Here is a 115,343-nt window from a genome sequence, read left to right as displayed (position 1 = left end):
GAAACCGTAGAGGAAGTACGGCGTGGCCCGGGTGGCCTCGATCTGCACGTCCATCGAGACGGTGATCGAGTTCATGCCGCCCATGATGTCGTCCGGCACCTTGATGTAGGTGTCGGAGCCGTCGAACGTCAGTCCCTGCCCTGTGCCCGACCAGCCCGCGGTTCCGTTGCGTCCGTTGCCGGAGGCGTCCACCGCCACGGTGCCCGAGGTGGCGTCGAGTTTGTACCAGAGGACCAGGCCCGCCGGTGGTCTCCGCGGCCCGGGCGGGGGCCGACGGGCCGACGACGCCCACCAGGAGCGAGACGGCGGCGGCCACGGCAGTCAGAACGCCCGGCCGGGTTCTTCGGCGGCCCTGAGGTCTGACGCTGGGCATGGGTTCACGTCCCTGGAAGAAGACATGCCTGACGAGGGAGGGCGAGGCCCGGCCGGCATGCACGATTCCGCCGTTGGACGTCGCGGCGTGAGTCTGAAGGGGCGCGTGAGTCGGCGTCAATACCTTTCGAACAATGTCCGAAGTACCGGACAGCCCCGACCGCTCGGGCCGGTCGCGGCGTCGGCCATGGGAGCGAGACAGCCGAGCGCCCCGCAGTGCCGGATGACGGACCTGCTGCGCGCCCATCACTGCACCGCGTTACCCAAACGTGATGGCCTGCTTTCGCACAACCCCTTGACCAGCAGGAACGGAAGAACGCCATGATGACCACCGCATTCACACGATGCGTCAGGGGTACGGCCGTGGCACACCCGAGCACACGGCAGACCTCCCCGACCCGTTGAGCGGAACCCGCGATCCTCCAACCCGTCCCCCGCCCGAGCCCTCCGCAGCCACCGGTCCGATACCGCGATCATCGGCCCCGGCTCCTCACCGCGCCGCCCCACACCGAACCGCCCCCTCCCTCCCCATGACAGCATCGCCGCATGTTCGACATATCGAACATTGATCGGTCAAGAGAACGTCATTGCTGACGCCGTTCCCGATGGAACGTCAGAAGCGGCCCCACGCAACCGAGTCCACTTCCCGGGCCGGCTCATCGAAGGAGAAGAAACGTGCTCAACAGAAGAAACTTCCTCACCGCGGCGGTCGGCGTGGCGGCTGCGACCGGACTCGCGGCCTGCGCCAAGGACGACGGCAGCACGTCGGCCTCCTCCGGTGGCGGCGCTGAGGCGATCACCCTCGGCTTCTCCCAGGTCGGCTCGGAGAGCGGCTGGCGCAGCGCCAACACCGACTCGGTGAAGTCGGCCGCGAAGGAGGCGGGCTTCTCCCTCAAGTTCTCCGACGCCCAGCAGAAGCAGGAGAACCAGATCTCCGCGATCCGCAACTACATCGCGCAGAAGGTTGACGTGATCGCCTTCTCGCCGGTGGTCGTCACGGGCTGGGACGCGGTGCTCAAGGAGGCCAAGGCCGCGAAGATCCCGGTGGTCCTCACCGACCGCTCCGTGGAGACCTCGGACGAGTCCCTGTACGCGACCCTGGTCGGCTCCGACTTCACGGACGAAGGCCGGCGCGCGGCCCGGATCCTGGAGAAGGTCCTGGCTAAAGCCGGCCACAAGGGGGCGGTGAAGATCGCGCAGCTGGAGGGCACCACCGGTGCCGCCCCGGCGATCGAGCGCGCCAAGGGCTTCAAGGAGGTCATGGACGCGGAGCACAAGGCCGACTGGAAGATCGTCATCAGCCAGACCGGTGATTTCACCCGCGCCGGCGGCAAGCAGGTCATGGCGGCCTTCCTGCAGTCCAACCCGGACATCAACGTTCTCTTCGCGCACAACGACGACATGGCCATCGGCGCCATCCAGTCCATCGAAGCGGCAGGCAAGAAGCCCGGCAAGGACATCCTCATCGTCTCGATCGACGGAGTGAAGGACGGCTTCGTCGCCATGTCCGAGGGCAAGATCAACGCCATCGTCGAGTGCAACCCGCTGCTCGGCCCCCAGCTGATGGAGGTCGTGAAGAAGGTCAAGGACGGCGAGACGGTCGAGCGCTGGATCAAGACCAAGGAGGGCGACTTCATGCAGGACCAGGCCAAGGACGCGCTCCCCACCCGTAAGTACTGACCGACCGCATCCACCGGCAGGGAGCCTCCGGCCGACCGAGAACCTTCGGTCGAGGTGGCTCCCCGCGGGCCTGAACCCATTTCATGAGGAGCGCTGCCATGGCAGAGCCACGGCCCGTCCTGGAGATGACGGGCATTGTCAAAGAGTTCTCGGGGCTGAGGGCTCTGTCGGGCGTCGACTTCCGGCTCTTCCCCGGCGAAATCCACGCCCTGATGGGCGAGAACGGCGCCGGGAAGTCGACGCTGATCAAGGTGCTGACGGGCGTCCATCCCCTGGACGGCGGCGCTGTCACCCTCGACGGGAGGTCGGTACGGTTCGGCAGCCCGCTGCAGGCGCAGCAGGCCGGCATCAGCACCGTCTACCAGGAGGTCAACCTCTGCCCCAACCTGTCGGTGGCGGAGAACATCTTCATCGGACGCGAACCCACCCGCGCGGGGCGCATCCAGTGGAAGCGGATGCGCAAGGAGGCGGCGGAGCTGGTCGACCGGCTTGGACTCGACATCGACGTGACCGCGCCGCTGTCCGCGTATCCGCTGGCCGTCCAGCAACTCGTCGCCATCGTTCGGTCGGTGGGCGCCGGCGACCTCGACGGCCAGCGATCCGGCACCAAGGTCCTCGTGCTCGACGAGCCGACCTCCAGTCTCGACCGCGACGAGGTCCTCGAACTCTTCCGTCTGATGCGGCAGTTGCGGGACGAGGGCGTCGCCATCCTGTTCGTGTCACACTTCCTCGACCAGATCTACGAGGTCTGCGACCGGATGACCATCCTGCGTAACGGCACCCTGGTCGGCGAGCACCTGGTCCGCGACCTCGACCAGGTGGGACTGATCGAGCTGATGATCGGCAAGGCCCTGGACCAGCTCGAGGAGCTGCACGAGCACCAGATGCGCTCCGGGGTCGGCGAGACACTGGTCAAGGCCGAAGGGCTCGGCCGCAGCGGCGGGATCGCCCCCTTCGACCTGGAGCTCAAGAAAGGCGAGGTCCTCGGACTCGCCGGCCTGCTGGGATCCGGCCGCACCGAACTGGCCCGGCTGCTGTTCGGCGCCGACCAGCCGGACAGCGGCAAGGTGTCCATCGACGGCAGGCAGGTGGCGATGAGCGCCCCGAACGACGCCATCGGCGCCGGAGTCGCGTTCTGCTCGGAGAACCGCAAGACCGAGGGGCTCGTCCCCGACCTGACCGTGCGCGAGAACATCATTCTCGCCCTCCAGGCGGCCCGCGGCTGGACCCGGCCCATCCCCGCCTCCCAGCGCGACGAACTCGTCGCCAAGTACATCGAGGCGCTGGACATCCGCCCCGCCGATCCTGAAGCCCGGGTAGGCCGGCTCAGCGGCGGCAACCAGCAGAAGGTGCTCCTCGCCCGATGGCTGATCACCCGGCCGAAGCTGCTGATCCTGGACGAGCCCACGCGCGGCATCGACATCGGCGCGAAGGCGGAGATCCAGAAACTGGTGGTGTCCCTCTCCGAGGACGGCATGTCCGTGCTGTACATCGCGGCCGAACTGGAAGAGGTCCTCCGGCTCAGCCACACCATCGGAGTGCTCCGCGACCGCCGGCTGGTGGCGCGGCTCAGCAACGGGCCCGAGATCACCTCCAGCAAGATCCTCGAGACCATCGCGAGCGGAGAACACCAGTGACCATCCCCTCGAGATGGCGAGCACTGACGCGCCACCACCTGTTCTGGCCGGTCGCGGTGCTGGTCGTGCTGCTGCTCGTCAACATCCCCTTCACCCCTGACTTCTTCTCGATCAGGATGGCGGACGGCCACCTCTACGGAAGCCTCGTCTCGATCGTGCTGTTCGGCTCGCCGCTGATCCTGGTGGCGGTCGGTATGACCCTGGTCATCGCGACCGGCGGCATCGACCTCTCCGTCGGCGCGGTCGTCGCCATCACCGGGGCCCTGGCCTGTTCGTACATCAGCGACCAGGCGGACCAGAACGCCCTGTCCGGGGTGCTGCTCGCGATGGGCCTCGGCCTGATCGCCGCGGTCGTGTGCGGCCTGTGGAACGGCTTCCTGGTCGCCAGGATGGGCATTCAGCCGATCATCGCCACGCTGATCATCATGGTCGCCGGGCGCGGCGTCGCCCAGCTGATCACGGACGGCCAGATCATCACCATCAACAGCGGCCCGTACAAGCTGGTCGGCGGCGGCTACTGGCTGACGCTGCCCTTCTCGATCTTCGTGGTGGCAGCGGTCGTGACCGTCACCGTGGCGCTGACCCGCCGCACGGCGCTCGGCCTCCTGGTCGAGTCGGTCGGCGGCAACGCCGAGGCCAGTCGCCTGATCGGCATCAGGTCCACCCGTATCAAGGTCATGGTCTACACGTTCTGCGCGCTGTGCGCGGGCATCGCGGGCCTGATGATCAGCTCCAACACCTCGGCCGCCGACGGCAACAACGCCGGCCTGTGGATCGAGCTCGACGCGATCCTCGCCGTGGTGATCGGCGGCACCTCACTGCTCGGCGGCCGGTTCTCCGTCGGCGGCACGGTGATCGGCGCCCTCGTCATCCAGACCCTGACCACCACGATCTACACCATCGGCGTGCCGACCCAGACCAACCTGGTGTTCAAGGCCGCCGTCGTCATCGTCGTCTGCCTGCTGCAGTCCCCGAAGTTCCGGGCCAAGGTCTTCGGCGCGAAGGGCCGGAAGGGCCTGCCCCGGGACGCCGCCCCGGCGCAGCCCGCTCCGGCAGCCGCCACCGCCCCCGAGATGGAGGTGTCGCGATGAGCGCGACCGCCCAGTCCCCCAAGGCGGATGCGCGCGGCACCGCCGCCCGCGCCGCGCGCCTGCTCGGCGACCAGCGGCTCCCCGTCGCGGTCACGGCCGCCCTGTTCCTCGCCATGTACATCGGCGGCCTCAGCCGGTACCAGAACTACGGGTTCGCCGAACCCCAGGTGTTCCTCAACCTCTTCATCGACAACGGCTATCTGCTGGTGGCCGCCATAGGTGCCACCTTCGTCATCCTCTCCGGCGGCATCGACCTGTCCGTCGGCTCGATGATCGGCTTCACCACCATGTTCACGGCATGGCTGGTCGAACGCCAAGGGCTGCCGCTGCTCCTGGTGGTCCCCTTGGCCCTGGCGGTAGGCGCCTTCGGTGGCTTCCTGATGGGCTACGTCATCCACAACTTCGAGATCCAGCCCTTCATCGTCACCCTCGCCGGGCTCTTCCTCTTCCGCGGCCTGTGCCTGGTCATCAGCAAGGAGTCGATCTCCATCAGCGACGCCTCGGTGGGCAGCCTGGCCCAGACACGGGTGCCGCTGGGCGTGGGGGACCTGTCGCTGGGCGCCGTCGTGGCCTTGGTGGTCCTCGCGGTCGCCTACTACGTCCTGCACCACACCCGCTTCGGACGCCGGGTGTACGCCGTCGGCGGCAACGAGCAGTCGGCGCTCCTCATGGGGCTTCCGCTGGGCGGCACGAAGATCGCTGTCTACACGGTGAGCGGCTTCTGCTCGGCCCTGGCCGGCCTGCTGTTCATGCTGTACATCCAGTCCGGCGACCCGCTGCACGCCGTCGGCATGGAACTCGACGCCATCGCCGCGGTGGTCATCGGCGGCACTCTGCTGACCGGCGGCTCCGGCTACGTGCTGGGCACCCTTTTCGGCGTGCTCGTCCTCGGCCTGATCAAGAGCATCATCACGTTCGAGGGCACACTCAGCTCCTGGTGGACCAAGATCGCCACCGGTGTGCTGCTGTGCGCCTTCATCCTCATCCAGCGCACCATGACGTCACGCCGGAGGACCTGACCAGCAGGGACACGGCTGCATACACCGCCGCGCCTTCACGGGCCGGCGGTGTCCCCGCCCCTGCTCCCCACGGTTTCCAGTACTCACGATCGGACCGGTGACCGTGGGCGGTGTTGCTCCCCGAGCACGGGAACCGCGGGTCACGGTGTAGGTCCCGGGCGGTAGGTGTGGCGAGAGCGCGGCTCATCGGGCGTACGCGTTCATTGCATGTCCCTTTCTTTCAGTGGTCCCACCATCGTCGGAGCTCTGGTTGCCGGTTCCGTTCGCGCAGTCCCCTGCCCCGACGGGCGCACGGGTCGCGCCGACGCCGACATCGAGCGTGGAGCCGTCGGACGGGTTCACCGTCATCCAGCCGTTCGACGTGGTGGTAGCCGGAGCGGCGATCCTGCCGGAGGCCACGCGATTCGCGGTACGCACGGCCCCCGCCCCGTCGTCGCTTCCTTCCCGGCGACGCAGCCGGTCACCACCACGGCCACGGACACGGTCGCACCGAACAAGAACACCTGGACAGACGACGAGCCCCTGCGGGTGGCTTCGTCCACCCGGGCGAAGGGCAGCGCCGCGACCACGGCGCACGCCGCCGCCGAGCATCCAGCGGCTCAGCGCGTTGAGCCCGTTCGCCGAGTGGAAGCCCTCGGCCGGGGCATGCGGGCGAGCAGCACCGCCGGGGCCGAGGCACCGGCACTGACCGCACCGGACACGACGGCTCCGGCCCTCGCACCCGCCAGGAGGCGTCACGCACCAGGGCCGGACCCATGGCCGGCGCACCCGGCAAAGCCGCCCACAGTTGCGACACCGCGGCCGTACTTCCTGGCCAGCCGGGTCAAGGCACATCTCGGCCCGGCCACCGGGCAGACGTCGTGGGACGGTGTCACCGTTCTTCCGCCAACGGCACGGAGATGAGATCGACATGGGCGACGGCGTGCCCACACCGCCGGCCCCGAGCCCCATGGACGGCGTCCCGGACCACAACCCCGCCGCCCCCACCCGCACCTCCGACCCGGAAGACGTCGCTGCCCTGTACCGGCAGTTGCGCGAAGCGTTCGAAGACGGCAAGAACGAACCCGGCGCCGCCGACTTCCACTACGGCGGATGCGAGATGCCCCGCCACGACACCACCGGCACCATCAAGGGCGAAGCCGCTTGCTGTGTGGGTACTGGCTGCTGGCCGGCTACGGCTGCGCGCCTCTCACGCCTTCACCTGGCTCCTTGCCGCCATGAGCGTGACCGTGCTGCTCCTGAGGTTGCCGCACTGGCCGCACTGGCCGCACTGGCCGCACGGCTTCCCGCTGCGGGACACTTCGCTCGGTTCATCAAGACCAGCGACCACGCGGACCGGTTCGGATTCGGTCGGGAGCCCGACAGGCGTGCCGCCCCTTCCTGGGCATGGGACGACCTGGAGTGACCCGATCAAGGCGACAGACCAAAGCATCCGCGTGCCTGCGGGGCACCCGGGACAACTGGTGCCTCACCATCCGCGACCGACTGACCACCCTCACCACTCGGGAACGCGAGGTGATGTCCCTGGCCGCCGAGGGGCACTCCAACGACGAGATCGCGGAGAAGCTCTATGTCGGCCCCCTGACCGTACGCGCCCACATCCAACGCGCGACGACCGAACTCGGTGCCCGGGACAGGGCCCAGTGGTGGTGATGGCGTACCAGTCGGGTCTGGTCCAGGTCGTGCCGCCGGAATGAGCAGTGCACCGTGCCCTGGTGGGCACGGTGCACGGGCGCCGCTCGGTCTACGTGGACCCCTGCTCCCCTACTCCTGGGAGAAAGTCGCGTCTGCTCCTTCACTCCTTGTAGAAGGTCGCGTCCTGCCGGTCGAGGGTCGTGCTGATCGGCTGGGTGTAGAACAGGTTGTTGAAGTGCCGGATGTAGCGGCCGGGGAAGTTGTACGACTCGTACGAGACGCCGGCCGCGGTATCGGCGAGACCCGCCCGCTGGTAGAACGAGGCGTCGGCGTCGAACAGGGCCGTGCCGTCGTCCTTCTCCACCCACATCTCGTTGTTCTTGTGACGGAGGTAGTAGCCGGGGAAGTTCGCCGACTCCAGCGAGACCGTGCCGCTGCCGGCGAGGCCGGTGACGATCCGGAACTGCGAGTCGGCGAGGTTGGTGACGTCGGCCTCCAGCTTCGCGCGGTACTCCCAGTGGCGGAGGAACTTGCCCGGGAAGTTGTACGAGGAGAGACGGACCGGAGTCACCCCGTCGGCCACCGGGATGCCGAAGTTGGGAGTGCCGTCGGCGTTCCAGTACAGCTTCTGGTAACGGGTGCGGCGGTTGGGGTCGTTGAGCGGGTCGCCGCTGATGTCCTTGTAGTTGCGGTCGTGGTAGACGAGGACGTCCGACTTGCCGTCCTCGGAGACCGTGAAGGTGTTGTGGCCGGGGCCGTACTGGCCGGTGGCGGCGTTGCTCTTGAAGACCGGGGTGGAGGTCTTCGCCCAGGACGCCGGGTTCATCAGGTCGGCGGTGGCGGAGGCGGTCAGCAGACCGAGGCAGTAGTTGGCGTCGGTGGCGCTGGCCGAGTAGGCCATGAACACCTTGCCGTTCTTCTGGATGACGGCTGGGCCCTCGTTGACGCGGTGGCCGACGGTCTCCCAGGAGTACTGGGGCTTGGAGATCATCACCGGGCTGCCGCTGATGGTCCAGGGGTTGGACATCTTCGCCAGGTACAGGTTGGTGCCGGTGCCGACCGCCGGGTCGTTCTGCGCCCAGCTGAGGTAGCGGGTGCCGTTGTGGGTGAAGGTCGTGGCGTCCAGCGAGAACGTGTCGAGCGGCAGGGCGATGCGGCCCTTCTCGGTCCAGGTGCCGGTCAGCGGGTTGGCCGCGCTGGACTCCAGGACGTACGGGCGGATCTTCCAGATGTCGTTGGAGGCGCCGGCCGCGAAGTACACGTACCACTTGCCGTCGATGAAGTGGATCTCCGGCGCCCAGATGTGGGCTCCCATGTCACCGCTGGCGTGCTTGGTCCAGATGGTGGTTTCCGCGGCCGTGGCCAGGCCCTGGAGAGTGGTGGCCCGACGCATGACGATCTTGTCGTACGCGGGGACGGTGGCGGTGAAGTAGTAGAAGCCGTCGGTGTGCTTGAAGATGTGCGGGTCGGCCCGCTGCTCGGCTATCGGGTTGGTGAAGGTGACGGCCGGGGACGCGGGGGCCGCGGCCTGGGCTGGGGTGGTCACCGTGGTGAGCACGGCGAACGCGGCCGCCGCGGCCACCAGGACCCGTCTGGCGAGGTGTCTCATGTTGTTACGGCCCTTCGGGATCAGGCGGTGGTGGGAACGAGGCGCCACTGCTGGCAGTTGTTGTTCAGCCAGGACCACTGGCGGACGTCGGCGCCGTTGACCGTGCCGCAGTCGGCGACGTCCATGACCTTGCTGGTGGAGGCGTTGACGATACGGACGTAGTCGCCGCCGAGGTAGACCAGGCGGAACTTCTGGCAGTTGTTGTTCAGCCAGGACCACTGCCGGATGTCGGTGCCGTCGGCGGAGCCGCACCCCGCGAGGTCGGCGACCTTGCCCGTGGCGACGTTGACGAGGCGGCTGGTGTCGTCGGCCATGTCCTCGATCCGCCACTTCTGGTTGGCGCCGCCATTGCAGCTCCACTGGAAGATGTCGGTTCCGTCGGCGGTGTTGCCACCGTTGACGTCGAGGCACTTGCCGCTGTTGCGGTTGACGACGGTGTACGCGGTCGGGGTCGTCGCGGTCTCACCGGCCGGGCCGGCCGTCGTCGTACCCGTGGCGACCGGAGTGCCGAAGTTCGGTGTGCCGTCCGCGTTCCAGGTGAACTTCTGCGCGCGGGTCGTCCGGGCGTTGCCGCAGCCACCGTTGGCGGCGCTGTTGGCGTGGTAGACGATCCAGTTCTCGGTGCCGTCGGGGGACCTGAAGAAGCCGTTGTGGCCGGGGCCGTAGACGCTCGCCGCGTCGTTGCGCTGGAAGACCGGCGTCTGCTTCTTCGTCCAGGAGGCGGGGCTCAGTGGGTCGCTGCCGGTGAGCTCCAACTGGCCCAGCTTGTAGTCGGCGGTGCCGCAGTGGCTCGCGGAGTAGGACAGGAAGGTGCGGCCGTCGCGGTACAGCGGCTCCGGGCCCTCGTTGACCGGCCCGCCCTGGGTCTCCCAGCTCAGCGTGGGGCTGGAGATGATCGTGAAGGGGCCGCTGAGCGTGTACGGGTTGCTCATCGGGGCGATGACCAGGCTCTGCGTACTGCCGTTGATCTTGCCGCTGCCCACCAGGTAGAGCTTGTCGTCGTGCTTGAGGACGGTGGCGTCGATCAGCCAGCCCTGCGCAGCGGTCGGGCCGGGGGTGAGGCTGGCGTCGGTGAGGATGTTCTTGTAGGTGTACGTGCCCATCGGGTCGGTGCCGGAGCTTTCCAGCACGTGCGTGCGCTGGGTGTCACAGCAGGCGGCGCCGGACTGTGCGGCCGAGTAGTACAGGTACCACTTGCCGTCGAGGAAGTGGATCTCGGGCGCCCAGATGTTGGCGTTGCGCCCGGCGGTGGTGTCCGACCAGACCTCCACGCTGGGGGCGGTGCTCAGGCCACCGAGGGTGGGGGACTTCCGGATGAGCAGCTTGTTGGTGAACGTGGTCGTCACCAGGTAGTAGTTGCCGTCGTAGTACTCCAGCCAGGGGTCGGCGCCCTTCTGGGACTTGATCGGGTTGGTGAACGGCTTGCCGTCGGCCGCGACGGCGGACTGCGCGGTGTGGACGGTCTGCACGGACAGGAGCGAGGCAGAGAGGGCCAGCAGGGCCGCCGCCGACATCAGACTGCGGCGGGGCGTGGACCAGCGACGGGCGCGGGTGGGAAACACGACAAGTCCCTTCCGGGAGAGCGGCTCGTTGCCGGGCCTCTTGACCTGCCCGTGCGTTCGAAATCGCGAACACTGTGCGTAACTTCGGCCAGAAGGTAAAGCTGAGGTGGCAGGGACGTCAATGGATTCGACAGGCTTTTGTCGTGCGGAGTAGGCGCGGGGTTGCGGGTCGTGAGCGAAGAGGCAACAGGGACATGACCCCCTGCGTCCACGTCACGGACGCGCGAGAAGGTCGGCGAGCGGCTGACCTGACTCGAGTGCCGGACGAATGTGTTCGACCTGCCGGACATTGTTCGGAACCTATTGACGCTGCCCCGTGAGTCGACTGAGACTCTCGCAACACACGGTACCCGCGTGTAACGGCACGTCCACGGGAGGGACTTGCCGTCGCCTCGTCGGCTCTTCGTTCTGCGTTCCGCCTTGTCCGTCGTCAACCATGCCTCAGCAGGGAACCTCCATATGACGCACGTCGCACGACTTCGCAGCCGCGCGAGACGTCGGGCGGGCCATCTCGCCGGACTGACCGCCGCGTCGATGCTGCTCGTCCTCGCCGGACCCACCGCTCCCGCACAGGCGGCGGAGGCGGCACCGGCGGCCGCAGCCGAGGACATCACCGACGGCCTGGCCCTGTGGTACAAGCTCGGCGCAGCCTCCGGCAGTACCGTGACCGACGCCTCCGGCAACAGCCGGAACGGCACAGTCAGCGGTACCGCCGACTGGTCGGCGTCCGGTCAGGGGCTCGCCTTCAACGGATCCGACACCTACATCAAGGTGCCGGACGACATCATGAAGGGCATGGACTCGATCACCGTCTCCATGGACGTGATGATCGACTCCACTCAGAGCACGCCCTACTTCCTCTACGGCTTCGGCAACACCAGCGCGGGCAACGGCAACGGCTACCTGTTCACCACCGGGAACTCCTTCCGCACCTCCCTCGCGACGGGCAACTGGTCGACCGAACAGACCACCAAGCCGTCCGACTCCCACCATCTGACCCGCGGGGTGTGGAAGCACGTCACCTACGCCCAGACCGGCTCCACGGGTGTGCTCTACGAGGACGGCGTCGAGGTCGGCCGCAACACCTCGGTGACCACCACGCCCGGCGCCATCGGCTCCGGCACCACCAAGGCCAACTACATCGGCAAGTCCGTCTACGACGGCGACAAGCTCTTCAAGGGCCGGATACGCGACTTCCGTGTCTACGACCGGGCACTGGACGGTACGGAGGTCGAGCAGCTCTCCCTCCCCGTCGCCACGCAGGGTGTCGCCGACGACGAGGAAGCCCTGAGCCTCGGCGACACCAGCGGCATCACCTCCGACCTGGACCTGCCGAAGACCGGCACGGCCGGTGGCTCTTCCATCAGCTGGGACAGTGACAACCCGTCCGTGGTGTCCGACAGCGGCAAGGTGACCCGCCCCGAGGCCGGCTCAGCGGACGGCCGCGCCACGCTCACGGCGACCCTGAGGAAGGGCACCGTGACCGGAACCAAGACCTTCGACGTCACGGTCCGGCCCGCGCTCGACGACGCCGCCACCACCCGGCAGGCGGCCGAGGCGCTCACGGTGCACAATCTCGACGACGCACGCGGCAACCTCACCCTGCCCAGGAGCGGCGCCTTCGGCACGGCCGTGACCTGGTCCTCCGCGAAACCGGACGTCGTCTCCGCCGACGGCGAGGTGCACCGCCCCGCGCACGGCGACGGCGCCACCACCGTCGAGCTGACCGCCACCGTCGCCAAGGGCGAGGCCGAGGCCACTCGTGTCATGACGGCCAAGGTGCCCGAACTGCCCGCCGAGGCGGCCCTCAAGGGCTACATGTTCAGCTACTTCACCGGCGAGGGCACCTCGGACGGCGAACAGCTCTACGCCGCCCTCAGCAAGGGCAACGACCCGCTGCACTGGCGTGAACTGAACGACGGCAAACCGGTCCTCACCTCCACCCTCGGCGAGAAGGGCCTGCGCGACCCGTTCATCATCCGCTCCCCGGAGGGCGACAAGTTCTACCAGATCGCCACCGATCTGAGGATCTACGGCAACGGCGACTGGGACGCCTCCCAGCGCACCGGCAGCAAGTCCATCATGGTCTGGGAGTCCACCGACCTGGTGCACTGGACGAACCAGCGCCTGGTCAGGGTGTCACCCGACAGCGCCGGCAACACCTGGGCGCCGGAGGCGTTCTACGACGCCGAGCGCGGCGAGTACGTCGTCTTCTGGGCGTCGAAGCTGTATGACAACGCCGACCACTCCGGCAGCACGTACAACCGCATGATGTACGCCACCACCCGCGACTTCCACACCTTCAGCGAGCCCAAGGTCTGGATCGACCGCGGCTACTCGGTCATCGACTCCACGATGATCCGCCACGACGGCACGTACTACCGCCTCTCCAAGGACGAGCGGAACAACACCTCGTCCACCCCCAACAGCAAGTTCATCTTCCAGGAGAAGAGCGACTCGATCCTGGACCCGTCCTGGACCCCGGTCGCCGAGGGCATCGGCAAGGGCGCGATGAACGCCGCCGAGGGACCGCTGGTCTTCAAGTCCAACACCGAGGAGAAGTGGTACGCGTTCCTCGACGAGTTCGGCGGCCGCGGCTACATCCCCTTCGAGACGACCGACCTCGACTCCGGCACCTGGACCCCCTCCACCGGCTACGACCTGCCCGCCAAGCCCCGCCACGGCACCGTGCTGCCGGTCACCCAGGCCGAGTACGACCGGCTGCTGGGCGCGTACCAGCCCGACCAGCTCGTGAAAAGCGTCGAGGACGTGTCGGTGAAGACGCGGGTCGGCGAAGCCCCGGTCCTGCCGGCCACGGTCGTCGCCGAGTACGCCGACGGCGTCAGGCGTCCGGTGTCCGTCGGCTGGGCGGACGTACCGGCGTCGTCGTACGCACAACCGGGCGCCTTCACCGTGACCGGCAGCCTGCCGAACGGCGTCGCGATTCCGGTCCGGGCCGAGGTCACCGTGTCGGCGGAGGGCTCCGACGTCCCGGTGGACCTGCTCCTGCGCTACGACTTCGACGAGACGAGCGGCAGCATCGCCCGTGACGCGAGCGGGCACGGCCACCACGGCACCTACGTCCGCACCCCCGACTTCGGCAGCGGCGTACACGGTGGCTCGTTCAAGATGTCCGGCGGTTCCAGCAGCTCCACCACCTCTCCGTACGTGAAGATCCCGAACGGCGTGCTGAAGAACGCCGACAGCGTGACCGTTTCGACGTACGCCAAGTGGAAGGGCGGCGACGCCTTCCAGTGGCTGTTCGGGCTGGGCCCCGACAGCGACAAGTACCTCTTCGCCACTCCGTCCAACGGCGGCTCCAAGCTGTACTCGGCGATCACGAAGGCCGGTTGGCAGGCGGAGTCCAAGGTGACGGCCGGTTCGCAGCTCACGCCGGGGCAGTGGCGGCACGTCACCGTGACCCTCGACGGCTCGACCGGCACGATGGTCCTGTACGTCGAAGGCTTCGAGGCGGCCCGCGCGACCGGTGTCGGCATCAAGCCGTCCGACCTGTACGACGCGGACAAGGACCACAGCGGCTATATCGGCAGGTCGCTGTACGGGGCGGACCCCTACTTCGGCGGCGAGGTCGACGACTTCCGCGTCTACGGCCGGGCGCTGACCTCCGCGGAGGTCCAGGAGCTCAGCGGCAACACGACGGGCATCGCGAAGGTGACCCACCCGGCGCTGAAGGCCGACGCACTGATCGACGACGCCGGCAGCCGGATCACCCTGCCGCTGAAGGCGGGCACGGACATCACCGCGCTGGCACCGGAGTTCGGTCTCGCCCATGGTGCCTCGATCAGCCCCGCCTCCGGCAGCGTGCGGGACTTCACCAAGCCGGTGACGTACGAGGTGACCGGCTCCGACGGCGCGCAGCGCACCTGGACCGTGTCGGCACTGATCATGAAGACACCGGTCCTGCCGGGGCTGAACGCCGACCCGCACATCGTGCGCTTCGGCGACACCTTCTACCTCTACCCGACGACCGACGGCTTCGAGGGCTGGAGCGGCACGCGGTTCAAGGCCTACTCGTCCACGGACCTGGTCCACTGGAAGGACCACGGCGTCATCCTCGACCTGGGACCGGACGTCAGCTGGGCCGACAGCAGGGCATGGGCGCCGGCGATGACCGAGAAGGACGGGAAGTACTACTTCTACTTCTGCGCCGACGCGAACATCGGCGTCGCCGTCTCCGACTCGCCCACCGGACCGTTCAAGGACGCCCTGGGCAAGCCGCTGCTGAAGGCCGGTGACTTCCGCGGCCAGATGATCGACCCGGCGGTCTTCACCGACGACGACGGCCAGAAGTACCTCTACTGGGGCAACGGCCGCGCCTACGTCGTCCCGCTGGGCGACGACATGACCTCGATCGGCACCTCGAAGGTCACGGACATCACCCCGAGCGGCTACAACGAGGGCGCCTTCGTCATCAAGCGCGAGGGCACCTACTACTTCATGTGGTCGGAGAACGACACCCGGGACGAGAACTACCGCGTCGCCTACGCGACCGGCGCCTCGCCCACCGGGCCGTGGACCAAGCGGGGCGTGATCCTGGAGAAGGACCTGTCCCTGGGCATCAAGGGCCCGGGCCACCACTCCGTCGTCCACGTCCCGAACACCGGCGACTGGTACATCGCCTACCACCGGTTCGCCATCCCCGGCGGTGACGGCACCCACCGCGAAACCACCATCGACAAGCTGGAGTTCGACTCCGGTGGCCTGATCGAGAAGGTCGTCCCGACCCTGGGCGGCATCGACCCGGTCACCGTCGTCCACGCCGGGCCGGACACCACCGGCACCGAGGGCGAGGCGATCAGACTCGCCGGCACCGTCTCCGGGGCCGGCACCCCCAAGTGGACCGTCCAGGACGGCGCCCCGTGCGCCGTCAAGGACCCCGCGGCGGCCCGCACGACCCTCACCTGCACCGACGACGGCACCTTCCAGGCCACCCTGACCGGCGGACGCGGCACCGACACCGCGACCGTCAAGGTCTCCAACGCCGCCCCGTCGATCACCTCCGCCGAGGGCCCCGGCTCGCCCGTCTCGGTGGGCAAGTCCGCCGTGGTGACGGCCTCCTTCGACGACCCCGGCACGGCCGACAGCCAGACCTGCGAGGTCGACTGGAAGGACGGCAGCCGGCCGGCGACCGGCACGGTCACCGACTCCGGCTGCCGCGCCGCCCACGTCTACCGGGACGCGGGCATCCACCGCCCGGTCGTCACGGTCACCGACGATGACGAGGGCACGGACACCACCACGCTCGCGGAGCTGATCGTCTACGACCGTGCCGCCGGGCCCGCGTCCGGCGTCGGCGTGATCACCTCACCGGCCGGTGCCTACCCCGCCGAGCCGGGGCTGACCGGCAAAGCGGCGTTCACCCTGAGCGCCCAGTACCGGAAGGGAGCCGCCGTCCCCACCGGCAAGGCCACGTTCGTCTTCGGCTCCGCCCGGCTCGCCTTCCGCTCGACCGGCTCCGACTGGCTCGTGGTGAACGGCTCCCAGGGCGTCTACCAGGGCAGTGGCACGGTGGGCGGCAAGAGCGGCTACGCCTTCAGGGTCACCGCCACCGACGGCCCGGACACCTTCCACATCAAGATCTGGAAGAGGTCCACCGGCGATGTCCTCTACGACAACAAGACCGGCGCCAGGACGAAGGGCGTCGTCGCCATCGGACACCAGCGGCGTTAGGGGGTGTCCTCGAAGATCACCGGCCGGTGGGTCGTGGAGGCTGGATGCCGCGCCATGACGCACCGGCCGCGGGTCGGGGGCGGCGCACGTGGCCCACGCGTTCTCAGGCTCCGGCGACGGGCCTCGAACGGTCCCAGCCGTTGTTCATCGGCGGGAAGCGGAACCGGACGTGCGGACCCGGTCGGTGCCGGGCGCGGAGCCGGCCGGTGATCGACTGGAGACCTACACCGGTCGCCCCGACGCGGCCCAGAGGATCGCACCCAGCAGGAGCGGCCGCGGACGCACCTCCCGCAGCTTGGAGAACAATCGCCAGACCGATCCCCGACAGGGCCACAGTGATCAGGCCGCGCTCTCGTCCTGCCGGGCGTCCCGGTCTCGCCGCCCGAAGGACCGCCACGGCACCAGGGCCACGCAGCTCGGCACGATCATGACACCGCGGGTCGGTTCGACCACCACCGCATACCGCCCGGCCCCGGAACCGTGGCTGTAGGAGGTCGCGACGACCGAGGACGTGTCGTTGATCGCGATACCGCTCCACAGCCCGAACGCCTCCTGCCCGGAGACGATGCGGCGGTCCCGAAACAGCTTTTTGCACCGTTTCACCCCTCCGGCCCACCGTGCTGGCGGGGAATACGCAGTCCGGCGAGGGTGGGGTGGGCTTCGCCATCCACGTAGGCCGAGCCCTGCCGACCGACCCCGAGGGAGTTTCGCCATGTCTGAACGCAACACCGTCATCCGCAGCCTGCACGATCTTGGTCTGGCCGCCTGGTTCGGGGGCTCACTGATGGGGGCGGTCGGCCTCAACGGTGCGGCCCAGGACGAAGGCGGCGTGGAGGCCGGACGTGACCGGATCTCTTCCTCGGGCTGGGCGAAGTGGGCGCCGGTCAACGCAGCCGCGGTCGGAGCACACCTGTTCGGCGGCGGCGGGCTGCTCGCCGTGAACGCGCACCGTGTCGCCACACAACAGGGCGTAGGCGCCTCCACCGCCGCCAAGACCGTCGTCACCGCCGCGGCTCTGGCCGCCACCGCCTACGCCCGCATCCTGGGCAAAAAGGTGGAGTTGGCCTCGTCCACCGACCACGGCGACGCCGAACAGGCGGAGAAGCACCCGATCGACCTGGACAAGGCCCGGCGGCACCTGGCCGCCACACAGTGGGCGGTACCGGCCCTGACCGGATGCCTGGTCGTGCTCAACGCCCTGCACGGCGAACAGCAGCGTCCGGTCGAACAGGTCCCCGGCATGTGGGAGCGGGCCCGTTCCGCGGCCCACCTGATGTCGTAGAGCCTCGCTGGAGGTGACCGTCAGCCAGAGCGACCGCATGCGCCCGGCACTTCGAGGAACACCACCGGATCGCGGTCGCTGTAGCACTGCCCAAAGGTCGAGCCCGACCGCGAAAGCCGCGCGGCCGAACCCGCGTGCGCACCAAAGCCGACGGCTTGATGGGCCTGCGCAGCGAACCGGCGAGGAGAACGTGCTGCGCCGTTCGCCACCGTGAGATGTCCGCCGATCGACGCGAGGGGCACGGCCGGAGACCCCACGGCCGGGCCGGCGACCCGGCAGGTGCTCATCCGGGGGGGTCTTCTCTGCCCGTGCGGCGATCCGTACGACACTTGATGGCGTGGGAGCGCTGGGCGCCTACGGCGGCCGGGCTTGCATGTGCCGTAACGGCATGTGGTCCAGTGGACGGCGAGCACGACATTGAGAGGTTCCCTCGCATGCCCCTTCCTGCCATTCCCCGCCGGGTCAAGATCGGCGATGCCGCCGCGTTCGCCGGGACCACACCCCGCGCCATTCGCCACTACCACGCCATCGGGCTCCTCGCCGAACCGGAGCGCGGAAGCGACGACCGCCGCCGCTACGGATACGACGACATGATCCGCCTGCTGTGGATCCGCAAGATGGCTGATGCGGGTATCTCCCTGGACGACATCCGGGACGGCTTTGAGGGCGCCACCGGCATCGAGCAGTCCCTGGCCCGGCTGGAGGAGTCCCTCGCCTCCAAGGCGGCCGCCATCGAATCCCAGCGGGCCGCCGTGCACCGCCTCCGCGAGGTGGGCAGCCCCCTTGGCCTGCTCTCACCGCTGGTCAGTGGCCGCCTGCGTGATCTGCCGCCCGGAGCCCTGCGCCCGGCCGATCTCGATACTCTTCTGGTCACGGAGCGTGTGTTCGGCCCCCTGGGCGCTGCCGTCCAGGCCAACCGGTTCATCGTCCTGGCCACCCGCCCCGAGCTGCGGTCCGAGGAAGACCGCCTGACCGAGGCCGAGGCGGCCCTGGACGACACCATGTCCCCCGACGACCCCCGCGTCGAAGATCTGGCCGCCCAGCGGTGTACTCATGAGACCGCCTTGGGAGCCACCATCGACAGATCCGGCCTGGACGAGGACCTCGACGACCTCCTGGACCAGGAAGACGAGCACGCCGGCGAGGAGGAAGGCGAGGCGAGGACGAGCACGATGGAGGCCATCGTCAAGATGCCGTACGACTTCTCCCCGGCCCGCATCCGGTACGAGGAACGTCTCATCGAACTGCTTCACTCGGTCGACCAGGACGGCGACATCCCACGGCCCCGCTGACGGGCGTCGGCGCTCGGGGCGAGCCCGGCAAGAGCAGCCCGGATCGGACCTGCACGAACGTACCCACGGTGCCCCCGGCAGCCGTTGGGCACGGTGCGAAGAGAGCGGAAGAACACGCCGAGGGCACCTGCCCGCTCGTCCACCAGTGCCGTCTGCCGCTGTCCACGCGCACCGTCAACCACCTCGCCGGTCTGCTGCGGCGCCGCCTGAAGGCAAGAAGTGACACGCCGACTTTGCCATCCCTTGGGGCATCCGCACTCGCCCTCCTACCCTGGACGTAGTTTCTTCAGGGGGAGGCAGCCGTCATGCACAGCATCATTGTCGTGCCCATGTTGAGCACAGGCCCGGACGATCACATCCACCTCGACCCCTGCGAGTCCCTGACCTTCGGCCGTTCCGCACGACCATCCGGTCCGCACCTGGTCATCCCGCACGAGGGCGTCTCCAGAGAGGCCGGGGAGATCACGGCCGCCGGCGCCTACTGGAGGCTCAGCAACCTGAGCGGCGCACAGACGTACGTGGTCGAGAACCCGGAAGGCGCCGGCGAGCACATCAAGGTCCCACCCGGCCGGCTCGACGCCCCGGTGCCCTTCGAGTTCTCGCGGGTGGTCCTGCCGGCCGGCAGCGAACTGCTGAGCTTCGACGTCTGGGCCCCTCGCCACGACTATCTCGACCCCACCGGCCCCAGAGGCGGGGCCCCCACCGCGTCCGCCTTCCCACTCGACCGCGGCAAGCGGTACTTTCAGGTGCTGGTCGCCCTGTGCGCCGGACGCCTGAGCGGTGATCCGCACGCCCCCGTGCCCACCGCCGAGGAACTCGTCGAACGACTGCGCCCGTTGTGGCCGTCGGTCTCGCGTGCGTCGGTGGCGTGGAACATCGACTACCTGGCGGTCAAGCTGCGGCTGAAACCGGCTCCGGACTCCGCGCCGGGCGGTGGCCCGCGCCTCAACGGCAAGAAGGCGAGTCTGGTCTCCCTGGCCCTGCGCTTCGACCTGGTGCGTGAGGCCGACCTGGCCCTGCTCGGCGGAGAAGCGGAGGCCTTGCGGTGAGCCAGGAGTCGTGGCCGTACGCCGTCCAGGTCCCGCGGGGTTACCGCGTCGGCGCCTGGGACATACGCGAACCCATCGCGTCCGGGGCCTTCGGCAGCGTGTACGCCGCCCGCCGGGCCGAACCCGCCGAGGGTCTGCCGGCCGAAGCCGCGCTGAAGTTCCTGCCCACGGGGACCCAGACTCCGCGCCGACTACGCCACCTGCGGGAACTCGCCGAGCGGGAGACGGAGTTACTGCGCAGGCTGCAGCGCCCACGCCTGATCCGCATGTACGAGACCCTGACCGTGGACGACCCTTCCCGTCCCGGGCTCGACGGCGCCACCGTCCTCGTGCTGGAACGGGCCGAGGGCTCCCTCGACCAGTTGCTCGACCAGCTGACGACCCGGTTCCGGGGCCGGGGAGACACCCCGGCGGACCGCGCCGTCGCCGTCCCCGGAGGGCCGTCCCTGGTCGCCCAGATCTGCGAGGGGGTGGCCCATCTCCACCACGCGGGCTGGGTGCACGGCGACCTCAAGCCCGCCAACGTGCTGCTGATGGCGGACGGTTCGGTCCGCCTCGCCGACTTCAACATGGCCGCCGAACTGGAAGGCACCCACGCCTACTCCCCCGCCTTCTCCACCCCCGACTACACCCCGCCGGAACTGCTGTGGGCCGAGGTCGGCGAACGCGGCCATCAGACCCGTCCCACCGCCGACATCTGGGCCTTCGGCGTCCTGGCCCACCTGGTACTCACCGGCGGCCTGCCGTTTCCCGGAGCGAACCCGGCGGCTCGCCGGGAAGCGGTTCAGCGTTACGCCAAGGGCCGTGAGGAGCTTCGCCTCTCACCCGAACTGCCGGATGCCTGGCGGCAGATCGTCGCCGACTGCCTCGCCCCCACGCACGCCGACCGCGCCCCGCACTCCGCGCAGTCCCTGCTCCGCCGGGTCGAGGCCGCGGCCGGGGCGGCCCGTTCCCCACGGCTGCCCCGGCTGAAGCCGAGGCGCGGCCCGCACCCCGCCGTCCTCGGCTCGCTGGCCGCGGTCACAGTGGTGTCGCTGGCCGCAGCCGGCCTCCTCGCCCTGCGCGAACCCGCACCCCAGGGGTACGCGCGCTGCGATCGGGGCGACGTCTGCTTCTTCACCGAGCCGGGCGGACAGGGCGAGATGTGCGCCTGGTACGAGTACGACGACGACTGGATCGGCGGCATCGTCACCTGCGACTGGGCGAAGACCACGAAACCGAGGTCGGCCTTCAACAACGGCTACACGGAGGATCCGCACGACGACGTCCGCCTCTTCCGCGAACCGGGAAGGAAGGCGCCGTTCGGCTGCATCCAGTCTCTCCAGAAGGTCGACTTCCCCGACCCCGGTGGTCTGGTGATCCGCTCCCACGAGTGGGTGCCCGCCTGCTGAACCGGGGGCCGTCAGGGCGGTCGCCCTGCAACGTTCGAGGTACCGCTTTCGCGGCTGCGGCCGAATACTTGACGCGTCCGGAGCCAAGAGCGACACATGCACGATAACGGGGAGACACGGATGAACACTTCACACCCGGTCCGGCACCGCAAGGGGGCCGTGGGGCTCGCGGCCGGCGCGCTCGCCCTCTCGTTCGGCCTCGAGTCCGCCGGCACCGCCACGGCGGCACCGGTCTCGGCCCGGATCGACGTGGTCCCGGCTGCCAAGCCGAAGTTCCAGATGCCGTTCGCCTGCGACACCCACTGGCGGCTCGACGCGTACGGCAGTGCCCACGACCCGGCCCTGGACATCGTGGTCAAGGGCAACACGGGCTCGTCGGGCAAGGCGGTGTACCCGGGCTACAAGGGCAAGGTGGCCCGCACCCTCTGGGACCGGGGCGCCGGCAACGTCATCATCATCGAGCACGGCAGCGGCTGGTACACGGCGTACTACCACCTCAAGGACAAGCACGACAGGTACGTGCAGAAGGGCGACCAGGTCACCGCGAAAACGAAGATCGGCCGCATCGGCGCCACCGGCGGGAACAGCGGCGACTGGGCGCACCTGCACTATGAACAGCGCTACAAGACGAACGGCGTCCCGACGGAAGCCGACCGCAAGCCCGTGCACTTCAACGGCAAGAAGTACACGGGGACGGGGAACACGTGGAGGGACGTCGTCAGCAAGAACTGCTGACGGGTTCCCGGAAGAGTGCGGCCACCTCGACGGCCCGCCGGTCAACACCCGGCGGGCCGCCGGCGGTTCGTGGCGACCCCACGCCGCCGGAAATGCTCCGCTTTCCCGGTTCATGCATGCGAACATGATCTCGATTCCCATGACGTGGAGGAAGGCTTCACTTCCCACGGCGGACTCACCTCGTCCCGCACCGTTTCCCCGGCAGCCCTTGTCCGTCACCCTTCTCACGACACCTGATCGCAGCGCCTCAAAAGCGTACTGAGACACCCGACCTGGGTCATTCGGCTTCCGGTGCCGTGATCACCATCAGCCTGGTCACCTTCCCGTCGTCGCCGGTCACGTCCCGCACGTGCCGGAAGCCCAGGCGGCGGCACATGGCCAGACTGGCGGCGTTGTCGGCTCCGACCATGCCGTAGGCCTCCTTCAACCCGAGGTTGTCGGTGGCGTGGCGCAGCAGGCCGCGGACCACTTCTGTGCCGAGGCCGCGGCCCCAGTAGGGGGGTGCGAGGGCGGCGATCAGCTCGTGTCCGTCGACGTTTCCGGTCTTCTTGACCTCCGCGTGCCCGGCGTAGACGTCCTCGTGCCAAATCCCCCACACGTCGAACAGGCGTTGAGGGTAGACGTCCGTCAGGATGGTGCGGAACAACGTGCGGATGTCCGCCTCGGGCACGCGTTCCTGACCCATCCAGCGACAGACCTCCTCGTCGCGCAGCAGGGCCACGAAGGCGTCCTCGTCCTCGGGGCGATAGGGGCGGAAGGTGAGTCGTTCGGTGCGCAGGGCCGGTGTCATGAGGCTCCTCGGGAAGGTGTACAGGCGGGCGGATCGGGGCGCGCTCCTGGAAAGGCGCGCGCCCCGGCCCGGTCCCGCGTGACTTGGCGCGAGCGCGTCAGGCTTCGGCGTTCTTCATGTGCTCACGCAGGCTGCGCGGGCGCATGTCGGTCCACACCTCGTCGACGTAGGCGGAGCACTCGGCCTCCGTGCCCTCCTTGCCGACGGGCTGCCAGCCGGCGGGCACCTCGATGTCGGCGGGCCACAGCGAGTACTGCTCCTCGTCGTTGCGCAGCACCTGGTAGCGGGTGTTCTCGTCCATGTCTGTCGGGCTCGCTCTCTGTGTTCGTGACGGGTCTCGGTGGAACGGGTCGGTCGGGCGGTGCCGACGGTGGGGCTCGGCCCACGGGGCGGGGCGTCACCGGCGGTCGCGGGCGTCGTGGGCGATGTGGCGCAGCCCCTGGGCGAAGTCCTCGGCGACCCGCCGCACGGTGTCGGTGGCGTGCAGGGCGGGCCGGTGGTGCCAGGTGAAGGACAGCCGTCCGCGCTGGACCGCGCCGACGATCTCCAGCGGGTGGGAGCCGCTGTCGCGCGGGTCGTGGTGGCGGCCGAACGAGCCGTGTTCGGCGCGCACCAGGCCGTCGCCGGCCTGCTCGGGGCGGGCGTCCCACTGTCCGAGGTAGTTGAAGACGACCTGTCCGTGCGCGGCGCGGCCGAGACGCTCGCGCACCTCGGGCGGGCCGAAGGTGCGCAGCGCGCCGAAGCCGAGGCCGTTGCCGGGCACGGCGCGCAGCTGGCGGCGTACCGACTTCACCAGGGTCCGCCAGTCGCGGCCCGGGTTGAGGTCGGCGGGTTCGGGGACCTGGAGGGCGACGGGGTGGACGGTGGTGAACCAGCCGACCGTGCGCGTCAGGTCGACGTCGTCGAGGACGTCCTCACGGCCGTGTCCCTCCAGGTCCAGGCGGACTTCCTCACGGCCGGTCCAGCGGGCCAGGGCGAGGGCGAGGGCGGCGAGCAGCACGTCGTTGACGCGGGTGCGGTAGGCGGTCGGCGCCGCGCGCAGGAGCGCTTCGGTGTCCGCCTCGTTCAGTTCGACGGTGAGTGTGTCCACGGCGCTCGTCTCCGGCCCGGCCGGTGTCTCGGCCGGGAGTGGCTCGGCGTTCACCGCGCGTTCCCAGTACGGCAGTTCGTGGTCGAGGGCACCGGCCGCGACGTGCGCGGCGAGGCCTCGGGCCCAGTCGCGGAAAGAGGTGGTGCGTTCGCCCAGCGTCACGGGGTCGCCCTGGGCGGTCTGCCGGTAGGCGGCCTCCAGGTCGTCGCGCAGGATGCGCCAGGAGACGGCGTCGACGACGAGGTGATGGGCGACCAGGAGGAGGAAGGCGGGCCGGTCGGCGGCGCCGGTGAACAAAGCCGCCCGCAGCAGCGGGCCGCGTGTCAGGTCGAAACCGGTGTGCAGGTCGTCGGCGGTCTCCTCCATCGCCGCGTCGGCTTCGGTGGAGGTCAGTCCGCTGAGGTCGCGGCGGGTCAGGAGCCGGTCGCGGTCGGTGTCGGTCGCCGGCGGGTTGAACTGGCGCCAGCCGTCCCGGTCCGCGGTGAAGCGCATGCGCAGGGCGTCGTGGTGGTCGAGCAGGGCGTTGAGCGCCGTTTCCAGGGCGGTGGCGTCCACGCCGGGGGCGAGTTCCACCAGCAGGGACTGGTTGAAGTGGGCGTGGCCGGCGCGCGGGCCGGTCAGGAACCAGTGCTGGATGGGGGTGAGCGGCACCTCTCCGCTCACCGCTTCGTCCCGGGAGTGCCGGGGCGCGGTGGTGACGACGTCGGCCAGCTCGGCCACGGTCTGATGGGTGAACAGGTCACGGGTGGTCAGGTGCAGTCCGTCGCGTCGCAGTCGTGAGACGACCTGCATGCTGAGGATGGAGTCGCCGCCGAGATGGAAGAAGTTGTCGTGCGCCCCCACGTTGTCCACACCGAGGACGTCGGCCCAGATGCGGGCGATGCGGCGTTCGGTGTCGGTGCGCGGGGGTGTATGCGGCCCCGTGGCGGTGTGGGTGGGGCCGGGTTCGGGCAGCGCGCCCCGGTCGGTCTTGCCGTTCGCAGTGAGCGGCAGGTGTGCCAGCGGCACGAACGCCGAGGGGATCATGTGCGGCGGGAGCAGCCCGGCGAGGTGGTCGCGCAGCTCGGGTCCCGGGAGTGCCTCCGGGGAGCCCTCGGCGGGGACGACGTGGGCGACCAGCCGTCCGCCGGAGCGGCCGTCGGGGTCGCTGCCGCCGCCGCGTACGGTGACCACCGCGTCGCGCACGAGCGGGCTGGTGCGCAGCGCGGTCTCGATCTCGCCGGGTTCGATGCGGAAGCCACGCAGTTTGACCTGGTCGTCGGCGCGTCCGGCGAAGCGCAGTTCGCCGTTCACGTCCCAGCGCGCCAGGTCTCCGGTGCGGTACATGCGCTCTCCGGGGGCGCCGAACGGGTCGGCGACGAAGCGGGAGGCGGTCAGGCCGGGCCGGTCGAGGTAGCCGCGGGCCAGTCCGGGTCCGGATACGTGGAGTTCGCCGGTCACGCCGGGCGGGACGGGGCGCAGGGCGGCGTCGAGGACGTGGACGCGGGTGGCGCCGGCGGGGCGTCCGATGGGCGGGGCGGCGCCCGTGCCCGGGGCGAGCGGGCCGGTCCAGGTGGCGACGACGGTGGCCTCGGTCGGGCCGTACGAGTTGATCATCCGCCGGCCGGGTGCCCACCGTTCGACGAGGTGGGCGGGGCAGGCCTCGGCACCGACGATGAGGGTGCGCAGGTCCGGCAGGGCGTCGGCGGTGGCGGGCTCGACCGTCGCCAGGGCGGCGGGCGGGATCAGCGTGTGGCTGACGCGCCGCTCGGCGAGGACCTGGGCGAGGCGCTCGCCGACGAGGGGGCCCTCCTCCCCTGTGACCAGGGTGGCTCCGCTGAGCAGGGATACGCACAGCTCCAGTACGGAGGCGTCGAAGCTGGGTGAGGCGAACTGGAGGACCCGGTCGCCCGGGCCCGCGTCGTAGCGGTCGGCGGCTGCCGCGGCGAAGGCGGCGAGGCCGCGGTGCGGCACCGCCACACCCTTGGGCGTGCCCGTGGAACCGGAGGTGTAGATCACGTACGCCGGGTGGTCGACGGTCAGCGACGCCGTGCGGTCGGCGTCCGTGGGGGCGGTGTCCGGGCCGTCCGCGTCCCATACGGCGGCGGGGTCGTCCAGGACGAGGCAAGCGGCCGCGTCGCGCAGCATGAAGTCCCGGCGCTGCTGCGGGTAGTCCGGGTCGACGGGCAGGAAAGCGCCGCCGGCCTTGGTGACGGCGAGCTGCGCCACGACCGTCTCGGCGCTGCGCGGCAGGGCCAGCGCCACGATCCGCTCGGGTCCCACGCCCCGCGCGATGAGGCGGTGCGCCAGCCGGTTGGCGGCGCGTTCGAGGTGCGCGTAGGTCAGCTCGCGGCCGTCGGCGTCGGCCACGGCGACGGCGTCGGGGGTGCGGGCGGCCTGTCGTTCGAACAACTCGGGCAGGGTCGCCGCCGGGACGGGGCGTGCGGTACCGCGGCCCTGGTCGAGAACGGCCTTGAGCGTCTCGTCGGTGGCGAGGGGCAGGGCGCCCAGAGGCCGGTCGGGGTCGTCGGCGACGGCGGTCAGGAGGGTGGCGAGCTGGTCGGCCATGCGTTCGGCGGTGGCCGCGTCGAAGAGGTCGGTGTTGTAGGTGAGCACGCCGTGCAGTTCCCCTGTGCCGGTCTCGGCGAACTCCAGGGTGAGGTCGAACGCGGCGTGCCGCAGCTCGGTGTCGACGTCGGTGACCTCGATGCCGGGTAGGTCGAGGGCGGCGGCCGGGGCGTTCTGGAGGACCACCATGACCTGGAACAAGGGGGTGCGGCTGGTGTCGCGGACCGGCTGCACCTCGTCCACCACCTGCTCGAACGGCGCCTCCTGGTGGCCGAAGGCGTCGAGGACCGTGCCGCGTACCTCGCTGAGGAACTCGGGGAAGGGGCGGCCGGGTTCGACGCGGGAGCGCAGAACGAGGGTGTTGACGAAGAACCCGACGAGGTGCTGCGTCTCGGCGCGGTCGCGGCCGGAGGTGACCGTGCCGACGGTGATGTCCTCACCGCCGGTCAGCCGGGCCAGGTAGGCCTGGGCGGCGGCGACGAGCGTGGTGAAGAGGGTGGCCTGCCGGTCCCGGCCCACCCTGACGAGGCGGCGGGTCGTGTCGCCGGGCAGGACGAGGCGGACCGTGGCGCCGTGGTGGGTGCGCACCGCCGGACGGGGCCGGTCGGTGGGCAGGTCGAGCGTTTCCAGCCCGGCCAGGTGCTCCTTCCAGTACGCGAGGTGAACGTCCGTGCCGTGCCCGCGCTGCCAGTGGGCGTAGTCGGCGTACTGCACCGGCAGCGGCCGCAACACATCTGCCTCCGCACCCAGTTCGGCGCGGTAGAAGTGGGCGAGGTCTCCGGTGAGCACGCCCGTGGACCAGCCGTCGGTGACGATGTGGTGCAGGGTCAGCGTCAGGACGTGCTCGTCGTCCGCGAGCCTGATCAGTCCCGTGTGCAGGAGCGGACCGCGCCGCAGGTCGAAGGTGCGGGCGCGTTCGGCCTCCAGCAGGTCCGTGAGCCGCTCCACCCGGTCGGGATCGGCCTCCCCCGACAGGTCGTGCAGCGTCAAGGGCACCTCCCGCGCGGGGTGGACGATCTGCACGCCGTGGCCGTCCACCGCGTCGAAGGCGGTGCGCAGCGCCTCGTGCCGCTCGACCAGGGCGCGCAGGGCCGCGGTGAGGGCGGGCACGTCGAGCCGGCCGCGCAGCCGCAGGGCCAGCGCGGTGACGTACTCTCCGCTGCCCGGCGCGAACTCCTCCAGGAACCACAGGCGCTGCTGGGCGTACGACATCGGGGCGGGCGTGTCACGGGAGACCGGGACGATCGCGGTGGGCGTGGAGTCACCGGGGCGTTCCTCGGTGAGCAGGGTGGCGAGGGCGGCGGGGGTGGGGTGGGTGAACACCGCACGCGGGGACACGTCGGTGCCGAACGCCTCCGACAGACGGACGGCCAGCCGGATGCTGAGGATGGAGTCGCCGCCCAGCTGGAAGAAGTCGTCCCGCACGCCGGGGCGCGGCCCGGAGAGGACGTCGGCGAAGATCTCCACCGTGCGCCGCTCGGCATCGGTGCGCGGTTCGGCCGGAGCGCCCTGTGGGTCGCCGCTCGTGGGCCGGGGCGCGGGGAGCGAGGCCCGGTCGACCTTGCCGTTGCGGCTGAGCGGCAGCGCGGGCAGGACGACGAACGCGGACGGGACGAGGTAGTCCGGCAGTGAGCGCCGGGCGAACTCCCCCAGGCCTGCGACGTCTTCGGTGCCGACCACGTAGGCCACCAGGCGGTGGCCGCCGGGCCGGTCCTCGCGGGCCAGGACCGTCACGTCGGTGACATCGGGGTGCGCCGCGAGGATCGCCTCGACCTCGCCGGGTTCGACGCGGAAGCCGCGGATCTTCACCTGGTCGTCGGCGCGGCCCAGGAACTCCACCGTGCCGTCGGGGCGGCGGCGGGCCAGGTCGCCGGTGCGGTACATGCGGGTGCCGGGCGGGCCGGCCGGGTCGGCGAGGAAGCGGGCGGCGGTGTCGCCGGGACGGCCCAGATAGCCGCGTGCCACGCCCTCGCCGGCGATGTACAGCTCGCCGGCGCAGCCCGGCGGCACGGGCCGCAGCCTGCGATCGAGGACGTGCACGCGAAGGTCGTCGAGTGGGTGGCCGATGGGCACGGTGTCGGGGACGGCGGTCGCGTCGGCGAGCGCGAAGGATGTCGCGAACGTCGTCGTCTCGGTGGGCCCGTAGCCGTCCACGACGGTCAGGCCGGGGCAGGCTGCCAGGACGCGGCGGACGGCCGCGGCGGGCACGACGTCGCCGCCGGTCCACACCTGGCGCAGACCGGTGAAGCAGCCCGGTGCGTCCTGCGCCAGCAGACGGAAGAGGCCGGCGGTCAGCCACAGGGCGCTCAGACGGGTGTCACGGACCAGGCGCCGCAACAGTGCCGCGTCCAGCGGCCGTTCGGGTGCCACGACGACGCAGCCGCCGGTGATCAGGGGCGCCCACACCTCGAAGGTGGCGGCGTCGAAGGCCACCGGGGAGTGCAGCAGCACCCGCTCGCACACCCCGCCGGTGAAGCGGCTGTCGGTGGCGAGGGCGGCCACGTCACGGTGACGTACCGCGACCGCTTTGGGTTCGCCGGTCGACCCGGAGGTGAACATGACGTACGCGAGCCGCTCGGGGTCCGCCGGTACGGCGACGGGCGCGCCCGGCACGGGAGTGCGCGTGGCGGCGACGCCCTCGGCGGTCAACCGGACCGTCGCGCCCGCCCGTTGGATCAGTGTGCGGCGCCGGTCCTCGGGGGCGCGGGCGTCCACGGGCACGTAGGCGCCGCCCGCCTTGAGGACGGCGAGCTGGGCGACGACGAGTTCGGTGCCACGGTCCATCAGCAGCGCCACCCGGTCCTCGGCCCGCAGTCCGTCGGCGAGGAGGCGGGAGGCCACGGCGTCGGACCAGTGGTCGAGGTGGCGGTAGGTCAGTTCCGTGTCACCGCCGCGCAGCGCGGGCGCTTCGGGGGTGCGGTGGGTCTGCTCGGTGAACAGGTCGACGGGGCTGCGCGGCACCGGGCGCCGGGCGGTGGTGTTCCAGCGCTGCAGCAGGTCGCGGTCGTCCTGGGTCAGCGGTTCCAGGGCGGTGACGTCGGCGTCGTTCTCCAGGGCGTCGGCGAGGGCGCGCAGGACGACCGTGAGGCGGTCCGTGAGGCGTTCGGCCGTGTCCGCGTCGAACAGTCCGGCGTCGTAGGCGAGGTCGATGCCCAGGCGGTCGCCGAGGTGGGCGCGCAGGCACAGCGGGAAGGTGGGCGCGTCCTCGGCGTGTACCTCCTCGACCCGCACGCCCGTGCGGCCCGTGGCGGACTCGTCGACGGGGTAGTTCTCGAACACCACCATGCTGTCGAAGAGCGCCTCGCCTGCCGGTGTTTCGCCCAGCGCCTGGATGCGGGGCAGGGCGAGGAAGTCGAAGCGCCGGGTGTCGCTCTGCTGCTCCTGCACCTCCCGCAGCCAGGACGCCGCTCCCCCGCTCGGGACCCGGATGCGGGTGGGCACGGTGTTGATGAACATGCCGATCATCGACTCCACACCGGGCAGTTCGGCCGGGCGTCCGGAGACGGTGGTGCCGAAGACGATGTCGTCGCGGCCGCTGTGGCGGGCCAGCAGCAGCGCCCAGGCACCCTCGATCACGGTGTTCACCGTCAGCCCGGCCCGGGCGGCGGTCTGCCGCAACCGCGCCGACAGGTGCTCGTCCAGTTGCCGGTGTGCCAGGGCGGCCGCACGGGCGCGGTGCTCCTCGGCCGGTGTGCGGTCGTAGGGCAGCGGGGTGCGGGCGGGGAACCCGGCGAGGGCGGCGGACCAGTGGGCCTCTGCGGCGTTCTCGTCCTGGTCGTGCAGCCAGCGCAGGAAGTCGGCGAACGGGCGCCGGACCGGCGCGGGGGCCGCTCGGCCGCCGGTGAGCGCGGCGTAGCGCTCGCAGACCTCGGTGAGCAGTTGCCCGGTGCTCCAGCCGTCCAGGATCAGGTGGTGGGAGGACCACAGCAGCAGGATCTCGTCTCCGGGCAGCGTGGCCAGGGTGATGCGGGTGAGCGGCGCGGTGGTCAGGTCCATGCCCGCCGCGCGGTCGGCGGCCAGCAGTTCCTCGATGGCCGCCGCACGCTGCCCGGGCGTCAGGCGTCGCCAGTCCAGGTGGGTGACGGGCAGCTCCACGCGCCGGTGCACGACCTGCACGGGGTGCGGCAGGCCCTGCCAGTGGACGCTGGTGCGCAGGGCCTCCGTGCGGTCGGCGACCTGCTGCCAGGCGGTGGCGAAGGCGTGCGGTTCGGTCACCCCGGACAGGCGTACGGCCACCCGGTCGGAGTAGGCGCCCGCCGTGTCCACCAGGCCGTGGAAGAGCATGCCGGCCTGCAGCGGTGTCAGCGGCAGGACGTCGGCCACGTGCCGGCCGTCGCCCACGAGGCGGTCCAGTTCCCTCTGGCCGAGCCCGGCGAGCGGGAAGTCCGACGGGGTGCGTCCGCCCACGTCCGGGCGGGCGCAGTGGGCGGCGATCTCGCGCAGCGCCGCGCACATCTCCTCGGCGAGCGCGCGGACGGTGGACTCGTCGTAGACGGCCGGTGGGTAGGTCCAGCCGAGTTCGAGCCGGCCGTCCTGGACCACGCCGGTGATGTCCAGCAGGTAGGGCCGGGGGGCGTCGGGGTCGGTGTCGGAGCCGGCCGGTGGCAGGGCGGCGCCGTACAGGCCGCTGCTGCCGCCGGTGTCCCACCGGCCGTGGTAGTTGAAGCCGATGCGCGGTGCCGGTGCGTCGGCCAGTGGGCTGCCGGGCAGGAGGTGGCGCAGCGCGCCGTGGCTCAGGCCGTGCAGGGGCACCGCGCGCAGCTGTTCCTTGACCGAGCGCAGGGTGTCGTGCCAGCCGGCGTCGGGGGCGACGGTCAGCGCGAGGGGGAATTCGGCGGTGAACCAGCCGACCGTCCGCGACAGGTCCAGGTCGTCGAAGAGGTCCTCGCGGCCGTGGCCCTCCACGCCGACGAGCACGCTCTCGCGCCCGCACCAGCGGGCCAGGGTGCGGCCGAGGGCGCTGAGGAGCACGTCGTTGACCTGGGTGCGGTAGGCCTCCGGGACCTGCCGCAGCAGGGCCTGGGTGGTCTCCGGCTCCAGTTCCACGGTGACCGTGGCGGCGGCGCCATGGGTGTTCGGGCCGGACCGTGCCGCGGGCAGGCCGGCGGGGGCCTGCGTGGTGCGCCGCCAGTGGTCCAGGTCGCCGTCCAGGGCGCCGGAGCGGGTGTGGGCCTCCAGCCGGGTCGCCCAGTGGCCGTACGCGGTGGTGGCCGGGGGCAGCTCGACGGGGTGTCCGGCGGCGGCCTGCCGGTGGGCGGTCTCCAGGTCGGCCAGCAAGATCCGCCAGGAGACGCCGTCGACGACCAGGTGGTGGACGATGAACAGCAGGTGGGCGGGCAGTTGCGGGCCGCGGTCGAGGATCAGGAGGCGCGTCACCCGTCCTTCGGCGGGGTCGAGGGCGGCACGGGCCTCGTCCGCGAGGCGGGCCGTCTCGGCCTCCAGGGCGGGGCCGTCGAGGCCGGTCACGTCGTGCTGGGTGACGACGCCGTCCGGGACGTCGGGCAGGATGTCCTGGCGCCAGTCGTGGTCGGTGCGGCGGAAGCGGGTGCGCAGCGCCGGGTGGTGGCGTACGAGGGCGTCCACGGCGTGACGCAGGGCGGACAGGTCGGTTCCGGGGGCCAGTTCGAGGCGCTGGGACATGGTGAAGCGCAGCGGGTCGCCGGGGGCGCGGCCGTCGAGGTACCAGCGCTGGATGGGCGCGAGCGGTGCCTCGGCAGGGGCGGCCGTGTCGGCCGGGACCGGCGCCGACTCGGTGATGCGCAGGGCGAGTTCGGCGACGGTCTGGTGGCGGAAGACGTCCTTGGTGGTCAGTGCCAGTCCGGCCTGACGGGCCCGGGAGACGATCTGGATGCTGAGGATCGAGTCGCCGCCGAGCGCGAAGAAGTTGTCGCGTGCGCCCACTCGTTCGACGCGCAGGACGTCGGCCCAGATCGCGGCCAGCGTCTCCTCGGGGCCGGGACGGGGCGCCACGTATGCGGCGTCGGGTTCGGGTTGCGTGGGCGGGGCGGGCAGGGCCCGCCGGTCGGTCTTGCCGCCGGCGGTGCGCGGGATCCGGGTCAGGGGCACGAACGCCGCCGGCACCATGTGGTCGGGCAGGGTGCGCCGCAGTGTGAGGCGCAGTTCGTCGGCGGCCGGGACGGTGTCCCCGGCGGGCACGAGGTGGGCGACGAGCATGAGCCGGCCCGCGTGCTCGCGCGCCGTCACGACGGCCTCGGCCACGTCCGGGTGGGCGAGCAGCGCGGCTTCGACCTCGCCGGGCTCGACGCGGAACCCGCGGATTTTGATCTGCTCGTCGGCGCGGCCCAGGAACTCCAGCAGTCCCCGCTCGTCGCGGCGGGCGCGGTCGCCGGTGCGGTACATCCGCTCCCCGGGCGCGCCGAACGGGTCGGCGAGGAAACGCGCGGCGGTCAGGCCGGGCCGGTTCAGGTAGCCGCGGGCCACCTGCGCGCCGGCGAGGTACAGCTCGCCCGGTGTGCCGGGCGGCACCGGGCGCAGGGCGCCGTCGAGGACGTAGGCGCGCAGGTTGCCACCGGGCCGTCCGATGACCGGCCGGCCGGGGTGGTCGGCGACGCGCCCGTAGGCGGCGTCGACGGTGCACTCGGTGGGGCCGTACATGTTGTGGGCGGTGACGCCCAGTTCGGCGGCGGCGCACAGCTCGCGCCAGGTGTCGGGGCCCGTCGCCTCGCCGCCGACGAGCAGGACGCGCGGGTGGTGGCGGCCGGGTGCGAGGAGTCCCGCGGCGAGGAGTTCGCGCAGGAAGGACGGGGTGACGTTGACCAGGTCCAGGCGTCGTTCGGTGATCTGTGCGCAGAACGCCTCGGGGTCCACGCGTACGTCTTCGTCGACGAGGTGGACCTCCTGGCCGAGGGCGAGCAGCAGCGGCCCCTCCCAGGAGGTGTCGAAGGAGAACGAGGCGCTGAGCGCGGCGCGCAGTCGCCGTCCGTCCGCGGTGTGCGGGGCGACGAGCCCTTCACGGTGGTCGTGGCAGAGGTTGGCCAGGTGGCGGTGTTCCACGACGACGCCCTTGGGGCGGCCGGTGGAGCCGGAGGTGTAGACGACGTAGGCGGCGTGGTCCGGGCGCAGCGGGGCCGGGCGGTCGTGGTCGGTGGGGTTGTGGACGGGCAGCCGGTCCCACGGTGTGTCGCGCAGCGCGTCGGCGGTGAGCACGGTGTGCGGGGCGGCGTCCTTGAGGAGCCCGGCGGCGCGTTCGGCGGGCAGGTCGGGGTCGAGGTACAGCAGGGTGCCGCCCGCCTTGGCGACGGCGAGGACCGCCACCATCAGGCCGGAGGTGCGCGGCAGCCGTACGGCGACCACCCGCTCGGGGCCGGCGCCCCGGGCCAGCAGGTGGTGGGCGAGCCGGTTCGCGCGCTCGTTCAGGGCCGCGAAGTCGAGGGTGGCGTCCCGGGCCACCAGCGCGGTGACGTGCGGGGTGCGGGCGGCCTGTGCCTCGAACAGGGCGGGGAAGGTGATGTCCGGGACGGTGAGATGGGGTCCCTGCCCGTCGTGCAGCACCCGCCACCGTTCGTCGGCGGTCATCAGCTCCAGCCCCCGCACGTCCCGGTCCGGGTCCCGCACCGCCGATTCCAGCAGCAGCCGCAGGCGGGCGGCCAGGCGGCGGACGGTGTCCTGGTCGAACAGGCCGGTGTTGTACTCCAGGTGGCCGGTGACGCCGCCGTCGCTCTCCACGAAGTCGAAGGCCAGGTCGAAGGTGGCGTGCCGGACCGGCGGCAGGACCGGCTCGGCGTCCAGGCCCGGCAGCGCGGGTACTTCGGCGCCGAGGTTGTGCAGGGCGACCATGACCTGGAACAGGGGGGTGCGGCTGGTGTCCCGTTCGGGCTGGAGGGCGTCCACCAGCTGTTCGAAGGGCACGTCCTGGTGGGCGAACGCGTCCAGGACGGTTTCGCGCACCTGCTCCAGCAGGGCGCGGAACGACATGCCGGGGCGCACCCGGTTGCGCAGCACGAGGGTGTTGACGAACATGCCGACGACGTCGTGCAGTTCGGGACGCTCGCGGCCGGCGGTGACGGTGCCGACGGCGAAGTCGTCCTGGTCGGCCCAGCGGGACAGCAGGACCGTGCACGCGGTCAGCAGGGTCATGTACAGGGTGGCGTCCGCCTCGCGGCCCTGCTCGCGCAGCCGGTCGGTCAGTTCGGCGGGCAGGGTGAAGGTGACGAGTGCGCCGTCGCGGGTGCGTTCGGCGGGTCGCGGCCGGTCGGTCGGCAGCTCCAGTGGCGGTACCCCGTCCAGCTTCTCGCGCCAGTGGGCGAGTTGCCGCCCGGCCTGTTCGGTGCGGGCACGCTGCCAGGCGGCGTGGTCGGCGTACCGGACGGGCAGCTCGGGGAGTTCGGGGCGGCGGCTTTCGAGGGCCGCCGCGTACAGCTCGCCCAGGTCCCGGCCGAGGACGCCGAGCGACCAGCCGTCGGTCACGATGTGGTGGAGGGCGAGGGCCAGTACGTGTTCGCGGGCCGCCGTGCGGGCCAGCCGGGCGCGCAGCAGCGGCCCCGCCGCCAGGTCGAAGGGCGTGGCGGCCTCGCGCTCCAGCAGCTCCTCCAGCGCGACCCGGGGGTCGGGGGCGGTGGTGAGGTCGTCCACGGTGACGTCGACCGGGTGCGCCGGGTGCACGAGTTGCCGGGGCTGTCCGTCCTGTTCGGCGAAGGTGGTGCGCAGCGCCTCGTGGCGGGCGACGAGGCCGTTCAGGGCCGTGTGCAGGGCCTGCTGGTCGAGGGGGCCGCGCAGGCGCAGCACGGACAGCGTCGTGTACTCGGTGCTGCCGGGCTCGAACCGGTCGAGGAACCACAGGCGCTGCTGGGCGTACGACAGCGGTGCCGGGGTCTGCGGGGCGGTCGCCGGTATCGCGTCGGCCCTGAGGGCGGACGCCTCGCCGGCCGGTTCGCCCAGCTCGGCGGCGAGCGCGGCCACCGTGCTGTGGGTGAACAGCAGTCTCGGGGAGACGTCGGGCCCGAACGCGGCGCGCAGCCGGGCGGTGACGCGGACGGCGAGGATGGAGTCGCCGCCCAGCGCGAAGAAGTCGTCCCCGGCGTACACCTCGTCGGCCCCGAGCACGTCCGCCCAGGCGGCGGCGACCGCCCGTTCGGCGGGGGTGCGCGGCGCGGTCCGGTCGGTGTCGGCGGCGTAGCCGTCCGCCGTCGGGGCGGGCAGGGCGCGCCGGTCGAGCTTGCCGTTGACGGTGAGGGGCAGCGCGTCCATCGGCACGTAGGCGGCGGGCACCATGTGGGCCGGCAGCAGCCGCTCCAGGTGGGCGCGCAGCTCGGCGGCGGGAGGGGTCGCCCCGCCGGAGCCGACGACGTGCGCCACCAGCCGGCGGGTGCCGGAGGTGTCCTCGAACACGCCGACGGCGGTGTCGGCGACGCCGGGGTGGCTGTGCAGGGCGGCCTCGATCTCACCGGGCTCGATGCGGTAGCCGCGGATCTTCACCTGGGCGTCCGCGCGGCCCAGGTACTCCAGGGTGCCGTCGGCCCGCCACTTCGCCCGGTCGCCGGTGCGGTACATGCGGCTGCCGGACGGGCCGAACGGGTCGGCGAGGAAACGGGTGGCGGTCAGGCCGGGACGGCCCAGGTAGCCGCGGGCCAGCCCCTCCCCCGCCACGTACAGGTCCCCGGTCGCCCCCGGCGGCACGGGTGCCAGGTCCGCGTCGAGCACGTACACCCTCAGGTCCGGGATGGCCACGCCGATGGGGCCGGCGGGGCCGCTCGCGGCGGTGGCGGGGTCGAGCGGGGCGTGGGTGACGTGCACGGTGGTCTCGGTGATGCCGTACATGTTGACCAGGCGCGGGGCGGCGGCCGGGTGGCGTTCCCACCAGTCGGCGAGCCGTGAGACGTCCAGGGCCTCTCCGCCGAAGATCACGGTGCGCAGCGCGAGCCGGACGCCGCTGTCGGGGTGTTCGGCGTCGGCGCGGATCAGCGGGTAGAACGCGGACGGCGTCTGGTTGAGGACGGTGACCCGCTCGTCGGCCAGCAGCCGCAGGAAGTCCTCCGGGGAGCGGGCGGTCTCGTCGGGCACCACGACGAGCCGGCCGCCGTGCAGCAGCGGGCCCCACAGCTCCCACACGGAGAAGTCGAACGCGTAGGAGTGGAACAGCGTCCACACGTCGTCCGGGCCGAAGCCGAACCACGGGCGGGTGCGGGTGAACAGCCGCACCACGTTGGCGTGCGGGATCACCACGCCCTTGGGGCGGCCGGTGGAGCCGGAGGTGTAGATGGCGTAAGCGGGGCTCTCCGGGAGGGGGCGGCGGGCCGGGGCGGGTCCGCCGGCCGGGCGCCGGGCCAGGTCGGCTGCCGTGTCCGGGTCGTCGAGGAGGAGGGCGGGCACGCCGGTGCCGTCGACGCGGGCCGCGGCGCCGATGGTGGTCACCAGGGTCACCGGGGCGGCGTCGGCGAGGAGGTGGGCGATGCGTTCGGCGGGCGAGTTCGGGTCGATCGGCAGGTAGGCCGCGCCGGTCTTCAGCACGGCCAGGATCGCCACGACCTGGTCGGTGGAGCGGGGCAGGGCGAGGGCGACGAACCGCTCGGGCCCGGCGCCGAGTCCGGCGAGCCGGTGGGCGAGGCGGCCGGCACGGGCGTCGAGGGTCGCGTAGTCGAGACGCTCGGTTCCGCAGGTGACGGCGATGTTGCCGGGGGTGCGGGCGGCCTGCGCCTCGAACAGGTCGACCAGTGTCTCGGTGGGGCGGCCGCTCTCGGTGCCGTTCCAGTCGGTGAGGATCCGGCGCCGTTCCTCGGCCGTCGTCCAGGCCAGGGTGCGCAGCGGCCGGTCGGTGCCGTCGGCCAGCTCGGTGAGCAGCAGGCTGAGCCGGCCGGCGAGCGCGCGGACGGTCGCGGCGTCGAACAGGGCCGGGTCGTAGGCGAGGTCGAAGCCGAGGCGTTCGCCGTGGTGGGCGCGCAGGACGAGCGGGTAGTTGGTGGCGTCGCGGGAGGTCACCCCGGCCAGCCGGATCCCGGAGCCGGCCGTGCGGGCCTCGTCGAAGGGGTAGTTCTCGAAGGCGACCATGCTGTGGAAGAGCGGGCTGCCGGACGGCACGTCGCTCAGCTGGGTCAGCTCGGCGAGCGACACGGCGGCGAATCGCATCGACTCGGCCTGAGCGTCCTGGAGTTGGCGTAGCCAGGCCCCGGCCGGGCGCGCGGCGTCGACGCGGACGCGGGTGGGCACGGTGTTGATGAACATGCCGACCATCGACTCGACGCCGGGCAGGTCGTCGGGCCGCCCGGAGACGGTGGTGCCGAACACGACGTCGTCCTGGGCGGCGTAGCGGGCCAGCAGGAGGGCCCAGGCGCCCTGCACGACCGTGTTGAGGGTGACTCCGGTCTCGCGGGCGGTGCGCGCGAGGCGCGCCGACGTCTCCTGGTCCAGGCCGGCCGTGTGCACGTCCGCGGAGCGGGCCTGGTGGGCCTCGCGCAGGGGGCGGTCGGCGGGCAGCGGCGTGGGTTCGGCGAAGGCGGCGAGGACACCCTGCCAGTGGGTGCGTGCGGCGTCGGGGTCCTGGTCGGCGAGCCAGCGCACATAGTCGCCGAAGGGGCGCCGCAGCGGCGGCCGGGACTCGGCGCCCGCGGTGAGCGCCGCGTACGCCTCGCACACCTCGGTCAGCACCTGGGCCAGGCTCCAGCCGTCCAGGATCAGGTGGTGGGAGGTCCACAGCAGATGCAACCGGGCGTCGGGCAGCCGGATCAGGGTCAGCCGCATCAGGGGTGCCGTGGCGAGGTCGATGCCCCGTGCGAGGTCGTCGGCCCGCAGCCGGGCCAGGCGCTCCACGCGTTCCGCCTCGTCCAGCCCGCGCCAGTCGAGGTGGGTGACCGGCACCCGTACGTCGCGGCGCACGACCTGGAGGGGCACCGGGACGTCCTCCCAGACGACGCAGGTGCGCAGGGCGGGCGTGCTGTCGGTGACGCGCTGCCAGGCGACGGCGAAGGCGTGCGGGTCGGTGACGCCGTCCAGCAGCAGGCCCGCCTGGTCGACGTAGACGTCGTCGGGGCCGCCGACCAGCCGGTGGAAGAGCATGCCCTCCTGCAACGGGGTCAGTGGCAGGAGGTCCTCCACCTCCCGGCCGTCGCCCACGAGCCGGTCCAGGCGGTCCTGGTCGAGGCGGGCCAGCGGGAAGTCGGACGGGGTGCGGCCGCCCGCGCCCGGACGGGCGCAGTGCTCGGTGATCGCGGTGAGCGCGCGGGTCATGCGGTCGGCGAGCTCGCGGACGGTGTTCTCGTCGTGCACCTGATCGCTGTAGTGCCAGGTGATCCGCAGTTCGCCGTCGGTGACCACGGCGGAGACGTCCAGCAGGTGGTCCAGCGGTTCGTCGGGGGCGATGTCGCGGCCGGGTGCCTCGCCCGCCGGGGCGAAGTCCCCGCCGTCGGAGGCCTCCCACTGGCCGTGGTAGTTGAAGCTGATCTGCGGCAGCGGCACGTCCCGCAGGGCGCGGGCGGCCGGGTCGGGCGAGCCGAGGCGGGCCAGGGCCTCGTGGCTCAGGCCGTGCCGGGGCACGGACCGCAGCCGCTCCTTGACCGCCTTGAGGGTGGCGCCCCAGTCGGGCGACCCGGGCGGTCCGGCGGGCGCGAGGGTGACGGGGTACTGGGCGGTGAACCAGCCCACCGTGCGGGACAGGTCCAGCGCGTCGTCCTCGCGGCCGTGGCCCTCCAGCAGGACGGTCACCCGCTCGGCGCCCGTCCAGTCGGCGAGGACCCGGCTCAGCGCGCCGAGCAGGACGTCGTTGACCTGGGTGCGGTAGACGGCGGGCACCCGGCGCAGCAGCGCCTCGGTGGTGGCGCGGTCCACGCGGGTGCCGAGGGTGCGCACCGAGCCGGCGAGCGGGGTGCCGGGCCGGTCCACGGGCAGCGGGGTGCGGGGCTCGGCGGCCTCGGCCGTCCAGTGCGGCAGGTCGGCGTCGAGGTCACCGGCGCGGACCCGGTGCGAGAGGTGCGCGGCCCAGTCGGTGAACGGCGTGGCGACGGGCTCCAGGCGAACCGCCTCTCCCCCGGCCGCCTGCCGGTAGGCCTCGGCGAGGTCGGCCAGCAGGATGCGCCAGGAGACGCTGTCCACCGCCAGGTGGTGGGCCGTGACGAAGAGTTGGGGGCGCTCGCCGGACCGGGTGAGCAGGGCGGCACGCAGCAGGGCGCCGGTCTCCGGGTCGAGTGCGGCACGGGCGGCCTCGGCGGCCTGTTCGCGCTCTGCCGTCGGGTCGGCGGCGTGGGAGAGGTCGTGGCGGGTGAGCAGGCCGGTGGCCGGGCCCTCGCCGGGGTGCTGGCGCCAGGTGCCCCCCGAGCGGGCGAAACGGGTCCGCAGCGCCGGATGGTGGGCGGCCAGCGCCTCCAGGGCGCGCTCCAGGGCCGATTCGTCCAGGTCGTGGGGCAGGTCCAGCAGCATCGACATGCTGAAGTGCCGCAGCGGGCCGTGGCCGGCGAAGAACCACTCCTGTACGGGGGTCAGCGGCGCCGGGCCCTGCTCGGCCGGACGCCGGGGCGCGGGCACGTGCGCGGTGCGCACGGACGCGGCGGCGGCGAGGTCGGCGACGGTCTGGTGACGGAAGACGTCCCGCGAGGTCAGGTGCAGCCCGGCCGCGCGAGCGCGGGAGACGGCCTGGATGCTGAGGATGGAGTCGCCGCCCAGCTCGAAGAAGTTGTCCGTCACACCGACGCGGCGCGCGCCCAGCACTTCGGCCCAGATGCGGGCCAGGGTCTCCTCCTCGGGGGTCCGCGGAGCGGCGAACTCCCGCTCGCGCTCACCGTCCTCGAGGTCGGGGGCGGGCAGGGCATGCCGGTCGACCTTGCCGCTGACGGTCATCGGCAGGGCGTCCAGGACGGTGAAGGAGGCGGGCACCATGTGGTCGGGCAGCACCCGCCGCACGGCCGCCCGCACCTCGCCCGCGGCGGGCCGCGCGTCGCGGTCGGCGGGGACGAGGTACGCGGCGAGCCGGACGTGGCCGTGCGGATCGGTGACGGCGACGACCGCGGCGGCGGCGACCGCGGGCACGTCGGTCAGGGCCGCTTCGACCTCGCCGGGCTCGATGCGGTGGCCGCGCACCTTGACCTGGTCGTCGGCGCGCCCGAGGTAGTCCAGGCGTCCGTCGGCGGTCCGGCGGGCCAGGTCGCCTGTGCGGTACATGCGGGCGCCGGGCGGGCCGAACGGGTCGGGCAGGAACCGTGCGGCCGTCAGCCCCGGCCGCCCGCTGTAACCGCGCGCCAGTTGTACGCCGGCCAGGTACAACTCGCCGCCGATGCCGGGCGGCACGGGCCGCAGCCGGTCGTCGAGGACGTAGGCGCGCACGTTGGGCAGCGGCCGGCCCACGGTCGGCCGGCCGTCGCCCTCGATACGGCAGGCCAGCGCGTCGACGGTGCACTCGGTGGGCCCGTAGAAGTTGTAGGCGGCCACGTCCCGCCGCGTTGCCAGCTCCCGCCACAGGGCGGGCCCGACGGCCTCGCCGCCGAGCATGAGGACGCGCGGGTGGTGCCGCGGGTCGGTGAGCAGTCCGGCGGGCAGCAGCTGGCGCAGGTAGGTGGGGGTGAGGTCGAGGAAGTCGATGCGGTGCTCGACGACGTACTCGACCAGTGCGGCGGCGTCCAGCCGGGTCGACTCGTCGACCAGGTGCAGCGGGTGGCCGTCGGCCATCAGCAGCACGCCCTCCAGCGAGGTGTCGAAGGAGAACGACGCCGTGAGCGCCACCCTCAGCGGCCCGCCGCCCGCCTCGGCGACGAAGCCCTCACGGTGACCCGCCAGGAGGTTGGCCGCGGACCGGTGCGTCACGGCAACGCCCTTGGGGCGGCCGGTGGAGCCGGAGGTGTAGATGACGTAGGCGGTGGTGTCGGGGTGCGGCGGGGGCAACGGGCCGCCAGGGGTGGGGCCGGCGGTGTCGTCGGCCTCGCGCAGGGCGGTCTCGTCGAGGACGAGCGCGGGCCGCGCGTCGTCCAGCAGGAACCGCACCCGGTCCTTTGGCAGTGCCGGGTCCAGGGGCAGGTAGCCGGCGCCGGCCTTCCAGACGGCGAGGATCGCCACGATCATGTCGGCGGTGCGCGGCAGCGCGAGGGCGACCAGGCGCTCGGGTCCCGCGCCGCGCGCCACCAGGTGACGGGCCAGACGGTCGGCGCGCGCGTCGAGCGCCGCGTGGTCCAGGTGGACCTCCCCGGCGATCAGGGCGGTGGCGTGCGGGGTTCGGGCCGCCTGCCGTGCGAACAGCTCCGGCACGGTCTCCTCGGGCACCGGGCGCGCGGTGGCGTTCCACTCCCGCGTCACCTGCCGCTCCTGCTCGGGCGAGAGCAGCGGCAGGGCGCCGAGGGGTCGGTCGGGATCGGCGGCGGCCCCGTCCAGTGTGCGCAGCAGCTGGTCCGCCATGCGCTCGGCGGTGGCCGCGTCGAACAGGTCGGTGCGGTACTCCAGCAGGCCGGTCAGTCCGTCCCCGTCGGGCACGAACTCGACGCTCAGGTCGAACGTGGCGGCCCGCCGGGGAACGGCGACCGCAGAGGCGCTCAGGCCGTGCGGGTCGGGTGCCGCGGGTGGCGCGGGGTGCAGCAGGACCATCACGTCGAACAGCGGGTTGCGGCCCGCCTCGCGGGTCGTCCCGACGGCCTCGACCAGCCGCTCGAACGGTGTGTCGCCGTGCGCGAAGGCGTCGTTGACGGTGTCCGCCGCGGCGCCGAGCAGCGCGCGGAAGGAACCGCCCGTCTCCACGCGGGTGCGCAGCGCGACGGTGTTGACGAAGAATCCGACGGCCCGCTCCAGGTCGGTGCGGCCGCGTCCGGGGGTGAGCGAGCCGACGGTGATGTCGTCCTGCCCGGACCAGCGGGCCAGCAGGGCCTGGCAGGCGGCGACCAGTGCGGTGAACAGGGTGGTGTGCTGCTCGGCCGCGAGCTGCTTGAGCCGGGCCGTGGTGGCCGCCGGGACGGTGAAGGCGTGCACCGCGCCGGCACCGGACTCCTCGCCGCGGCGCGGCCGGTCCAGCGGCAGCTCGGACGCGGCCGCCCCCGACAGTTTCTCCTTCCAGTGCGCCAGTTGGCGCTCCAGCCGGGTGCCGGACAGTTGCTCACGCTGCCAGACGGCGAAGTCGGGGTACTGCGTGGCCACCGGCGCCAGGGCGGGCCGCGCGCCCTGGGCGAGGGCGTCGTAGGCGGTGCACAACTCGTCCAGCAGGACGCCCATCGACCAGCCGTCGGTGACGATGTGATGGGCCGTCAGCAGCAGCACGTGCGCGTCGGGTGCCTGCCGCAGCAGCAGTGCGCGCAGCAGCGGCCCGGTCTGCAGGTCGAAGGGCCGCTCGTACTCGGCCAGCAGGGCCGCGTCCGGGTCGGTCCCGGTCTCGTCCGCGGCCGTGAGGTCCCGGACGGGCAGCGGGAGCGGCCCGGTGGGGTGCACGGTCTGCACGGGGGTGCCGTCGTGCTCCTCGAACGTGGTGCGCAGCGCCTCGTGCCGCGCCACCACGTGCTCCAGTGCGGTGGACAGGGCGGTGTGGTCGAGGGCGCCGGTGAGGCGCAGCGCCACTGCGCTGTTGTAACGCGGGTCGCCGGGGCGCAGCCGGTCCAGGAACCACAGCCGCCGCTGGGCGAAGGACAGCGGCAGCGGCCGGGTGCGGTCGGCGCGCGGGATGGCCTGCGGGGCGGCGGTGCCGCCGGCGCCTGCGGCTCCGCGTCCGGCCAGCCGGCGGCGGAGTGCTTCCTGGAGGTCCTGCGGGAGGGCCTCGGCACGGTTTCGCTTCGAAGACGTCATGGTCGTCCGGTCCTCACCGTTCGTCGTGGTCGCTGTCGCCGCGTGCGGCGTCTTCGAGTTCGCTCAGCACCTGTTCCTCCACCAGGTCCGCCAGGGCGGCGACGGTGCGGGTGACCAGGACGTCGCGGGGCGTGAGGGTCACGCCGAAGGTGTCGTTGGCGCGGGAGGCGATGAGCAGGGCGCGCAGGGAGTCGCCGCCCAGGGCGAAGAAGTCGTCCTCGGCGCCCACGGTGGTCTGCAGCGTCTCCTCCCACAGGGTGGCGACGGCCTCCTCGGTGGGCGTGCGGGGCGGTACGTGACCGGTGGCCGGCTCCCGCGTCTCCGGGACGGGAGCGGGCAGCGCGGCCCGGTCGGTCTTGCCGTTCTCCGTCAGCGGGAAACGGTCCAGCACCACGAACGCCGACGGGACCATGGGGCCGGGCAGGGTGCGGGCGGCGAAAGGCCGCAGGTCCGCAGCGGCGGGCGGTTCGGTGCCGGGGGCGACGAGCACGTGGGCCACCAGGCGCGGCAGCCCGGGTTCGTCCTCCCGCAAGCTCACCACGGCGTCCAGCACCGCCGGGTGGCGCACCAGGGTGGCTTCCACCTCGCCGGCCTCGATGCGGTGGCCGCGCAGTTTGAGCTGATGGTCGGTGCGCCCGAGGTAGTGCAGTTCGCCGCGGGCATCGCGGCGGACGAGGTCGCCGGTGCGGTACATGCGGGTGCCGGGCGGTCCGAACGGGTCGGCGGTGAAGCGGGTCGCCGTCAGCCCGGGGCGGCCCAGGTAGCCGCGGGCCAGGGCCGGTCCGGCGAGCCACAGTTCGCCGGGCACGCCGTCGGGGACGGGGCGCAGGCGGGCGTCGAGGACGTAGGCGGCGGTGGCGGGCAGCGCGCGGCCGACGGGCGGTGCGCCGCCGTCCGGTTCCAGCGGGCCGGACCAGGTGGCCACCACGGTGGCCTCGGTGGGCCCGTAGGAGTTGATCATGCGGTGGTGCGGTGCCCAGCGGGCGACGAGTTCGGCCCGGCAGGCGTCCGCGCCGACGATCAGGGTGTGCAGGTGGGGCAGGGTGCCCGGGGTGTCCGGCGGGAGGGTGGCGAGCGCGGCGGGCGGCAGCAGGGTGTGCGTGATGCGCGCGGTGCGCAGGACGCCGGCGAGTTCCGCGCCGAGCAGCGGGCCGGCCGGCGGTACGACGAGGGCCGCGCCCTGCGGCAGGGACATGCACAGCTCCAGCACGGAGGCGTCGAAGCTGGGCGTGGCGAAGGCCAGTACGCGGTCCCCGGCGCGGACCTCGTAGTGCGTGGCCTCGGCGGCGGTGAACGCGGCCAGCCCCCGGTGGGGGACGACGACGCCCTTCGGGGTGCCGGTGGAGCCGGAGGTGTAGATGACGTACGCCGGGTCGTCGAGGTGCAGCGGGCGGAGGCGGTCGGTGTCGGTGGGCCGGTGGCCGGGCGTGTCGTCGGGCGGCGCGGCGAGCAGGCCGGCGACCTCCTCGGCGGTGAGGGTGACGGCGGGATCGGCGTCGCGCAGCATCAGCGTGACCCGCTCGGCCGGGTAGCCGGGGTCCACGGGGAGGAAGGCGGCGCCCGCCTTGGTCACGGCGAGCTGGGCGAGGACCATGTCCGCCGAGCGCGGCAGGACCAGCGCGACGATGCCGCCCGGCCCCGCCCCGCGCGCGATGAGCCGGTGCGCCAGCCGGTTGGCGCGGTCCTCCGCCTCGGCGAAGGTGAGCCGTGACCTCCCGGTGTCGAGGGCGGTCCGGTCGGGCCACCGGTCGACGGCGGCCTCGATCATCGTGGGCAGCGTCGCCGGGGGCGGCGGCGGGAGTTCCGGGCGGGTGGGGCCGTGCAGCAGCCGGTGGCGTTCGGCGGGGGGAAGGACGTCGACCGTGTGCAGGCGGGTCCGGTCCTCCGTCCCGGCGAGCGCGGTCAGGGTGTGCGTCAGCCGGTCGGCCAGCGCTTCGGCCGTGGTCTCCTCGAAGTACCGCGGGTCGTAGCCGAGTTCCACGGTCAGCTCGTCGCCGGGCGAGATCACCACGGTGAGCGGGTAGTTGGTCGCCTCGCGGGCGTCCAGGTCGCGCAAGCGCACGCCGTGCGCGCCGGCGGTGGCGTCGCCGACCGGGTAGTTCTCGAACACCAGCAGGCTGTCGAACAGGGGCGTGCCGGGGGGCAGTGCGCTCCACTGGTGGAGGTCCGTCAGCGGCACGTGGTCGAAGCGCCGGTCCTCCGCGCGGGCGGCCTGCAGCTCTCGCAGCCAGGCGGTGCACGGCGCGGACTCGTCGACGGTGACCCGCGCGGGCAGAGTGGTGATGAACAGGCCGGTGATGGTGTCCGCGCCGGGCAGGCCGGCGGGCCGGCCGGAGACGGTGGTGCCGAAGCAGACCTCCCCCTCGCCGCTGAAACGCGCCAGCAGCAACGCCCACGCGCCCTGGACCAGGGTGTTGAGGGTGAGCCGGTGACGGCGGGCGAAGTCCGCCAGGCGGGCCGTGCCGGCCGCGTCGAGCCGCTGCGACAGCCAGGTGCCCGACCGGGCGGCGGCGCCCGGGGCGGGCCTGCGGTCGAACGGCAGCGGGGTGGGCGCGGCGTGTCCGGCGAGGGCGGCCTTCCAGTGCTCCTCGGCGGCGGCCGTGTCCCGGCGGGCCAGCCAGGCGGCGTAGTCCGCGAAGGGCCGCCGCCGCGGCAGCCGCGGCTCGGTCCCGGCGGTGAGCGCGGCGTGTGCCTCCAGGACGTCCGACAGCACGTGGAAGACGCTCCAGCCGTCCAGCAGGATGTGGTGGAAGGTCCACACCACGCGCACCTGGTCCGGGCCGAGCCGGATCAGGGTGACGCGCAGCAGCGGGGGGCGGTCCAGGTCGATGCCGCGGGCGCGGTCCTCGTCGAGCAGCCGCCGCAGTGTGCTCTCCCGCCGCACCGGGTCGAGGTCGCTCCAGTCGAGCCGGGTGACGGGCAGGGTGACGCGGCGGTGCACGGTCTGCAGCGGGGCCGGGCCCCGGCCCAGGGCGACGGCGGTGCGCAGCACGGGCGTGGCGTCCACGACGTGCTGCCAGGCGTCCGCCAGCAGCGCGGGTTCGCGTACGCCGTCGGCGACGAAGGTGATCTGCTCGACGTAGAGGCCTTCGCCGGGCTCGTCCATGCCGTGCACGACCATGCCGGTCTGGGTGGGGGTGAGGGGGTACACGTCCGTCACGTCCTGCCCGTCGCCGACGAGCCGGTCGACGGCGGCCTGGTCCAGGGCGGCCAGCGGGAAGTCGGACGGGGTGCGGCCGCCCGCGCCGGACTCGGCGCAGTGCCGGACGATCCGGCGCAGTTCCTCCGCCGTCTCCTCGGCGAGGCGGGCGACGGTGCCGTGCCGGTGCACCCGGCGCGCGTACGACCACGTGAACTCGAGCCGCTTGTCGGTGACCCGACCGAGGACGTCGATGAGGTGGGGCCGGTCCGCCGAGCGGTCCATGCCGCCGGTCAGGCCCTCGTGGGGCGCCCGCAGCAGACCGTCCCCGGCCGCGCTCCGGTCCTGCTGCCCCAGGTAGTTGAAGCCCACCTGCGGCAGCGCGGGCAGCCGGGGTCCCGCCGTGGGGTGCAGATGCCGCAGCGCGCCGTAGCCGACTCCCCCGCGCGGTACGGCCCGCAGGTTCTCCTTGACGGTCTTCAGCGCGGTGCCGAGGCCGGCGTCGCGGGGCACGTCGAGGCCCACGGGGAACATGGTCGTGAACCAGCCGACGGTGCGGGACAGGTCGACGTCGTCGAAGAGGTCCTCGCGGCCGTGGCCCTCCAGCGCGACCACCACCCGGTCCTGTCCGGTCCAGCGGCCCAGGACCCGGCCGAGCGCGCACAGCAGGACGTCGTTGACGCGCGTGCGGTAGGCGTCGGGCACCTCCTGGAGGAGCCGGCGGGTCTCCTCGGCGCCGAGGCTCACCGTCACGGTCTCCTCGTCGGCGGCGGTGTTGCCGCCGGGCAGGTCGGCGGGCAGGGGCGTCGGGTGCAGGGCGCCCCAGTGGGCGATCTCGTCGTCGAAGCCGCCGTCGGCGGTGTGCGCGGCCAGGCGCCGGGCCCAGTCGCGGAAGGAGGTCGTCTTCGCCCCCAGGCCGGGGGTCTCGCCGGCGCGCAGCGCCCGGTGGGCGGTGTCGAGGTCTTCGAGGATCACCCGCCAGGACACCGCGTCGACGACCAGGTGGTGGGCGGCCAGCAGCAGGACGGGCGGCCGGTCGCCGTCCCGGTGGCACAGGGCGGACTTCAGCGGCGGCCCGCTCGCCAGGTCGAACCCGGAGCACAGACCGGCGGCCACGGCGGCCGGGTCCTCGGGGGTGTGGTGCACCTCCAGGTGCGGCTCGGCGCCGGGCGCGGTGCCGAGCTGCCGCCACCGGCCTTCGCCCACCGGTTCGTAGCGCATGCGCAGCGCGTCGTGCTGCTCCAGCACCGTCGCGAGGGCGGCGCGCAGCAGTGTCTCGTCGGTGTCGGGCGCCACCTCGAAGGAGACGGCCTGGGTGAAGCGGGCCGGGTCGCCGGTGAGGGTGTCGAACAGCCAGTGCTGTACGGGCGTGAGAGGGACGTCCCCGACGACCGGGCCCTGGTCGGCCGTGGCGGTGGCCGGACCGGCCGGTGACTCGTCGACGGCGGCGGCGAGTTCGGCGACCGTCTGGTATCGGAAGAGATGACGGGGTGTCAGATTCAGTCCGGCCCGGCGGGCCGCGGAGACGATCTGGATGCCGAGGATGGAGTCTCCGCCGAGCGCGAAGTAGTTGTCCGCCACGCCCACTTCGGGCACGCCCAGCACCTGCGACCAGATCGCGGCGAGGGTCTGCTCGGTGGCGGTGCGCGGCGGCCGGGTGTCCTGCGGGGTGGCGGCCGCGGACCACACCGGTTCCGGCAGGGCCCGCCGGTCCAGCTTGCCGGTGGCGCCCAACGGCAGCCGTTCCAGGGGCACCACGGCCGCCGGGACCAGGTGGTCGGGCAGCGTGCGGGCGAGGAAGGCCCGCAGGCCGGCCGGTGCGGGGGTGTCGTCGGCCCGCGGGACGGCGTAGGCCACCAGGCGCTTGTGGCCGTCGTGGTCCACGACCCGCGCGGCGGCCTCCGCCACCTGCGGGTGCCGGGCCAGCGCGGCCTCCACCTCGCCGAGTTCGATGCGGAAGCCGCGCACCTTCACCTGGTCGTCGGTGCGGCCCAGGTACAGCAGGTCGCCGTCGGCGCTCCAGCGGACCAGGTCGCCGGTGCGGTACATGCGGCTGCCGGGCGGGCCGAACGGGTCGGCGAGGAAGCGGGACGCGGTCAGGCCGGTCCGGTTCAGGTAGCCGCGGGCCACCCCGGTTCCGGCGAGGTACAGCTCACCGGGCGCCCCGACGGGCACGGGCCGCATCCGGGCGTCGAGGACGTAGGCGCGGGCGCCGCCGACGGGCCGGCCGATGGGCGGGACCCGGTCGGGCTCGTCCGGGTCGCAGGTGAAGGCGGTGGCGTAGACGGTGGCCTCGGTGGGGCCGTAGATGTTCATCACCCGGCAGCCGGGGATCGCCGCGCGCACCTGCTGGACCGCGCGGGCGGGCAGGGCCTCGCCGGCCAGGACGACGGTGTCGGCACCGGCCCGGACGGTGTCCTCGGCCAGCAGTCGGCCGAGGGCCGAGGGGACGGCGCTGAGCAGCCCCGCTCGCCACGGTTCGGGGCGCTCGGCGAGGGCCAGCAGGTCGCGGACGACCTCCACCCGCCCGCCCGCCAGCAGCGGCGAGAAGATCTCGAACACCGACACGTCGAAGTTGAGCGAGGTGGAGGCCACGATGTGAGCGAGTCCGCGGCCGGTGAACTCGGCGGCGGCCCAGTCGGCCAGCGCCACCACCGAGGCGTGGGAGACGACGACGCCCTTCGGCCGGCCGGTGGAGCCAGAGGTGTGGATGACGTAGGCGGGGTGGTCCGGCAGCAGCCGGGCACGCCGCTCGCCGTCGCCGACGGGCGCGGCGGAGGCGGCGGCCAGCCGGGCGGCGCAGCCCGGGTCGTCCAGCGCGATCGTCGTGTACGGGCCGTCCGGCAGCCGTGCGGAGGTGTCCGCGCAGGTGATCACCGCGTCGGGTCGCACGTCCTCGAAGAGGAACGCGATGCGCTCTTCGGGATGGCCGGGGTCGACGGGCTGATAGGCGGCGCCGCTCTTGAGGACGGCGAGGAGCGCCACGATCAGGTCGGCGGTGCGGGGCAGGGCCAGGGCGACGAACCGCTCCGGCCCGGCTCCGGCCTCGATGAGCAGGCGGGCCAACCGGTTGGCGCGCTCGTCGAGTTGCCGGTACGTGAGGCGGTCGGCGCCGGCGCTGACGGCGGTGGCGTCGGGTGTGCGGGCGGCTTGGGCCGCGAAGGCGTCCGCGAGGGTGCGCCGCGGGAGCTTCGCCCCCGGTCCCGCCAGCCGGTCCAGCAGGCGGCGCCCCCCGGCCGGTTCGAGCAAGGCGAGGTCGGCCAGTCGCCGGTCGGCGGTGGCGTCGGCGGCGACCTGGGTCAGCAGCGTGCGCAGGCTCGCGCCGATCCCTTCGACGGTGGTCGCGTCGAAGGCGGCCGGGTCGTAGTCGAGGGTGACCGTCACGTCGTCGCCGGGGGCGACGACGACGCTGAGCGGGTAGTTGGTCGGCTCGACATCGCGTTCCTGCTCGACGGCGAGTCCGTGCCGGGCCAGGGCACCCGCGTCGAACGGGTAGTTCTCGAAGACGACGATGCTGTCGAACAGGCTGGTGCCGCCGGGCACCTCGCTCCACGTCTGTACCTGGGCGAGGGAGACGAAGTCGTGGCGCCGGGCCTCCGACTGGTCGGCCTGCACCTGGCGCAGCCACTCCAGCAGGGGGCGATCCCGGTCGATGCGCAGCCGGGTGGGCAGGGTGTTGATGAACAGGCCCACCATGGAGGTCACGCCGGGCAGTTCGGCCGGGCGGCCGGACACGGTCGTACCGAAGACGACGTCGTCGCCGCCGCCGTAGTGGTGCAGCAGCAGGCCCCAGGCGCCCTGGAGCACCGTGTTCACCGTGAGCCCGGCCCGCTGGGCGGTGTCCCTCAGTCGCGCCGACACCTCCTCGCCGAGGGCCACCCGCACCGTACCCGAGGAGGACGCGCGGTGGGCGTCGGCGGGGCGCCGGTCGCGGGGCAGTTCGGTGGGTACGGCGAATCCGGCGAGGGTGTCGCGCCAGTGGTGTTCCGCGCGGGCGGTGTCCTGGGCGGCCAGCCACTCCAGGTAGCGGGCGAAGGGGGCCCGGCCGGGCACCTGCGGGCGGCGGCCGGCGGTCCTGGCCGCGTACCGCTCGCACACCTCGTCGAACACCTGGGCCGCGCTCCAGCCGTCGAGCAGCACGTGGTGGAAGGTCCACACCATGCGCACCCGGTCCGGGGCGAGCCGGATCAGCGCGAGCCGCGTCAGCGGGGCCGCGCCGAGATCGATCCCGGTCTCCCGGTCCGCGTCGAGCAGCTTTTCCGTCTCCCGCGCGCACCGCTCGGCGGTCCACCCGGTCCAGTCGTGGTGGGTGACCGGCAGGGCGGCCCGCCGCTCCACCACCTGGAGGGGTTCGGCGGTCTCCTGCCACACCAGGCGGGTGCGCAGGATCGGGTTGGCCTCCGCCGTGCGCTGCCATGCCTCCGCGAGGGCGTGCGGGTCGGTGACGCCGTGCAGGACGACCTGCACCTGGTTGACGTAGGTGCGGCCCTGGGGGGCCATCAGACTGTGGAACAGCATGCCCGCCTGCATCGAGGTCAGCGGGTACACGTCCTCGACGCCGCGGCCGTCGCCGACGATCCGGTCCACGGCGGGCTGGTCGAGCCGGGCCAGCGGGAAGTCCGAGGGGGTGCGGCCGCCGGCCTGCGGGGCGGCGCAGTGCGCGACGATCTCCTCCAGGGCGCGCAGCATGCCCTCGGCGAGGGAGGCGACGGTCTCCTCCCGGTGGCGGCCGCCGCTGTAGTGCCAGGTGATCTCCAGTTGGTCGTTCTCGACGCGGGCCACCACGTCCAGCAGGTGCGGACGCGGCGCCCCGGGGTCCTCCGCGCCGTCCAGGCCGCCGGGAACGGCCCGGACCAGCTCGGCGTCGGTGGCGGACCAGTCGAACCGGCCCAGGTAGTTGAAGCTGATGCCGGGCAGCGGCGCGGCGGTGAGCCGTTCGTCGCCCGCGAGGTGACGCAGGGCGCCGTAGCCGATCCCCCGGCCGGGCACGGCCCTGAGTTGTTCCTTCACGGCTTTCAGCGCGGCGCCCCAGTCGCCCCGGGGCAGGTCGAGGGCGACCGGGAAGAGGCTGGTGAACCAGCCGACCGTGCGCGACAGGTCGAGGTCGTCGAAGAGCTGGTCCTCTCGGCCGTGCCCCTCCAGTCCCACGGCGACGACACCGCGGCCGGTCCAGTCCGCCAGGACGCGGCCGAGGGCGGTCAGCAGGACGTCGTCGACGCGGGTGCGGTACACGCCGGGGACCTTGCGCAGGAGGCCCTCGGTGCGCTGCCGGTCCAGGCGTACGGTCACGGCACGCAGGTCGGCGACGGTGTTGCCGCCGTCCCGGTCCACGGGCAGCGGTTCGGCGCAGTGCCGCGCGACGTCCGCCCAGTGGGCGCGCTGCGCGGCGAGGTCCGCCTCACCGGTGCGTGCGGTGAGCCTGCGCACCCATTCCCGCACGGACGTGGTGCGCTGCGGCAGCCGGACCGGCTCGCCGGTCCGGGCCTGCCGGTAGGCGGTCTCCAGGTCCTCCAGCAGGACGCGCCAGGAGACACCGTCGACGATCAGGTGATGGGCCGTCAGCAGCAGGCGCGGGGGCCGGCCGTCGCCGGTGAAGAGGCGGGCGGCGATCAGCGGGCCGGTGTCCAGCCGGAAGCCGGTGTGCGCCTCGTGGGAGAGGCGGGCCTCGGCCTGTCCGGCGGTGTGGGCGTCCTGACCGCTCAGGTCGTGCACGCGCAGCAGCTCCGGCAGCTCGGTGTCCGCGGCGGTGTAGGACTGGCGCCAGGTGCCGTCCGCCGCGCGGGTGAAACGGGCGCGCAGGGCGTCGTGGTGGGTCCACAGCGCGGCGAGAGCGGCGTGCAGCGCGCCGGGGTCGACGTCCTCGGGCGTCTCGACGAGCACCGACTGGTTGAAGTACTCCGGGCGCAGCGGCTCGGCGTCGAGGAACCAGTGCTGGATCGGGGTGAGCGCGACCTCCCCGGACACCGGCCCGGTGCCCGCGACGGTCGCGTGGGCGCCGGTCGAGGCGGCGGCCAGGTCGGCGAGCGTGGGGTGGCGGAACAGGTCTCTCGGGGTCAGCGCGAGGCCGGCGGTGCGGGCGCGCGAGACGACCTGGATGCTGACGATCGAGTCGCCGCCCAGCATGAAGAAGTGGTCGTCGAGGCCGACGCGGTCCACGCCGAGCAGCTCGGCCCAGATGCCGGCGAGCACCCGCTCGGCCTCGGTGCGCGGCGCGCGGTAGGGGGTGTCGGCCGCCGCAGACCACTCGGGTTCGGGCAACCGGCGCCGGTCGACCTTGCCGTTCGCGGTCAGGGGCAGCTCGGCCACGGTGACGAACGCGGCCGGGACCATGTAGTCGGGCAGTTCCCCGGCCACGTGGGCCCGCAGCTCGGCCGCCTGCGGCACGGCCGCCCCGGGGGCCGGCACCAGATGCGCGACCAGGCGTTTGCGTCCCTCGTGCCGTGACACCGACACCACCGCCTCGGCGATCGCCGGATGGGCGGTGAGCCGGGCCTCGATCTCGGCGGGCTCGACGCGGAAGCCACGGATCTTGATCTGGTCGTCGACGCGTCCCACGAAGTGCAGTTCGCCGTCGGCACTCCAGCGCACGATGTCACCGGTGCGGTACATCCGCCCGCCGGGCGGTCCGTAGGGGTCGGCCAGGTAGCGGGCCGCGGTGGCGCCGGGGCGTCCGGCGTAGCCGCGGGCCAGTCCGGCGCCCGCGAGGTACAGCTCTCCCGGCACGCCAGGCGGTTGCGGCTGGAGCGCGTCGTCCAGGACGTAGGCGCGGGTGTCGTCCAGGGGTCGGCCGATGGGGAGCGTCGCGGCCAGCGTGTCACCGGCGCGAAAGGCTCGGCGAGTGGCGAAGGTGGTGGTCTCGGTGGGGCCGTACACGTCGACGACGGTGAGGTCGGGGCAGGCGTCGAGCACGCGTCGTACGGCGGCGCCGGGCACGGCCTCGCCGCCGGTCCACACCTCCCGGGCGCCGCGCAGGCAGGCCGGGTCCTCCTGGGCGAGCAGCCGGAACAGGCCGATCGTCAGGAACAGGCAGCTCACGCCCTGGTCGCTGATCGCACGGCGGACGGCGGTGGCGTCCACGTCCCCCGGCGGGGCGAGGACGGCCGTGCCACCGCGCAGCAGGGGCACCCACAGTTCGTAGGTGGAGGCGTCGAAGGCGTGCGGGGAGTGCACGAGGACGCGGTCGTGGCCGGCGAAGGCGCGGTCGAGGGCGAGCGCGACGACGTCCCGCTGCCGGGCGGCCACACCCTTGGGGGCGCCCGTGGAGCCGGAGGTGAACATGAGGTACTGGACGGTGTCGGGGCGCACGCGCGGCACGGTGGTGAGGTCCGCGGCCGGGGCCCCGGTGTCCAGGTCCGGGCGCACTACACGTCCTTCCGGGAGGAGATCCGCGGCCGTCTCGTGCCACTCGGCGTCCGTGAGCAGCAGGCCGGCGCCGGCCTCCGTGAGCATCGTGCGCAGCCGTTCCCGGGGTGCCCGGCCGTCGAGCGGCACGTACACGCCGCCGAGGCGGGCGAGGGCGAGCTGGGCGACGACGAGGGTGGTCGAGCGGTCCATCAGCACGCCGACGGCGACCTCCGGGCGGACCCCGAGCGCGGCCAGCCGGCCGGCCAGTGCCGCCGCCCGCGCGTCGAGTTCGCGGTAGGTCAACCGCTCGGCGCCGGCCAGCAGCGCCACGGCGTCGGGGGTGCGCTCCACCTGCGCGGCGAAGAGGTCCGCGGTGGTCGCCGCCGGGGTGCCGGTGGCCGTGTCGTTCCACGCGTGGAGCACCTGCTCACGGCGGGCGGCGGTCAGCAGGGGCAGGCGGGCGGGAGTGCGCCGCGGGGTGGTGGCGAAGCCCTCCAGCAGGACGGTGAGGTACTCGGCCATCCGCTCGACGGTGGCGGCGTCGAAGAGGTCAGGGTCGTAGCCGAGGCGCAGGGCGAGTTCCGTGCCGGGGTAGGCGACCAGGCTCAGCGGGTAGTTGGTGGTCTCGATGCCGTCCAGACCGGTCAGCCGCAGCCCGTGCGCGGCGGCGAGGTCGTCGTCGACCGGGTAGTTCTCGAACACGACGATGCTGTCGAAGAGCGCGGCCCGCTCGGGCAGGTCGGTGTACGCCGTCATCCGGTGCAGCGGCACCTGGTCGTGGCGCCGGTCCTCGCTCTGCTCCTGCTGGAGCCGGGCCAGCCAGGTGAGCAGCGGCTCGTCGCGCGGCACGGTCACACGGGTGGGCAGGGTCGCGATGAACAGGCCGGTGATGGCGTCGGCCCCGGGCAGCTCGTCGGGCCGTCCGGAGACGGTGGTGCCGAAGACCGCCTCGCCGCGGCCCGCCTGACGGCTCAGCAGCACCGCCCAGGCGCCCTGGACGAGGGTGTTCATCGTGAGGCCCGCCGTCCTGGCCAGGTCCTCCAGCGCTTGCGTGGCGGGCTCGGGCAGGGTGACGCGCACCGCCGCCGTCGACTCCGCGCGGTGGCTCTCGCGGGGCTCGCGGTCGAAGGGGAGCGCCGTGGTCTCGCTCAGGCCGTTCAGGCGGGAACGCCAGTGCCGCTCGGCCTCGGCCCCGTCGACGCGCTCACGCAGCCAGGCGACGTAGTCACGGAAGGGGCGGCGCTCGGGCAGCGCGATGTCTGCGGTGCCGGACAGTCCCGCGTGGCAGGCGAAGACGTCGGAGAGGACCTGGAACAGGCTCCAGCCGTCCAGGATCAGGTGGTCGAAGGACCACACGACGCGGACCGCACGGTCGGAGACCCGGGCCAGCACCAGGCGCTGGAGCGGTGCGCGGGTCAGGTCGACGCCTCGGGCGCGGTCGCGGTCGAGCAGGTCGCGCAGCCGCTCGTCGCGTTCGGCGGCGGTCAGGCCGCGCCAGTCGGTCAGTTCCACCGGCACGGCCGCCCGGCGCTGCACCACGAGCAGTGGCTCGGGCACGTCCTGCCACACCACCCGCGAGCGCAGCACCGGCGTGCGGTCCGTGACCCGCTGCCAGGCGTCCGCCAGCACCCGGGGGTCGGACACGCCGTCGAGGAGGAACGTCAGCTGCTGGAAGTAGACGCCTCGGTCGTCCTGGGAGAGCCGGTGGAAGAGCATGCCGGCCTGGGTGGACGTCAGGGGGTGGACGTCCTCCACCCCGGCGGGGTCCTCCCCCGCGATGCGGTCGACGTGGGTCTGGTCGAGTCGGGCCAGCGGGAAGTCCGAGGGGGTGCGTCCGGCGGTGCCGGGGCGGGCCGCGTACCGGGCGAGGCCGGCCAGCGCGTCGGCGTAGCGTTCCGCCAGGTCGGTGACCGTCTCCGGCCGGTGTACCTGGTCGGAGTGGAACCAGGTGAATTCCAGGCTGTCGCCGTCCAGCCGCCCCACGACCTCCAGGGCGTGCGGACGTGTCGCCGACGGGTCGGCGTCCAGCTCCAGGGGGCGGACCAGCCCGCGGTACAGGCCCTCGGAGGTCTCGGACAGGCCGAACCGGCCGAGGTAGTTGAAGCTGATCTGCGCGCCGGTCGCCGGGAGGGGTGCGCCGTCGCGGCCCGGCAGGGCCAGGGCGCCGTGGCCGATGCCGTGCCGGGGCACGGCGCGCAGGTGTTCCTTGACCTGCTTGAGCACGGTGTCCCAGGAGGCCTGGGGCGGGACGGCCAGGGCGACGGGGTGGCGGGTGGTGAACCAGCCGACGGTGCGGCTGGTGTCGACGTCGGCGAAGAGCTCCTCACGGCCGTGTCCTTCGACGTCGACCAGGACCCGGTCGTGCCCGCTCCAGCCGCACAGCACCCGGCCGAGGGCGGCGAGCAGGACGTCGTTGGCCTGGGTGCGGTACGTCTCGGGGAGGGTCCGCAGCAGCGCTTCGGTGTCCTCGGGGCTGAGTCGCACCGTCACCGTGCGCTGGGAGGCGTAGGTGCCGGTGCCTTCCCGGTCCGCGGGCAGAGCCGCCCGGGCGCCTTCGGTCTCGCGGATCCAGTACGCCTGCTCGTCGTCGAAACCGCCGGCGGCGGTGTGCGCGGCCAGGCGCTCGGCCCACTGCCGCAGCGGGGAGGACTTGGGGGGCAGCGCGGCCGCGCCGTCCCGGCCCTCGAGACGGGCGCGGTAGGCGCGTTCGAGGTCTTCGAGGAGCAGGCGCCAGGAGACCCCGTCCACGACGAGGTGGTGGACGGACAGGTGAAGGACGGGCGGCCGTCCGTCGCTCCGGTCGTGCAGGACGACGCGCAACAGCGGCCCGTGACCCAGGTCGTACGGGCCGCGGTGCGGGCTGTCGGTCTCGGGGCCGGTGTGGTGGGTGAGGCGGCAGCGGGCGGCCGGGCCGTCGATCAGCCACCGTACGCGCGTGCCGTCGGCGAGGAAGCGGGAGCGCAGTGCGTCGTGGTGGGCGACCACGTCGTCGAGGGCGGCTTGGAGGGCGCTCGCGTCGACGTCGGCGGGCAGTTCCACCGACAGGGTCTGGGCGAAGTGTCCGGCCCGCTCGGCGGCGCTGTCGAAGAGCCAGTGCTGGATGGGTGTCAGCGGCGCGGCGCCGGTGGCCTCGACGGGGGCGGACGGGGCGGCGGTCCGGCGGCGGCCCGTCTCGTCGGCGCGGCGGGCCAGGGCGGCGACCGTCTGGTGCTGGTAGACGTCCCGAGAGGTGATCGTCAGGCCCGCCTGCCGGGCCTGGGCCACGACCTGGATGCTGAGGATGGAGTCGCCGCCCAGCGCGAAGAAGTTGTCGTCCGCTCCGACCCGCTCCACGTGCAGGACGTCGGTCCAGATGGCGGCGAGGGTCCGTTCGGTGGGGGTGCGGGGCGCGACGTGGCGGGCGGCGGGTTCGGCCGGTGCCGGGTCGGGGAGCCGGCCGCGGTCCAGTTTGCCGTTGGGGTTGAGCGGCAGGGCGGGCAGCACCACGACGGCCGAGGGGACCATGTAGTCGGGCAGGGTGCGCCCGAGTTCCCGGCGTACGGCTTCAGGCTCCACCCGGGCGCCGGGGGCGGGGACCACGTATCCGGCCAGGCGGCGGTGGCCGTCGCCGTCGCGGACGGTGGCGGCGGCCTCGGCGACGCCCGCGCAGCCCCGGAGGGCCTCCTCGACCTCGCCGAGTTCGATGCGGAAGCCGCGCACCTTGACCTGCTGGTCGATGCGGCCGAGGTACTCGAGCCGGCCGTCGGCGCTCCAGCGCACCAGGTCGCCCGTGCGGTACATGCGCTCCCCGGGGGCACCGAACGGGTCGGCGACGAAGCGGGCGGCGGTCAGCCCGGGACGGCGGAGGTAACCGCGTGCGAGTCCGCCGCCGCCGAGGTACAACTCGCCGGTGACGCCGGGCGGCTGGGGGCGCAGCAGGCGGTCCAGCACGTAGGCGCGGGTACGGGCCACGGGACGGCCGATGGGCGGGGCCTGGTCGGGGAGCGTGCCGTCGGCGAACCAGGCGGTGGCGTAGACGGTGGCCTCGGTGGGGCCGTAGATGTTCGCCACCTCGGCCGCGGGCATGGCGTCCTTGATGTCCCGGACGGTCCGGGCGGGCAGGGCCTCGCCGGCCAGGACGACGGTGTCCGCCTCGATGGCGCCGTCGCCGCCGAACACGCGGGACAGCGCGGACGGCACGCCGCTGAGCAGTCCGGCCCGGCGCGGGCGGGAGCCGCCGGTGGAGGCGGCGAGGTCGGCGAGGGCGGTGAGGTCGGCGACCACTTCGACGCTGCCGCCGGCCAGCAGGGGGCACAGCAACTCGAAGACGGACACGTCGAAGTTGAGGGAGGTGGAGGCGAGGACGTGGGAGAACCCGCGCGAGCCGAACGTGTCCCCGGCCCAGGCGGCGAGCGCGGCCACGCTGCGGTGGGTGACGACCACGCCCTTGGGCCGGCCGGTGGAGCCGGAGGTGTAGATGACGTAGGCGGGATGGGACGGGTGGAGCGGTCCCGTCCGGTCGGCGTCGGTCAGGTCGGCGTCGGCCGGGTCGGCGGTGTCGGCACCGGTCGGATCCGCGGCCTCGGCTTCAGCCGGGTCCGAGGTGCCGGCGTCGAAGGGTGCCACGTCCTCCAGCAGCAGCGGCTCGCAGTCCTCGGGAAGGGCGTGCGCCGTCTCCCGGGTGGCCAGGACGAGGGCGGGGGCCGCGTCGGCGAGTATGAAGCGGATGCGCTCGGCCGGGTAGCCCGGGTCGACGGGCAGGTATCCGGCGCCCGACTTCAGTACGGCCCACAGCACCGGAAGGAGGTCTGCGGTGCGCGGCAGGCACAGCGCCACCAGGGACTCCGGCCCCGCACCGCGCGCCGCCAGCAGCCGGGCGAGACGGTTGGCCCGCCGGTTCAGTCCGGCGTAGTCCAGCCGGGTCGCGCCGCAGGTCACGGCGGTCCGGCCGGGAGTCCGGGCCACCTGCTCCTCGAAGAGCGCGGGGAGCGTGGCCCCGTCGGCCCGGTCCTCGGCCGGCGCGGGCGGGTTCCAGGAGTCCAGGAGCACGTGCCGCTCGCCCTCGGACAACAGCGGGAGTTCGGCCAGCGTCCGGTGCGGGCCGTCCGCCATGCCTTCGAGCAGGTGACGCAACTGACGGGCCATCCGGGCCACGGTCGCCGCTTCGAACAGGTCGGTGTTGTACTCGACCGTCAGTTCGTGGCCGCCGTCGGCGCGCGGCGCGAACTCCAGCACGAGGTCGAAGCGGGCGGCCGGGCGGGGCAGGGGATGTTCCTCGATGCGTACCCCGGCGGCGGCCGGCGGCCGGGCGGGCGCCGCCTGCTGGACCACCAGCGCCTGCACCAGCGGGGTGCGGCTGGGATCTCTCGGCGGGGCGAGTTCCTCGACCACCCGGTCGAAGGGCACGCCGTCATGGGCGAACGCGTCCAGCACGGTCGCGCGCACGGCCTGCACGAACCCGTCCACCGTGGCGGCGTCGTCGACCTCGCCGCGCAGCACGACGGTGTTGGCGAAGAAACCGGTCACGTCCTCCAGTTCGCGGCGGTCACGCCCGTTGGTGACGGTGCCGAACGCCACGTCCCGCTGCCCGGAGTAGCGGGCGAACAGCACGGCCGCCGCCGCGGCGAACACCGTGAAGACGGTGGTGTCACGGCCCGCGGCCAACTGCCGCAGCCGGTCGACCAGGTGGCGCGGTATGTCCTGGCGGTGAGACGCGCCCGCGGTGGTGCGCACCGCGGGGCGCGGCCGGTCGGTGGGCAGGTCGAGCTGCTGGAGACCGGCGAGGTGGCGTTTCCAGTAGGCGAGGTCGTCCGCGTCGGCGTCGGCCGTGTGCCGCTCGAACTGCCACAGCGCGAAGTCCGGGTACTGCACGTGCGGCCGGGGCAGGTCCTCGGGTTCGCCGGCGGCCTCCGCGCGGTAGAGCGCCGCCAGGTCCCGGGTCAGGACGCCGACCGACCAGCCGTCGGTGACGATGTGGTGCTGGGCCAGCAGCAGCACATGGTCCTCGGGTGCCCGGCGGATGAGCAGCGCCCGGGTCAGGGGCCCGGTCGTCAGGTCGTGGGGTCGGCGCAGTTCCTCGGTCAGCAGGCGCTCGACGGCCTGATCGCGCCGGTCGACGGGCACGTGCCCGACGTCGGTGGTGCGCAGCGGCAGCTCCGCCTCGGCGGCGACGAGCTGGACGCCCTGTCCGTCGACGGAGGCGAAGGTGGTGCGCAAGGAGTCGTGGCGGGCGGCGAGCCGGTGCAGGGCGCGTTCCAGGGCCGGCGTGTCGAGGGGGCCGCGCAGCCGCAGCGCCACGCCGGTGTTGTACTCGGTTCCGCCGTCGGCGAGGTCGTCGAGGAACCACAGGCGCCGCTGGGCGCTGGAGAGCGGGACGGGCTCCGAGCGCGGGGCGGAGGGGATCGGCTCCGGCGGGGCGGCGGCGGACGGATCGGCGGTCAGCGGGGCGAGCGCGCCGACGGTCCGCGCGGTGAACACGTCGCGCAGGGTGAGCCGGGCGCCGAACGCTTCCCGGATGCGGGTCAGGGTGCGGGCCGCGAGGATCGAGTCGCCGCCCAGGTCGAAGAAGTCGTCGGTGACGCCGACGGTGTCGACGCCGAGGACGTCGGCCCAGATCGCGGCCAGGGTCCGTTCGTCGTCGGTGCGCGGTTCGACGCGCTGCTCGGCCGGCGCGCCGCCGGGGGCGGGCAGCGCCCGCAGGTCGATCTTGTGCTGCGGGGTGAGCGGCAGCGCGTCCAGCACGACGACGGCGGAGGGCACCATGTGGGCCGGCAGAGCGGCGGTGAGGGCGGCCCGCAGCCGGGCCGGCTCGGGCCTGCGCGCGGGGTCGGCGGGGGTGACATAGCCGATGAGCCGGCCGCGGGCCGGTTCCTCGTCGCGGACCACGACGACGGCCTCGCGGATCTCCGGGTCCCGGATCAGGGCGGCTTCGATCTCACCGGGCTCGATGCGGAAGCCGCGGACCTTGACCTGCCGGTCGGCCCGGCCGACGAACTCCAGCTCGCCGTCGGCGCGTCGGCGCACCCGGTCACCGGTGCGGTAGAGACGGGCGCCGGGCGGCCCGGAGGGGTGGGCGACGAACCGGGTCGCGGTCAGGCCGGGGCGGCCCAGGTAGCCGCGGGCCAGTCCGTCGCCGCCCACGTACAGTTCGCCCTCGGTACCGGGCGGCACCGGGCGCAGGGCCGCGTCCAGGACGTGGGCCTCGGTGCCGGGAAGCGGGCCGCCGATGGTGGGTGTCCCGGTGCCGGCGCTGAGTGGTCCGGTCCAGGTGGCGACGATGGTGGCTTCGGTCGGCCCGTAGGAGTTGATCATGCGGCGGCCGGGTGCCCACCGGTCGACGAGCGTGGCCGGGCACGCCTCGGCCCCGACGATCAGAGTGCGCAGCGACGGCAGGCCCCCGATGTCCGCCGGGTCGGGCAGCGTGGCCAGGGCGGCCGGCGGTATGAGGGCGTGGGTGATGCGGTGTCCGTCCAGGACGTCGGCGAGTTCGTCGCCCAGCCAGGGTCCGTTCGGCGGGACCACCAGCAGGGCGCCGGACAGCAGGGAGACGCACAGCTCCAGTACGGAGGCGTCGAAGCTGGGTGAGGAGAACTGCAGCACACGGTCGCCCGGGCCGACGGCGTAGCGTTCGGCGGCCGCCGCGGCGAAACCGGCGATGCCGCGGTGGGTGACGGTGACGCCCTTGGGAGTGCCGGTGGAGCCGGAGGTGAAGATGACGTACGCCGCGTGATCGGGGAGCGTCCGGCTCGGGACCGCGTCCGTCTCTCGCTCTCGGCCCTTCATCAGTGCGCGGACCCGGTCGAGGTCGTCCAGGACGACGGCGGGAGCGGCGTCGGCGAGCATCAACGCCCGTCGTTCGGCCGGGTAGTCGGGATCCACGGGGAGGAAGGCGGCACCGGTGAGGGCCACGGCCAGCTCGGCGGCGATCAGTTCCATCGAGCGCGGCAGGACCAGTGCCACCGTCCGCTCCGGTCCGGCGCCGCTCGCGACGAGGTGGCCGGCGAGCCGGCCGGCCCGCCGGGCGAGTTCCCCGTACGACCAGGTGCTCCGGCCGTCGGTGACCGCGGGGGCGTCCGGGTCACGCGTCACCCACCCGGTGAACAACTCACCGAGCGGGACCTGACGGGTGACGTGGCGGACGGGGGCCGACGGGACGGTGCCTGCCGGTGGGGGGACGAGCGTGGCGGGGCGCTGGGAGTGCGGGTCCGTCATCGGGGTGCAGTCCTTCGGGCGGGGAGCGGCGCACGGACCGGGCGCGCCGCTCTCGGGCGGCGCGTGGGCACGCCGGAGCGGTGCGGGGTCCTTGCGTACGGGGCGGGTGCGGGGCGATCGGGCCGTGCCGGTGGCGCGCGCGGCCGGAACGGTGTCAATCCGGCGCGCGGTCGGACGGTGCCGATCGGACGCGCGGTCGGACGCTGCCGGTCCGGCGCACGGTCAGACGGCGCCGGTCGGGCACGCCATCAGACAGCGCCGATCCGGCAGGCGGTCAGTCGGCGCCGATCCGGCACGTGGTCAGTCGGTGCCTGTGCGGCGCGCGGTGCGTCCGGAGATCTGCAGGCGATCGATGGCCCCGGTGGCGGGATCACGGTGGAAGCGGCCGCCCGGTTCGACCCGGCCGGTGGCCGGATCCACCAGGTCGCAGGACAGGTCCGGATAGCAGACCAGCGGGATGGGGTAGTCGCCGTCGACGGACAGCGTCGGCGTGTCGTCCCCGTCGAGTTTGACCAGGTACTCGGTGCCCCCGTTGCGGTAGGTTCCGGCGCACTCCGGGAGCGCCACGGCGAGTCCGCGGCGGGTGTCGGCGGCCGGGGCGGTGGGCACGCGCATGCCGGTGAGCCGGGCGAGTTCCGCGGCCATGTCACGCCACAGGGCGGTGGCGGCGCCCGCGTTGCCGGTGAAGGCGATGACCACGCCGCTGTCGGGGTCCGCCCGCAGGTGACAGGAGGTTCCCTGGGCGTTCCCGTCGTGGCCGCACCACACCCGGCCGTCCTGTCGGAAGAGGGCGAGGCCCAGGCCCCAGGAGTCGGCCAGGGCACCGGGGTCGGCGGCCGGTTCGGGGTGCCGCATCCGGTCGGCGACGGAGGCCGGCAGCCCGGCGGACCTGCCGATCAAGGCCCTGCCCAGGGCGACCAGGTCCTCGGCACTCGCCAGCAGCGCTCCCGCCGGGGCCTCCACCGGGGCGAGGTTCTGATGGGCCGGTCGTACCAGGCCGGTGGCCGTGTTGAGGGCGTGACCGCTGGCGAGCGGCCGGGCGGGGGTGGCGTCGTCCAGGAAGGCGGGGACGATGCCCAGGGGTTCGAGGACGAGCGCTGCCACCGCTTCCTGCCAGGTCATGCCCGTCACTTCGGACAGGATGCGGCCGGCGGCGACGTAGCCCGCGTTGGAGTACGAGAAGCCGGTGCCTGGCGGGAACAGGGTGTTCCGGGCGGTGCAGACCGCGGCGAGGTACCGGGAGGCGGTGGTGCCGACGGCGCTGTCGGAATCGGGTCCGGTGGGGAGACCGGCGGTGTGACTCAGCAGGTGACGAACCGTCACATCGGGTATCGCCCCTGATAAGTCGGGCAGCAGTGCGCTGGCGGGTTCGTCCAGGTCCACGTCTCCGTCGTCGGCGAGGAGCAGGACGGCCGCGGCCGTGGCGACCTTGGTGACGGAACCCAGGGGGACGGCCGTCCCCGCGGTGAACGGGGTGTTCGCCAGGGCGTCGGCCGTGCCGGTGTGCGCGCTGAGGACTTGGGTGCCGGTGTGGACGGCCAGTTGGGCGCCGGGCACGCGGTGGACGCGGGCGAGGGAGTCGAGGTGGCTGCTCAACTCCTGGCGCGAGGAGGTCGACGGCCGGTGTGCGGCCGGAGCGGCGGTCGGGTACGGCATGGGGAAGTGACTCCTGGTGAGAGCGGGTGCGGGGAGGAGGACGCGGCCGGCCCGCGAGTGAGCGGTGCGGGGCGTGCGCGTCGGCGCGCTTACGGCCTGGTGACGCAGATCGGCAGGTGGCGTACGCCGACGATGACGGCCGGGTTCTGGTACGTGACGTCGTCGTACGAGGGCACCACGATGGAGGAGAAACGTTCCGTCATCATCTGCAGGGCGATTCGGGATTCCAGCCGGGCCAAGGGGGCGCCGAAACAGAAATGGATGCCATGGCCGAACGTCAGATGGGGATTGGGGTCGCGGGCCGCGTCGAAGACATCCGGCGAGGTGAAGCGGGAGGGGTCACGGTTGGCGGCCCCCAGGTGCACCATCAGCAGGGTGTCGGCCGGGATCTCGTGGCCGCCGAGCGCCACCGGCCGGGTGCTGCGCCGGCCCAGCTCGGGGAAGGGCGGCAGCCAGCGCAGGACTTCCTCGACGGCGTCCGGAACCCGGTCCGGATCCTTCCGCAGTGCGGTGAGCGTGCCGGGATGCCGGTCGAAGGTGACCATGGCGTTGCCGAGGAGCGCGGTGGTGGTGATGTGCCCGGCGACCAGCAGCAGGGCGACGAACCCGACGATCTCCTGGTCCTCCAGCCGCGTTCCGTCGACCTCGGCGGTGAGGAGTGCGCTGGTCAGGTCGTCACCGGGGTGAGCGCGGCGGTGCCGGATGTGGTCCAGTACGTAGCCGTTCATCTCTCGCACCGTCGGAGCGATGGCCTCCAGCGCCCGTTCCAGGTCGGCCATGTCGAGGCCGTCCGCGAGCTGGTCGCCGCCGAAGAGGGTGGCGGCCCACTCCTGGAACAGCCTGTGGTCCTCGGCGGGGATCCCGAGGAGTTCGGCGATCACGATGATCGGCAGCGGGTAGGCGAGGGTGTCGACCAGGTCGAACCGGTCGCGGTCGGCGACGCCGTCGAAGAGCCGCGCGCACACGGCCTCGATGCGCGGTGCGAGCCCGTGGACCACTCGCGGAGTGAAGGCCTGACTCACCAGGGTGCGGAGTTTGCGGTGCTCCGGCGGGTCCATGCCGACGAAGTTGCCCTGCCGGAAGGCCTCGAAGTCCTCCTGAGTGGGGGCGATCGGCGACATGTCGGAGGAGTACGTCACCGGGTCGGACAGGACCGCCGAGACGCCCCGGTGGTCCACGACGTGCCACTGCCGCCGCTCTTCGTCGTACGTCACGGGGCCCGCGTCACGTAAGGACCGCCATCGCTCGGGTAACGCGTCAAGAGGCGATGCGGCGCCGGTCAGTTGTGTGCTTGTCACCGTTTCTCCTTGAGTGAGGGCGTGCGTGCCCGGCGGTGGGCCACCGACGGTGCGCGGCGGCCGACCGCGGGCAGCGCTGACCGTCACGGGTTCGGCCATCGAGGTGTGGCACCGCGGGGCGGTTGTCGCTCGGCGCCACTAGGCCGGTGCCCGGCTCAGCCGGGGTCGGCCCGCTGAGGGCGACTGGCTTGTCCACCCCTCAGGGAATGCCGGCCCGGCGTCAGCGGAACTGAGGACTGAACAGGGACGGTGGGGCGGCGGTTCCGAGCGGTCCGGACGCCCGCCGGGCAGCGGACAAGCCCGCACGTGCGCAGCCCGGCCATACGCGCCCAGGGCACCTTGCAGACACCACCACGTCCCCCCAGTGACTTCTCCGCGCAGCAGCCCTGCGCAGAACTCCCTGTCCTACGATTCACGTGTCAAGAACGCGCTCGGACACGATCATCCCGGCCCGGTGCGTTCACAGTTTTCACGTTGGGTCACAGGATGGCAACCCCCCGAAGTTGAAGGGGAGATGGCCGTTCAGCAGCCCACCAAGGAGGGCGTGTATCCCGCTCTTTCACACTCAAACCCAGAGCCCGAAGGGAAAGTTGGGCCGTATCACGAGGCCTCGATGTACCACCGCGTCCGCCACCCTTGGCCACACGGCCACCCGCCTGCCGATATCGGTCACAACGGCCGACGGACGGCAGTGTTGCCGCCACGGCCTCACACCACGCTGCAAGGCGACCTTCGAGCGTCCGGAACCCCAGCGCAGCCCCGCGCCAGCCCAGCCATCCCTTTTGAGCCATCCCTGCCCACCATGGCGATCCCCTTCGGGTTCTGTGTGGATCACCGTGCGCGGAGCCGGCGGACGAGTGAGGCGATCCGGAGGCCGACGAGACAGCGGGCGGCCAGCTCGTCGAAATGGGCGGCGACAGCCCGGAATGGCGTGAGTCCTGCCGAAGCAGCGCTCGGCGACGTCGTTTGCCTTGTACTGCTCAAGGTCGACGTTCGGCGGCTGTCGCCCGGCCCGTCCAAGGCGCCGTCAACCCGCGATTCCAGGGCGGAGACCGGCACGGCGCGCTCGCGCCCACTGTTCGAGCACGCGCATTCGGCGATGGAGTGACGGGGCACAGGGCACAGCCTTCGCTTGCTGCGTGCATTTCCGGCCAAGCAGCACCGCGGTTCGGAGCGGCGCTCCTGCCGGCCGCCCTCCAGGAGCGTACTCACGACCGCCGGGCCCCCTACCGCTTGGCTCACCCGGTTCGACACCCAGCGGGTCGACTGGTCGCAGCGTCTGGCGGCGCTGGAGATGGAGGTTCACCGCACCCGACGGGACCGCAAGCGGGTCGAGCCCGCCAACGACCACTCCAAGGAAGGCACGGCATGCCCCTTGAGCCCACCGGCCAGCTCATCCCCACCCCCACGGGGCACGACCTGGTCCTCACCCGCAGCTACCGCGCCTCTGCCGAAGACGTCTGCACCGAAGTTTGGGAAGTGGCACGGGGCATGTGGCTCCGGTGGCCCGGGCCTCTACCGCCACAGGCCACGTGCCTCTACGTCCCTCGAACGGGTGAAGGTCCTTGCCTGTGTGCAACCGCCGGGCCCGGACGTGTGTCCTGCACAGGCGGCACCACCCGCTCATTCATGGGGAGCCTGTTCTTGCGCAAGAACCACGTCACGGCCGCCGCTGTTGCGGTCGGCGCGCTGACCGCCCTGCCCTGCGCTTCCCGCACACGCCGCCGAGTAGCCCCTGGGGTCGTCGGTGAGGTGAAGGTGCCGGCACTGCGCGAACAGCATCCCCGTGCCCAGCGCACCACCGACCGGCCCGCCGACGAGCGAACCAACTGCCCGCACACACCTGCACGTTCACGCTCACGTGCACCGGGTCGGGAGCGGCGGCTGCCCACCAGAGGAGAGCTGCTGTGGTCACGGGCACTCGAAGGGAAGAAGGAGGTCCATGGGCGACGAAAAGGGACGTGCGCACGGCAACGGCCACGCAGGGAAGGCAGGTCGGGGAAAGGCTGGCCGTTCCAAGCGTGCCGCCGGCAAACTCGTGCGCCTGTACCGCCGCTACCACGCGTGGCGTGACCCGTTCCCGCTGTGGGCGAGGATCGTGTGCGACGTCCTGTTCTGGGCCGTCACCGCCGCCGCGGCCTACGTCGCGATCGGCAGCCTGTGCGGGGCCATTCTCATCGCAGCTCCCCTACTCGGGTTCCTCGGACTCGCATCGAGCAAGGAGTACGACGACGGCATCGACTGGAGCGACCACCGCATGGGAGGGCAACCCAGAAACCCCGGACCCAAGATATAGAGCGTCCTCGAGGTCGATCAGCAGTGATCGGCCGACTGCCAGACGTGACTGGGGCTTGCCGGCGGTATCACTCGGTGTGCCGGCGCGGGTGGCCCAAGGCGTCTTGGGCCTCTGACGGTCGGGAGCGCGGCGTCCCCGCCTGCCGTGTTGGTTGCGTAAGCGAGCCCTCGGGAGTGCGATGAGCTGTGGCCCCTCACTCGACTCCCGGCGCGGGCCGACGGGGGTGCACTGTCGGTGATCGGCAGGGGACTGGTGCAGCCACCGCAGTGTGCGAGAGGCTGATCCATCCAAGGAGGATCTTCAGCACGAGGAGGCTACGCACTCATGGCAGTACCAGGCACTGCAGAGCAGTCCTTACCAGCGGCAGGCACCTACGAGATCGATCCAGTGGCATCGACGGTCCGTTTCGACACGCGTGCCGTGTTCGGGCTGCTCCCAGTCCGTGGGGCGTTCACTATCAGTCATGGCCGGATCACCGTTGCTGAGTCACCGGAAGAGTCGTCGGTGGACGTCGCGATGGACGCGGCCAGCTTCGAGTCCGGCAATCAGCAGCGCGACGATCACGTCAGGTCCTCCGACTACCTGGACGTGGCACGACATCCCGAGATCAACTTCCGGAGCCAGAGCCTGGAAAGATCCGCCCAGGATGCCACACTGCAAGGAGAGTTGACTGCCTGCGGAGTAACGCAGCCGGTTCTCGTCACGATCACTTCCGTTGCCTGTGAGGACACGCGGATCACAGCCAACGGTACCGCCACGATGGACAGGTACGCCTTCGGCGTGAAAAAGGCCAAGGGCATGACGGGTCGCCGTCTAAAGATCACCTTGGAAGTGGTCGCAAACCGCTGAAGGAGACCTGGCCTCTCCGTGGTCGGGCGCCAGCGATCGCGACATCCATCAGGGAGGGGCCGGTGCTGGTCAGCCTGAAGCGGTGTTCTGAGTTTGGGCGGCCCTGGTGCCGGCGAGCCGGTAGGACTCGGTGCCGGTCTCGATGATGTTCCTGCCGAAGGTGAGCCGGTCGACGATGGCTGCGCAGAGTCGCGGATCCGTGAACGTTTTTGTCCGTCCCCCAAACGACTGGTTGGAGGCGATGGCGACGCTGTTCTTCTCTTCCCGTTCGGGCAGCACCTGGAACAGCAGCTCCGCGCCCCTGCGGTCCAGCTCCATGTAGCCGAGTTCATCTATGCAGAGGAGATCGACGCGCCCGTAACGGATGGTCTCGGTCAGGTACTCCCGCATCAACGCCCGGTACGACATCCCTGCCCGGGCATCACAGCGGATCGCCGCGTACAAGTCGACCTCGGACTTCGGTGGGCCATCGCAGCCTCATCCCGCAGAGCGCGTCCATGCTTCGACGCACAGACAGCCGAAGCGCCAGTCAGACCCAGGGTCAGGCCCCTGAGCGATACCTCCCATCTCCTCACTGTCAGACCCCTCTGCCACGATCGGTGCATGGGATTCTTCGACGATCTGGTGTTACCGGAGGAACCGGCCGCCGAGCGGGGGGCGTTGGTCCGGCTGGGCCGGCCGGACGAGGACGCCGGGCGGTACGCGCCGCCGGTCGACTGGTTCGCTCCTGCGCTGGTGTCGCAGCTTGAGGTGCTCGGCGCCGGTCCGCACACGAAGGTGCTGCTCACGGGATGGTCCGTATGGCCACAGGCAGCCACCCTGCATCTGGCGGTCTTCCGCACGACCCGCCAGAACAGCGCGGCTGCGGGACGGCAGTCCGGGTTGCGGGTGGGGCTGCTGTTCTCCGACGGCCGCCGGGTGACCTCGCTGGACGGCACGACGGACCGGAGAGTGGAGTTCACCGATTCACAGGGACAGGTGACCGTGGCATCGACACCGCAAGCGGTCGGACTGATCCCGCTGGATCCCGGCTTGCACCATCCCCGCCGGTCCCTCTTCAAGACCGACGTCGACCTGTATCTGGCAGAGCTCCCGCCCGCCGGAAAGACTCAGTTGGTCGTGGAGTGGCCGGACGAGGGGATTGCCGAGACCCGCACCTCGGTCGACGTGGCGGCCCTCCATGCCGCCTCGGCGCGGGCGCTCGAGGTCTGGCCGGCGCTCGAGTCGCCCGATCCGTCGGAGCAGCCGGGCGCCTTCGGGTTCGTGGAGGTGAGCGGACCGCCTGCTTTCCTGGCACCGCCCCTGACTCGTCACCAGCGCGAGATGCTGCGCCGCCAGGAGGAAGCGCGCCGACGCTATGAGCCGCGGGCCGACTGGCAGCGACTGGGGTACCAGGACTGGGAGGACACGGCCCTGATCCGTGCTCGGCTGAGCGCAGGGGCACCGGTCGACGCCCGCGTCGGATGGCGTGGCACCACCCCGCTGCATTTGACGGCGGAACAAGGGGCGGTGGAGGCGGTCGCCGCGCTGTTGTCGCATCGTGCGGAGGTCGACGCACGCGACGACGACGGACACACACCGCTGTGGTACGCCGCCTGCAGCGTGGACGAGGGCAGCGTCCGAGCGCTGATCGATGCGGGGGCCGATGTGTGGACGCCGCAGAGCGGTCCCTGGTCCCCGGGCCGGCTGCTGCTGACCACGTCGCTCGCGCCACTCGTCGCGGATCTGCCGGGGGCGTTGGAGCTGCCCGCCGAGGAAGCCGCGGCGTTCGCAGCGGCGGACGCGCTCATCGCTGCCTTCGGCGATCAGGAGCTGTGGACCGAAGGACTCGGCATCTGCTTCGTGCCGGGCCTGAGCGAGGACGAGGTGATCCGGCGGCTCGGCGCCGACCCCGCGCAATGCCCGAGAGCAGACTCCGAGCACGCGCCCTTCGAACCGATGGACTACGACGATTCCCTCCGCTATGTGGGCGTGACGAGCGTGCCCGGGACTCCTGGCGGCTGCGCGATCACCCAGGATGGCTATATGCCGAGCGACGACGCCGTACTGCGGGTGATATCGGCGGGCACCGCCGCCTACGGGATCTACTTCAATCCCAAGGGCGGCACTTTCGGCACCCTGGCCCGCGACGGCGAAGTCGTCGAGCACGAGGAGATAGGCCTCTGGCCGGACAGTCCCGACCCGGCCACGCACTGGCACTTCCGCTTCTGGCAGCGCCGGTCCGCCTTCCCGCACGACGCCGACACACTCGCCTACGCATGTGCCGCGGCCGGGCTGAGGATCCACGACGGCCGGGAGGTTGCGGATCGCCACGGCCCGCGCCGCTGGGTGCCGTTGCCTTCGCACCTCCAGCGCTGAGGGCCCCGGGCCATGGGCCCGGAGGCGCACATGCTCGGGGAGGCAAGAGTGCCGCCTCCCCCCTGCGCGGCGTGACATACCCACCCACGAACCGCTCCGAGCAGGCCCGCGCCGCCTGTGCGACGGCGGGGTGGGGCTGCCATCGGACACCGGTGCGCCGCTGCCGCTCAGTCGATGCCTGGGCATGCCGGGCAGCACCACGTCGCACAGGGATCTTCGGCCGGCGCCCGCGTCCAGCACCTTTCGACGGAGCGCATTCCGCTATCGGACCCTCGCCCTCCGCCCCACGCTGACCTGTGGAGATCGCCGTCAACTCACTGATAGCATCCGCCCACTTGTGCGAAAGCAGGTCGCTTTGCGGGAGGGGCAGCACATGGGCGCAGCCGCCGTGCCGCGCAGCCGACTGGCTGCCGACGTCGTCGCGGTACCTGTGCGGCGGGTGCAGAGCTGTTCGCCCGCCCAGCCGGCTCTTGCCACCACGGTCGTCGGCGGCATCACCGGCGGCTGCGGAGCCGACTTGATCTTCCGCAAGGCCGACGGCAGTACTCAGGGCAGGGGACAGGTCCCCTTGCCCTGACCCGCATCGCGCCTTTTCATGCCTGGACGATGTTCCGGTTGCCGTCCGTTCGTCGGCGGCAGCCCTGAGGTGGGAGAAACCCATATGACCAAGAGAGACGGCCGCGGCGGCCACTGTCGGGTCGTCGCCGCTGTTGGGCTCGCCGGGCTGCTCGGCAGTGTGCAGGTCCCGAGCGCGCACGCTGCCGGGGACACCGTCCCTGCGGACTTCAACGGCGACGGCTATCGCGACGTTGTGCTGCGGGTGCCCGCCGCGGACATCGCCGGACGCGAGGACGCGGGCGCCGTGATCGTCCTGTACGGCTCTGCCTCCGGGCTCTCGGCGAAGTCCCGCGTCATGATCACCCAGAATTCCCCCGGCGTGCCGGGAAGCGCCGAGCGGGGCGACTACTTCGGTGCCTCCACCGCCTCTGCCGACCTCGACCGGGACGGATACGCCGACCTGATCGTCGGCGCGCCCTACGAGGATCTCGAACAGGGTGAGGACAAGGGCATGGTCTCGATCCTGTGGGGCAGCCGATCGGGCTTGGTGTCAGGGCGGGCTCTGCCGACGCCCGACAGTCCGGAGGACTTCGACCGCATCGGCCGGGACGTGGCCGCCGCGGGCAAGGGAACCTCGTCCACCAGCCTGGTGACGGTCGGTGGCTGGAACTACACCCAGACCTTCCGGGGCCCCTTCACGCGATCGACTGGGCCCGCCTCCGCGGGAATGGGACTGGGCGAGTGGTTCGGCTCCGTCACCGCCGGCGACCTCGACCGCGACGGCCGCGCCGACACGGTGGCGGTGACGGGGCGTGCCGGCGGGTACACCGGCGGCCGGATCCACGTCAACGCTGAAAACGAACCGCAGTGGAGCCACCCCCTGACCCACGGCGACGCCCTGGTGGCCACCGTCGGCGATGTCAACGGCGACGGATACGGCGACCTCGTCGCCGGTGACCCCGACGAGCCCCGACAGCGCGGAGTCGACGGAGAGCACGGCGGGCGCCTCCTCATCTGGTACGGCGGTTCGACAGGGGTGCCGACCGACGCCAAGCCCGTCGTGCTTTCCCAGGACACCACCGGCGTCCCCGGATCCGGGGAGAAGGGCGACAAGTTCGGTGCATCGGTCGTGGTCGCGGACTTCAACCGCGACGGCGTCGGCGACATCGCGGTGGGGGCGCCCGGCGAGAATCTCGGCACCATCGCCGACGCCGGCATGGTGACGGTCATCCCCGGCAAACGCACCGGGACCCCGGGCTCCGGCGCCTACTCCTACAGCCAGGGCACCACCGGCGTCCCTGGCGGCAGCGAGAGCGGCGACCACTTCGGCACCACCCTCTCGGCCGGTGACGTGAACCGCGACGGGCGCCCCGAACTCACCGTCACCGCGCACGGCGAGAACAACTACGCCGGTGCCGCATGGATCCTGCCCGGAGGAACCACCCGGCCCACCGCAACCGGCAGCAAGATGTTCACCACCTCACAGTTCGGGCTCCCCGCCTCCGGATGGCAACTCCTCGGCGGCGACAGCCTCCCCCTGCTGTGACCACATGACCGGGTAGCGGCCCGACCTCGGGGCCGGGCCGCTACCGGGTCATCTCGCCAACCCCTCGCGCCACACGAGCACCTGATGTGGCTCTCGGTTGCCGGGACTTCTCGACCACCATCCTCGTTCACGGTGCCTGGTCCCGCTCCGCACCGAACTCCCCCACGGCGTACGTCAGTGCGCACCACCCACTCGGCCACCTACATGAACGACGTCGTCCGGGCAGGCGAAGCGGTCGGGACCCAGACCGCCGGATCGTCGGCCCGCTGGTACTTCGAGAAGGCCCAGAGCGGTGCCGGCGACGCCGAGACCCCCAACCCGGCCTCCACCGGCGTCGCCCTGTTCCCCTACGACTTCCAGTCGGTACGCACCATCGCCGAGCGCGCGAACAACATCGTCCACTGGTCGACCTGCGAACGCGGCCGACACTTCGCCGCACTCGATGTGCCCGACCTCCTCGGCGGCGGCCTCCGGCAGTTCTTCCGCCGTTTCCGCTGACCGTATTCCTCAGGGAACTGCGGCTGTGCAGTCACCGCCCGGACCCCGACGTGACTCCGGGCCGTCGGCCGGTGTGGGCCTCGGTCCTGCGGATCCAGGTCCGCACCGTCTCGGCGGCACCGCTCCCCAGCGTGGACGCGACCGCCTTCATCGCGGCCACTCGGTCGGGTGGTTCGGACGGATCTCCGCAACCATGCGCACAGCGCGCTCGCGCGGCTCTTGGGATCGGACGCGGGAGCGTCACCCTGGTTGACGACATGAGTTAACGTCGATAAGTTATCGCCACTAACCAGGAGGAGAGTGGCCTGTGCTCACACTTGGAGCCGACGACGTCTACGCGCTCGCGCCGTATGCCAAGACGCTCGGCGTCGTGTTCGAGGAGATCACTGAAGCCAGGGTTCAAGCCAGGCTGACGCATGACCTCTCCCTTTCCACAGTGGGCGGCGGCCTCCACGGAGGGGCGTTGATGGGGCTCGCCGATGTGTGTGCTGCCGTTTGCGCCGCCCTCAACGGTCCGGCGGGCGCCGCACCGGCCACCGTGGAGTCGAGCACGCATTTTCTCCGGCCCGCCCGCACGAGCGTCGTCGCGACAGCTCGTCCCCTGCGTGTGGGACGCAACACCGTCGTCGAGGTCAACGTCCATGATGACGAGGGTGAACTGTGCGCCCGGGTAACCCAGGTGGTCACCGTCACCAAACCGAAGGCCTCATGACGCCTGGTCACGCACCGTCAGGATGCCGCAGACGAGGAAGCGCCCCCTCAGGGGGCGCTTCGGAGAATTTCGGCGTCTGCGTACGGTCATCACCCTCTCACGAAGGCTCTATCTGTGACAGGTTCCCGAGTTCGCGCTGCCAAGGGCCAGGGTGGTCTGCTCCGAGATCAGCTTCTCGGCATCGCCGATCAGCTCCTCGAAAGCCGTGGCGTTGAGGCCCTTACGATTCGCGCGGTGGCAACAAGTGCAGGAGTCAGCCCGCCGGCCGTCTACCTCCACTTCGCCTCGAAGAGGGAACTCGTCCACGCGGCGTGCCTGCGCGTGTGGAGCTCACTGTTCAGCGAGATGGAAGCGGTGTCCCGGGAAATCCCGGATCCTGTGACGGCGCTCCACGAAGCCTGCGTCGCCTACATCGCGTTCGGACTTCGTCATCCTTCCCCCTACCGACTGGTGATGGCCGGTGAGGCCACCGAAGCCAGCCGCCAGAACGAAGACGCGTGTTTCCGCTATTTCCGGGACAAGATCGCAGCCTGTGTTGATGCCGGGGTGCCTGTCGAGAGCACGACCGAAACCGCCAGAGTGTTGTGTGCCGGCGTGCACGGGGCGGTTTCTCTCCTGATCCACCAAGAGCGTGATGTATGGCCGCCAGATAGCGACGGCTACGTCAGACGGGCGGCGTCCTCGGCCGTCCATGGCGCTCTTCTCACCGCATCCCACGCGTTCCGCCCCTCGGTGGCCGACATGATGCGGTCGGGCTGAACTATGGGTGCCGGAGCCGCCCCGCTGGGATCACCGGCTGTGAGGGAGGCGATGGCAAGGAGTGCCGAGAAGCGGCGCGCGGAAGAATCCGACGTTCTGGTGGACACCGGCGCTCAGCCCTCCACCAGCGCGGATCGGCAAGCGGCGTCTCCCCGTTCACCGACGAGGAACGACGAAGCCGAGCGGCGCCAGGGCGGGCAGGCGCGTCCGTGACCGCCGGACCGGCTGATCCAGTACGGCCTCAACGGCACCACCATCGACGCCGTGCACACCGGCGATTGCTGGACTGCGGGCTTTCTGTGTATCTGGCTGCGCGGTGTTGCCTTCTCGGCCTGATCACCACGGCCGTCCATGTCCGGCAGATCGATGTTCCACCTGCCGTCTGCCTGGTTCCCTGGCTCGGCGTGTCAGCGGGCGGCGTGAGGCGGCCGGATCGTCGTGAAGCCGGTGCGCACCGCCGGGCGAGTCCCCGGCGGCCGGCGGCCCCTACCGGCTGCCTCCCGCAAGGGCCGCCCGCCGCCGCCCCTCACGGTGCCGCGGGCTACGCGTCTCGCTCGGCGACGAAGATGCAGAACGGGTGGCCCTCGGGGTCCCGGTAGACGCGGAAGCGTTCCTCGTCGTCGGGATCCGGCCGGTCCCGGTTGCTGAGCAGGCTGCCGCCGAGGGTGAGCACGCGCTCGTGCTGGTTCCGCAGTTCCGCCAACGAGGCGACGCTCAGATCGAGGTGCATCTGCTGGGGCACCGGGCCGTCGGGCCAGTCCGGTTCGCGCAGGCGCTCCACCTGCTGGAAGGCGAGCTGCGGTCCGCCGCCAGGATCGCGCAGGACGAGCCAGTCCCTGCCGTGCTCGTCCTGCTGATCGGCCGGAGGCGGCTCGTCCCCCTCCGCGTATTCGAGCCCCAGCAAGGACCGGTAGAACTCGGCGAGTTCACGGGCGTCGGTACTGTCGATCACGGTCTGCACCAGCCGGATGCGGCTTGCGTCGTTGGTCATGGACTCCAGGTGCCCCGGCCCGGCCCCACCCGGACGAACCACTCGGGGGAACGCCCGCCGCCGAACAGCGCAAGCCGCTCGACTCCGGTCTCGGTGTCGACTGCGCTTCCGGGACCGGCGCGACGACGGGCCTGTGCGGACTTCCACACAGGCGGGCAGCGCCACCGCCACGGTCCCCGCAAGGACCTGTGCGAGAAGCCACGTGAGCAGGGAAATCGCAACTTCGACCGGGTCGCAGAGACAGCTGCCTTCATTTGGTCTTCGATGGTCGCCCACGGTCGCACAGGGGGCTCATCCATGGCTGGACCAGCCGCGACAGGATGAGTCGGTCACGCCCCACGAACCCTCGCCCCCCATGCGTCAGCCACCGAAGCCGTACCTCCACGACCACGGCTCCACGCCGCACGCCTTCACCTTCCACCACTCGTTCACCCTGGACGGAACTCCCGCCAAGGTCAGCGGCATTGGGCCGAAGAGCGACAACGTTCGCTGACGAGGAAGCCTGAACGCCGGGAGGGGATGACGGCGGACCGCAACGGCCGGCCTCCTCTCCCAGCCCCGTCCCGCGCGTTGCCTTCACTCCCGTGTCCCCCCTGCTCATCCCCGGTTTCCCGGTCGCCGGGCCGGCGGGCAACGGGAAACCCGTCGACCCCCGGCCGACGGCGGGGCGACTCTGGACCCGTCAACCGGCGGCGGTGAAGGGGGGCGGAGTCCATGCGACGGGCACTGGTGTCGATCTGCGCGACGGTGGCGGCCACCGCGGCCGTCACGACCGGGTGCGCCGGTGGCGGTGACGGCGACGGCCGTGCGCGGAACCCGCGTTCGCGTCCCGCGGCGCTGACCTGGCAGCAGGAACTGCGCGTCGCCGACGCGCAGCAGCGGCTGACCAAGCAGTGCATGGACCGCCGTGGCTTCACTCTCCGGGAGGACCGCGGTCTGACGCTCGACGAGAGCCGGCCGGTGCGCTTCGTGCAGGACGACGTGGCGTGGGCCCGCGTCCACGGGTACGGCGGCCGAATCGAGGCGAAGGGCCAGGCCCTCCATGCGCGCAACCCCGTCGGCACCTACCGGCAGAGCCTCTCCGCCGACCGGCGCGCGGCCTTCGACGCCGCGCTGGACGGCGGCACGGACGCCCGCGTGCTCACGGTGGCCCTGCCCGGCGGCGGGGAGATCCGCAAGCGCCTGGGCGGCTGTATGGAAGAGGCCGAGCGCAGGCTCTACGGCGATCCGGCCGTGTGGTTCCGCACCGGCAAGGTCGTCACGGGCCTCAACGCCCTCTACGGGGAACAGCTCATGAGAGATCGCCGGTTCAGCTCCGCGGTACAGGCGTGGTCGCGGTGCATGAAGCGGGCGGGACAGCCCTACCAGGATCCCCAGGCCGCCCGCGACGCCGTTCGCGTCAACACCGGCCGGCTGGGACCGGCCCGTTCGGACGAGGCGTTCGCCGCCGAGAGGAGAACCGCCGTCGCGGACGCCACCTGTGCCCGGCAGACCTCCCTGCGGGCCGTGGCCACGGCCCGGGAGACGCACTACCTGGACCGCCTGCGTGACCGGTTCGGCAAGGACATCGACACCTACCGGCACCTCGGTCAGCAGGCCTACGACCGGGCGGTGCGCATCGTTCCGGAGCGCCACTGACCACTCCGCGCTCCTGAGCGGACACCGCTCACCGGTGCGGTGCGCAGGGTCACCGGCCCGGCGTACCCGCATCCGCACCTCCGCACGACCGGCAACACACCGACAGTGACAGGAAACGAGGGGAACAGCATGCGCAAGTTCAGCGTCACCGCAGCGGTCCTGGGGCTCGCCGCCCTGGGCCTGGCCGTACCCGCCACCGCGCAGGCGGCCGAGAGCGCCGTTCCCGGCCCCGGCTGCAACAGCAAGTGGGGGCCGCGCAACGGCTACATGTACGCCTGGCAGGACCTGGACTGCGGGGGCACCCTGCTCATCGCCACGCCGGGCAACAGCAGCAACTGGGGAGCCGCGGCCAACGACAAGGCCACCTCCGTCATGAACCGCGGCTACACGGGCGGCCTGGACCACGTCGCCTTCTACCAGAACGACAACTACGGCGGCGGCCACGCGTGTCTGGCGCCGGGCGAGCTGTACGCCGACAACCTGACCGACAACCGGTTCACCAACGGCGTCATCGTCAACGACAACATCACCTCGCACCGTTGGGTGGCCAGGAGCGCCTGCGGGGCCTTCCTGACCTGACGCGCGGACCGGTGAGGAGCGGGCGGCCCGCGACCCTGCGGGCCGCCCCGCCCTTCCGGTGACCCGTCCTGAACCAGGGGGAACACCATGACCAAGATCACCGTCACGGCGGCCGTGCTGGGGCTCACCGCGCTCGGCCTCGCCGTTCCGGCCGCCGCGCAGGCGACGGAGACCACCGTCGCCGGGCCGGGCTGCGCCGACAAATGGGGGCCGCGCGACGGGCGGCTGTACGCCTGGGACGAACCGGACTGCCAAGGCCCCCTGTTGCCCGTCCCGTACAGCGGGACCTGGAGCCCGGCCGCCGACAACAGGGCTTCGTCCGTGATGAACCGCGCCTACACCGGTGGCTTGGACCACGCGGCGTTGTACGACAAGCCCGACCGCTCGGGCGGGCACATCTGCCTCGCCCCGGGCGAGCTGTACGCCGACGACCTGACCGACGACCGGTTCACCGACGGCACCCCGGTGAACAACGCCATCAGCGCGCACGGGTGGGTGAACAGGAGTACCTGCGGGGCTTTCCTGACCTGACCCGGCGCCGCGAGCCACACAGAATGTCCGGAACCGCCCCACCGGTTCCGGACATTCGCGTTTTCGCCACACCGGGGAAAGGCTTGGCTGCCCTGAGTGCCCCCGCAGTAGCCTGGGCATCCGCCGTCTCACGGACGCACTGCCATGGGGGACACCGTGGGAGACCCGCAGCACGGGCATGACACCGACCACCGGAACGGGCGGGACCGGAACGCGCTGACCACGCACTCCTTCCCCGCACAACTGCGACGACTGCGACAGGCACGCGGCCTGTCGCTGACCGATCTGGCACGGCAGACGCACTACAGCAAGGGCTACCTCAGCAAGATCGAGACAGGGGCGAAACGGGCGACCCTCGACGTCGCCCGCCTCTGCGACCAAGTGCTCCGCGCAGACGGGGAGTTGCTCAGACTCGTCCAGGAGAGACCGCCTTCCGACAGCGGGGACACCCTCGAGGCCGCGCTCAGCGAGCGCCCGTCCGACGGGGCGTGTCCCTACCGCGGCCTGTCGGCGTTCACCCCGCAGGACGCGGAGTGGTTCTTCGGCCGGGAACGCGCGACGGCCGCCCTGGTGGAACGGGTCTTCGAACGGGTGGGCAGCGGCCCGCTGTTGCTGGTCGCTCCCTCGGGCGCGGGCAAGTCGTCGCTGCTCAACGCGGGGCTGGTGCCCGCCCTGCGGCGCGGCGACTTCCCGATGCCGGGCGCCGACCGGTGGCCGGTGGTGGCGTTCACCCCCACCTCGCGGCCCCTGGACGAGCTGCTGGAGCGCACCGCGAAAGCGGTGGGCGGTGACCTCGGTGTCACCGCCGAGGAAGCCCGGCGGAACCCCGACGCGGTACTGGACGCCGTACGCGCCATGACGGACGCCCCGTCCACGGCTCAGGGGGACCGCAGGCCCCCGCCCTGCCGGCCGGTGCTGATCGTCGACCAGTTCGAGGAACTCTTCACGCTGTGCGCGGACGACGAAGAGCGGCGCTCCTTCGTCCGCGTGCTCCGCGCGCTGGCGGCGCCCAGGCCGGAGGGCAAGGGGCACGGCCCCGCCGTGGTGGTGCTCGGCATGCGGGCCGACTTCACCGGCAACTGTCTGGAACTGCCCGAACTGGCGCCGGTCTGCACCGACGGGCTGTTCGTGCTGCCCCCGATGTCCGTGGTGGAGCTGCGGGAGTCCATCACGCGCCCGGCGGAACTCGCCGGGCTGACCCTCCAGCCGGGCCTCGTGCCCTTGCTGCTGCGTGACGCGGGACTGCGCGACGGACCGGGCGGCACCGCCCCGGGCGCCGCGCAGGGGACCCGTCCCGGAGCCGACGAGACGCCCTGGGGCGCCCTCCCTCTCGTCTCCCACGCCCTGCTGGCCACCTGGCAGCGGCGTGAGGGCTCCGCGCTGACCGTCGCCGGGTACGAGCGGGCCGGCGGGATCCAGGGCGCGATCGCCCGCACCGCGGAGAACGTCTTCGCCCGGCTGTATCCGGCCGAGCAGAAGACGCTCCGCCGTGTGCTGTCCCGCCTGGTGTACGTCGCGGACGGGGCCAGGGCGACCCGCCGCCGGATGAGCCGGGCGGCGTTGATGGAGCAGCTCGCCGACGCGGACGGTGCGACCGCCGCGCTCGACGCTTTCGTACGGGCCCGGCTCATCACGATGGACAGCGACACCGTCGAGATCACCCACGAGGCCCTCCTCCACGCCTGGCCGCGGCTGCGCGACTGGATCCACGCGGACCGTGCCGGACTGCTGCTCCACCAGCAGCTGGCGCACGCCGCCGCGGAGTGGGAGCGCGAAGGCCGCGATCCGTCCGCCCTGTACCGCGGCACCCGGCTGAACACCGTGCGTTCCTGGGCCGACGAGCTGGACGGGTGGAGTCGGCTCAGTCCCGGCGAGGAGGCGTTCCTCAGGGCGAGCCTGGCCGAGCGGGAAATCCTGGAGCGACAGACCAGACGACAGGTCCGGCTGCGGCAGTCCATGCTGGCCACCCTCGTCGTACTGCTGGGGCTCGCCCTGACCGCCGGCGCCCTCGCCTACCAGCAGCGCGAGAGCGCCCTCGACCAGGAACGCGTCGCGCGCTCCCAGGCCCTCGCCGTACGGTCCGCGTCGCTCGCCGAGGGCCAGCCGGAGGCCTCCATGCTGCTGGCCGGGGAGGCGTACCGGGCCCACGCCACCACCGAGGCGCGCGGCGCGCTGCTGAGCACCCAGTCACAGCCGTTCTCCGGCCGGCTCGGCGGCCACCGGGGCCCGGTCAACGCGGTGGCCTTCGCGCCGGGCAACCGGTCCCTGGCGACGGCCAGTTCCGACGGGACGGTGACGCTGCGCCGGGTGCACGATCACCGTACGACCGCCACGTTCGCGGTGCGCGGTCCGGTCCGCTCGATCGCCTTCAGCCCCGACGGCCGCCTCCTGGCGGCGACGTCGGCACACGGTCCCGTGAGTCTGTGGGACGTCGCCGGGGCCCGGCGGACGGCCGTGCTCGGCAAGGGCACCGAAGGCGCCCGGACGCTTGCCTTCGACCCCCGCGGGGGCAGGCTCGCCGTCGCGACCACGCGCGGGGTGATCGAGGTGTGGGACACCGCACGCACCCCGCGCGTCACCGCCACCCTGACCGGACACGAGGGAACGGTCAACGCCCTGGGATACGCCCGGGACGGCCGGGCCCTGGTCTCCGCCGGCACCGACCGGACGGTGCGGTTGTGGGACACCGACCGGGCAGGGCAGCTCACCGTGCTGAAGGGGCACACCGACGAGGTGCTGGGCGCCGCGTTCTCCCCGGACGGCCGCGAGGTGGCCTCCGGCGGCATCGACCGGACGGTACGGCTGTGGGACGTCCGCGGTGCCCGGCTCAGCGCGACGCTGTCCGGGAGCAGTGACGACATCAACGCGGTGACGTACACGCCCGACGGCGCCACGGTCATCGGTGCGGTCGGCGACGGCACGACCCGGCTGTGGGACGTCCGCAGCGGCCGGCAGACCGCCGTGCTGGCCGGTCACACCGACTATGTCATGGGGGCGGCCGTGACCTCCGACGGCGCCCTGCTGGCCACCGCCGGGTTCGACCGGTCCGTCGTGCTGTGGGACCTGGGCGGCCCGGTGCTGACGGCGCGTCCGTTCACACAGGTGTGGCAGGCCCGGTACAGCCCCGACGGGTCGCTGCTGGCCACCGCCGACGCCGACCACACCGTGCGTCTGTGGGAGGTGCGCGGCCGGCGGCTGCTGGGGACGCTCCGCGGCCACACGGAGACGGTCTTCTCCGTGGCCTTCGCACCCGACGGGCGAACCCTGGCGTCGGCGGGCTCCGACGGCACGATCCGGCTGTGGGACGTGGCCGCCCGTTCCTCGCTGAGGACGCTGACCGGCCACACCGGGCAGGTGCTCTCCGTCGCCTTCGCGCCCGACGGCCGGAGCCTGGCCTCGGCCGGTGCCGACCGCACGGTGCGCCTGTGGGACGTGGGCGAACGCACGCCGCGGGCGACACTGACCGGCCACCGGGACTACGTCAACGGCGTCGCCTTCAGCCCCGACGGCCGGACCCTGGCGAGCGCCGGCGACGACCTGGCCGTACGGCTGTGGGACGTGTCCGCGCGCCGGCCGCTCGGCACCCTGGACGGCCACACCGGCGCGGTCCGCAGCGTCGCCTTCGCCCCGGACGGGCGGACCCTGGCCAGCAGCGGCAACGACGGCACCATACGGCTGTGGGACGTGGGCCGGAGCCGGGCGCGGGCCGTCCTGACCGGGCACACCGGCTCCACCCGGGGCATCGCCTTCGCTCCGGACGGCCGTACGCTCGCCAGCAGCGGCAACGACCGTACGGTGCGCCTGTGGGACGTGGCCGGACGGCGTCTGTGGGCGACGTTGACCGGGCACACCAACGCGGTGTGGGGCGTGACCTTCGCCCCCGACGGGCGCACGGTCGCCAGCAGCAGCACGGACGGCACCGTGCGGCTGTGGGACCTCGACCCCGGGGCGCGGCTGGCGGAGATCTGCCGGCTGCGCGCGGACCTGGGCGCCGACGACCGCGCCGCACTCCTGCCGGGGGTCCCGCTCTCGGACGGGGCTTCCTGCGACGGCCGGGACTGAGGCGGCGTCCCTGCTCGAAGGGGGTTTCCCAGGGGTTGCCCGTTGCCCGTCGGCGGGAGTCGACGGGCGGGGTGTCGACGGGGGCGGGGCACGGCCAGCAGGCTGCTGTGCCATCACTTCCTCACCGCCTACAGGAAACGGGGGTCCTGGCATGGTCCGCCGGACCGGTCTGATCCGCACACTGATCGCCTTCATCGCCCTGATGTTCTGGGCGCCGGTGTCCGCCGCCGCCGCGCCCGGCCCGGCGTCCGCGCCAGCGGCGGCCGCCGCTTCGTGCGGCGCGCTCGCGCCCGGGGCCTCCCCCGCGGCCGAGCGGGCGATCGCCGCCGCCTGCGCCGAGGTGGCGGCCGGCACCTGGTACACGTGGGGCGGCGGCCACGGCTCCCAGCCGGGCGCCACCTACGGGCAGGTCGACCCGACCGACCCGGACAGCGCGCACGACCCCGAGCGGCTCGGTTTCGACTGCTCCGGCCTGGTCCGGCACGCCTACGCCAAGGCGACGGGCTCCGACATCCTCAACGGCATCGCCAGCCGGCAGTACTACACGCACCGCGCGGCGGCCCGCTTCACCGCCGCACAGGGCCTCGCCCCGCTGCTGCCGGGCGACCTGCTCGCCTGGGGCACGTCGAAGGACCTGCACCACATCGCCATCTACCTGGGCGCGGGCAAGATGGTCGAGGCGAAGGAGTCGGGCACCCGGCTCATGGTCAGTGACGTCCGCATGAACGGCTACTTTGGAGCCGTCCGCGTCAACACCGGCCAGGTCACCGGTCACATCCACCAGACCTGGGGCACGGATGTGTGGACCAAGGCGAAGCCCTCGCTCGGCGCGGAGCGCGTGTACGCCTTCCCCTACTCCACCACCATCCGGGTGCAGTGCCAGATCCACGCGGAGATGGTCAGCGCCGAGGGCTACGACAACGACGCGTGGTCGTACCTGCCGGACTACCGGGCGTGGGTGAGCAACATCTACATCAAGGGGCCGGCGTGGCTGGACGGCGTCTCGGACTGCGGGACGACGACACCCGTGCCGATGGTGTGACGAGGGCGCGGCGCCGTCCGTGCCCCCAGGGGACGCCGAGCGTCGCGACGGCTCCGTCACCCGGTGGCTACGCGAGCGTCTGACAGCGCGGCAAGCGGGAACTTCGCCTGCCGCGCTGAGCACCCGCGCCGGGCGCTCGTGATGCAGTCGCCGTACAGCCAGCCGTCGTACTCGTCCTCCTCCACCAGGTGTTGCAGGACGAAGGCGCCGGGGAGCAGCAGTGGGGTGCGTCGCGCCGGCGTTCCGCTGACCGCAGGGACGGTGTGCGTCGTGGCCCCGCTCACCACTCATCCTCCCCGTCGTACTCGGGAAACGGCGGCGGATCCGTGACCCAGCCCGCCGTCGGCACGAGCCGTGTGTGGCGAGGCAGGGTGAGGAAGCCGAAGGGTCGGTCGCAGGCGGCGCTGATCAGGTACAGGACCTGGTAGGCGGCGCCCCGCGCGGCCTTGCCGAAGCCGGGTCGGAGGCGGACCGCACCGTGGTGAGCGTGGTGAAGGCGCGGCGGTCGTCAGTGGAGTGCAGCAACCCCTTGTCGCCAGCGGAGATCCACAGGTCCGCGGCGATGCCGGGGACGGCCGTGAGCCGGCCGGCGGGCAGGTCGTGGTCCGGGCTGTGAAGGTCGCGCCGCCGTTGGTGCCGGCGTAGAGCGTGCCGTGAGCCAGTGGTGCGTGGGGCGCGGTCGTCCGCCGTTGGCGTCACGTGGTGGTGCCGTCGCAGACCGGCCGGGAGACGGGTCGGTAGGCGACCGGGACCGTCCTTGCGAGCTGATCCGGAGAGCGATGAAACGCCGAGAGCAGGAAGGACGCCGATCAGGGCCGGGCGTCTGAGCGCCACGACCCTGATCCGAGGTGGTGTTCACCTGGTGGGTGTTCCGGCGGGGCCGCCTGGGCCCCGCCGGGCCCTGTGTCATGCCGGTCGGATGTTCTCCGCCTGCGGCCCCTTCTGGCCCTGCGTGACGTCGAACTCGACCTTCTGCCCCTCCTGCAGCTCGCGGAACCCCTGAGCGGCGATGTTGGAGTAGTGGGCGAAGACGTCAGGTCCGCCGCCCTCCTGCTCGATGAAGCCGAATCCCTTCTCGCTGTTGAACCACTTGACGGTGCCCTTGGCCATGGCTTGCTCCTTCGAGGAAGACCGGGCTCGCACCCTGCGGGCCCGGAGGTGATCGCCTTGGTCCGGAGCGGCGCTGAACAGCAAGAACGCCCATGATCGTGATCACGGGCGCACGGGACTTCGGAACCACGACTGCTGAATATCGACGCTACACCGCTCGGTCCGAACCTGCTGGCGACACGGCCGTCGATCGCAGAAGTCGATCATGGTTCACCCGGACGTGCGCGGCGCCCCCGGTGCTGGTGAGGCAGGAAGGCGCGCGGCGCGTGCTCCGGCCGTGCCGCGCGGGCGGTCAGGAGCTCAGCTCGACGGCGGGCGGCCGGTCCGGTGAGGGACGCAGGATGCCGTCGCGACCGCGGTGGTCGCGCAGCACAGGGTGAGCAGCAGAAAGGTGGGGCCCAGGGCCGTGAGTCGGGTCATCCAGCCGATGACGGCGGGGCCTGCCGGTATGCCGAGGTACCCCGGTCCGGCGACCCGGGAGACGTTGGTGCCCGCGGCGGCGGGGTCGGATCGTCTGAGCCGGCTGCCGCGCGGAACGGCATGCCAGGGACCAGGTCGGACGAGGGTGACCCGCGCGAGGACCGCCGGTCAGGTCACGAGCGGACGTTCGCTCGGACCGCCTCCTGAATGGGCGTCGACCCCTCGTCGAGTTCGAGGATCTGCCGGCCGATCCGGGGTTCGTGGAGCAGTTCCGCGAGGGTGGCGGCGACATCGTCGCGAGTGATCTCGCCATGGAGCTCTGCCGGGCCGAGGGACACGGTGCCGGTTCCCGGACCGTCGAGAAGGAGCGACGGACGGAGGATCAGCCAGTTCAGATCGCTGCGGCTGACCGCGACGTCCGCGCCCTTCTTCACGGCGAAGTAGTACTCGACCTCCTCGCCCAGGTCGCGTTCCCGCCATGATTCCGGAAGCACCGACACGAGCACGAAGCGCTCCACACCGGCGAAGCGGGCGGCTTCGATCGCTTTGACGACCCCATCGCCGTCGATCGCCGTCGTGATGTCCCTGCTGCCGCCATTCGATCCGGCACTGAACACGATCACGTCGACGTCACCGAAGGCCGCAGCGAGTTGGTCCACGGTCATCACGGAGAGATCGCCGACTCGCGCGTCCATACCTCGCGTTGCGAGTTCGGCCCGCTGGTCCTCCCGCCGAACCAGCCCGTGGACGGCGTCCCCCCGGGAGCACAGTCGCTGCGCCAGCAGTCCACCGATACCGCCGGTGATGCCGATGATGAAGACGTCCACGCCGGATGCCCCCTTCTCTCGATGCGGTTCTTCGGCTCCGGCGTCACACCGGCGCCCCAATGATCAACGAGCCGGGTCCACGCGGCTGTTCCACGGGTATGCCGAAGCCCAGGGCCCGGCCCTTTCCCCGAGGGGAAGGCACGGGCCGCACGACGATCACGGCCACCACCGACCGGACCGCCGGACCGGCACGACACAGCTGCGGGGCGGGAGCGAGAACCCATGAGGTCGCCGGGGAGCCCGTGTCACGGGGCAGGCAGTGGATCATTCCAGCGGGCCCTCCGGTAGCGTCGGGGTATGAGTCATCCGCACCCCCATTTGAAGCCCGCCCCTCCCCTGCCGGCCGGAGGCTTGCGCGTGGTCGCCCTCGGCGGCCTCGGCGAGATCGGTCGCAACATGACCGTCTTCGAGCACCAGGGCAAACTGCTGATCGTGGACTGCGGTGTGCTGTTCCCTGAGGAGAACCAGCCCGGCGTGGACGTGATCCTGCCGGACTTCACCTCGATCCGGGACCGCCTCGACGACATCGTCGCCATCGTCCTCACCCACGGCCACGAAGACCACATCGGCGGCGTGCCCTACCTGCTGCGGGAGCGGTCGGACATTCCCGTCGTCGGCTCGAAGCTCACCCTGGCCTTCCTGGAGGCCAAGCTCAAGGAGCACGGGATCAGGCCCCGCTCGGTGCGTGTCCGCGAGGGCGACCGGCGTGGTTTCGGTCCCTTCGACTGCGAGTTCGTGGCCGTCAACCACTCCATCCCGGACAGCCTCGCGGTGGCCCTGCGTACCGCGGCCGGGCTGGTGCTGCACACCGGCGACTTCAAGATGGACCAGTTCCCGCTGGACGACCGCATCACCGACCTGCGCGCCTTCGCCCGGCTCGGCGAGGAGGGCGTGGACCTGTTCCTCACCGACTCCACCAACGCCGAGGTCCCCGGCTTCACCACCTCCGAACGCGAGCTGAACCCCGCGATCGAGCAGGTGATGCGCACGGCGCCGCGGCGGGTGATCGTCTCCAGCTTCGCCAGCCACGTACACCGCATCCAGCAGGTCCTGGACGCCGCCCACGCGCACGGCCGCAAGGTGGCCTTCGTGGGCCGCTCGATGGTCCGCAACATGGGCATCGCCCGCGACCTGGGCTATCTCAAGGTTCCGTCCGGCCTGGTCGTGAACACCAAGGAGCTGGAGAAGCTTCCCGACCACAAGATCACCCTGGTGTGCACCGGATCCCAGGGCGAACCCATGGCGGCGCTGTCGCGGATGGCCAACCGCGACCACTCGATCCGCATCGGCAAGGGCGACACCGTCCTGCTCGCCAGTTCCCTCATCCCCGGCAACGAGAACGCCATCTACCGGGTGATCAACGGCCTGACCCGGTGGGGCGCCAACGTCGTCCACAAGGGCAACGCCAAGGTACACGTCTCCGGCCACGCCAGCGCCGGGGAGCTCGTCTACTGCTACAACATCGTCCGCCCCCGCAACGTCATGCCCGTGCACGGCGAGTTCCGTCACCTGCGGGCCAACGCCGACCTCGCCATCCGCACCGGCGTGGATCCCGAGCGGGTCGTCGTCGCCGAGGACGGTGTCGTCGTCGACCTCGTCGACGGTCGCGCCGCCATCACGGGCAAGGTGCCCGCGGGCAATGTCTACGTGGACGGGATGGAGGTCGGTGGCGCGACGGAGGCCTCCCTCAAGGACCGCCTCACCCTGGCCGAGGAAGGCGTCGTCACCGTCGTGGCCATCGTCGACGCCGACACCGGCGCCCTGGCCGAGGCTCCCGACTTCCTGGCCCGCGGCTTCGTCCACGACGAGAGCACCTTCGAGCCGGTCATCCCCGTCATCGAGAAGACGCTGGCCAACGCCGCCCAGGAAGGCGTCGGCGACGCTCACCAGCTCGAACAGCTCATCGCCCGAGCCGTGGCCAACTGGGCGTTCCGCACCCACCGCCGCAGGCCGCTGGTCATCCCGGTCATCATCGACGCCTGAGCCGGAACGCCACCACAAGAGTCGCCGGCCCCTGCCGGGCGCGGACGAGGAGCACGAATGAGCGCGCGCTTCGAGGAGATCGACTGGCAACCGACACCGATCGGTGAGATCAGTCTGCGCCGGCGCCGTGACCCGGTGTCGGGCGAGGACGTGTACGAGGTGAAGCTCGGCGACGAGTTCCTGATGTCCAGCCTCTTCACCACCGGTGAGACGGCCCTCGCGGAACTCGCACTGGCCGAGCTGCCGGACACCGGACTGGATGTCGCCGTCGGCGGCCTGGGACTCGGCTACACCGCCCAGGCCGCACTGGACGACCGCCGGGTGCGTTCACTGACCGTGATCGACGCGCTCGCCGAGGTCATCGGCTGGCACCGGCGGCACCTGGTGCCCCTGGGGGCCCGGCTGACGTCGGACGCCCGCTGCCGCCTGGTCCACGGTGACTTCTTCGCGCTGGCCGCCGACCCCGGCGGTCTGGACCCCTCGGAGCCGGGCCGCCGCTTCCACGTCATCCTGCTCGACGTCGACCACTCACCGCGCCATGTGCTCCACCCTCGGCACGCGGCGCTCTACCGGCCCGCCGGGCTCCGCGCCCTGGCCGGTCATCTCCGTCCCGGCGGGGTCTTCGCCCTGTGGTCGAACGACCCGCCCGACGAAGAGTTCACCACCGCGCTCACGGAGGTCTTCGCACACGCGGCGGCCCATGTCGTCGACTTCGACAATCCCCTGCGCGGAGGCACCTCGGCCAACACCGTCTACCTGGCAGGCACGGCACCGGTCACGCCGTAGGACGACGGCTCGCCCGGGTCCGCCGATGCCCGCCCGGCGGTCTCGCGAGGAGCCCGCGACGGGGAAGGGGCACGTTCCGTCCCTTGTCCCGAGGGCGCGGACCGGTTGCCTGCCTCAGGTCACCGGCCCCGCGGCCGGGAGCGTGGGGTCGTAGGCGGCGGACCGGGTGAGATCCCGCAGGTGGAGCGCGGCGGTGAGCAGGTCCCGGTGGCTGGTGTAGAGAACGTTGACGCCGAAGCGCAGCAGGTCGGGCGTGCGCATGTCGGCGATGACGCCGTGGTCCGCGAGAGCGGCGACCAGTCCGCGGGCATGGGGGTGGCGGAGGGTGACCTGGCTGCCCCGGCGGCCGGGATCGGCCGGGGTGACGGAGGTGAAGCCCAGGGGGGACAGGAGTTCGTCCGCGCAGCGCAGGAAGAAGCCCGTCAGGGACAGGCTCTTGGCACGGACCTGGTCCAGGTCGTCCGGGCGCGGCCCCGATGAGTGCGCCGATGGCGTCGCCCACCCGCAGCGGCGCCTCCCACCGGCCGGACGCGTTCCAGGAGCCGATGAGTCCGGTGGCCCACTGGCACCGCACGACGTCGTCGAGGGCCGCCGGTACGGCTGCGGGCAGCGGGCCCGGGGAGTTGCCGTCGAGGTGGACGACGTCCGGCGGGAGCAGGAAGCGGGCGCGGAGGGGGGCCAGGGGATCCTCGGTGTCGAGTCGCGTTGCCCGCTCGCGTAGGGCGGCCGGGGCGGAGCGCGCGGTGGTCATGGGTGTGCGGCCTCCTCGCGCGCGTGGCCGGAGTCTCCGGGCGTGAAGGCGGCCGCCATGTCCCTCAGGGTGTCGGCGACGGCGCGGGCGCCGGGTGCTCCCGGTTCGATGAGGGGCCGGTGCCGGGCAGGACGACCGTCCTGAGGTCCCGGTGCACGGCCGCGTAGTCGCCGAACTGGGTGAGCGGGACCTCCTCGTCGGCGGCGCCGTGCAGCAACACGGTCGGGACGCCGGTGGTGCCGGCGTCGCGCAGCAGGGTGGGGGGTCGACCTGGGGCAGCCGCTCGGCGAAGTGCTCGTCACCGCCGAGGAGTTGCAGCGCTGCGCCGTTGCTGAGGTCGTCGCGGCGGTGAGGTCGGTGATCGGGGCGAGGGCGAGCACGCTCGTCGGCAGGGTGGGCGTGTGCCAGCGGGAGCCGGCCGGCAGCAGCCCCCGGGCGGCGCACCACAGGGCCAGGTGGCCGCCGGAGCAGTGACCGGCGAGGACGTACGGGCGTCCCTCGGGCAGGGTGTCCACGATGCGGGCGACGTCGTCGAAGGTCGCGGGGTAGCCGCCCGCGCCGCCGGACCGCCGGAAGCCGGGGAGCAGAACGCAGAACCCCTGCTCGGAGAGGTAGGCCGCGAACGGGGTCAGGTGCATCCGGTCGTAGCGCCAGTAGCCGCCGTGCAGCAGGATCACCAGCGGGGCGTCGGGGTCGTCAGAGGGCCAGGCGTCGTAGGACTGGTGGGGGTGGTCGCCGTACCGGCCGTGCACCGGTGCCAGCACCGGCTTCAGGCTCAGGACCCGTTGCGCCTCCTCGGCCGCGAAGGCGGAGATGACCCTAGAGCTCACCGCGCATCTCCCACAGTTCGGGGAAGACCGGCCCGGGCCGCCCGCTGCTCCAGCGGGGCTACTGGAACGACCCGGAGGCCACCCGGGAGATCACCCTCGACGGGTGGATCAGAACGGGCGACCTCGGCTTCATGGACGACCAGGGCCGCATCGGCCTGGTGGACCGCACGAAGGACGTCATCGCTGGTGCGTCTGGGTATGGAGCCCCGCCCACGGGGTGCGGGTGCGGGTGGTGCGCGTCGGGGCAGGCGTGTTCAGCTACGTCCTGGGCCGGGCCCGCGGGCCACGGGCGACGGCCTCTGAACAGGCGTTTCCCGTCCCCGGCGGGCCGGGGACGGGAAACGGGGGCGGGTCAGCGTTCCGGTGTGCCGCCGTCCCGGTAGGAGCGCCGCACCGCGTCGCCGGCCTTGTCGGTCTTGGCGTCGTACTTGTTGCCCGTCCGCTCGTCGACCACGCGCTCGGCGCTCGTGACGCCCTTGTCGGCCTGGTCGGGGTGACCCTTGGCCATCTGCTTGGCCTTGTTCATCATGTCGCCCAGCTTGCCCATGGATACCTCCCGGGAGTGCACGTGCGTCGTTCCCGGTCGTGGGTACCCCTCTGGCCGGGGGCGAATCAGGCGCGGTCGCCCACCCGTGCGGCCATGTTCCCCGCCGGGTGCTGGTTGTCGTGGATGAGCTGGTGGGCGAGGCCGATTTCCTCGAAGTCGAAGGTCCGGGACAATGCGACGTGAACGCCGCGTTGATGGCCACGGAGACGCCGGGATACCGGTGGCTGAAGGCACTCACCAAGGTCGTCAAAGGCTCCACGGCCTGCGACGGCATCGACGCCACATCCAGACGCCCCTCACGCAGGTCATGCACCGCCGCCACACTCGTCCGCGCCGTCTCCAGACTCCGCACGGCTTCCCGGGCAGGCTCGATCAGGGCCCTTCCGGCCTCCGTCAGGACTGCCCTGCGCCCGATACGGTGGAACAGCTCGGAGCCGAGATCACGCTCCCATGCCCGCACGGCCTGCGACAGCGACGGCTGCGACACGTACAGAGCCGAGGCCGCACGGTTGAATCCGCCACGATCAACGATCGCGAGGAAGTATTCCAACTGCCGAACGTCCATACGCGCCCTCTGCCCTTGAAGACCGACCGACGACTCGATCGGTCCCGACCATGGTCGCGTGAGGGATCGCCTCGACCAAGTACGGACCGCCGACGCACGGGCCGAAATCCTCTCGGACGTGCGGTCACAGCCGGCTGCGGCACCGATGTGTCTGACCTACCGGTGCCGTCGGTTCCGAAGCGTGTGCGCGAGGGCATCTCGGTGATCTCGTTCGGGTGCGTGGTGCGGTTCCGCCTGTCAGCGCAGTTGCTCGGCCAGTCCGACGATGACGCCCTCCGGCCCGCGGGCGTAGCAGAGCAGATGGCTGTCCTCGAACCGGGCGATCCCGCCGAGGAGTTCGGCGCCGTGAGGACGCAGGCGGGCGACGGTGTCCTCGATGCCGTCGACGGCGAACATGACACGGTGCGTGCCCAGAACGTTGTGCGGCCCGTTGCGCGGCACGGCGCTGATCACCGCGGGGCTGCGGTATTTCGCCAGCTCGAGCCGGCTGTGGCCGTCCGGGGTCCGGAGCGTCGCGATGTCACAGTGGACGCCGTCGAGTCCGGTGCACTGGTCGGCGACGGGGCCCTCGACCTCCGCCCTGCCCTCCAGCTCCACGCCGAGTTCCACGAAGAACGCGACGGCGGCATCCACGTCCTCGACGACGATGCCGACGTTGTCCATCCGCTGAATCGCCATGCCGGCTTCTCCTTCTTCCTCGTGCAGCCGGTGGCGGCCGCTGACGTCCCTGGGACGGAGCCGGTGGCAGGTTCTCGACATACTCCGCAGCACCCTGCGGCTCGCCGGCTCTGCTGCAGCGGTGCTGGGGCATGAGCCGGATTTTCCGGAGCCCGACAGTCCCGCGCTTTCCCCGGCCCTCGCCGGCCGCGCCGCAGGTATGGCGTGGCACGAGCCGCCGGTTTTTCCGCACCGGGACTACTCCGTGGCGTTGGCCGGCAGGCGCTCCGGCAGCCCGAGCCGAGGGAACCGGTCGTCGTGGAACGTGATGATCTCGGTGATCGCCCCACCGGTGACGCGCAGGACGTCGATCGTCAGCGGAAGGTAGGCGCCCTCCCGCTTCTGCCAGAGGTAGAAGGCGACGGCGGGCTGCCGGTTCACGAAGGTGGGGACGCCGCGCAGGCCCTTCATGCCCTCGAAGCCACTCTCGATCCAGTCCCTCACCACCGCCTCGCGGCCGACATGCAGGCCCGGAGTGGGCGGCATCGAGCAGCGGACATCGTCCCGCAGCATCGCGGCGAGCACGTCGACGTCCGTGGCCACGCTGGCGTCGGTATAGCGGCGCACCAGCTCTCGCGTCCCGGCGTCCTGCTCGCCGCCGGTCCAGTCCTGCCGCTCGGCGGGCAGGTGCTCCCGCATCCCGGCACGGGCCCGCTGCAAGGCGCTGTTCACCGAGTTGACGGAGTCCCCGAGACACTCAGCGACGTCCTTCGCCGGCCAGCCGAGCACGTCCCGCAGGATCAGCACGGCCCGCGGGCGCGGCGCGAGGTGCTGTACCGCCACCAGGTACGCCAGCTCGATCGTCTCCCGCGCGACGGCGACGGTCTCCGGCTCATCCGCGTCGCCCGCGGGCAGTTCGTCGAGCAGCCGGTCCGGGTAGGGCTGCAGCCACAGCGCCTCGCCGCCCGTCGCGGGTTCCGGACGGCACTTGGCGAGCAGGTCCAGGCAGGCGTTCGTGGCGATCCGGTACAGCCAGGCCCGGAACGTCGACCGCCCCTCGAAGGTATCCCGCCGCCGCCAGGCACGGAGGAACGTCTCCTGCACGGTGTCCTCGGCGTCCTCGAACGACCCGAGCATCCGGTAGCAGTGCACGTGCAGCTCTCGCCGGTGCCGTTCCACCAGCCCCGAGAACGCCGGCTCGTCGGCCTCGCCCAGAACGCTCACGTCCAGTTCCTCCAGCCGTGTGTCCGCACTCATCACGTCATCCTTCCGCCTCGTCGTCGTGGTCCCTCGTAGGTGTGACGGGTTCACGCGCGAAAACTCATCAGAGGTGCATGGGCCGGACAGCGCCGTGTTCAGGGCAGCAGGGCAGACGGGACGGGCTCACAGGGTCGGCGTCACGTCGGGCCTATACCCTTTTCGTACTGTTCAGCCTGATCCATGAGGGTCGGGCAGTCTCCCGGCAGGGATGAGAGTGCGGTGACGAGGGAGCAGTGGACGCCGGTGTCCGGCGCGCGTCGCGCGGAGCGGGTCGACGGCCTGCCGTTCCGTCCTCCTGTTCTCGACGCCGTGCGTTCCGTGGCCGGGGCCGCTGCCCTGACGGGCGGTCTGCTCGGGCTGGTGAGCCTGGCCGGATGGGTCTCCGACACCGACGTGCTGAAGAAGGTGCTGCCCGGTACCGCGGTGTCGATGAAGCCCAATGCCGCCGTGGCGCTCGTGGCGCTCGGCTTCTCCTTGTTCGTGATCGCCCACGGTGCGGTCCGCACGCGGACCCTCGCCGCGGCCCGGGCGGCGGCGGCCCTGGCCGCCGTGCTCGGCGTGCTGACCCTCGTGGAGTACGCGACCGGGGCGGGTCTGGGCATCGACGAGCTGCTCTTCCAGGACTCCACCGCCGCAGTGGGAACCGGGGCGCCGGGACGCATGGCGCCGAACACGGCCGCGGCGCTCATGCTCGCGGGGGTGGCCGCCCTGTGCGCCGGGGCGTCTCGGATCCCCGCCTGGGCGAGTCAGATCCCGGGCCTGGCCGTCGGAGCCCTCGGCATGCTGCGGCTGTACGGGTCCGCCTACGCGGTGCCCGAACTGGAGCGGTTCGGCGCCTACACGGGCATGGCACTGCACACCGCTCTTGCGCTCGTGCTGCTGGGGACGGCCCTCTTCCTGGCCCGCCCGGACGAGGGCCCGGCAGGGCTGCTGTGGAACGCGGGTACGACGGGCGCGCTGGGACGGTGGCTGTTCGTCACGGTGGTGGTGGTGCCGCCGCTGCTGGGCTGGGGTGTCCTGGCGGGTGAGGACGCGGGCGTGTTCGGGGTGCGGCTGGGTACCGCTCTGCTCGTCTGCGGTCACGTGGCCGTGTTCACGGCGGTGATCTTCACGACGCTGGCGGTGGGCCGGCGGGTGGAAGCGGCTCATGCCCGGCTGGAGTGGCAGGTACGCCAGAACGAACTGCTTCAGGCCTTCATGGATCACACGCCCGCGGTGGTGTTCATCAAGGACCTCGACGGGCGCTTCCTGTCGGTCAACACGACGTTCGAGCAGATCCTGGGCCTGCGTCGGGAGCAGGTCCTCGGCCGGCGGGACCAGGAGGTCATGCCGGCCGATGCCGGGCTGCGAGCGCGGCCCGCCGACCTCACCCTGCTGGCGGAGGGCAAGCCGGTGCAGCGAGAGGAGGTGCTCGCCCTGCCGGGGGGTGCGCGGGAGTTCCTCTCCACTCTCTTCCCGCTCACCGACACCTCCGGCCGTCCCTACGCCGTCTGCGGCGTGGTCACCGACATCACCGACCGCGTCGCGGCCCAGCGGGAGGCCCAACGGTCCCACCGGCGGTTCCGGGCGCTGCTGGAATCCGCGCCCGACGCCACCTTGATCACGGACGGCGACGGCACCGTGGTCATGGCCAACGCGCAGGTCACGCGCCTCTTCGGCCGTTCGCCGGACGACCTCGTCGGCACCGATGTGGTCCACTTGGCGCCCGCCCCGCGGCGACGGCGGCACGGCGCCCTCCTCGGCACCTACCTCCGCCTGCGCGATCCGAGACCCGTGGTCCTGGACCGGGACCTGTACGGCCTGCGCGACGACGGCTCGGAGTTCCCCGTCGAGGTGAGCGTCAGCAGCCTCGAGTCCGAGCAGGAGACCCTCGTCTTCCTGACCGTACGGGACATCACCGAGCGCAGACGGGCGGAGACCGAACGCGCCGAGCGCTACGAGCAACAGCGCCGGATCGCCCACACCCTGCAGCACAGCCTCATGGGACAGCCGCCCCGCCTCGCGTACCTCCCCAGCGCTCACCGGTACCTGGCGTCCGTCCAGGACCCCGGCGTCGGCGGCGACTGGTTCGACGTCATCCCCCTCGACAAGCGCCGCACGGGCGTCGTCGTCGGCGACGTGATGGGCCGGGGCCTGGAGGCCGCTGCCGTCATGGGGCAGTTGCGCGCCGCCTCCCACGCCCTGGCCCGCACGGGGGCCACGCCCGGTGTGCTCATGACCGGGCTGGACGCCTTCGTGAGCGACCTGGCGGACCAACTGGTCACCTGCGTCTACCTCGTGATCGACCAAGAGGCGAACGAGGTCACCCTGTGCTCGGCCGGACACCTTCCCGTCATCGCCCTGCCGCCCGGTGGACCGGCCTGCCGGCTCGGGGCCCCGGTCGGTGTGCCGCTGGGTGTCAACGACTCGTCCGGCATGGCGCTGCCGTTCGAGGACGTCAGCCATCCGCTGCCGCCCGGCAGCACGCTCGCGCTGTACACCGACGGGCTGGTCGAACGTCCCGGCACCGACATCGAGGCCCAGATCGACGTCCTCGCCCACACCCTCGCCCACACCCTCGGCCATGAACCGAAGGACGGGCAGGCGGACCCGGAGACGCTGGACCGGGCCGCGGACCGGCTGCTCGGAACCCTCGTCCCGGACACGGCCTCCCATGACGACGACGTGACACTGCTCCTGCTCGGTCTGCCCAAGACGGCGGAGCGGGGGTCCTGAAGGGAAACGTCCCGTTCACCCAGCGGGTCTGTCACGGTCCGGGCACGCCTCGCACATACTTCTGGCCACGCAACCGCAGTGGCCGAAAGATGTGTCTTCGAGCGCGAGGCCGACCGCCACGGAACGACGGCCCAGGGGGGATGCGATGAACAGGTGGGAAGTGCCCGGATACACCGGGTCGCTCGAACTCGGGGAAGGGGCGAGTGGGCGGGTCGTCCAGGCCGTCCACGAGGAGACCGGCATTCCGGTCGCGGTGAAGTACCTCAGCGAGGCCCTGCGCACCCGGCCGGGATTCGTGCACGACTTCCGAGCCGAGGCACGCCTGCTGGCCGGGCTGGAGAGCGCGTACGTCACCGGCTTGTACGAGTACGTGGAGAGCCCGGACGGCGCCGCCATCGTGATGGAGCTGGTCGACGGCGTCTCGCTGCGTGCGCTGCTGAAGCGGGAGGGCCCGCTCGACCCCGAGGCCGCGCTCGTCATTCTCAAGGGGTCGTTGCTCGGGCTGGCCGACGCGCACCGGGTCGGCGTCGTCCACCGCGACTACAAGCCGGAGAACGTCCTGGTCACGGCGGACGGATGCTCCAAGCTGCTCGACTTCGGCATCGCGGTGGACGCGGGCACCAGCTCGGGCGTGGCCGGAACCCCCTCCTACATGGCCCCCGAGCAGTGGACCGGCGCGCCCGCCTCCCCCGCCGCCGACGTGTACGCGGCCACGGCCACCTTCTTCGAATGCCTGACGGGCCACAAGCCGTACCTGGGCGACAACCTGGCCGAACTCGCACTCCAGCACGTCGACGCGCCCGTGCCGGCCGAGGAGGCCCCCGAGGCACTGCGGGGCCTGGTGCGCCGCGGCCTGGCCAAGAACCCCGAGGAACGGCCCGCCCGCGCCGAGGATCTCGTCGCGGAACTGGAGGCCGCCGCCGGCAGCGCTTACGGCCCTGACTGGGAGGAACGCGGCCGGAGCCGGCTCGCCGCCCTGGTGGCCCTGCTGGCCCTGCTCCTGCCCTCGTCCCGCGAGGCGCCCCACAGCACCACGGACACGGCCCGCACGGTTCTGCGCCGTCAGCCGGGACAGGGCCCGGCGCAGTCATGGCTGCCCGGCCGCCCGGGGCTGCTCGTGTCGGCCGCCGCCGCGGCTCTCGGTGTCCTCCTGGCCCTCGGGGCCCCGTTCGACCCGGGGACCGCCGCGCAGCGGTCGGCCCTGGCCCTGGCCACCACCAGCCCTCAGCCCGGCCGCGGGCCGGCCGCTCCGCCCGGTCCCACAGGCTCCTCGCCGCCGTCGGCGTCCACCACGCCCGCCGAGTCGGCCGGGCCCTCGCCGTCACTCACCCCATCGCCCTCGGCGCCGACGCCCTCCGGTCCGGACGAACCCACGGCCGCCGCCACCCCCTCCGGGGGCGAGGAGACCACCGCGCCCGGCGGCCCGACCGGTGCGGTGACCCCCACGGGCCCCACGACCACGACGCCCGCCCCGCCTGCCGCGCCCACCGTCAAGGACGCCGTGGTGTCGCCGTTTCGGCAGACAGGTCCCGTGACCGCCACCGCCACCATCGGCATCACCACGGACGGCACCGGCCCGGTCTCGATCACGGTCTCCTGGTTCACGAGCCGCACAGTGGGCCGGCTGGGCACCCCGGACGGTGCGTCCCAGACCTTCGAGCGCAGCGGCGCCACCCAGTACACGCTCACCGTCGACCACACGTTCCAGACCCTGGACTGTTACTGGGCGGTCCAGGCCACCACGACCCCGGCCGCCGCCGACGGGAGCGCCTCACAGCAGCTCCTCACCAGGCGGTGCGACCTCCGATGACCGCACACGATGACGACCACGGTCCCCCGCCCCCCTGCGATCCCATCGGTCCCCCGAGATCCGCCGACGAGCCCACCGAGGTGCTGCCCGGCCGACCGACCCAGCCCTCGCCGACCACGGACGAGCCCACCTACGTACTGCCCACCACCGGCCCACCGAGCCAGACCCCGCCAACCACCGAAGAGCCCACCCACGTACCGCCCACCACCGGCCCACCGAACCAGACCCCGCCAACCACCGAAGAACCCACCCACGTACCGCCCACCACCGGCCCACCGAACCAGACCCCGCCAACCACCGAAGAACCCACCCACGTACCGCCCACCACCAGCCGACCGACCCGCATGCCGCCGACCGCGGACGAGCGGACCGAGGTGCTCGTACCGGCGGCCGAAGAGGGCGCTGCCACCCGCGTACTCGGCACGACCCGGGACCTCAGGGCCGCCGACGGCCGCGCCCCGCGCGGGGATCTCCGGCCCGTCGGCAGCCGCGCCCCGGGGGACGAGCCGGGCTCGGCCGACGCCGAGTACAGCGCCACCGTGCTGGCCAGCCACTGGATCGAGCGTCCCGAACGTGACGAGACCCTCGTCGACCACGCGGCGCTGAAACGGCCGGTGCCGCCCGACCGCGTCGAGGGCACCGTGCTTCGCTTCGGCCCGGGCGTGACCGCCACCGTCGGGCACCGCACCCACCGGATGCTCGCCGCCACCCCGGCTCCCCCACCCCGGCCGCGCCGGCCGCGCAGACACGCGCTGCCCGTGCTCGTGGTGCTCTGCGTCCTCGCACTCCTCGCCTGGCAACGGCTCGGGCCGCCTCTCACCGTCAGCGCGGCCACGGTCACGGCCAGGCCGGCGGAACTCGACTGCGACGGCACCGCGTCCATCGTCGCCCTCGTCACCACGAACGGCCGCCCGGGCACCCTTTCCTACCGCTGGGTCCGCAGCGACGGCACCGCCTCGGGCGTGCTGGAGGAAAAGATGGTCCGCGGACAGAAGCGGGCACGGCTGCATCTGCGGTGGACCTTCCAGGGACCGGGGCGCCTCACGGCCCGGGCCGAACTGCGCATCCTGTCGCCGATCGAGCGCACGGCCACCACCCGTTTCACGTACGCGTGCCCCTGACCGCCGCTCGCCCCGTCCGACCCCGGTACCGACCACGAGCGGCGGACGCACCCAGCGGTCCCTCGCAGCCCGGATCTGTACATTTGTACCGAAGGCAAGACAAAATGCCAGGCGTGCCGATGGCCATGCCCCTCCCATGACCCTCGCGGGCGAGGAACACATGTTCGATGTGAGTGCGCCGATCCTGACCACGTTCCTCGTGTACGTGGCCGCCATGATCGGGATCGGTGTCTGGGCGTACACCCGCACTCGCACCTTCACCGACTTCGCCCTCGGCGGCCGCAGACTCAACGCCTTCGTCGCAGCCCTGTCGGCGGGCGCCAGCGACATGTCGGGCTGGCTGTTCCTCGCCTTGCCCGGAGCGGTGTACGCGGCGGGCCTCGGTGCCAGCTGGATCGCCGTCGGCCTGGTGATCGGCACCTACCTCAACTGGCTCTTCGTCGCACCACGGCTGCGTACCTACACCGAACGCGCCGAGAACGCCGTGAGCCTGTCGGCTTATCTGGAGGAGCGGTTCGAGGACCGCACCCGGATGCTCCGCGTGGTGTCGGCCGCCGTCACCCTGGTGTTCTTCACCGTCTACGTGGCCAGTGGCCTGGTGGCCGGCGGATTGCTGTTCGAGCAGGTCTTCGACCTCCGCTTCGGCGTCGGGGTGACCCTGACCGCCCTGCTGATCGTCGTCTACGCCTGCCTGGGCGGCTTCCTCGCCGTGAGCATGACGCATGTGATGCAGGGGAGCCTGATGCTCCTCGCGCTGGTCGTGCTCCCCCTGACCGCTGTCACGGTGCTCGGCGGCTTCGGGGCCCTGGAGGACTCCCTCGACCGCGAAGCCCCCGAGCTGCTCGACATGGGGGCCCGGGTCGGCTACGCGGACGGTCAGTGGTCGGCCGGCGGGGCACTCGGAGTCGTGGCCATGATCTCGTTGCTCGCCTGGGGCCTCGGCTACTTCGGCCAGCCGCACATCCTGGCCCGCTTCATGGGCATCCGCAGCACCCGTGCGATCCCGGCGGCCCGCCGGATCGGCACCGTCTGGGTCGCCGTCGTACTCGCCGGCGCCACCCTCGTCGGCCTGGTCGGCATCGCCCAGCCGGGCGCGCCGCTCGGTGAACCGGACACGGTGTACATCGCCCTGGCCCGGACCCTGCTCACCCCCTGGGTCGCCGGAGTGATACTGATCGCCGTCCTGGCCGCGATCATGTCGACCGCCGACAGCCAGCTCCTCGTGTCGTCGACCGCCCTCACCGAGGACTTCTACCGCGCGTTCCTCCACCGGCGGGCCGGGGACCGGACACTGGTGCTGGTCGGCCGGTGCGCCGTCGTCGTGGTGATCCTGGTGGCCTACACCATCGCGCTCAGGGGCGGCGGACTGCTGGACATCGTCGGGCAGGCCTGGGCGGGCTTCGGAGCCGCCTTCGGCCCGGTGGTGCTCCTCTCCCTGTACTGGCCGCGCATGACCTGGGCCGGCGCCATGGCCGGAATCGTGTCGGGCGCGGGCACGGTCCTGTGGTGGGACCAGATCAACCCGCTCCTCGGCCCCCTGGAGTCGGGCATCTACGAGATGGTGCCGGGCGTCCTGGTCGCCACGGCCGCCGCACTTCTCTTCGGCAGATTCGTCGGCCGGCCGCCGAAGCGCGCCTTCTGGCGGATGCCGAACGGAGGCGTGAGCCAGCTGATGGTGACGCCGTTCCTCAACGACGCGCCCATCGGCATGGCCGTCCTGGACGCGGACCTGCGCTACGTCTGGGTGAACGAACCACTGGAGCGTCTCGTCCCCCTCGAACGACGCCTGGGACGACAGGTGAGGGACGTGCTGCCGCAGGCGGAGGCCGAAGCCTTCGAGGACCGCATGCGCAAGGTCCTCGAAACCGGGGAACCGGTGCTGGACCACGAGTACCGCGCCCCCAGCCACCTGGCCCCCGACCTGATGCGCGCCCGCTCCGCCTCCTTCTTCGTCATGAGGGACCGCAAGGGCCGCACCGTCGGCGTCTCCTACATGGTCGTCGACGTCACCGAGCGGTGGCGGGCCCAGGAACGCCTGGCTCTGCTCAACGACGCCGGTGCGCGGATCGGCAGCACGCTGGAGGTGACGCGGACAGCGCAGGAACTGGCGGACGAGGCGGTGCCGTCCGTCGCCGAGTTCGTCGCCGTCGATCTGCTGGACTCGGTCATGAGAGGCGAGGAGCCGGCGCCGGGCCCGGTGGGCATGACACCCGTCATCCGCCGCGCCGGCCAGCAGTCGGTGCTCGAGGGCTGTCCGGAGGCGAGCCTGGCCGTGGGAGAAACGGTCAGGCGTGCTGCCTTGTCGCCGGTGACCCGGTGCCTGCAGGAGAGCCGGACCCTGGTGGAGCGGATGCTCGACCTTTCGGCCAGCGCCTGGGTGACCGAGGACGAGTCGCTGGGCTCGACCTTCCGCGACTTCGACTTCCGCTCGGTGATGGTGGTGCCGGTGCGGGCGCGGGGCGTCACGCTCGGGGTGGCGACGTTCGCCCGCACCGATCGCACCGGCCCGTTCGAGGACGACGACGTGCGGCTCGCCGAGGAGCTCGTGTCCCGGGCCGCCGTGTCCGTCGACAACGCGCGCCGCTTCACCCGCGAACGCGCCGCGGCCCGCTCCATGCAGCGCTACCTGCTGCCCCAGGAGCTGGCCGGAGGCTCCGCGCTGGAGGTGGCGTCCTGGTACCTGCCCGCGGACGCCCCCAGCGGTGTGGGCGGTGACTGGTTCGACGTGATCCCGCTCTCCGGGGCCCGGGTCGCCCTGGTCGTCGGGGACGTCGTCGGGCATGGCATGAACGCGGCGGCGACCATGGGCCGCCTGCGCACCGCCGTGCGCACGCTCGCCGACCTGGACCTGTCTCCGGACGAGCTGCTGGCCCATCTCGACGATCTCGTCATCGGCCATCTGGGCCCGTACGACGGCAAGGTCACGGCGGCCGGTGACGAGAGCGCGGGCACCGCGTTCCTCGGGGCCACCTGCCTGTACGCCGTGTACGACCCGGTCAGCAGACGGTGCACGCTGGCCAGGGCCGGCCACCTGCCGCCCGTGATCGTCGGTTCCGACGGCACCACCGACATTCTCGACCTGCCCGCCGGACCACCCCTGGGGCTCGGCTACCTCCCCTTCGAGTCCACCGAAGTGGAGCTGGCCGAGGGGACACTCCTCGCCCTCTACACGGACGGCCTCATCGAGACCTACGACCGGGACATCGACGTGGGTCTCAACCGGCTGGGCGAAGCCCTCGGGGCGCGCGGGCCGGCACTGGAGGAGATCGGCCAGGGCACGGTGGACGCCCTGCTGACCGGCCCACCGTCCGACGACGTGGCCCTGCTTCTCGCCCGGACCCGGGTCCTGGCCCCGGACCAGGTCGTCTCCTGGAACCTGCCCGGCGATCCGGCCGCAGTCGCCCACGCCCGTGGTCTCGTCGGTCGGCAACTGGACGCGTGGGGCATGCCCGACCTGACCTTCACCTCGGAACTCATCGTCAGCGAACTGGTCACCAATGCCCTCCGCCACGCGACCGGACCGGTCGAACTGCGCCTGATCCGGGACCGCGTCCTGATCTGCGAGGTCTCCGACGGCGCCAGCACCTCACCACGGTTGCGCCATGCCCGGACCACCGACGAGGGAGGGCGAGGACTGCTGATCGTGGCCCAGCTCGCCCAGCGCTGGGGGACCCGCTACACGACGACCGGCAAGGTCATCTGGACGGAGCAGGCCGTCCCGGCCGACCCGCTCGACTGAGGGCGCGCGGCCCGCAAGCCGGTACGGCACGCCCGTCCACGAGGGTATCGATCCACACGGCCGGCACCTTGCCCTGGTCGAGGACGGCGGTCAGCGAGACGGCCGGGAGGAGGGCCGTCGGCATCACCGGTCCCCGCGGTCACCCACCGGGACTCGCCAGACCAACGCGGTACCTCCGCCGTCCGGGCAGGTCCAGTCCAGTTCGCCGCCCAACTGCCGGGCGCGTTCGGCCATGTTGCCCAACCCGCTGCGGCGTCCCTCAGCGGCGATGCCCACGCCGTTGTCGGACACCTCCAGCCGCACCTCACGGCCGTCCGTCGCCAGTACGACCTCGGCGCCGCCCGCCCGCGCGTGCCGGGCCACATTGGTCAGGGCTTCGGAAAGGACCGCCATCAGATGGTCGGCCGTCTCCTTCGGCACCTGCGTGTCCAGCAGCCCCTCCATGCGCAGGCTCGGGGCGAAGCCCAGTACGGGCGCGGCCTCGCCGACGGCCCGCACGACCCGGGCCCTCAGACCTGTGCCGGCCGCGCTCTCCCGCGAACGCAGGCCGAAGATCGTCGACCTGATGATCTTGATGGTTTCGTCCAGGTCGTCCACCGCCCGCACCACCCGCTCGGAGGCCTCGGGGTGCTCGATGAAACGGCCGGCGCTCTGCAGTGTCATGCCGGTGGCAAAGAGCCGCTGAATCGCCAGATCGTGCAGGTCCCGGGCGATGCGGTCGCGGTCTTCCAGGAGCGCGATCTGCTGGGCGGCCTGGCGGCGCTCGGCGAGTTCCATCGCCACCGCGGCCTGGGCGGCGAAGGCCTTGAGCGGTTCCGTCTCCTGCTCGAGGAACACCGTCTGGCCCGTCTCGCGGACCAGCAGCACGACACCGCGGACACCGTCGCCACTGCCGATGGGTGCGGCGACGGCAGGGCCGAGGCCGATGAAGCGCCGCGGGCCCGAGGAGACCCGTTCGTCCTGGGAGACATCCGGGCTGGTGATCGTGGCGGCTTCCGAGAACGCCTGACCGATCAGGCTCTTCTCGACGGGCAGCACCATCCCGCTGTGGGTCTCGGCTTCCTCCCCGATGGCCAGCTCCACCGTGAGGGTGCCGGTGCCTTCCATCGGCACCGCCACCACGGCCAGGGCGGCCCCCGTGATGTCCATGGCCCGCTCGGCGATCAGGCGCAGGACGCCGTCCCGTTCGCTGCCGGACATGATGGCGTGCGTGATCTCCGCGCTCGCCTGCAACCAACGCTCCCGCCGCCGTGACTCCTCGTACAGGCGGGCGTTGTCGATGGCGACGCCGGCCGCGACGGCGAGGGTGGAGAGAACCGACTCGTCGTCCTCGTCGAACTGCGCTCCGCCTCGCTTCTCGGTCAGGTACAGATTGCCGAAAACCTGGTCGCGCACGCGGATCGGGACACCGAGGAAGGTGTTCATCGGCGGATGGTTGGGCGGGAAGCCGTACGAGGCGGTGTGCTCGGAGAGCTTGACCAGCCGCAGGGGCTCGGGGTGACGGATCAGCTCCCCCAGAATGCCGTGGCCTTCCGGGTAATGGCCGATCCGAGTGATCTGCTCCTCGGTGAGACCGACGGTGAGGAAGTCGGACAGCCGTTTGCCGTCCGGGCCGATGACTCCGAGCGCGGCGTACCGGGCGTCGACGAGAACCGCCGCGGCCTGCACGATGCTGTACAGCGCCTGCTCGAGGTCCAGCTCGCGGCCGACCGACAGCACCGCCTCGAGCAGGCTGTGGACCCGGTCCCGCGTACCCCGTGCGGCATCGAGGCGGGCCTGCAACTCCTCCAGCAGCTCGTCCAGCCGCAACTGGGGAAGCCGTACCCGTGCTTCCCGCGATTCCGCGGAACTTTCCACGCCCGGTCCTCCTGGTCGTCCTACCGTGTCGCGGGCCGTCGATCCCACTGCTGCCACGGTATCGGGGCGCGGGGGCGAACGGTACGAGATCAAGGCAGGTGACCGGGACGGAGACAGGCGTGGGCGGTGCGGTCGCGTCCGTCAGAGGCGGGACGCCGGGTGGTGGGGAAGCCGGGCGGCCGGTGGGTGCGGCTCCCTTCGGTGTCGGACGACCCGGCCGGCCTCAGCGGCTGTCGCCCTTGAGCCGGTCCTGGGCCTGGGTGGCGATGACGGCCGCCTGGACGCGCCGTTCGACGCCGAGCTTGGCCAGGAGGCGGGAGATGTGGTTCTTCACCGTCTTCTCGGCGAGGTAGAGACGCTGTCCGATCTGGCGATTGGTCAGCCCCTCGCCGATCAGCGCCAGGATTTCCCGCTCGCGCTCGGTCAGCCCGGGAAGGGCATCGGAATCCTCCTCCTGCCGGCCTCCCCGCAACCGGGCCATCAGCTTCGTGGTGGCGCTCGGGTCGAGCAGGGACTGGCCCCGGGCCACCGTGCGCACGGCGGAGACCAGGTCGGAGCCCTGGATCTGCTTCAGCACGTATCCGGAGGCGCCGGCCATGATGGAGTCCAGCAGCGCCTCTTCGTCGTCGAAGGAGGTCAGCATCAGACACGCGAGGTCGGGCATGCTCGAACGGAGTTCGCGGCACACGGACACGCCGTCGCCGTCGGGCAGGCGGACGTCGAGAATCGCGACCTGAGGACGCAGGGCGGGCACACGCACCAGAGCCTGCTCGACGGTGCCGGCCTCGCCGACCACGGTGATGTCCGGTTCGTCGTTCAGCAGGTCGTGCACGCCGCGCCGTACGACCTCGTGGTCGTCCAGCAGGAAGACCCGGATCCGGTCGTCGTGGCCGGGCTGCTCGCCGTCCGCCATGTTCATGCTCCTTGTTCAGCGTTTCGTCCCGGTGTCCGTGTCCGTACCCGGTTCCTTGGCGCGGTACGGATCGGATCCTCCTCGTTCGCGGGCAGGAAGGCCAGGGCCGGTCGGCCCTGTTGCCCTCTCCCTCGATCCTCCCTCTTTGTCGCACCGGGCGACACCGGCGACCGCCCACGGGTGCCGGAAAGCACCGCCCGGAGCACCCGGGCCGGCCAGGGCCGTGGTCAGGCCCGAACGCCCTGGACTTCGGCCGTCACCCGGCGTCATGTCGATGTGTCCCTCTGAAGGGGGCCTGCCGGGCACCCGGTGGCTCCGGCTCCGCGACGCCGGTCGGCCCCACCGGCCGGTGGAGGGACGCGTCCACGACGCCACGCCCTCTGCCGCGCGCCGCGAAGGTCCCCCCGGCCTCGCGGGCGGGACCGAACGGCCCTACCGCACGTCCGGCCGCCCGGCTTTGCTCTGACCATGGCTGACATCTCCAGCAGGTCCGTCCTCCCGCAGTCGCCGGAGCGAAGGGCAGACGTCGTGACGCTGACCGGCGAGATCGACCTGGCCACGGCGCCGGCCCTGAGAACGCGTCTGGACGCGCTGACGGGCCGCACCGGCCTCGACCTGGTACTGGATCTGCGCCCCGTGTCCTTCATCGACTGCGCGGGACTGGGCGTGCTGTGCCGGGTGCGCAACCGCGTGCTGGCGCGGCGCGGTCGGTTGCGTCTGGTCAGCGACAGTCCGTCACTCCTGCGTGTTCTGCGGCTTGCCGGACTGGCCGGAGACTTCGAGGTGCTTCCGGTGATGCCGGAGGCCCTGGCCGGCACGTTGCCGGAGAGCACTGCGATCAGGTGACACCGCGCCCGTGTCCGTCGGACCGCAGTTCCCGGCCGATCCGCGCCGCCCATGCCTCGATCCGCTCGAAATCGCGGAAGTCACCGCCCTTCCCGTTGCGGATGATCATCCGGGCGACCCAGCCCTTTGCGCCTTCCTTGAGGCAGCCGCCGAAGGTGACGTGATCCGTGGTGTCGAGGCCGGTCATGGCCTTCTTCACGCCGGGTGCCGGTGGGAGGTCGCGCTCCGAGGCCGAAGGGTCGAGCGGTCCGCTGCTGAACAACCACAGCGGGCGTTCGCTCAATGCCTTGCGGTGGCGCCGCACGAAACGGCGAGCGTCCTTGTGCCAGCGACCGGCGTACAGGCCTCCGCCGACCACCACGGCGTCGTACGACGTCAGATCGGACACCGAACGGGCCGGGAGAGCTTCGGCCCTCAGCCCGTCCCCGCGCAGGACCTCGGCGACGAACTCGGCGATCTCCGCGGTGGATCCGTTCGTCGTTCCGTACGCGATCAGCACGTTCTTCATCATGACGGTCCGCCTCCTGTCACCCTTCACGCAGCCAGTCGTCGGCCGCGCCGTGCAGTGTCTGCTCGTCCGACCGAAGACGCGTGTCGTCCAGCCGCCAGGCGAGCCGTTCGGCGACCGCGACCACCCCGTCGATCTGACAGGTCATGGCGACGGCGGGCACCTTTCGCTCCTGCGTTCCAGCTCGCCGGCGAGCATGACCCGGCCCTTCGGTGACGCAGACGACGATGTTGCGCGGCATCAGCCGCAGGGCACGCACACACACCTCGTCGGCGCCGTCCGCGAGAGATACCGCCCAGGGCGCGAGACGGGGTCCGGTCGAGCGCGTCGTTCGTCATGGCGGTCCCCTCGGAGCCTTCCAGGACGTTTCGAGCATCCCCCGGCCCGCGGCACCGTCCCAGGGGCCGACCGGGCCGTCCTGGGGCCGATGGGCCCTGGTGGTCGAGGACCAGGGCGGGATCATATCCGCTACGGGACCACTCCCACGGGGCAGGCGGCGTGGTGCAGCACGGCGTGGGTCACACGGCCGATGTGCAGGTCGAAGCGTCCGTCGGGATGCCGCGCACCGATCACGAGGAGTGCCGCATCGGCCGAGGCATCGAGAAGGGCGGTGCGGGCACGGCCCTCGACGATCCGCTGACGCACCTCGACGTCCGGGAACTCTTCGGCGGGTGCGCGCAGCGCGGTCTCCCATGCCTCGACGGCGCGTCGCCGGTGCACCTCCGCGGGTTCGCCGGGAACCGGAACGTGGTCGGTCGGCTCATGTGCGTGCCGGTGCCAGGCCCGGACGGCCTCCAGCGGAAGGTCACGTCGGTCCGCCTCACGGAAGGCGAAACGCATGGCCGCCGAGCCGTCCGGTTCGTCGGGCACCCCCACGACGACGCGACGGCCATGGAGCCGGGCCTCGACCGGGCCGTCCGGTACGCCGCGGACGACGATCACCGGGCCTTCGGCCCGCCCGGCGACGGCCAGGCTGACCGAGCCCAGCAGCAGTTCCGCGGTGCTCCCACGACCGCGGGAGCCCAGGACGAGCGCGGAGGCCTTGCGTGCGGCATGACGGAGTACGGGCACCGGCCCTGCGGGCACGACCTCGGTGGTGATCGTCATGCCGGGACATCGCCGGCCGGCACGTTCGGCCGCAGCCACCACGAGCACGTCGGTGAGTATCTGCTCCGTCCTGCCCGGGCTCGTGGGAAAGACGGCACGCTCGTAGCGCTCCCAGAGTGACGCGTACACCACATGCAACGGCAGTGCGTGCAACGCGGCCTCGTCGACCGCCCAGTCCACGGCCCTCAGGCTGGACTCGGAACCGTCCACGCCGACGACGATGGGCCTGCCCATGGTCTCCATCCTCTCCCGGGCTGAGGGGTTTCGGCAGTCCGGCCCGTCGGGGAGCCGCGGGCGACTGGGCAAGGCTCCGTCGCGGCGGGTCCGTGACGGTCCAGGTGACCTGCTCCTCCTACCGCAGGACGCCGGACACCCCGCAGTCCGGCTCGGTGACCGGTCGCCCGCCGTCCTACGGCGGGAGTTCGACCCCGTCCAGGGTGCGTCCGCCCGCCAGGGCCCGTCCGGTCACCAGTTCCGGATCCACACGGACGAAGATCTCCTGAGGGGCGGGTGTCCAGGATCTTGGTCCTTCTCGCAGGAGCCTAGTGTGTTCGGCAGGGTCGGTGACCAGGGTGGCCGTGCCGGTGACCACAACGCTCCAGCCCGCACGGGTGTGCGTGTCGAACTCGTCGGCCTCGAAGGCCACCACCGCCCCCGCGATGGCGCTCGCAAGCTCGGATGTCACCGAGGCGCACAGCAGAACCGCCCCGTCGTCGGCCAGGCGGAAATCGACGGGGAGCACGGCAGGCAGCGCCTGCCGGGTGAACACGACGCGCCCCACGGGCGCCTCGGCCAGAAGGCGCAGGCACTCCTGCCGGTTCAGCTCACGAAATCCGTCGTCGGAGTACATCTGCCATCTCGTCTCTCACCCGGTGCTCCTGATGGTGCGTGCCCCCATCCTCGGGCGGAACGGCATGACCGAACCAGGGCCGATCGGTCCCCGCGTCACCGACTACAGGTCCCGACCGCCTTCCGTCCGCCAGGAGTGGCGCCGCCGCGTCTCCACGATCCACGGTGGCCACCGCATTCGCGTCACGTTCGACCGCCCGGCGCTCCGGGATCCGCTCGCTCCCGCCCTGCGCGCACGATGCGCCAGGTCTGCACGGAGCTGAAGCGGACGTGGAAGGGCCGCGCGATCACCGTGGCGATGCGGTCCAGAGTCCATCGCCGGCTCCTCGACCCAGCCGTGTACGGCGGACCATTGAACCGTCCGCATGACACCGGGACGCGTCCACAGTGAAGTCACCATCACCTGTGAGGAGGAAACGTCGGTTGCGGCCACGCGGCGCTTGCCTGACGCTATGAGCATGCACACGTGTGGCCTCGCACCGGCGCCGTCGGCCCGGGGCACTCAGCTCGTGGCCCGTGTGTAGCTCAGGAGAACCGCACCGCTCTTCAGGGCGGTGTGGTCCTCGAGTGTCCAGGTCCGCGGGTCGAAGGCTGCCTTGCGGGAGAACAGCGGGATCCCGTCGCCGATGGTGAGCGGGCCCAGTTTGAGGATCATCGCGTCGATCTCGCCGTACAGGGACCCCGCCAGCTCGGCGCCGCCGAGTAGCCAGATGTCCTTGCCATCCTGGTGCTTGAGCTCCCGCACGGTCGCCACCGGGTCGTCGGCGACCAGTTCGACGGCCGGGCCGGGAACCTCGGTCAGGGTTCGGGAGAACACGAGATGCCGCAAGTGGGGGTAGGCGTCGGTGATTCCAGCCGCGAGACCGATCTCGTAGCTGCGCCGGCCCTCGAGAACGGTATCGAAGCGGGTGCCCCCCGCCGTGACGGACAGTGCCTGCCGCGCATGGGCGGGTAACGTCTCCGGATACTCGGTGACGAGGTGTTGTATGTAGTCCTCCTGCATGGGCCAGAAGCCGTTGGGGCCGGTGGGATCCGCGCCGTCCGGCCCGGCGACGAAGCCATCGAGAGTGGTGGCAACATAGTAGACGAGTCTGCGCACGCACGTTCCTTCCGTCAGTCCGCTGTCGCGGTGCGACCCGTGGTCTCCGGGGCGTGGCCAAGGTGCGGGGTCGCTGAGCGATCATGGCACCCGATCGACCGGGCGAACCACCGTGTCGCCTTTCTCCCCGCATTCGAAGCAGTCCACAGCCTGCAGCCGGACCCGCTCCCACCCCGTCCTCCCGGCTCCGGTCAGCCGCGACTCCGCGCCTGTCTCACGTACCTCGTCGAAGTCCCGGTGCTGGCGCCAGACCAGCGACGACAAGGCCACGGCGCCGGTTCCGAAGCCGAGCGGGGCCGCGGAGGCGGCCGGCGTGCCGGCGGTGACGGTGACGATCACGCCGGTGATGCCTCGACCACCGAGCGAAGAGGAGACGGTCGCGGGTTCAGAAAAGGCCCGGAGGGGTGCCCGGGGTGCCCGGGACCGTTCTGGAGGGTGCCGGATGTCAAGATGGGGGCATGACTATCAAGGTTTTCTTTGACATCACCATCGACGGCGTTCCCGCCGGCCGGATCAACATGAACCTGTTCGACGACGTCGCCCCCAAGACCGCGGAGAACTTCCGCGCGCTGGCGACCGGTGAGAAGGGCTTCGGCTACAAGGGCTCGTCCTTCCACCGCGTCATCCCGGAGTTCATGCTCCAGGGCGGTGACTTCACCCGTGGTGACGGCACGGGCGGCAAGAGCATCTACGGCGAGAAGTTCGCCGACGAGAACTTCACGCTCAAGCACACCAAGCCCGGCCAGCTCTCCATGGCCAACGCCGGCCCGAACACCAACGGCTCGCAGTTCTTCATCACCACGATCGTGACGTCGTGGCTCGACGGAAAGCACGTCGTCTTCGGCGAGGTCGCCGACGAGGGCAGCATGGAGCTCGTGCGGAAGATCGAGAGCTACGGCTCGCGGTCCGGCCGTACCTCGGCCACCATCACCATCGCCGACTGCGGGACTCTCTGACCGTAAGAGGTCAGTCTCCATCGGGCTGTTCGGCGGTCTGGCGTCGTGGGGATCGTTGAGCGTCTCGTGCGAGACGAACTGCGGGAGCTGTTCGAGCGGGTGGGTGACGCCCGCTCCCTCCCGCCACAGGGGACGAGGCTGAGCGGCTGTCGTCGGTACGGCGACCGTGACGTCCTGGCCACGAGCCTCCTCATGGCGGCCCCGGGCTGCGTGTGACGGCTGTTCGCCCTTCGTTCGGGTCCTACGAGCCGCAGGCGTACCGGCTGTTCGCGGACCTGCCGCCCCGCTTCGGCAGGTGGAGGACGGTTCACGACCGTCATCGAAGGTGGTCGGCGGACGACGCGTGGGAGACCGTCCCGCGGGCCGGCAAAGCCCGCGGGATACCTCCCTCGCCGCGACCGCCTGTGCACCTGAGCACCTGAGCACCTGAGCACCTGAGCACCCGCAAACCGTCGGTTCGAATGTCGTCCTTCGAGACTCCTCCGGGCTAAGTGACGGCCGCGTGGGCGAGGGCGACGGTCTCCTCCGGTGTGCCGTCGATCGGGATGACCGCCCCCGCTTCGTCCTCCCCTATCGGTTCGAGGGCGGCGAACTGGCTGTGCAGCAGCTCGGGCGCCATGAAGTGGCCCTTTCTGGCGGTGATCCGTGCGGCGATCAGCTCGGCCGAGCCGTCGAGATGCAGGAAGAAGGTGCGCGGTGCGGCGGATGCCAGCCGGTCACGGTAGCGCCGCTTCAGCGCCGAGCAGGTCACCACCCCGCCGCTGTCCGCATGACCGGCGAGCCATCGTCCGATCTGCTCCAGCCAGGGGCGGCGGTCCTCGTCGTCCAGAGGGTGACCGGCCCGCATCTTCGCCACGTTGCTCGGGGGGTGGAAGTCGTCCCCCTCGGCGTAGGGGACACCCAGACGGCGGGCCAGTGACCGGCCCACCGTGGTCTTCCCCGAACCTGACACGCCCATGACCACGACCAGGGGAGCACCGTCGTACGACATGCAGAACCTTCCCTTCGCATTTCGTCTCCGCGGTCTAGAACTCGATGACTACCTTCACGTCGTCCGGTTGCTCCCGGAACGCCTCCGCTGCTCGTTCCAGCGGCACCCGCCGGGTGATCACGCGCTCGAGCCATGCCGGATCTGCCTCGGCCAGGGCGTCGGCGGCCTGTCGGTAGTGGCGCAGGTTGGCGTTGACCGAGCCCACCACCGCGTCGTTCTGCAGCACGATCTCCCTGTTCACGGCGCCGGCGTCCACGGTCGCCCTGCGGCCGGAGGGTGACACCCCGGTCAGGCACACCACTCCGTAGGGAGCGGTGCCGGTCAGCGAGGCGAGCACGGGCTCGTTCGCGCCGGTTGCCTCGATGACGATGTCCGGGCAGACGGCGGAGATGACCTGCTCGATGTCCTTGGCGTGGTACGTGGCACCCAAGTCCCGGACCAGGCCGGGCTTGGGGCCTTCGGTGACGCGGTCCAGCACGTGTACTTCCAAGCCCCGCTGGATGCCCAGGAGGGTGGCGAGCAGGCCGATGGGCCCGGCGCCTGTCACCAGGACGCGCTGCGGCTCGAACCACGAACGGGCACCCACCCGCTCCACCTGCTCCCACGCCTTCGCCACCACGGTGGTCGGCTCCATGAGCACACCGACGCGGTCCAGATGCGGCTCCAGCTTCACCGCGTATTCGGCCTCCACGCGCCACGCCTCGGACCCGTAACCGTCGAGCTCCTTGATGCCGCGTTCGGTGTAGCGGCCGTTGCGGCACATGTCGAACTCCCCACGGGCGCACGCCCCGCACGGTTCGGGGTCCGGACGACGCACCACTCCGGCGACGAGGTCACCGGCCGAGAAGCCGCTGCCGGGTGGCGCCTGCCGCACCCGCCCGAGGGACTCGTGCCCCAGGACCAGCCGCTCACCGCCTGGTGGGGCCGTACCGTACTCGCCTCGGGCGATCTCCTTGTCCGTCCCGCACACCCCCACCGCCAGGGCGTCCACCAGCAGGTCTCCGTCAGCCGGGACGGGGTCGGGGACCTCCCCCACCTCTACGGAGTCCTTGGCGCCGGGCCGCACCGTGACCGCACGCATCGCCCACCTCGTCCCTCTCTCGGGCGGCGCAGGATGGCGAGGCGCCGCCGTCTGGCCGTCTGTCCCACTCAGAGCGTTTCAGTACCTGGCTGTCGGCACCGGAAACACGACGGGGCACCTTCGATCAGGCCGAGCGGCCCATCGGCCTCGGCCACCGCGGCAGCACTCGTCGAGGGCGTACCCGCACTTCGTCGTCGGCACCCCGGCCCGGCGCCGGTACCGGGCCCGTGGTGTCTTGCCGCGCCCTCGCCACAGTCAGACCAACCCCGTCCATGCCCCCGACCTGTATGAAAGGGATCCGGTCGGGGCAAGCGGTTCTCCTGGAAATGTGGAGGATGCCATGACCATGACGGAGCAGCCGGTTCAGCCGCCGGGACGCCACACCGCCTGCAGCGCAGGCCACGACAGCCAGAGCTCTGCCCCCGGCGCCGAGACGCCGGAAACTGCGCGTGAACGGATCAACCGGCGGTGGAACGAGATCCTTCAGGAGACACGGGTCACCCAGACGGGCGTACAGATCCTCTTCGGGTTCCTGCTCAGCGTGGCTTTCACCCCGCTGTTCCGGGAGCTGGAGACGTTCGATCGCGTCATCTACGTCACGACCGTGGTGCTCGGCGCGGCAGCGACGGGAACGCTCATAGCACCCGTCTCCATCCACCGCTTCCTGTCCGGCCAGCGCATGAAGGACGAGGTGGTGGAAGCCGCCGGCCGCTTGATGATGTGCGGCATGGTCCTTCTCGCGCTGACCATCGGCTGCACCCTTCTGCTGATCCTCCGTGTCGTCATCCCCGGCGTGCTGGCCGAAGTGCTCGCCGGTGGGGTCATGCTGTGGTTCGCCCTGTGCTGGTACGCGCTGCCGCTGGGTCTGCGACGCCGCGCCGCTCGGCGCTCCCGGCCCGACGGGGCGTAACACCCGCGGGGTTCGACACGGGCGAGGCTTCCCCAGCGGATGCCGTGACGCGGCCGTGCCTCGCCCGGGCCCGGCAGGCCGGGACCGGCGGCCGGTCCCCTGTGACGCACCGACTCGCCGCTCGGATGATGACGCGGCAGGCCCCGAGGAGCCTTTTCAGCCCGCCTCGCGCCACCACACGGGAGAACCGCTGAGGTCCAGAGAAGGAGGGCGTGGAAGGTGTCGCGCCTCCAAGTGGGCTACTGCTCGGCTGTTTCAGGGGGAGTCCTCGTCCGGGGAGTCCGGGCTCGCTCGATGGTCGACCAGCCGCGCACACGCGGGCCCTCGACGCATGACCTGCGTGGGCCCGGCTCCGCCTGGTGCCAGGGGCACCGACCGCACACTCATACGGTGCGATCGCCCATTGGTGAGTGCCGCACCCTTCTCCCCCCGGTGGCTGAAGGTCTCGATGGAGTAACGGCCGTGGTAGTTGCCCATGCCGCTCTCCCCCACGCCCCCGAAGGGCAGGTCGGAGACGGTGGGATGGGCGAGCGGCAGGCCGTACCCCAAGCCTCCCGAGGAGGTCTCGGCGGCGAATCGACGTCGCGTTCGGGCGAGCGGCTTGTCCCGGTCGTTGATGAAGTCGAGCGCCTCGTCGAGGCCGGGGACGGTGACGATCGGCAGGATGGGACCGAAGATCTCCGCGAGGGGTGTGAGTGTGCGTGCCGCGCAGACGCGCCGCGGCACGGAGCGAAGCGGCCGCCGGTCCGGCGGCCGCCTCGCTCCGTGCCAGTGGTGCCCGCTCAGCCGCGGACGATGTTCTGCGCCTGCGGACCCTTCTGTCCCTGGCCGATGTCGAAGGTGACGTGCTCGCCCTCGGTCAGCTCGCGGTACCCGTTGCCCTGGATCTCGGAGTAGTGCGCGAAGACGTCCGGGCCCCCGCCGTCCTGTGCGATGAAGCCGAAGCCCTTCTCAGAGTTGAACCACTTCACGGTGCCGCTGGCCATACCATCGATCCTTCGTTCAAACCAGGGAGCAGCCCTTCACCGCGGGCCTGCTCCAGCCCTTGCACCTGCACGAGCCAGAAGCCGTTCTACCCCCGATCACCCTGCTTATCCGACCGACGACACACCTCTCGCCAAACCCGCCTCCCACGCGCGGTGCAGCAGGGCGCGGAAAAGCGGGCGGCGGAGCCGGGCCGGGCCGGGCTGGGCCGACTGCCGGAGTGTCGGTCGGACATCCGGCGCGATCTCGGCGTCAGCTCATGCCGATGGCGTCCGGTCAGCGGGTGGCGAGGAACTGCAGCGTGTCGATCACACGGTTCGAGAAGCCCCACTCGTTGTCGTACCAGGCGACCACCTTCACATGGCGGCCGTCGACGCGGGTGAGAGCCGAATCGAAGACGGACGAGGCGGGGTTGCCCACGATGTCGGAGGAGACGAGCGGGTCGTCGGAGTACTCCAGGATCCCGGCGAGCGGACCCTGCGCCGCGGCTCGGTAGGCCGCGAGCACGTCCTCGCGGGTCACCTCGCGGGCGACCGTCGTGTTGAGTTCGACGATCGAGCCGACCGGCACGGGTACGCGGATCGAGTCGCCCGACAGCTTGCCGTCGAGGTTCGGCAGCACCAGCCCGATCGCCTTGGCGGCGCCGGTCGTGGTCGGCACGATGTTGACGCTGGCGGCCCGGGCTCGACGGGCGTCACGGTGCGGACCGTCCTGCAGGTTCTGCTCCTGCGTGTAGGCGTGCACCGTCGTCATGAACCCGTGCTCGATACCGGCGAGGTCGTCGAGCACCTTGGCCAGCGGGGCGAGTGCGTTGGTGGTGCAGGAGGCGTTCGAGACGATCGTGTGCAGCTCCGGGTCGTAGGCGTCGCTGTTGACCCCGAAGGCGAGGGTGACGTCGGCGCCGTCCG

65 protein-coding genes and 9 pseudogenes (2 of these 74 cut by a window edge) are annotated in these 115,343 nt (G+C 72.0%); 37 read left to right on the top strand and 37 right to left on the bottom strand.

Annotation, left to right across the window (positions count from 1 at the left end; genetic code table 11):
- Nucleotides 1-373 (bottom strand): annotated as a pseudogene (locus ABTX62_RS06045) (LamG domain-containing protein) (its annotated part extends 357 nt beyond the left edge of the window); the annotation flags it as partial.
- 674 nt (nucleotides 374-1,047) lie between these two features.
- Here ABTX62_RS06045 and ABTX62_RS06040 point away from each other — a divergent pair.
- The 6 genes and pseudogenes from ABTX62_RS06040 to ABTX62_RS06015 all read left to right on the top strand — a co-directional run.
- Nucleotides 1,048-2,052 (top strand): ABC transporter substrate-binding protein, encoded by a 1,005-nt coding sequence (locus ABTX62_RS06040; RefSeq protein WP_352115034.1) that lies wholly within the window; start codon nucleotides 1,048-1,050, stop codon nucleotides 2,050-2,052.
- 98 nt (nucleotides 2,053-2,150) lie between these two features.
- A complete protein-coding gene (locus ABTX62_RS06035; protein ID WP_352115033.1) occupies nucleotides 2,151-3,689 on the top strand; it encodes a sugar ABC transporter ATP-binding protein in 1,539 nt (512 codons plus the stop codon).
- A complete protein-coding gene (locus ABTX62_RS06030) occupies nucleotides 3,686-4,780 on the top strand; it encodes an ABC transporter permease (RefSeq protein WP_352115032.1) in 1,095 nt (364 codons plus the stop codon). Before ABTX62_RS06035 ends, ABTX62_RS06030 begins: the two co-directional genes overlap by 4 nt.
- Nucleotides 4,777-5,799: a galactofuranose ABC transporter, permease protein YjfF gene (gene yjfF, locus ABTX62_RS06025; protein WP_352115031.1), complete on the top strand. Its 1,023-nt coding sequence runs from the start codon at nucleotides 4,777-4,779 to the stop codon at nucleotides 5,797-5,799. The genes ABTX62_RS06030 and yjfF overlap by 4 nt, the downstream gene beginning before the upstream one ends.
- A gap of 910 nt (nucleotides 5,800-6,709) precedes the next feature.
- The gene (locus ABTX62_RS06020) at nucleotides 6,710-7,204 is read left to right on the top strand and encodes a hypothetical protein (protein WP_352115030.1); all 495 of its coding nucleotides are present in this window, start codon (nucleotides 6,710-6,712) and stop codon (nucleotides 7,202-7,204) included.
- A 77-nt stretch (nucleotides 7,205-7,281) separates the two neighbouring features.
- Nucleotides 7,282-7,496, top strand: a pseudogene (locus ABTX62_RS06015) (response regulator transcription factor); the annotation flags it as partial.
- 98 nt (nucleotides 7,497-7,594) lie between these two features.
- Here ABTX62_RS06015 and ABTX62_RS06010 read toward each other — a convergent pair.
- Together ABTX62_RS06010 and ABTX62_RS06005 are read right to left on the bottom strand one after the other, a co-directional pair.
- Nucleotides 7,595-9,043 (bottom strand): family 43 glycosylhydrolase, encoded by a 1,449-nt coding sequence (locus tag ABTX62_RS06010; RefSeq protein WP_352115029.1) that lies wholly within the window; start codon nucleotides 9,041-9,043, stop codon nucleotides 7,595-7,597.
- Between the two features lie 20 nt (nucleotides 9,044-9,063).
- Nucleotides 9,064-10,557, bottom strand: coding sequence for a family 43 glycosylhydrolase (locus tag ABTX62_RS06005; protein WP_352115042.1), 1,494 nt, complete (start codon nucleotides 10,555-10,557; stop codon nucleotides 9,064-9,066).
- A 507-nt stretch (nucleotides 10,558-11,064) separates the two neighbouring features.
- Between ABTX62_RS06005 and ABTX62_RS06000 the strand changes: the two genes are divergently transcribed.
- Entirely contained in the window at nucleotides 11,065-16,296 is a 5,232-nt protein-coding gene (locus ABTX62_RS06000; RefSeq protein WP_352115028.1) for a family 43 glycosylhydrolase, read from the top strand.
- A gap of 339 nt (nucleotides 16,297-16,635) precedes the next feature.
- On the opposite strand, the gene ABTX62_RS05995 is transcribed toward ABTX62_RS06000, so the two are convergent.
- Nucleotides 16,636-16,899: a putative sulfate exporter family transporter gene (locus ABTX62_RS05995; protein WP_352115027.1), complete on the bottom strand. Its 264-nt coding sequence runs from the start codon at nucleotides 16,897-16,899 to the stop codon at nucleotides 16,636-16,638.
- 109 nt (nucleotides 16,900-17,008) lie between these two features.
- On the opposite strand from ABTX62_RS05995, the gene ABTX62_RS05990 reads away from it, so the two are divergent.
- From ABTX62_RS05990 to ABTX62_RS05970, 5 genes are all read left to right on the top strand, one after another.
- Nucleotides 17,009-17,578 carry a hypothetical protein gene (locus tag ABTX62_RS05990; protein ID WP_352115026.1) on the top strand — a complete coding sequence of 190 codons (570 nt, stop codon included), beginning with the start codon at nucleotides 17,009-17,011 and terminating at the stop codon, nucleotides 17,576-17,578.
- Nucleotides 17,579-18,012: 434 nt separating this feature from the next.
- Nucleotides 18,013-18,870, top strand: coding sequence for a MerR family transcriptional regulator (locus tag ABTX62_RS05985; RefSeq protein WP_352115025.1), 858 nt, complete (start codon nucleotides 18,013-18,015; stop codon nucleotides 18,868-18,870).
- Nucleotides 18,871-19,175: 305 nt separating this feature from the next.
- Nucleotides 19,176-19,919 carry an FHA domain-containing protein gene (locus ABTX62_RS05980; protein WP_352115024.1) on the top strand — a complete coding sequence of 248 codons (744 nt, stop codon included), beginning with the start codon at nucleotides 19,176-19,178 and terminating at the stop codon, nucleotides 19,917-19,919.
- Entirely contained in the window at nucleotides 19,916-21,310 is a 1,395-nt protein-coding gene (locus tag ABTX62_RS05975) for a protein kinase domain-containing protein (RefSeq protein WP_352115023.1), read from the top strand. Before ABTX62_RS05980 ends, ABTX62_RS05975 begins: the two co-directional genes overlap by 4 nt.
- Nucleotides 21,311-21,430: 120 nt before the next feature.
- The gene (locus ABTX62_RS05970) at nucleotides 21,431-22,045 is read left to right on the top strand and encodes a M23 family metallopeptidase (protein ID WP_352115022.1); all 615 of its coding nucleotides are present in this window, start codon (nucleotides 21,431-21,433) and stop codon (nucleotides 22,043-22,045) included.
- 277 nt (nucleotides 22,046-22,322) lie between these two features.
- Here ABTX62_RS05970 and ABTX62_RS05965 read toward each other — a convergent pair whose 3' ends face one another.
- The 6 genes from ABTX62_RS05965 to ABTX62_RS05940 all read right to left on the bottom strand — a co-directional run bounded on the left by ABTX62_RS05965 (nucleotide 22,323) and on the right by ABTX62_RS05940 (nucleotide 64,710).
- A complete protein-coding gene (locus ABTX62_RS05965) occupies nucleotides 22,323-22,835 on the bottom strand; it encodes a GNAT family N-acetyltransferase (RefSeq protein WP_352115021.1) in 513 nt (170 codons plus the stop codon).
- A 97-nt stretch (nucleotides 22,836-22,932) separates the two neighbouring features.
- Nucleotides 22,933-23,136, bottom strand: a complete 204-nt coding sequence (locus ABTX62_RS05960; RefSeq protein ID WP_283970772.1) for an MbtH family protein — start codon at nucleotides 23,134-23,136, stop codon at nucleotides 22,933-22,935.
- 96 nt (nucleotides 23,137-23,232) lie between these two features.
- Entirely contained in the window at nucleotides 23,233-43,167 is a 19,935-nt protein-coding gene (locus tag ABTX62_RS05955; RefSeq protein ID WP_352115020.1) for a non-ribosomal peptide synthase/polyketide synthase, read from the bottom strand.
- Between the two features lie 13 nt (nucleotides 43,168-43,180).
- The gene (locus tag ABTX62_RS05950; RefSeq protein ID WP_352115019.1) at nucleotides 43,181-61,840 is read right to left on the bottom strand and encodes a non-ribosomal peptide synthetase; all 18,660 of its coding nucleotides are present in this window, start codon (nucleotides 61,838-61,840) and stop codon (nucleotides 43,181-43,183) included.
- 300 nt (nucleotides 61,841-62,140) lie between these two features.
- A complete protein-coding gene (locus ABTX62_RS05945) occupies nucleotides 62,141-63,496 on the bottom strand; it encodes a serine hydrolase domain-containing protein (protein WP_352115018.1) in 1,356 nt (451 codons plus the stop codon).
- Between the two features lie 89 nt (nucleotides 63,497-63,585).
- A complete protein-coding gene (locus ABTX62_RS05940; protein WP_352115017.1) occupies nucleotides 63,586-64,710 on the bottom strand; it encodes a cytochrome P450 in 1,125 nt (374 codons plus the stop codon).
- 2,026 nt (nucleotides 64,711-66,736) lie between these two features.
- On the opposite strand from ABTX62_RS05940, the gene ABTX62_RS05935 reads away from it, so the two are divergent.
- Nucleotides 66,737-67,090 carry a hypothetical protein gene (locus ABTX62_RS05935; RefSeq protein ID WP_352115016.1) on the top strand — a complete coding sequence of 118 codons (354 nt, stop codon included), beginning with the start codon at nucleotides 66,737-66,739 and terminating at the stop codon, nucleotides 67,088-67,090.
- A 324-nt stretch (nucleotides 67,091-67,414) separates the two neighbouring features.
- Entirely contained in the window at nucleotides 67,415-67,939 is a 525-nt protein-coding gene (locus ABTX62_RS05930; protein ID WP_352115015.1) for a YceI family protein, read from the top strand.
- A 69-nt stretch (nucleotides 67,940-68,008) separates the two neighbouring features.
- Here the strand turns inward: ABTX62_RS05930 and ABTX62_RS05925 are convergent.
- Nucleotides 68,009-68,317 (bottom strand): annotated as a pseudogene (locus ABTX62_RS05925) (ATP-binding protein); the annotation flags it as partial.
- A 225-nt stretch (nucleotides 68,318-68,542) separates the two neighbouring features.
- Between ABTX62_RS05925 and ABTX62_RS05920 the strand changes: the two are divergent.
- From ABTX62_RS05920 to ABTX62_RS05905, 4 genes are all read left to right on the top strand, one after another.
- Nucleotides 68,543-70,297: an ankyrin repeat domain-containing protein gene (locus ABTX62_RS05920; RefSeq protein ID WP_352115014.1), complete on the top strand. Its 1,755-nt coding sequence runs from the start codon at nucleotides 68,543-68,545 to the stop codon at nucleotides 70,295-70,297.
- Between the two features lie 373 nt (nucleotides 70,298-70,670).
- Complete coding sequence (locus ABTX62_RS05915) at nucleotides 70,671-70,874, top strand: hypothetical protein (protein WP_352115013.1); 204 nt, start codon at nucleotides 70,671-70,673, stop codon at nucleotides 70,872-70,874.
- 84 nt (nucleotides 70,875-70,958) lie between these two features.
- Entirely contained in the window at nucleotides 70,959-72,401 is a 1,443-nt protein-coding gene (locus ABTX62_RS05910; RefSeq protein WP_352115012.1) for an FG-GAP repeat protein, read from the top strand.
- A 177-nt stretch (nucleotides 72,402-72,578) separates the two neighbouring features.
- Nucleotides 72,579-72,899, top strand: coding sequence for a hypothetical protein (locus ABTX62_RS05905; RefSeq protein WP_352115011.1), 321 nt, complete (start codon nucleotides 72,579-72,581; stop codon nucleotides 72,897-72,899).
- Nucleotides 72,900-72,945: 46 nt separating this feature from the next.
- On the opposite strand, the pseudogene ABTX62_RS05900 reads toward ABTX62_RS05905, so the two are convergent.
- A pseudogene (locus tag ABTX62_RS05900) lies at nucleotides 72,946-73,094 on the bottom strand (IS3-like element ISMyma3 family transposase); the annotation flags it as partial.
- A 112-nt stretch (nucleotides 73,095-73,206) separates the two neighbouring features.
- On the opposite strand from ABTX62_RS05900, the gene ABTX62_RS05895 reads away from it, so the two are divergent.
- Together ABTX62_RS05895 and ABTX62_RS05890 are read left to right on the top strand one after the other, a co-directional pair.
- Nucleotides 73,207-73,611, top strand: coding sequence for a PaaI family thioesterase (locus ABTX62_RS05895; RefSeq protein WP_352115010.1), 405 nt, complete (start codon nucleotides 73,207-73,209; stop codon nucleotides 73,609-73,611).
- A 114-nt stretch (nucleotides 73,612-73,725) separates the two neighbouring features.
- A complete protein-coding gene (locus ABTX62_RS05890; protein ID WP_352115009.1) occupies nucleotides 73,726-74,370 on the top strand; it encodes a TetR/AcrR family transcriptional regulator in 645 nt (214 codons plus the stop codon).
- A 541-nt stretch (nucleotides 74,371-74,911) separates the two neighbouring features.
- Here the strand turns inward: ABTX62_RS05890 and ABTX62_RS05885 are convergent.
- The gene (locus ABTX62_RS05885; protein WP_352115008.1) at nucleotides 74,912-75,361 is read right to left on the bottom strand and encodes a VOC family protein; all 450 of its coding nucleotides are present in this window, start codon (nucleotides 75,359-75,361) and stop codon (nucleotides 74,912-74,914) included.
- 355 nt (nucleotides 75,362-75,716) lie between these two features.
- On the opposite strand from ABTX62_RS05885, the gene ABTX62_RS05880 reads away from it, so the two are divergent.
- From ABTX62_RS05880 to ABTX62_RS05855, 6 genes are all read left to right on the top strand, one after another.
- Nucleotides 75,717-75,854 carry a hypothetical protein gene (locus ABTX62_RS05880; protein ID WP_352115007.1) on the top strand — a complete coding sequence of 46 codons (138 nt, stop codon included), beginning with the start codon at nucleotides 75,717-75,719 and terminating at the stop codon, nucleotides 75,852-75,854.
- Between the two features lie 221 nt (nucleotides 75,855-76,075).
- Nucleotides 76,076-76,999, top strand: coding sequence for a hypothetical protein (locus ABTX62_RS05875; RefSeq protein WP_352115006.1), 924 nt, complete (start codon nucleotides 76,076-76,078; stop codon nucleotides 76,997-76,999).
- 129 nt (nucleotides 77,000-77,128) lie between these two features.
- Entirely contained in the window at nucleotides 77,129-77,578 is a 450-nt protein-coding gene (locus ABTX62_RS05870) for a peptidase inhibitor family I36 protein (protein ID WP_352115005.1), read from the top strand.
- 87 nt (nucleotides 77,579-77,665) lie between these two features.
- Nucleotides 77,666-78,109 (top strand): hypothetical protein, encoded by a 444-nt coding sequence (locus tag ABTX62_RS05865; protein ID WP_352115004.1) that lies wholly within the window; start codon nucleotides 77,666-77,668, stop codon nucleotides 78,107-78,109.
- 144 nt (nucleotides 78,110-78,253) lie between these two features.
- Nucleotides 78,254-82,171, top strand: coding sequence for an nSTAND1 domain-containing NTPase (locus tag ABTX62_RS05860; RefSeq protein ID WP_352115003.1), 3,918 nt, complete (start codon nucleotides 78,254-78,256; stop codon nucleotides 82,169-82,171).
- Between the two features lie 151 nt (nucleotides 82,172-82,322).
- Nucleotides 82,323-83,213, top strand: coding sequence for an NlpC/P60 family protein (locus tag ABTX62_RS05855; protein WP_352115002.1), 891 nt, complete (start codon nucleotides 82,323-82,325; stop codon nucleotides 83,211-83,213).
- Between the two features lie 56 nt (nucleotides 83,214-83,269).
- Here ABTX62_RS05855 and ABTX62_RS05850 read toward each other — a convergent pair whose 3' ends face one another.
- The 4 genes and pseudogenes from ABTX62_RS05850 to ABTX62_RS05830 all read right to left on the bottom strand — a co-directional run bounded on the left by ABTX62_RS05850 (nucleotide 83,270) and on the right by ABTX62_RS05830 (nucleotide 85,570).
- Nucleotides 83,270-83,497: a hypothetical protein gene (locus ABTX62_RS05850; RefSeq protein WP_352115001.1), complete on the bottom strand. Its 228-nt coding sequence runs from the start codon at nucleotides 83,495-83,497 to the stop codon at nucleotides 83,270-83,272.
- A gap of 107 nt (nucleotides 83,498-83,604) precedes the next feature.
- Nucleotides 83,605-83,875: pseudogene (locus ABTX62_RS05845) on the bottom strand (carbohydrate-binding protein); the annotation flags it as partial.
- Between the two features lie 244 nt (nucleotides 83,876-84,119).
- Nucleotides 84,120-84,323 carry a cold-shock protein gene (locus tag ABTX62_RS05840; protein ID WP_007379522.1) on the bottom strand — a complete coding sequence of 68 codons (204 nt, stop codon included), beginning with the start codon at nucleotides 84,321-84,323 and terminating at the stop codon, nucleotides 84,120-84,122.
- A 593-nt stretch (nucleotides 84,324-84,916) separates the two neighbouring features.
- A complete protein-coding gene (locus tag ABTX62_RS05830) occupies nucleotides 84,917-85,570 on the bottom strand; it encodes an SDR family oxidoreductase (protein ID WP_352115000.1) in 654 nt (217 codons plus the stop codon).
- A gap of 297 nt (nucleotides 85,571-85,867) precedes the next feature.
- Here ABTX62_RS05830 and ABTX62_RS05825 point away from each other — a divergent pair, with 297 nt between their 5' ends.
- Complete coding sequence (locus ABTX62_RS05825) at nucleotides 85,868-87,553, top strand: ribonuclease J (protein ID WP_352114999.1); 1,686 nt, start codon at nucleotides 85,868-85,870, stop codon at nucleotides 87,551-87,553.
- Nucleotides 87,554-87,610: 57 nt separating this feature from the next.
- Complete coding sequence (locus ABTX62_RS05820) at nucleotides 87,611-88,339, top strand: polyamine aminopropyltransferase (protein WP_352114998.1); 729 nt, start codon at nucleotides 87,611-87,613, stop codon at nucleotides 88,337-88,339.
- A 114-nt stretch (nucleotides 88,340-88,453) separates the two neighbouring features.
- On the opposite strand, the gene ABTX62_RS37855 is transcribed toward ABTX62_RS05820, so the two are convergent.
- The 6 genes and pseudogenes from ABTX62_RS37855 to ABTX62_RS05790 form a co-directional block, all read right to left on the bottom strand.
- Entirely contained in the window at nucleotides 88,454-88,729 is a 276-nt protein-coding gene (locus ABTX62_RS37855) for a kynureninase/PvdN C-terminal domain-containing protein (RefSeq protein ID WP_502997908.1), read from the bottom strand.
- A 357-nt stretch (nucleotides 88,730-89,086) separates the two neighbouring features.
- Entirely contained in the window at nucleotides 89,087-89,920 is an 834-nt protein-coding gene (locus tag ABTX62_RS05810) for an alpha/beta hydrolase (RefSeq protein WP_352114997.1), read from the bottom strand.
- A 352-nt stretch (nucleotides 89,921-90,272) separates the two neighbouring features.
- On the bottom strand, nucleotides 90,273-90,467 hold the full coding sequence (locus tag ABTX62_RS05805; protein WP_283970746.1) for an antitoxin: 195 nt from the start codon (nucleotides 90,465-90,467) through the stop codon (nucleotides 90,273-90,275).
- Nucleotides 90,468-90,642: 175 nt separating this feature from the next.
- Nucleotides 90,643-91,032: pseudogene (locus tag ABTX62_RS05800) on the bottom strand (LysR family transcriptional regulator); the annotation flags it as partial.
- Nucleotides 91,033-91,269: 237 nt separating this feature from the next.
- On the bottom strand, nucleotides 91,270-91,710 hold the full coding sequence (locus tag ABTX62_RS05795; protein WP_352114996.1) for a VOC family protein: 441 nt from the start codon (nucleotides 91,708-91,710) through the stop codon (nucleotides 91,270-91,272).
- 237 nt (nucleotides 91,711-91,947) lie between these two features.
- On the bottom strand, nucleotides 91,948-92,946 hold the full coding sequence (locus ABTX62_RS05790; RefSeq protein WP_352114995.1) for an RNA polymerase subunit sigma-70: 999 nt from the start codon (nucleotides 92,944-92,946) through the stop codon (nucleotides 91,948-91,950).
- 222 nt (nucleotides 92,947-93,168) lie between these two features.
- On the opposite strand from ABTX62_RS05790, the gene ABTX62_RS05785 reads away from it, so the two are divergent.
- From ABTX62_RS05785 to putP, 4 genes are all read left to right on the top strand, one after another.
- Nucleotides 93,169-95,664 carry a PAS domain S-box protein gene (locus tag ABTX62_RS05785; RefSeq protein WP_352114994.1) on the top strand — a complete coding sequence of 832 codons (2,496 nt, stop codon included), beginning with the start codon at nucleotides 93,169-93,171 and terminating at the stop codon, nucleotides 95,662-95,664.
- Nucleotides 95,665-95,809: 145 nt separating this feature from the next.
- A complete protein-coding gene (locus ABTX62_RS05780) occupies nucleotides 95,810-97,474 on the top strand; it encodes a serine/threonine-protein kinase (protein ID WP_352114993.1) in 1,665 nt (554 codons plus the stop codon).
- Nucleotides 97,471-98,595, top strand: coding sequence for a hypothetical protein (locus tag ABTX62_RS05775; protein WP_352114992.1), 1,125 nt, complete (start codon nucleotides 97,471-97,473; stop codon nucleotides 98,593-98,595). Before ABTX62_RS05780 ends, ABTX62_RS05775 begins: the two co-directional genes overlap by 4 nt.
- A gap of 160 nt (nucleotides 98,596-98,755) precedes the next feature.
- Nucleotides 98,756-102,334 carry a sodium/proline symporter PutP gene (putP, locus tag ABTX62_RS05770; RefSeq protein ID WP_352114991.1) on the top strand — a complete coding sequence of 1,193 codons (3,579 nt, stop codon included), beginning with the start codon at nucleotides 98,756-98,758 and terminating at the stop codon, nucleotides 102,332-102,334.
- Between the two features lie 123 nt (nucleotides 102,335-102,457).
- Here the strand turns inward: putP and ABTX62_RS05765 are convergent, their stop codons facing one another.
- Together ABTX62_RS05765 and ABTX62_RS05760 are read right to left on the bottom strand one after the other, a co-directional pair.
- Nucleotides 102,458-104,191, bottom strand: a complete 1,734-nt coding sequence (locus ABTX62_RS05765) for a sensor histidine kinase (RefSeq protein WP_352114990.1) — start codon at nucleotides 104,189-104,191, stop codon at nucleotides 102,458-102,460.
- 223 nt (nucleotides 104,192-104,414) lie between these two features.
- Nucleotides 104,415-105,104 (bottom strand): response regulator, encoded by a 690-nt coding sequence (locus ABTX62_RS05760; protein ID WP_352114989.1) that lies wholly within the window; start codon nucleotides 105,102-105,104, stop codon nucleotides 104,415-104,417.
- A 468-nt stretch (nucleotides 105,105-105,572) separates the two neighbouring features.
- Here ABTX62_RS05760 and ABTX62_RS05755 point away from each other — a divergent pair, with 468 nt between their 5' ends.
- Entirely contained in the window at nucleotides 105,573-105,950 is a 378-nt protein-coding gene (locus ABTX62_RS05755; protein WP_502997906.1) for an STAS domain-containing protein, read from the top strand.
- Here the strand turns inward: ABTX62_RS05755 and ABTX62_RS05750 are convergent.
- The 7 genes and pseudogenes from ABTX62_RS05750 to ABTX62_RS05725 all read right to left on the bottom strand — a co-directional run bounded on the left by ABTX62_RS05750 (nucleotide 105,943) and on the right by ABTX62_RS05725 (nucleotide 109,852).
- On the bottom strand, nucleotides 105,943-106,461 hold the full coding sequence (locus ABTX62_RS05750; RefSeq protein WP_352114987.1) for a flavodoxin domain-containing protein: 519 nt from the start codon (nucleotides 106,459-106,461) through the stop codon (nucleotides 105,943-105,945). The two genes, ABTX62_RS05755 and ABTX62_RS05750, sit on opposite strands and share 8 nt — an antisense overlap.
- 16 nt (nucleotides 106,462-106,477) lie before the next feature.
- Complete coding sequence (locus ABTX62_RS05745) at nucleotides 106,478-106,606, bottom strand: hypothetical protein (protein WP_352114986.1); 129 nt, start codon at nucleotides 106,604-106,606, stop codon at nucleotides 106,478-106,480.
- A gap of 320 nt (nucleotides 106,607-106,926) precedes the next feature.
- Complete coding sequence (locus tag ABTX62_RS05740; RefSeq protein WP_352114985.1) at nucleotides 106,927-107,799, bottom strand: universal stress protein; 873 nt, start codon at nucleotides 107,797-107,799, stop codon at nucleotides 106,927-106,929.
- Between the two features lie 175 nt (nucleotides 107,800-107,974).
- Nucleotides 107,975-108,415 carry a pyridoxamine 5'-phosphate oxidase family protein gene (locus ABTX62_RS05735; protein WP_352114984.1) on the bottom strand — a complete coding sequence of 147 codons (441 nt, stop codon included), beginning with the start codon at nucleotides 108,413-108,415 and terminating at the stop codon, nucleotides 107,975-107,977.
- 169 nt (nucleotides 108,416-108,584) lie between these two features.
- Nucleotides 108,585-108,760 (bottom strand): annotated as a pseudogene (locus ABTX62_RS37850) (winged helix-turn-helix domain-containing protein); the annotation flags it as partial.
- Nucleotides 108,761-108,916: 156 nt separating this feature from the next.
- Entirely contained in the window at nucleotides 108,917-109,513 is a 597-nt protein-coding gene (locus tag ABTX62_RS05730) for a dihydrofolate reductase family protein (RefSeq protein WP_352114983.1), read from the bottom strand.
- A gap of 81 nt (nucleotides 109,514-109,594) precedes the next feature.
- On the bottom strand, nucleotides 109,595-109,852 hold the full coding sequence (locus ABTX62_RS05725) for a hypothetical protein (RefSeq protein WP_352114982.1): 258 nt from the start codon (nucleotides 109,850-109,852) through the stop codon (nucleotides 109,595-109,597).
- A 119-nt stretch (nucleotides 109,853-109,971) separates the two neighbouring features.
- Between ABTX62_RS05725 and ABTX62_RS05720 the strand changes: the two genes are divergently transcribed.
- The 3 genes and pseudogenes from ABTX62_RS05720 to ABTX62_RS05710 form a co-directional block, all read left to right on the top strand.
- The gene (locus tag ABTX62_RS05720; protein WP_352114981.1) at nucleotides 109,972-110,469 is read left to right on the top strand and encodes a peptidylprolyl isomerase; all 498 of its coding nucleotides are present in this window, start codon (nucleotides 109,972-109,974) and stop codon (nucleotides 110,467-110,469) included.
- 66 nt (nucleotides 110,470-110,535) lie between these two features.
- Complete coding sequence (locus tag ABTX62_RS05715; protein WP_352114980.1) at nucleotides 110,536-110,685, top strand: hypothetical protein; 150 nt, start codon at nucleotides 110,536-110,538, stop codon at nucleotides 110,683-110,685.
- Between the two features lie 56 nt (nucleotides 110,686-110,741).
- Nucleotides 110,742-110,843 (top strand): annotated as a pseudogene (locus tag ABTX62_RS05710) (IS5/IS1182 family transposase); the annotation flags it as partial.
- Between the two features lie 113 nt (nucleotides 110,844-110,956).
- Here the strand turns inward: ABTX62_RS05710 and ABTX62_RS05705 are convergent.
- Both ABTX62_RS05705 and ABTX62_RS05700 read right to left on the bottom strand, forming a co-directional pair.
- Nucleotides 110,957-111,460 carry a gluconokinase gene (locus ABTX62_RS05705; RefSeq protein WP_352114979.1) on the bottom strand — a complete coding sequence of 168 codons (504 nt, stop codon included), beginning with the start codon at nucleotides 111,458-111,460 and terminating at the stop codon, nucleotides 110,957-110,959.
- A 34-nt stretch (nucleotides 111,461-111,494) separates the two neighbouring features.
- On the bottom strand, nucleotides 111,495-112,541 hold the full coding sequence (locus ABTX62_RS05700; RefSeq protein ID WP_352114978.1) for a glucose 1-dehydrogenase: 1,047 nt from the start codon (nucleotides 112,539-112,541) through the stop codon (nucleotides 111,495-111,497).
- 340 nt (nucleotides 112,542-112,881) lie between these two features.
- Here ABTX62_RS05700 and ABTX62_RS05695 point away from each other — a divergent pair, with 340 nt between their 5' ends.
- Nucleotides 112,882-113,451 carry a DUF6328 family protein gene (locus ABTX62_RS05695; protein WP_352114977.1) on the top strand — a complete coding sequence of 190 codons (570 nt, stop codon included), beginning with the start codon at nucleotides 112,882-112,884 and terminating at the stop codon, nucleotides 113,449-113,451.
- A 429-nt stretch (nucleotides 113,452-113,880) separates the two neighbouring features.
- Here ABTX62_RS05695 and ABTX62_RS05690 read toward each other — a convergent pair.
- From ABTX62_RS05690 to gap, 3 genes and pseudogenes are all read right to left on the bottom strand, one after another.
- Nucleotides 113,881-114,132: pseudogene (locus ABTX62_RS05690) on the bottom strand (aldehyde dehydrogenase family protein); the annotation flags it as partial.
- Between the two features lie 101 nt (nucleotides 114,133-114,233).
- Complete coding sequence (locus ABTX62_RS05685) at nucleotides 114,234-114,437, bottom strand: cold-shock protein (protein WP_107458844.1); 204 nt, start codon at nucleotides 114,435-114,437, stop codon at nucleotides 114,234-114,236.
- A gap of 274 nt (nucleotides 114,438-114,711) precedes the next feature.
- Nucleotides 114,712-115,343, bottom strand: the 3' portion of a protein-coding gene (gene gap, locus ABTX62_RS05680) for a type I glyceraldehyde-3-phosphate dehydrogenase (RefSeq protein ID WP_352114976.1). The gene runs 367 nt beyond the window's last position; 632 of the gene's 999 nt are visible here — the last part of the coding sequence; its start codon lies beyond the right edge, outside the window; it ends in the stop codon at nucleotides 114,712-114,714.

The sequence above is a fragment of the Streptomyces sp. NPDC096046 genome (assembly GCF_040303285.1).
In the GTDB taxonomy this organism is placed as follows: Bacteria; Actinomycetota; Actinomycetes; order Streptomycetales; family Streptomycetaceae; genus Streptomyces.
The sequence above is the reverse complement of the archived record's forward strand: the minus strand, read 5'-3'. Positions and strand labels throughout refer to the sequence as shown.

Coding starts and splice junctions, on each gene's coding strand:
- ABTX62_RS05840 (WP_007379522.1), bottom strand. CDS start 84,323: ATGGCCAAGGGCACCGTCAAGTGGTTCAACAGCGAGAAGGGATTCGGC.
- ABTX62_RS05885 (WP_352115008.1), bottom strand. CDS start 75,361: ATGACCAACGACGCAAGCCGCATCCGGCTGGTGCAGACCGTGATCGAC.
- ABTX62_RS05780 (WP_352114993.1), top strand. CDS start 95,810: ATGAACAGGTGGGAAGTGCCCGGATACACCGGGTCGCTCGAACTCGGG.
- ABTX62_RS05945 (WP_352115018.1), bottom strand. CDS start 63,496: ATGCCGTACCCGACCGCCGCTCCGGCCGCACACCGGCCGTCGACCTCC.
- putP (WP_352114991.1), top strand. CDS start 98,756: ATGTTCGATGTGAGTGCGCCGATCCTGACCACGTTCCTCGTGTACGTG.
- ABTX62_RS05955 (WP_352115020.1), bottom strand. CDS start 43,167: ATGACGTCTTCGAAGCGAAACCGTGCCGAGGCCCTCCCGCAGGACCTC.
- ABTX62_RS05735 (WP_352114984.1), bottom strand. CDS start 108,415: ATGTACTCCGACGACGGATTTCGTGAGCTGAACCGGCAGGAGTGCCTG.
- ABTX62_RS05950 (WP_352115019.1), bottom strand. CDS start 61,840: ATGACGGACCCGCACTCCCAGCGCCCCGCCACGCTCGTCCCCCCACCG.
- ABTX62_RS05965 (WP_352115021.1), bottom strand. CDS start 22,835: ATGACACCGGCCCTGCGCACCGAACGACTCACCTTCCGCCCCTATCGC.
- ABTX62_RS05990 (WP_352115026.1), top strand. CDS start 17,009: ATGTCTGAACGCAACACCGTCATCCGCAGCCTGCACGATCTTGGTCTG.
- ABTX62_RS05855 (WP_352115002.1), top strand. CDS start 82,323: ATGGTCCGCCGGACCGGTCTGATCCGCACACTGATCGCCTTCATCGCC.
- ABTX62_RS05870 (WP_352115005.1), top strand. CDS start 77,129: ATGCGCAAGTTCAGCGTCACCGCAGCGGTCCTGGGGCTCGCCGCCCTG.
- ABTX62_RS05790 (WP_352114995.1), bottom strand. CDS start 92,946: ATGAGTGCGGACACACGGCTGGAGGAACTGGACGTGAGCGTTCTGGGC.
- ABTX62_RS06010 (WP_352115029.1), bottom strand. CDS start 9,043: ATGAGACACCTCGCCAGACGGGTCCTGGTGGCCGCGGCGGCCGCGTTC.
- ABTX62_RS05795 (WP_352114996.1), bottom strand. CDS start 91,710: ATGGCGATTCAGCGGATGGACAACGTCGGCATCGTCGTCGAGGACGTG.
- ABTX62_RS05910 (WP_352115012.1), top strand. CDS start 70,959: ATGACCAAGAGAGACGGCCGCGGCGGCCACTGTCGGGTCGTCGCCGCT.
- ABTX62_RS06005 (WP_352115042.1), bottom strand. CDS start 10,557: ATGTCGGCGGCGGCCCTGCTGGCCCTCTCTGCCTCGCTCCTGTCCGTG.
- ABTX62_RS05935 (WP_352115016.1), top strand. CDS start 66,737: ATGGGCGACGAAAAGGGACGTGCGCACGGCAACGGCCACGCAGGGAAG.
- ABTX62_RS05805 (WP_283970746.1), bottom strand. CDS start 90,467: ATGGGCAAGCTGGGCGACATGATGAACAAGGCCAAGCAGATGGCCAAG.
- ABTX62_RS05740 (WP_352114985.1), bottom strand. CDS start 107,799: ATGGGCAGGCCCATCGTCGTCGGCGTGGACGGTTCCGAGTCCAGCCTG.
- ABTX62_RS05695 (WP_352114977.1), top strand. CDS start 112,882: ATGACCATGACGGAGCAGCCGGTTCAGCCGCCGGGACGCCACACCGCC.
- ABTX62_RS06035 (WP_352115033.1), top strand. CDS start 2,151: ATGGCAGAGCCACGGCCCGTCCTGGAGATGACGGGCATTGTCAAAGAG.
- ABTX62_RS05705 (WP_352114979.1), bottom strand. CDS start 111,460: ATGTCGTACGACGGTGCTCCCCTGGTCGTGGTCATGGGCGTGTCAGGT.
- ABTX62_RS05980 (WP_352115024.1), top strand. CDS start 19,176: ATGCACAGCATCATTGTCGTGCCCATGTTGAGCACAGGCCCGGACGAT.
- ABTX62_RS05775 (WP_352114992.1), top strand. CDS start 97,471: ATGACCGCACACGATGACGACCACGGTCCCCCGCCCCCCTGCGATCCC.
- ABTX62_RS05875 (WP_352115006.1), top strand. CDS start 76,076: ATGCGACGGGCACTGGTGTCGATCTGCGCGACGGTGGCGGCCACCGCG.
- ABTX62_RS05750 (WP_352114987.1), bottom strand. CDS start 106,461: ATGATGAAGAACGTGCTGATCGCGTACGGAACGACGAACGGATCCACC.
- ABTX62_RS05880 (WP_352115007.1), top strand. CDS start 75,717: ATGCGTCAGCCACCGAAGCCGTACCTCCACGACCACGGCTCCACGCCG.
- ABTX62_RS05930 (WP_352115015.1), top strand. CDS start 67,415: ATGGCAGTACCAGGCACTGCAGAGCAGTCCTTACCAGCGGCAGGCACC.
- ABTX62_RS05820 (WP_352114998.1), top strand. CDS start 87,611: ATGAGCGCGCGCTTCGAGGAGATCGACTGGCAACCGACACCGATCGGT.
- ABTX62_RS05970 (WP_352115022.1), top strand. CDS start 21,431: ATGAACACTTCACACCCGGTCCGGCACCGCAAGGGGGCCGTGGGGCTC.
- ABTX62_RS05825 (WP_352114999.1), top strand. CDS start 85,868: ATGAGTCATCCGCACCCCCATTTGAAGCCCGCCCCTCCCCTGCCGGCC.
- ABTX62_RS05685 (WP_107458844.1), bottom strand. CDS start 114,437: ATGGCCAGCGGCACCGTGAAGTGGTTCAACTCTGAGAAGGGCTTCGGC.
- ABTX62_RS05755 (WP_502997906.1), top strand. CDS start 105,573: ATGGCTGACATCTCCAGCAGGTCCGTCCTCCCGCAGTCGCCGGAGCGA.
- ABTX62_RS05700 (WP_352114978.1), bottom strand. CDS start 112,541: ATGCGTGCGGTCACGGTGCGGCCCGGCGCCAAGGACTCCGTAGAGGTG.
- ABTX62_RS05865 (WP_352115004.1), top strand. CDS start 77,666: ATGACCAAGATCACCGTCACGGCGGCCGTGCTGGGGCTCACCGCGCTC.
- ABTX62_RS06000 (WP_352115028.1), top strand. CDS start 11,065: ATGACGCACGTCGCACGACTTCGCAGCCGCGCGAGACGTCGGGCGGGC.
- ABTX62_RS05985 (WP_352115025.1), top strand. CDS start 18,013: ATGCCCCTTCCTGCCATTCCCCGCCGGGTCAAGATCGGCGATGCCGCC.
- ABTX62_RS05860 (WP_352115003.1), top strand. CDS start 78,254: ATGGGGGACACCGTGGGAGACCCGCAGCACGGGCATGACACCGACCAC.
- yjfF (WP_352115031.1), top strand. CDS start 4,777: ATGAGCGCGACCGCCCAGTCCCCCAAGGCGGATGCGCGCGGCACCGCC.
- ABTX62_RS05960 (WP_283970772.1), bottom strand. CDS start 23,136: ATGGACGAGAACACCCGCTACCAGGTGCTGCGCAACGACGAGGAGCAG.
- ABTX62_RS05920 (WP_352115014.1), top strand. CDS start 68,543: ATGGGATTCTTCGACGATCTGGTGTTACCGGAGGAACCGGCCGCCGAG.
- ABTX62_RS05760 (WP_352114989.1), bottom strand. CDS start 105,104: ATGGCGGACGGCGAGCAGCCCGGCCACGACGACCGGATCCGGGTCTTC.
- ABTX62_RS05720 (WP_352114981.1), top strand. CDS start 109,972: ATGACTATCAAGGTTTTCTTTGACATCACCATCGACGGCGTTCCCGCC.
- ABTX62_RS05745 (WP_352114986.1), bottom strand. CDS start 106,606: ATGACCTGTCAGATCGACGGGGTGGTCGCGGTCGCCGAACGGCTCGCC.
- ABTX62_RS06020 (WP_352115030.1), top strand. CDS start 6,710: ATGGGCGACGGCGTGCCCACACCGCCGGCCCCGAGCCCCATGGACGGC.
- ABTX62_RS05915 (WP_352115013.1), top strand. CDS start 70,671: ATGGGCGCAGCCGCCGTGCCGCGCAGCCGACTGGCTGCCGACGTCGTC.